109 protein-coding genes, 2 tRNA genes and 2 pseudogenes (1 of these 113 cut by a window edge) are annotated in these 113,644 nt (G+C 60.5%); 43 read left to right on the top strand and 70 right to left on the bottom strand.

Annotation, left to right across the window (positions count from 1 at the left end):
* Positions 1–125: 125 nt before the first annotated feature.
* Together F0184_RS10470 and F0184_RS10465 are read right to left on the bottom strand one after the other, a co-directional pair.
* Positions 126–257, bottom strand: a pseudogene (locus F0184_RS10470) (peroxidase-related enzyme); the annotation flags it as partial.
* A gap of 133 nt (positions 258–390) precedes the next feature.
* Positions 391–711: a YdhR family protein gene (locus F0184_RS10465; protein WP_150496113.1), complete on the bottom strand. Its 321-nt coding sequence runs from the start codon at positions 709–711 to the stop codon at positions 391–393.
* A 92-nt stretch (positions 712–803) separates the two neighbouring features.
* Between F0184_RS10465 and F0184_RS10460 the strand changes: the two genes are divergently transcribed.
* Positions 804–1,178: a winged helix-turn-helix transcriptional regulator gene (locus F0184_RS10460; RefSeq protein ID WP_150496112.1), complete on the top strand. Its 375-nt coding sequence runs from the start codon at positions 804–806 to the stop codon at positions 1,176–1,178.
* A 184-nt stretch (positions 1,179–1,362) separates the two neighbouring features.
* Here the strand turns inward: F0184_RS10460 and F0184_RS10455 are convergent, their stop codons facing one another.
* The 10 genes from F0184_RS10455 to F0184_RS21080 form a co-directional block, all read right to left on the bottom strand.
* The gene (locus F0184_RS10455; RefSeq protein ID WP_206668334.1) at positions 1,363–3,876 is read right to left on the bottom strand and encodes a glycoside hydrolase family 2 protein; all 2,514 of its coding nucleotides are present in this window, start codon (positions 3,874–3,876) and stop codon (positions 1,363–1,365) included.
* Positions 3,873–4,868 carry a DUF1839 family protein gene (locus F0184_RS10450; protein ID WP_150496144.1) on the bottom strand — a complete coding sequence of 332 codons (996 nt, stop codon included), beginning with the start codon at positions 4,866–4,868 and terminating at the stop codon, positions 3,873–3,875. The genes F0184_RS10455 and F0184_RS10450 overlap by 4 nt, the downstream gene beginning before the upstream one ends.
* Before the next feature lie 11 nt (positions 4,869–4,879).
* Positions 4,880–5,788, bottom strand: coding sequence for an amino acid--[acyl-carrier-protein] ligase (locus F0184_RS10445; RefSeq protein ID WP_150496111.1), 909 nt, complete (start codon positions 5,786–5,788; stop codon positions 4,880–4,882).
* 4 nt (positions 5,789–5,792) lie between these two features.
* Positions 5,793–6,974: an acyl-CoA dehydrogenase family protein gene (locus F0184_RS10440; protein WP_150496110.1), complete on the bottom strand. Its 1,182-nt coding sequence runs from the start codon at positions 6,972–6,974 to the stop codon at positions 5,793–5,795.
* A 2-nt stretch (positions 6,975–6,976) separates the two neighbouring features.
* Positions 6,977–7,228, bottom strand: a complete 252-nt coding sequence (locus tag F0184_RS10435) for an acyl carrier protein (RefSeq protein WP_150496143.1) — start codon at positions 7,226–7,228, stop codon at positions 6,977–6,979.
* 278 nt (positions 7,229–7,506) lie between these two features.
* Positions 7,507–8,271 carry a substrate-binding periplasmic protein gene (locus F0184_RS10430; protein WP_150496109.1) on the bottom strand — a complete coding sequence of 255 codons (765 nt, stop codon included), beginning with the start codon at positions 8,269–8,271 and terminating at the stop codon, positions 7,507–7,509.
* Positions 8,272–8,469: 198 nt separating this feature from the next.
* On the bottom strand, positions 8,470–9,279 hold the full coding sequence (locus tag F0184_RS10425; protein WP_150496108.1) for a class I SAM-dependent methyltransferase: 810 nt from the start codon (positions 9,277–9,279) through the stop codon (positions 8,470–8,472).
* A complete protein-coding gene (locus F0184_RS10420) occupies positions 9,276–10,364 on the bottom strand; it encodes a glycosyltransferase family 4 protein (protein WP_150496107.1) in 1,089 nt (362 codons plus the stop codon). The genes F0184_RS10425 and F0184_RS10420 overlap by 4 nt, the downstream gene beginning before the upstream one ends.
* A 5-nt stretch (positions 10,365–10,369) precedes the next feature.
* Entirely contained in the window at positions 10,370–10,771 is a 402-nt protein-coding gene (locus F0184_RS10415; protein ID WP_150496106.1) for a 6-pyruvoyl trahydropterin synthase family protein, read from the bottom strand.
* A gap of 1 nt (position 10,772) precedes the next feature.
* Complete coding sequence (locus tag F0184_RS21080; RefSeq protein WP_342212492.1) at positions 10,773–11,399, bottom strand: zinc-dependent alcohol dehydrogenase; 627 nt, start codon at positions 11,397–11,399, stop codon at positions 10,773–10,775.
* A gap of 513 nt (positions 11,400–11,912) precedes the next feature.
* Here F0184_RS21080 and mdoH point away from each other — a divergent pair.
* Entirely contained in the window at positions 11,913–13,745 is a 1,833-nt protein-coding gene (gene mdoH / locus F0184_RS10405; RefSeq protein WP_150496104.1) for a glucans biosynthesis glucosyltransferase MdoH, read from the top strand.
* A gap of 83 nt (positions 13,746–13,828) precedes the next feature.
* On the opposite strand, the gene ptsN is transcribed toward mdoH, so the two are convergent.
* From ptsN to doeA, 14 genes are all read right to left on the bottom strand, one after another.
* Positions 13,829–14,296, bottom strand: coding sequence for a PTS IIA-like nitrogen regulatory protein PtsN (gene ptsN / locus F0184_RS10400; protein ID WP_150496142.1), 468 nt, complete (start codon positions 14,294–14,296; stop codon positions 13,829–13,831).
* A 57-nt stretch (positions 14,297–14,353) separates the two neighbouring features.
* Positions 14,354–14,941 carry a ribosome hibernation-promoting factor, HPF/YfiA family gene (gene hpf / locus F0184_RS10395; protein WP_150496103.1) on the bottom strand — a complete coding sequence of 196 codons (588 nt, stop codon included), beginning with the start codon at positions 14,939–14,941 and terminating at the stop codon, positions 14,354–14,356.
* A 290-nt stretch (positions 14,942–15,231) separates the two neighbouring features.
* Positions 15,232–16,770, bottom strand: coding sequence for an RNA polymerase factor sigma-54 (gene rpoN, locus F0184_RS10390; RefSeq protein WP_150496102.1), 1,539 nt, complete (start codon positions 16,768–16,770; stop codon positions 15,232–15,234).
* A gap of 75 nt (positions 16,771–16,845) precedes the next feature.
* On the bottom strand, positions 16,846–17,601 hold the full coding sequence (gene lptB / locus F0184_RS10385; RefSeq protein ID WP_150496141.1) for an LPS export ABC transporter ATP-binding protein: 756 nt from the start codon (positions 17,599–17,601) through the stop codon (positions 16,846–16,848).
* A 115-nt stretch (positions 17,602–17,716) separates the two neighbouring features.
* A complete protein-coding gene (lptA, locus tag F0184_RS10380) occupies positions 17,717–18,259 on the bottom strand; it encodes a lipopolysaccharide transport periplasmic protein LptA (protein WP_150496101.1) in 543 nt (180 codons plus the stop codon).
* Positions 18,256–18,900: an LPS export ABC transporter periplasmic protein LptC gene (gene lptC, locus F0184_RS10375; RefSeq protein WP_150496100.1), complete on the bottom strand. Its 645-nt coding sequence runs from the start codon at positions 18,898–18,900 to the stop codon at positions 18,256–18,258. The genes lptA and lptC overlap by 4 nt, the downstream gene beginning before the upstream one ends.
* 117 nt (positions 18,901–19,017) lie before the next feature.
* A complete protein-coding gene (locus F0184_RS10370; RefSeq protein WP_150496099.1) occupies positions 19,018–19,638 on the bottom strand; it encodes a ribonuclease D in 621 nt (206 codons plus the stop codon).
* Between the two features lie 123 nt (positions 19,639–19,761).
* Positions 19,762–21,213, bottom strand: coding sequence for a multicopper oxidase family protein (locus F0184_RS10365; RefSeq protein ID WP_150496098.1), 1,452 nt, complete (start codon positions 21,211–21,213; stop codon positions 19,762–19,764).
* Positions 21,214–21,355: 142 nt separating this feature from the next.
* Complete coding sequence (locus F0184_RS10360; RefSeq protein WP_150496097.1) at positions 21,356–21,778, bottom strand: c-type cytochrome; 423 nt, start codon at positions 21,776–21,778, stop codon at positions 21,356–21,358.
* Positions 21,775–22,167 (bottom strand): Cu(I)-responsive transcriptional regulator, encoded by a 393-nt coding sequence (cueR, locus tag F0184_RS10355; protein WP_150496096.1) that lies wholly within the window; start codon positions 22,165–22,167, stop codon positions 21,775–21,777. Before cueR ends, F0184_RS10360 begins: the two co-directional genes overlap by 4 nt.
* A gap of 9 nt (positions 22,168–22,176) precedes the next feature.
* The gene (locus F0184_RS10350; protein WP_371871084.1) at positions 22,177–24,579 is read right to left on the bottom strand and encodes a heavy metal translocating P-type ATPase; all 2,403 of its coding nucleotides are present in this window, start codon (positions 24,577–24,579) and stop codon (positions 22,177–22,179) included.
* Between the two features lie 99 nt (positions 24,580–24,678).
* Positions 24,679–25,392: a GntR family transcriptional regulator gene (locus tag F0184_RS10345; protein ID WP_150496094.1), complete on the bottom strand. Its 714-nt coding sequence runs from the start codon at positions 25,390–25,392 to the stop codon at positions 24,679–24,681.
* Position 25,393: 1 nt separating this feature from the next.
* On the bottom strand, positions 25,394–26,566 hold the full coding sequence (gene argE, locus F0184_RS10340) for an acetylornithine deacetylase (RefSeq protein ID WP_150496093.1): 1,173 nt from the start codon (positions 26,564–26,566) through the stop codon (positions 25,394–25,396).
* A gap of 6 nt (positions 26,567–26,572) precedes the next feature.
* Positions 26,573–27,757 (bottom strand): ectoine hydrolase DoeA, encoded by a 1,185-nt coding sequence (gene doeA, locus F0184_RS10335; RefSeq protein WP_150496092.1) that lies wholly within the window; start codon positions 27,755–27,757, stop codon positions 26,573–26,575.
* A gap of 157 nt (positions 27,758–27,914) precedes the next feature.
* On the opposite strand from doeA, the gene eutB reads away from it, so the two are divergent.
* The 5 genes from eutB to F0184_RS10310 all read left to right on the top strand — a co-directional run bounded on the left by eutB (position 27,915) and on the right by F0184_RS10310 (position 33,458).
* Positions 27,915–28,922 (top strand): hydroxyectoine utilization dehydratase EutB, encoded by a 1,008-nt coding sequence (gene eutB / locus F0184_RS10330; protein ID WP_150496091.1) that lies wholly within the window; start codon positions 27,915–27,917, stop codon positions 28,920–28,922.
* Positions 28,912–29,913 carry a cyclodeaminase gene (locus F0184_RS10325; protein WP_150496090.1) on the top strand — a complete coding sequence of 334 codons (1,002 nt, stop codon included), beginning with the start codon at positions 28,912–28,914 and terminating at the stop codon, positions 29,911–29,913. The genes eutB and F0184_RS10325 overlap by 11 nt, the downstream gene beginning before the upstream one ends.
* A gap of 33 nt (positions 29,914–29,946) precedes the next feature.
* Entirely contained in the window at positions 29,947–30,462 is a 516-nt protein-coding gene (locus F0184_RS10320) for an Lrp/AsnC family transcriptional regulator (protein WP_172972068.1), read from the top strand.
* A gap of 91 nt (positions 30,463–30,553) precedes the next feature.
* Positions 30,554–32,053 carry an NAD-dependent succinate-semialdehyde dehydrogenase gene (locus F0184_RS10315; RefSeq protein WP_150496089.1) on the top strand — a complete coding sequence of 500 codons (1,500 nt, stop codon included), beginning with the start codon at positions 30,554–30,556 and terminating at the stop codon, positions 32,051–32,053.
* A 37-nt stretch (positions 32,054–32,090) separates the two neighbouring features.
* Positions 32,091–33,458: an aspartate aminotransferase family protein gene (locus F0184_RS10310; protein WP_150496088.1), complete on the top strand. Its 1,368-nt coding sequence runs from the start codon at positions 32,091–32,093 to the stop codon at positions 33,456–33,458.
* 59 nt (positions 33,459–33,517) lie between these two features.
* On the opposite strand, the gene F0184_RS10305 is transcribed toward F0184_RS10310, so the two are convergent.
* Entirely contained in the window at positions 33,518–33,727 is a 210-nt protein-coding gene (locus tag F0184_RS10305) for a hypothetical protein (RefSeq protein WP_150496087.1), read from the bottom strand.
* Positions 33,728–33,784: 57 nt separating this feature from the next.
* Between F0184_RS10305 and F0184_RS10300 the strand changes: the two genes are divergently transcribed.
* The 5 genes from F0184_RS10300 (at position 33,785) to F0184_RS10280 (ending at position 40,038) form a co-directional block, all read left to right on the top strand.
* Positions 33,785–34,879, top strand: coding sequence for an ABC transporter ATP-binding protein (locus F0184_RS10300; RefSeq protein WP_150496086.1), 1,095 nt, complete (start codon positions 33,785–33,787; stop codon positions 34,877–34,879).
* A gap of 83 nt (positions 34,880–34,962) precedes the next feature.
* Positions 34,963–36,063 (top strand): extracellular solute-binding protein, encoded by a 1,101-nt coding sequence (locus F0184_RS10295; RefSeq protein ID WP_150496085.1) that lies wholly within the window; start codon positions 34,963–34,965, stop codon positions 36,061–36,063.
* A gap of 72 nt (positions 36,064–36,135) precedes the next feature.
* Positions 36,136–37,773 (top strand): ABC transporter permease, encoded by a 1,638-nt coding sequence (locus tag F0184_RS20885; protein ID WP_150496084.1) that lies wholly within the window; start codon positions 36,136–36,138, stop codon positions 37,771–37,773.
* Between the two features lie 5 nt (positions 37,774–37,778).
* Positions 37,779–38,633 (top strand): ABC transporter permease, encoded by an 855-nt coding sequence (locus F0184_RS10285; protein ID WP_150496083.1) that lies wholly within the window; start codon positions 37,779–37,781, stop codon positions 38,631–38,633.
* A 175-nt stretch (positions 38,634–38,808) separates the two neighbouring features.
* Positions 38,809–40,038 carry a M24 family metallopeptidase gene (locus tag F0184_RS10280; RefSeq protein WP_150496082.1) on the top strand — a complete coding sequence of 410 codons (1,230 nt, stop codon included), beginning with the start codon at positions 38,809–38,811 and terminating at the stop codon, positions 40,036–40,038.
* A 43-nt stretch (positions 40,039–40,081) separates the two neighbouring features.
* Here F0184_RS10280 and F0184_RS10275 read toward each other — a convergent pair whose 3' ends face one another.
* Complete coding sequence (locus F0184_RS10275) at positions 40,082–40,849, bottom strand: FkbM family methyltransferase (RefSeq protein WP_150496081.1); 768 nt, start codon at positions 40,847–40,849, stop codon at positions 40,082–40,084.
* 390 nt (positions 40,850–41,239) lie between these two features.
* A tRNA-Leu gene (locus F0184_RS10270) sits at positions 41,240–41,326 on the bottom strand.
* A 167-nt stretch (positions 41,327–41,493) separates the two neighbouring features.
* On the opposite strand from F0184_RS10270, the gene F0184_RS10265 reads away from it, so the two are divergent.
* Positions 41,494–42,468, top strand: coding sequence for a complex I NDUFA9 subunit family protein (locus F0184_RS10265; RefSeq protein ID WP_150496080.1), 975 nt, complete (start codon positions 41,494–41,496; stop codon positions 42,466–42,468).
* Between the two features lie 119 nt (positions 42,469–42,587).
* Here F0184_RS10265 and F0184_RS10260 read toward each other — a convergent pair whose 3' ends face one another.
* On the bottom strand, positions 42,588–43,394 hold the full coding sequence (locus F0184_RS10260; RefSeq protein ID WP_150496079.1) for an undecaprenyl-diphosphate phosphatase: 807 nt from the start codon (positions 43,392–43,394) through the stop codon (positions 42,588–42,590).
* Between the two features lie 200 nt (positions 43,395–43,594).
* Here F0184_RS10260 and F0184_RS10255 point away from each other — a divergent pair, with 200 nt between their 5' ends.
* From F0184_RS10255 to F0184_RS10245, 3 genes are all read left to right on the top strand, one after another.
* Complete coding sequence (locus tag F0184_RS10255; RefSeq protein WP_150496078.1) at positions 43,595–44,287, top strand: glutathione S-transferase family protein; 693 nt, start codon at positions 43,595–43,597, stop codon at positions 44,285–44,287.
* Positions 44,288–44,304: 17 nt separating this feature from the next.
* Positions 44,305–45,462 carry a tRNA epoxyqueuosine(34) reductase QueG gene (queG, locus tag F0184_RS10250; protein ID WP_150496077.1) on the top strand — a complete coding sequence of 386 codons (1,158 nt, stop codon included), beginning with the start codon at positions 44,305–44,307 and terminating at the stop codon, positions 45,460–45,462.
* A 186-nt stretch (positions 45,463–45,648) separates the two neighbouring features.
* Positions 45,649–47,715 (top strand): hypothetical protein, encoded by a 2,067-nt coding sequence (locus F0184_RS10245; RefSeq protein WP_150496076.1) that lies wholly within the window; start codon positions 45,649–45,651, stop codon positions 47,713–47,715.
* A 58-nt stretch (positions 47,716–47,773) separates the two neighbouring features.
* Here the strand turns inward: F0184_RS10245 and fdhF are convergent, their stop codons facing one another.
* The 20 genes from fdhF to F0184_RS10145 form a co-directional block, all read right to left on the bottom strand.
* Entirely contained in the window at positions 47,774–50,548 is a 2,775-nt protein-coding gene (gene fdhF / locus F0184_RS10240; protein ID WP_150496075.1) for a formate dehydrogenase subunit alpha, read from the bottom strand.
* Complete coding sequence (locus tag F0184_RS10235; protein WP_150496074.1) at positions 50,545–52,221, bottom strand: NAD(P)H-dependent oxidoreductase subunit E; 1,677 nt, start codon at positions 52,219–52,221, stop codon at positions 50,545–50,547. Before F0184_RS10235 ends, fdhF begins: the two co-directional genes overlap by 4 nt.
* A gap of 83 nt (positions 52,222–52,304) precedes the next feature.
* Positions 52,305–53,237: a LysR family transcriptional regulator gene (locus tag F0184_RS10230; RefSeq protein ID WP_188656269.1), complete on the bottom strand. Its 933-nt coding sequence runs from the start codon at positions 53,235–53,237 to the stop codon at positions 52,305–52,307.
* Positions 53,238–53,250: 13 nt separating this feature from the next.
* Complete coding sequence (locus F0184_RS10225) at positions 53,251–54,456, bottom strand: acyl-CoA dehydrogenase family protein (RefSeq protein WP_150496072.1); 1,206 nt, start codon at positions 54,454–54,456, stop codon at positions 53,251–53,253.
* A gap of 10 nt (positions 54,457–54,466) precedes the next feature.
* The gene (locus F0184_RS10220) at positions 54,467–55,237 is read right to left on the bottom strand and encodes an SDR family NAD(P)-dependent oxidoreductase (RefSeq protein ID WP_150496071.1); all 771 of its coding nucleotides are present in this window, start codon (positions 55,235–55,237) and stop codon (positions 54,467–54,469) included.
* 49 nt (positions 55,238–55,286) lie between these two features.
* Positions 55,287–55,817, bottom strand: a complete 531-nt coding sequence (locus tag F0184_RS10215; RefSeq protein WP_280176939.1) for an RNA pyrophosphohydrolase — start codon at positions 55,815–55,817, stop codon at positions 55,287–55,289.
* Positions 55,814–56,962, bottom strand: a complete 1,149-nt coding sequence (locus F0184_RS10210; protein WP_208998417.1) for a divergent polysaccharide deacetylase family protein — start codon at positions 56,960–56,962, stop codon at positions 55,814–55,816. The genes F0184_RS10215 and F0184_RS10210 overlap by 4 nt, the downstream gene beginning before the upstream one ends.
* A gap of 110 nt (positions 56,963–57,072) precedes the next feature.
* Positions 57,073–58,416: a S41 family peptidase gene (locus F0184_RS10205; protein WP_150496070.1), complete on the bottom strand. Its 1,344-nt coding sequence runs from the start codon at positions 58,414–58,416 to the stop codon at positions 57,073–57,075.
* Positions 58,413–59,846, bottom strand: a complete 1,434-nt coding sequence (locus F0184_RS10200; protein ID WP_208998416.1) for a murein hydrolase activator EnvC family protein — start codon at positions 59,844–59,846, stop codon at positions 58,413–58,415. The genes F0184_RS10205 and F0184_RS10200 overlap by 4 nt, the downstream gene beginning before the upstream one ends.
* A gap of 168 nt (positions 59,847–60,014) precedes the next feature.
* Entirely contained in the window at positions 60,015–60,497 is a 483-nt protein-coding gene (gene rlmH, locus F0184_RS10195) for a 23S rRNA (pseudouridine(1915)-N(3))-methyltransferase RlmH (protein ID WP_150496069.1), read from the bottom strand.
* A 167-nt stretch (positions 60,498–60,664) separates the two neighbouring features.
* On the bottom strand, positions 60,665–61,048 hold the full coding sequence (gene rsfS, locus F0184_RS10190) for a ribosome silencing factor (RefSeq protein WP_150496068.1): 384 nt from the start codon (positions 61,046–61,048) through the stop codon (positions 60,665–60,667).
* A gap of 190 nt (positions 61,049–61,238) precedes the next feature.
* Positions 61,239–61,898, bottom strand: a complete 660-nt coding sequence (locus F0184_RS10185) for a nicotinate-nucleotide adenylyltransferase (RefSeq protein ID WP_150496067.1) — start codon at positions 61,896–61,898, stop codon at positions 61,239–61,241.
* Positions 61,895–63,175, bottom strand: coding sequence for a glutamate-5-semialdehyde dehydrogenase (locus F0184_RS10180; RefSeq protein ID WP_150496066.1), 1,281 nt, complete (start codon positions 63,173–63,175; stop codon positions 61,895–61,897). The genes F0184_RS10185 and F0184_RS10180 overlap by 4 nt, the downstream gene beginning before the upstream one ends.
* A gap of 48 nt (positions 63,176–63,223) precedes the next feature.
* Positions 63,224–64,366, bottom strand: a complete 1,143-nt coding sequence (gene proB / locus F0184_RS10175; protein ID WP_208998414.1) for a glutamate 5-kinase — start codon at positions 64,364–64,366, stop codon at positions 63,224–63,226.
* Entirely contained in the window at positions 64,363–65,409 is a 1,047-nt protein-coding gene (gene obgE, locus F0184_RS10170) for a GTPase ObgE (RefSeq protein WP_150496064.1), read from the bottom strand. Before obgE ends, proB begins: the two co-directional genes overlap by 4 nt.
* Before the next feature lie 22 nt (positions 65,410–65,431).
* Positions 65,432–65,983: a GNAT family N-acetyltransferase gene (locus F0184_RS10165; protein ID WP_150496063.1), complete on the bottom strand. Its 552-nt coding sequence runs from the start codon at positions 65,981–65,983 to the stop codon at positions 65,432–65,434.
* Entirely contained in the window at positions 65,980–66,555 is a 576-nt protein-coding gene (locus F0184_RS10160) for a GNAT family N-acetyltransferase (protein ID WP_150496062.1), read from the bottom strand. The genes F0184_RS10165 and F0184_RS10160 overlap by 4 nt, the downstream gene beginning before the upstream one ends.
* Positions 66,552–67,157 carry a GNAT family N-acetyltransferase gene (locus F0184_RS10155; protein ID WP_150496061.1) on the bottom strand — a complete coding sequence of 202 codons (606 nt, stop codon included), beginning with the start codon at positions 67,155–67,157 and terminating at the stop codon, positions 66,552–66,554. Before F0184_RS10155 ends, F0184_RS10160 begins: the two co-directional genes overlap by 4 nt.
* 131 nt (positions 67,158–67,288) lie before the next feature.
* On the bottom strand, positions 67,289–67,558 hold the full coding sequence (gene rpmA / locus F0184_RS10150; protein ID WP_150496060.1) for a 50S ribosomal protein L27: 270 nt from the start codon (positions 67,556–67,558) through the stop codon (positions 67,289–67,291).
* Positions 67,559–67,614: 56 nt separating this feature from the next.
* Positions 67,615–68,235 carry a 50S ribosomal protein L21 gene (locus F0184_RS10145; RefSeq protein WP_150496059.1) on the bottom strand — a complete coding sequence of 207 codons (621 nt, stop codon included), beginning with the start codon at positions 68,233–68,235 and terminating at the stop codon, positions 67,615–67,617.
* 417 nt (positions 68,236–68,652) lie between these two features.
* On the opposite strand from F0184_RS10145, the gene F0184_RS10140 reads away from it, so the two are divergent.
* Positions 68,653–68,742, top strand: a tRNA-Ser gene (locus tag F0184_RS10140).
* A 29-nt stretch (positions 68,743–68,771) separates the two neighbouring features.
* On the opposite strand, the gene F0184_RS10135 is transcribed toward F0184_RS10140, so the two are convergent.
* Both F0184_RS10135 and F0184_RS10130 read right to left on the bottom strand, forming a co-directional pair.
* The gene (locus F0184_RS10135) at positions 68,772–69,707 is read right to left on the bottom strand and encodes a sugar kinase (protein WP_206668332.1); all 936 of its coding nucleotides are present in this window, start codon (positions 69,705–69,707) and stop codon (positions 68,772–68,774) included.
* Positions 69,704–70,408 carry a GntR family transcriptional regulator gene (locus tag F0184_RS10130; protein WP_150496058.1) on the bottom strand — a complete coding sequence of 235 codons (705 nt, stop codon included), beginning with the start codon at positions 70,406–70,408 and terminating at the stop codon, positions 69,704–69,706. Before F0184_RS10130 ends, F0184_RS10135 begins: the two co-directional genes overlap by 4 nt.
* Before the next feature lie 87 nt (positions 70,409–70,495).
* Here F0184_RS10130 and uxaC point away from each other — a divergent pair, with 87 nt between their 5' ends.
* The 10 genes from uxaC to F0184_RS10080 are packed head-to-tail and all read left to right on the top strand — an operon-like array spanning position 70,496 to position 80,848.
* A complete protein-coding gene (gene uxaC, locus F0184_RS10125; protein ID WP_150496057.1) occupies positions 70,496–71,938 on the top strand; it encodes a glucuronate isomerase in 1,443 nt (480 codons plus the stop codon).
* A 23-nt stretch (positions 71,939–71,961) separates the two neighbouring features.
* Positions 71,962–72,942: a TRAP transporter substrate-binding protein gene (locus F0184_RS10120; RefSeq protein WP_150496056.1), complete on the top strand. Its 981-nt coding sequence runs from the start codon at positions 71,962–71,964 to the stop codon at positions 72,940–72,942.
* A 57-nt stretch (positions 72,943–72,999) separates the two neighbouring features.
* Positions 73,000–73,524, top strand: coding sequence for a TRAP transporter small permease (locus tag F0184_RS10115; protein WP_244299101.1), 525 nt, complete (start codon positions 73,000–73,002; stop codon positions 73,522–73,524).
* A gap of 1 nt (position 73,525) precedes the next feature.
* Positions 73,526–74,806, top strand: coding sequence for a TRAP transporter large permease (locus tag F0184_RS10110; protein ID WP_150496055.1), 1,281 nt, complete (start codon positions 73,526–73,528; stop codon positions 74,804–74,806).
* 8 nt (positions 74,807–74,814) lie between these two features.
* Positions 74,815–75,132: a cupin domain-containing protein gene (locus F0184_RS10105; protein ID WP_150496054.1), complete on the top strand. Its 318-nt coding sequence runs from the start codon at positions 74,815–74,817 to the stop codon at positions 75,130–75,132.
* A 27-nt stretch (positions 75,133–75,159) separates the two neighbouring features.
* Positions 75,160–75,984, top strand: coding sequence for a 5-dehydro-4-deoxy-D-glucuronate isomerase (gene kduI, locus F0184_RS10100; RefSeq protein ID WP_150496053.1), 825 nt, complete (start codon positions 75,160–75,162; stop codon positions 75,982–75,984).
* Positions 75,981–76,709, top strand: a complete 729-nt coding sequence (gene kduD, locus F0184_RS10095; protein ID WP_150496052.1) for a 2-dehydro-3-deoxy-D-gluconate 5-dehydrogenase KduD — start codon at positions 75,981–75,983, stop codon at positions 76,707–76,709. Before kduI ends, kduD begins: the two co-directional genes overlap by 4 nt.
* A complete protein-coding gene (locus F0184_RS10090; RefSeq protein ID WP_150496051.1) occupies positions 76,681–78,141 on the top strand; it encodes a mannitol dehydrogenase family protein in 1,461 nt (486 codons plus the stop codon). Before kduD ends, F0184_RS10090 begins: the two co-directional genes overlap by 29 nt.
* Positions 78,138–79,322 carry a mannonate dehydratase gene (gene uxuA, locus F0184_RS10085; RefSeq protein ID WP_150496050.1) on the top strand — a complete coding sequence of 395 codons (1,185 nt, stop codon included), beginning with the start codon at positions 78,138–78,140 and terminating at the stop codon, positions 79,320–79,322. The genes F0184_RS10090 and uxuA overlap by 4 nt, the downstream gene beginning before the upstream one ends.
* The gene (locus tag F0184_RS10080; protein WP_150496049.1) at positions 79,319–80,848 is read left to right on the top strand and encodes a UxaA family hydrolase; all 1,530 of its coding nucleotides are present in this window, start codon (positions 79,319–79,321) and stop codon (positions 80,846–80,848) included. The genes uxuA and F0184_RS10080 overlap by 4 nt, the downstream gene beginning before the upstream one ends.
* A gap of 6 nt (positions 80,849–80,854) precedes the next feature.
* On the opposite strand, the gene F0184_RS10075 is transcribed toward F0184_RS10080, so the two are convergent.
* Positions 80,855–81,721 carry a helix-turn-helix domain-containing protein gene (locus F0184_RS10075; protein WP_150496048.1) on the bottom strand — a complete coding sequence of 289 codons (867 nt, stop codon included), beginning with the start codon at positions 81,719–81,721 and terminating at the stop codon, positions 80,855–80,857.
* Between the two features lie 170 nt (positions 81,722–81,891).
* On the opposite strand from F0184_RS10075, the gene F0184_RS10070 reads away from it, so the two are divergent.
* The 7 genes from F0184_RS10070 to F0184_RS10040 all read left to right on the top strand — a co-directional run bounded on the left by F0184_RS10070 (position 81,892) and on the right by F0184_RS10040 (position 90,163).
* Positions 81,892–83,289, top strand: coding sequence for a family 4 glycosyl hydrolase (locus F0184_RS10070; protein WP_150496047.1), 1,398 nt, complete (start codon positions 81,892–81,894; stop codon positions 83,287–83,289).
* Entirely contained in the window at positions 83,289–84,173 is an 885-nt protein-coding gene (locus tag F0184_RS10065; RefSeq protein WP_150496046.1) for a carbohydrate ABC transporter permease, read from the top strand. Before F0184_RS10070 ends, F0184_RS10065 begins: the two co-directional genes overlap by 1 nt.
* A gap of 92 nt (positions 84,174–84,265) precedes the next feature.
* Positions 84,266–85,093, top strand: coding sequence for a carbohydrate ABC transporter permease (locus F0184_RS10060; protein WP_244299114.1), 828 nt, complete (start codon positions 84,266–84,268; stop codon positions 85,091–85,093).
* Positions 85,093–86,217: an ABC transporter ATP-binding protein gene (locus F0184_RS10055; protein WP_150496044.1), complete on the top strand. Its 1,125-nt coding sequence runs from the start codon at positions 85,093–85,095 to the stop codon at positions 86,215–86,217. Before F0184_RS10060 ends, F0184_RS10055 begins: the two co-directional genes overlap by 1 nt.
* A gap of 22 nt (positions 86,218–86,239) precedes the next feature.
* A complete protein-coding gene (locus tag F0184_RS10050) occupies positions 86,240–87,517 on the top strand; it encodes an ABC transporter substrate-binding protein (protein ID WP_150496043.1) in 1,278 nt (425 codons plus the stop codon).
* A gap of 53 nt (positions 87,518–87,570) precedes the next feature.
* Positions 87,571–89,079, top strand: coding sequence for a polygalacturonase PglA (gene pglA, locus F0184_RS10045; RefSeq protein ID WP_150496042.1), 1,509 nt, complete (start codon positions 87,571–87,573; stop codon positions 89,077–89,079).
* Entirely contained in the window at positions 89,069–90,163 is a 1,095-nt protein-coding gene (locus tag F0184_RS10040) for a glycoside hydrolase family 88/105 protein (protein ID WP_150496041.1), read from the top strand. The genes pglA and F0184_RS10040 overlap by 11 nt, the downstream gene beginning before the upstream one ends.
* Positions 90,164–90,321: 158 nt before the next feature.
* Here the strand turns inward: F0184_RS10040 and F0184_RS10035 are convergent, their stop codons facing one another.
* From F0184_RS10035 to F0184_RS10005, 7 genes are all read right to left on the bottom strand, one after another.
* Positions 90,322–90,720: a GFA family protein gene (locus F0184_RS10035; protein WP_150496040.1), complete on the bottom strand. Its 399-nt coding sequence runs from the start codon at positions 90,718–90,720 to the stop codon at positions 90,322–90,324.
* Positions 90,721–90,810: 90 nt separating this feature from the next.
* Positions 90,811–91,194, bottom strand: a complete 384-nt coding sequence (locus F0184_RS10030) for a VOC family protein (protein ID WP_150496039.1) — start codon at positions 91,192–91,194, stop codon at positions 90,811–90,813.
* Positions 91,195–91,248: 54 nt separating this feature from the next.
* A complete protein-coding gene (locus F0184_RS10025; RefSeq protein ID WP_150496038.1) occupies positions 91,249–91,812 on the bottom strand; it encodes a GFA family protein in 564 nt (187 codons plus the stop codon).
* Complete coding sequence (locus F0184_RS10020; protein WP_206668331.1) at positions 91,788–92,144, bottom strand: hypothetical protein; 357 nt, start codon at positions 92,142–92,144, stop codon at positions 91,788–91,790. The genes F0184_RS10025 and F0184_RS10020 overlap by 25 nt, the downstream gene beginning before the upstream one ends.
* A gap of 11 nt (positions 92,145–92,155) precedes the next feature.
* Positions 92,156–92,509, bottom strand: coding sequence for a DUF1428 domain-containing protein (locus F0184_RS10015; protein WP_150496036.1), 354 nt, complete (start codon positions 92,507–92,509; stop codon positions 92,156–92,158).
* Positions 92,510–92,524: 15 nt separating this feature from the next.
* The gene (locus tag F0184_RS10010) at positions 92,525–92,854 is read right to left on the bottom strand and encodes a DUF6958 family protein (RefSeq protein WP_150496035.1); all 330 of its coding nucleotides are present in this window, start codon (positions 92,852–92,854) and stop codon (positions 92,525–92,527) included.
* Positions 92,851–93,285 (bottom strand): VOC family protein, encoded by a 435-nt coding sequence (locus F0184_RS10005; RefSeq protein WP_206668330.1) that lies wholly within the window; start codon positions 93,283–93,285, stop codon positions 92,851–92,853. Before F0184_RS10005 ends, F0184_RS10010 begins: the two co-directional genes overlap by 4 nt.
* 117 nt (positions 93,286–93,402) lie before the next feature.
* Between F0184_RS10005 and F0184_RS10000 the strand changes: the two genes are divergently transcribed.
* Both F0184_RS10000 and F0184_RS09995 read left to right on the top strand, forming a co-directional pair.
* Entirely contained in the window at positions 93,403–93,903 is a 501-nt protein-coding gene (locus tag F0184_RS10000; protein WP_150496034.1) for a MarR family winged helix-turn-helix transcriptional regulator, read from the top strand.
* 177 nt (positions 93,904–94,080) lie between these two features.
* On the top strand, positions 94,081–94,617 hold the full coding sequence (locus tag F0184_RS09995) for a GNAT family N-acetyltransferase (RefSeq protein WP_206668329.1): 537 nt from the start codon (positions 94,081–94,083) through the stop codon (positions 94,615–94,617).
* 54 nt (positions 94,618–94,671) lie between these two features.
* Here the strand turns inward: F0184_RS09995 and F0184_RS09990 are convergent, their stop codons facing one another.
* The 5 genes from F0184_RS09990 to F0184_RS09970 form a co-directional block, all read right to left on the bottom strand.
* Positions 94,672–95,025, bottom strand: a complete 354-nt coding sequence (locus F0184_RS09990; RefSeq protein WP_150496033.1) for a VOC family protein — start codon at positions 95,023–95,025, stop codon at positions 94,672–94,674.
* Positions 95,026–95,065: 40 nt separating this feature from the next.
* Complete coding sequence (locus F0184_RS09985; RefSeq protein WP_342212493.1) at positions 95,066–95,236, bottom strand: VOC family protein; 171 nt, start codon at positions 95,234–95,236, stop codon at positions 95,066–95,068.
* 103 nt (positions 95,237–95,339) lie between these two features.
* On the bottom strand, positions 95,340–96,365 hold the full coding sequence (locus F0184_RS09980) for a universal stress protein (RefSeq protein WP_150496031.1): 1,026 nt from the start codon (positions 96,363–96,365) through the stop codon (positions 95,340–95,342).
* Positions 96,362–98,083 (bottom strand): cation:proton antiporter, encoded by a 1,722-nt coding sequence (locus F0184_RS09975; RefSeq protein WP_150496030.1) that lies wholly within the window; start codon positions 98,081–98,083, stop codon positions 96,362–96,364. The genes F0184_RS09980 and F0184_RS09975 overlap by 4 nt, the downstream gene beginning before the upstream one ends.
* Positions 98,084–98,149: 66 nt before the next feature.
* Positions 98,150–98,350, bottom strand: coding sequence for a helix-turn-helix domain-containing protein (locus tag F0184_RS09970; RefSeq protein WP_150496029.1), 201 nt, complete (start codon positions 98,348–98,350; stop codon positions 98,150–98,152).
* 568 nt (positions 98,351–98,918) lie between these two features.
* Here F0184_RS09970 and F0184_RS09965 point away from each other — a divergent pair.
* Positions 98,919–100,451 carry an ABC transporter permease gene (locus tag F0184_RS09965; RefSeq protein WP_244299098.1) on the top strand — a complete coding sequence of 511 codons (1,533 nt, stop codon included), beginning with the start codon at positions 98,919–98,921 and terminating at the stop codon, positions 100,449–100,451.
* A gap of 175 nt (positions 100,452–100,626) precedes the next feature.
* Here F0184_RS09965 and F0184_RS09960 read toward each other — a convergent pair whose 3' ends face one another.
* A complete protein-coding gene (locus F0184_RS09960; protein ID WP_172972066.1) occupies positions 100,627–101,658 on the bottom strand; it encodes an extracellular solute-binding protein in 1,032 nt (343 codons plus the stop codon).
* A gap of 139 nt (positions 101,659–101,797) precedes the next feature.
* Positions 101,798–102,661 carry a LysR family transcriptional regulator gene (locus tag F0184_RS09955; RefSeq protein ID WP_150496027.1) on the bottom strand — a complete coding sequence of 288 codons (864 nt, stop codon included), beginning with the start codon at positions 102,659–102,661 and terminating at the stop codon, positions 101,798–101,800.
* Positions 102,662–102,762: 101 nt separating this feature from the next.
* Here F0184_RS09955 and F0184_RS09950 point away from each other — a divergent pair, with 101 nt between their 5' ends.
* Positions 102,763–104,322, top strand: coding sequence for a proton-conducting transporter transmembrane domain-containing protein (locus F0184_RS09950; RefSeq protein ID WP_150496026.1), 1,560 nt, complete (start codon positions 102,763–102,765; stop codon positions 104,320–104,322).
* Positions 104,323–104,351: 29 nt separating this feature from the next.
* The gene (locus tag F0184_RS09945; RefSeq protein ID WP_150496025.1) at positions 104,352–106,772 is read left to right on the top strand and encodes a YbcC family protein; all 2,421 of its coding nucleotides are present in this window, start codon (positions 104,352–104,354) and stop codon (positions 106,770–106,772) included.
* 25 nt (positions 106,773–106,797) lie between these two features.
* Here the strand turns inward: F0184_RS09945 and F0184_RS09940 are convergent, their stop codons facing one another.
* The 3 genes and pseudogenes from F0184_RS09940 to panC all read right to left on the bottom strand — a co-directional run bounded on the left by F0184_RS09940 (position 106,798) and on the right by panC (position 108,869).
* Complete coding sequence (locus F0184_RS09940; protein ID WP_150496024.1) at positions 106,798–107,781, bottom strand: ChaN family lipoprotein; 984 nt, start codon at positions 107,779–107,781, stop codon at positions 106,798–106,800.
* Positions 107,782–107,863: 82 nt separating this feature from the next.
* Positions 107,864–107,974, bottom strand: a pseudogene (locus F0184_RS09935) (3-methyl-2-oxobutanoate hydroxymethyltransferase); the annotation flags it as partial.
* A 43-nt stretch (positions 107,975–108,017) separates the two neighbouring features.
* The gene (gene panC / locus F0184_RS09930) at positions 108,018–108,869 is read right to left on the bottom strand and encodes a pantoate--beta-alanine ligase (RefSeq protein WP_150496023.1); all 852 of its coding nucleotides are present in this window, start codon (positions 108,867–108,869) and stop codon (positions 108,018–108,020) included.
* 232 nt (positions 108,870–109,101) lie between these two features.
* On the opposite strand from panC, the gene F0184_RS09925 reads away from it, so the two are divergent.
* The 4 genes from F0184_RS09925 to F0184_RS09910 form a co-directional block, all read left to right on the top strand.
* On the top strand, positions 109,102–109,980 hold the full coding sequence (locus F0184_RS09925) for a LysR family transcriptional regulator (RefSeq protein WP_150496022.1): 879 nt from the start codon (positions 109,102–109,104) through the stop codon (positions 109,978–109,980).
* Between the two features lie 117 nt (positions 109,981–110,097).
* Positions 110,098–112,146, top strand: a complete 2,049-nt coding sequence (locus tag F0184_RS09920) for an ABC transporter substrate-binding protein (protein ID WP_150496021.1) — start codon at positions 110,098–110,100, stop codon at positions 112,144–112,146.
* A gap of 171 nt (positions 112,147–112,317) precedes the next feature.
* Positions 112,318–113,310 (top strand): ABC transporter permease, encoded by a 993-nt coding sequence (locus tag F0184_RS09915; protein ID WP_208998413.1) that lies wholly within the window; start codon positions 112,318–112,320, stop codon positions 113,308–113,310.
* 2 nt (positions 113,311–113,312) lie between these two features.
* A protein-coding gene (locus tag F0184_RS09910; protein ID WP_150496020.1) for an ABC transporter permease crosses the window boundary here: on the top strand, positions 113,313–113,644 show its 5' portion. Its footprint extends 820 nt past the window's final position; the window shows 332 of its 1,152 coding nt (coding positions 1–332); it begins with the start codon at positions 113,313–113,315; the stop codon falls past the right edge of the window.

Here is a 113,644-nt window from a genome sequence, read left to right as displayed (position 1 = left end):
CAACAACGCCATGTCTATCACTCCGTCGTCCCCCGCCGAAATCACGCAGGGGTGGGTTTAAACATGGGTCAGTTCTCAGTGAAAAAATCGGGCCTTACCGGGTCAGTTCTCAGTGAAAATCAACAGGCAAGAACAAGGAACACATTGGGCACGAAGCCGGACTTCTCCTGAACCGCGACAATACGGGCGCGGATGTCATCCGGCATCTCGGAAAGCGCGGGAATTGGAAATCGGCTGATATCGGGCTGGCTCTGCATAGCGTGCTCCTGCTTTCATAAGGGTTGGACCAAAGACTGGATCAGCGGGCGATTGGCAAAAAACAGCCTTTGCCAGCTGATCCATTCTAAGATGGCAGACCGCCTTCTGGGTGTTTTCTAAATGTCAGGCACTCTAGCTGGCATAGTAGGGGGAATTCATGCCACGGCTGGCTTCTTCCACCACATCACCGTCAAAAAGTTTGACGGTCAGGCTGGCATTGGCACCCTTGGCAAACTCGGCCAGCATGCCGGTGGCATAAGCCTGGGCATTCTCAATGCTGTCGAAAGCGTAGAAACCGCCGACCGAATGGGTGCCGACGCCGCTCAGCCAGGTTTTGCTGATCAAGCCAGGCACGGTGTGCATCATGGGGTTAGCCTCTTTCCAGACGGCCTCTGTGAACGGCGCGGAGTTTTGGAATTCGGCGTAGAGATAGACGCGGCTCGGATTTGACATGTTCAAAGTCTCCAAAAAAGTTGCTTGAGGATCGCGACACTATGCTTTAAATTTCCATCAGGAAAGTACGCACCTTTTGGTAATAATTGAAAATGTTCCTCCAGGCCGATCCATACAATATGAATTGCCCGTCCCGCGAGATCCTCGACCTGATCGGGGGCAAGTGGGCTATCCTCATCGTTTGCTGCCTGCAGCAAGGCCCCGTGCGCACCGGGGAACTGATGCGCCAGGTTGGCGGTATATCGCAGAAGATGCTGACTCAGACGCTGCGCAATCTGGAACGGGACGGCTTCGTCGAAAGGATCAGTTATCCCGAGGTGCCGCCGCGCGTCGAGTATCGGCTGACGGATCTGGGCCGATCCCTGAGCGAACTTGCGCGCACGATGGAGCAGTGGGTTGTGGCCAACTACGCCACGATCCTTGATCATCGCCAGCGCGCCTTGGAGACGCCGTCTGACCACGCCTGACGATAATGAAGGAGGCACCCTTGCCAGTCCTTTCCGCCGTCTTGAAGACGAGGGAAGATGGGCGCTCCGCGCGCGGGCTGGTTCCGTTCGTTTGAAAGATCCCTGACCAGACTGAACCGGCTTGAGGCTCAACCGCAATAGATGCGTTCATGCCGGTGCTGGAACCCAAACGGATGCATCCCGCTTAGCCGCCTCTGACCGTTTTCCAGCCAACGCCATCGATCGCCCAAAGCTTGCAGTCAGGAACCTTCCCCGCCGCTCCGGCCTCAGGCGTGAGGACAATTGTCTTGTCCGCGCCGGGGGCAAGGTGAAACCCGTTGTCGGACAGGGAATACCCATCGGCCTCGATCTGCAGGAAGCGGAAGGACCTTCGAGCCGCCAGTGTGAGTTGCCATTGTCCATTGGCCAGTTCGCTCAAGCCGCCTTCGATCCCGAGCGGGTGCCGGCTTTGGGAAAATCCCAACGGAAAGTGGAACGCTTCGGCACACACTTGTCCTGTCTGCCTGTCCGACAACCGGGCCACAGTGACATCATGCGAGGGGGGACCGAACCGATAGGCATAGGTCGTGTCGAAGAAGGCCCCAAACAGATCCGTGGCGGGGATCTCCATGGCGCTATGCGGTTGCAAATCCAGGTCGCGGTTGCCGGTAACAACCGGGGTGGTCCCATCCCGCAGGCAGACCAGGCTCAACGCAACCGTCCGGATGGACGGAGTGTCATTGAGGATGTGAACGGCAAGCCCGTTGGTGCCCTCGTCGGTCAGTGCAAGGGTGACGGGCCGGAACGCGCGCTTCAATGCGTAATAGGCCGGTTTTGGGCGCCCATTCGCGTCGATCACGCCCCATCCCGCCCCTGGCATCAGATCCTGATACGTCCACACCAGGGCGCCCTGGCATCCCGACCGGCCGCGGCGCCATTCGGCAAAGGTCTGCTCCAGAATATCGCACGTCACCGCGCGGGATAGGTCGAGATACCGGTCCGGATCGCCATAGCGGACTTCCGCCGGTTCGACCTTGTAGAGCGTTCGCAGATAATGATCCCGGACATCCTCGAAATCCCAGCCCGCGCCGCGATCACGCGGAATGCGCGCCTTCCAGCGCGGGTCATGTCCGGGATTGCCAAGACCGGCCCGCGCAATGACCGCCGGATCCGGCACATGCGAGAACGCAAGGCATTCTGCCGCGAAGCGGATTTCAGCGCGTCTGGCATCTTCAAGCGGACGGAGATAGGCCCCGACGCCATAATAGTGGGCAATCCCCTCGTTCGGTGAAAACGGCTGCGCTCCGCCCGAGGGAGCGTTCTCGATATAAGGCACGTCGGGCCTGTAGTCCCTTGCAATTTCAGCCAGAATGTCCTTGGTCAAAGGCCCTTTCCAGCGGCTTTCGGGAAGGCCCATCATCGCGCCCTGCTGATAGATCTCGCTGCCTCCGCACAGAACGCCGAGGGACGGGCAGCCCTGGAGGAGGTTCAGTTGACAAGCGGCCTCTTTCCGAACGCCCTCCGCAAAACCTGGGTCAGAGACCGGATAGTCGTAATTGGCGAATTGAAAGTCCTGCCAGACCAGAATACCGAACTCGGCGCAAAGATCGAAAAAGGCCCGCGTTTCATATGTCATCGTTCCGCCGACACGAAGCATGTTCATGCCTGCGGCGCGGGCAAGCTCCAACCATGGCCGGTAAGCCGCTTCCCCTCCCGGCAAATTCAGGAGATCTGCCTGGGTCCAGACCGCGCCCCTGCAAAAGACCCGAATGCCATTGACCACGAGCCCGAAGCCTTTGCCATCGGGTCCGCGATCGACATCGATCCGCCGAAAGCCCGTCCGGCCAAGCTTAATCGTCCGGTCACCGTTGACCAGTTCGATGTCATGAAGATGCGGAACCCCGTGCGTGTGGGGCATCCATGCCGCGACATCCGGGATAGACAGCTCCCCAAGAACGCTCCCATCAGGTTGAAGCCGCATGATCGCCTGTTGGCCGGCGCACCGGAGTGTCAGTGTCCCATCGAGATTTTCCGGCCGGCCTGAGAACCGGAGGGTCCCGGTGCCGTCTTGTTTCAGGCTTGACTGAAGCCGGAGGTCATGGACGCGCGGCGCATCGGCCCGATGAAGCGTGATCGGACGCCACGGCCCAACCGCATGAACTTCCGGACACCAGCCTGGCATGTGACCCAACAGTGTTGTGCGAACCAGCCGAAGGCCCTGCGAGGTGGCAAGCTGCGGCTTCCAGCGTGCCCGGGGCCCTTTCTTGTCCAACTCGGGGAAAAGCGCCCGGAAGCCGATCGCCAGATGATTGTCCGGTTCAAGCGTCACCTCCACCTCCCGGGGAGTGAACATCCCCCGGCTGGTCAAAATGAGCTGCTTGTTCAGATACACATCTGCGATCGTGGCCAGCCCTTCGAAAACGAGCCGGTATCGCCCAGGATCGGCAGCCGGAAAGCGGGTCTCGTACCAGATATCCTTGTCGTGAAGCGGGGCCGGATTCTCAAGGTCGAACCGGCCGGCGCGATGCAGCGCCCCCGCCGATGTCCCCGGCACCTGCGCATCTATTCTGTCCGGTCCAGGCTCAGGAGGCAGGTCGAAACCTGGCGGACCGGGCTCGGTGACCCAAAGGGTCCAGTGGTCGCACAATACGCGCGCCGGTGCCTCCAGTTCCAGACCGGAGGGCGTCATGACTGGCGGGATCGAAACCGAAGACGTCACGCGGCAGCTGATTGCTTGGATCGAAGGCGGGTTTCGAGGTCCTGAACCAAGGCGTCCCATGCCGAAACGGCCGGGACGAGCGCGGAGGCGAGCTTGTCAAACCTCTTGCGCATGACGGCCCGCGCCAACTGGAATTGAACGGTTTTGCACGTGGTCGAAATCTGCCGCGCGGCATCCGCACCTTTTTTCAGATCCAGGTCGGATCGTGCCGCTACCCAATCCAGGTGAGCTGAAAACAGTTCAAAATTCGCGCCAAGCTGGCGGAGCGTGTTGAACGCATAGAGGTGAAAGAATTCAAAGGGCCGCTCACTGATCCGCGCAACCTGTTCGGGAAAGACCTCGGCAAAGGCGGCGATTGGGTTTTTGGCCGGACGCCGCTCAAGGTGGCCGTTCAGCAGACGCAGAGCCGTTCGCGCAATGTCCGCTTGCGATGGCAGGGCGGCCGCCATTTTTACGAATTCGGTATAGGGCAGGAAGGGCAGGTCCCTGGCATGGTCTCCGCGCTGGAAAACGCCGTCAAAATCGTCCCCCTCCAGACGGTGAAGCGCGAGGCCGTGGAAATAATCCATGGTGCGGGCCTCGAGATCCATCCGGTTGATGGCAATGGTTGTCTTGCCATGGGCTTGCCGATAGCCGACACCGTGGGTGTCCGGCAGGAAGAAGCTGTCGACTTCGACCAGCGACAACCGCCCCCGCCTGATCTGCTCCAGGACATGGGTCTCGACACGATCATAGATGGCAAGCTCTGTCACCCGCAGGCCGAACAGCGTCTCCAGATCCTCCAAGGGGATCTTGAAAAACGTGAACTGGTCGCCCTCGAAGTCCTGCGTGATCAAGGATCCGAGCGCGGCTTCGGGCGGCAGGCCAAGGGCCGGAAGGACTTCGATCCAGACGTCCAGATAACAGTTTGTTTCGGGCCAATCCCGCTCGGCGGCGTGAAGATCATGGCGCCGGTAACCGGCCGCGTCGAGATGTGGAAAGACGGAGGGCACCTCGCTCATCGTCACCCCCACAGCACCTTGCGAACACCCTCCGGCCAGGCGTCCGGATCGAATCCATGGTGGCGGAACAACGCAAGGGCGATCCGCTCCAAGCCGAAGCCGACACAGGCGGTATGGGCAGGGCTGCCATCTGCTTGCAGTATGTTCCAGGCCTGACCGAAATTATCCATGTGATAGTTGAAACTCATGCAGGCCGTTGGTTTGGACGTGGAATTGACCGGCACCAGCAGTTCGAACTTCAGTTCCTGCTCGCGTTGTCCGGACGCCATGATCTTGCCCGCCCGGCCAAAAAACGGATCGTTGGCCACCTCAACCTCATGAGGCAGTTGCAGGAGTTCCATCATTTCGGATCCACGCTGCTTCCACGTCTCGCGAAACGCCATGGTCTGCTTGGCCGACCCGACGCGCACATATTCACGCTGCCGGAACATCTGCATCCGGGCAGGATCCTTCGACGGCTCGTGCCGGAAGCAATAGGACTGGAGTGCGACATAGGCTCCGCCCTCGGGCAGCATGCCCCGGCGGGCCAGGATCGGGTACAGGGGATAACATGCGGCCGGTGTGAGCGCGACATCGGTCGCCTTTTGGCCCTTGGTCCAGTCTTCCCCGGCGGCCATGCATTGCAGCAGGCCCATGTGATCGCGGTCGTGACCGCAAAAGGCATGTACCGTGCCGGCGAGCTGCGGGAAGTTCTTCATGTAGCCGCTGGTCTCGAAGTCCGGCATCGGCATGCCGGGCGGAAAAACCATCGACTCGGAGATCTCGTCTTTTCCGAAGGACAAGGCAAACGCTTCGAAACGGGAGATCACGTCCTCGAAAAGCGCGCTGCGGGCATAGAGGCCATCGACGCCGGTATCATGCAAAACACGCTCATTGAAGAGCTGGTCGAGAAACGAGACCGGAACGTCCATCGGTTTATCCTAACAGGCTGGTGTCTTGTTTGTTCACGAGCAGCATGGTCGACGTATTGCCGAGAATACGATCGTTGGAGATCATCAACTGCGCCGAATGCGCATCCCGCAAATGCCGCCCGAGACTGAAGGGGGTGCCGTTCTTGTATCCGGCGATACCGCAAATCAGCATGCAGTGGTTGATGATCGTCAAGATGGTCTGTGACGTCCCAATCTTCACATTGTTCATGGCAACAGCAAAACTCATCGCATTGAGCGCGTCCGGCTCGCCTTTTGCATTCTCGAACTGCTTGAGGCCGGCCACGACATTGGCCTTCACCAGTTGCAACAGGCTTGAGGCTTCCGCCAAGCGCAGCGCTCCGGGCGGCGTTTGACCCGGCGTTTTGCGGGCGGCGGATCTGACGAAGCTCTGCGCCCGCGCAACCGCATCGGCAGCAATGCCAAACCACAGCGCCCCCCACAAAAGGTGCGAAACCGCCAGCATGGATTGCGCCGCGATTTCCGCAAAGGGTTTGGGCAGGATCTGCTCAGCCGGGCCTTCGGCCTTGAAAAGGTAACCGTCGGAGCATGTTCCGCGCATTCCGAGCGTGTCCCAGACCGCGGTTCGTTCCAGCGAATACTGCTCCTTCAGGAAAATCGTCGCGACCTGATCGGAATGCGCCGCTTCACTGTGGCGGCGAGAGGTCACCATCACGGCATCCGCATTCGCGCCGTAGGAAATGACAGTCGCGTCTTTCTCAAGGCGCACCCTGTCACCGTCAACCTCGATCGCGCAAATCGAGTTGCGCAGGTTTCCGCCAATACCGGCCTCACTCGTGGCCGAGGCGATCAGAAGCTGATCCTCGCAAATCCGGCGCAGGAACTTTTCGTGCCACGCACTGCCAGCCGCATGATCCACAAGGCTTGCCATCTGGATCTGATGCATGGCGTAGGTCATGGCCGTCGACGCGCAAGCCTGGCCCAGAATACCGCAGACATCCGCGATCTGCGTCAGTGTCGCCCCCTCTCCGCCGAAATCAGGGCTGACCATCAGCCCCATCAGGCGTTCGGCCTTCAAAGCGTCCATACCCTCTTGCGGAAAACGGCCGTTCTTGTCCACAGTGTCGGCGAATTGCCCGGCCACCTTGGCGGCTCGTTTCGCACGTTCAGCCAAGGTCAACGCCATGATCGGTCCGGCAACATTCATGATCAAGCCACCTCTTGATCTTCTACGATTTCGGACAAAGCCGCTGCAATGGCCGAAATGGACGCGAAGGACTTGCGATTGAGGAGATGCTCTGGAAACTCCACATCGAACTCCTCTTCGAGCGCCAGCATCAGCTGAACGGACGCAAAGGAAGACAGACCGGCATCGTATAAGTCGTCGGTATCGGCCAACTGGTCGACCGCAACCGGGATCCCGCCATGTTTGGACAACAAGTTACGCACAGTATCGATGATCATTACACCCTGCCTCCTGCCGGCTTAAACAACCCGGCTGGTATTTTTCACAATTCACACTGGGAATAATATAGGGAAAAAGGCGTTAATCTTCTTGGTTAATTCAACATTAAAACGAACTTTAACCGATCTTGGTAAACGGCCGATGGGTCGAAGAGCAACCATGCGAGGCGACAATTCGGGCTCTCCCGCCCGTGAGCCAGCCGGACGAGGAATAGTTGCATATTGTATCTGCCAGAGGTGCACGGATCAATCGATAGTGCTTTGTGAAACGCAGGCTAGAAGCCATGGCCATACGCCCGATGCAATCTTTCGATCGTGCCGTCCAAGGTGAGCTTGACGATGGCGGAGTTGAGCTTTTCGATCATCCCGTCAGCCCGGGGGCTGTCACGTGAAACGGCCATGTGAAGAAGGTCAAATTCCAAGGGTTTCTCAAAGATTTTGAACTCTTCGCGAGACAGACCCAACGACTGGGACGCAAACAAAAGATAGGCCGGACCGGTGCCTGAAAACACCCCTAAATCGATGCGGCCGGCGACGATCTTACGTAGACGCTGCTCCTTGCTGTCGTCTTCCTCAATGATCATGTGCGGGCGGGCCGCCTCGAAGACGGGTCCATAGGAAGCGCCGCGCTGGATCCCAACAACCAGTCCGTGAAGATCTCCCGCAGTTTCAAAGCCCATCGTTGTGCCAGCCTTGGCAATCAGTACGGTCGGGTCTGAGAAAACAATGTCGGTGAAAAGAAAACCGGCGTCGATCCGGTCTTGTGTTTTGCTGACACCCGTGATCACCGCCCCGTGCTTGAGCATTTCGATTTGGGCGCGGGCCCAAGGCAGAACCTCAACGTGGACGTCGTAGCCAGCCTCTTCCAGAACCGCGCGGGCGATATCGATCGCATATCCGCGCGGCTGGCCACGCTCAAGAAACATTTGAGGGTAGAAGCCCTCACCTGCAACGAGCCTGACGATTTCGGCGGACCGAACCGCGCCCGCTGATCCGATGATCAGGACGAGCATTGCAGCCAACATGCAAACATGCCGCATGATCGGTCCTCCTCTTGCGGAAGCTCGCTGGAACCCATCGCCCGGCCGTCCTTGACGGCCTCATTGCCCAGAAACACCGCAAGGCAAGCGAACCTTATCCGGCAAGACCACGCAAGTTCTTTCTCGGCACAAAGTGAAGAATCACCAGAACGAAAAAGTGTGTCACCGTTGGCCCGGACCGCTGGGGGCCGGGTGCGGCTATGACGGCATGACCGCGAAATCGATATGGCCGACGCGGATCGAAAGCCGGGCCTCCCCGACCAGACGCATCCGGTCTTCGAACCACGCCGACAGAAGATCGGCAGCAAGGTCCATCTCACCGGCCGCCGCCCGCCAGCCACTGATCAGTTCCATTTGTATCGCGGCGGCGCCTGGCGGAATTAGCCAATCCGAATGGCCGCGAATGACCGTAAGCCCAGCGCTCTGGAACAGGCCTATCGCAAAGTCCGCTGCATCAGGTCCCAATGCCGCGCCAAAGCCCTTGTCCGTTTTCTGGTGGCGGTTCACCGCTTCGACAACGATGGTGTCATACGCATGGCCCGGCGTGATCTGCGTGCGTCCGTCATAGCTCAAGCTGGCCAGAAACGGCTGGCGATGCGCGATCACGCAGCCGGCAAGACGCTCCACAAAGCGGTGATCGACGAGATCCAGAAACGCGGAGGTCGTGACCGCGTCCACGTCTGAAAACGGAAGACGCTCCAATTCCAGAGCCAGATCGGCCTGCCGAACCGATACGCGTGTGGTTCCAACATTCGCATACCGGTCTTTGGCATGCCCGAGCAGTCCCGCGTCGTTATCGGTCAGGATCCAGGACAATGAGGAACGCCCGCCCGCCCGCAGCCGTTGGTCCAAGGCAGCGACCGTCGAACCGGCGCCGCTGGCAAGGTCCAGAACCGTGACCTCACCCGCGGGGAGCGCGTTCTCAAACGCCGTTTCCACCTCTGCATTGCGCGCCTTCAAATCGAAAGGCTCCCGCAACGCCAGCCAGTCAGCGGAAAACCCGCTCATATCTTGTCTCCAGATTTCAAATGCGGACCAGCGTGACCGAAAACGGCATCGGCGAAGCGGGAAGCGGACGCGCCCCAATCCGGTAAGGCCTGCGCCCTCTGCCGTGCCGCATTTGCCATTGTGTGCCGCAACTCCGGATCGCTTATCACGCGGCGCAGAGCGGACTTGATCGCATCAACATTTTCTTGGCCGCAATAGATCGCGGCATCCGGCGGGAGGGTTTCGCGCACGGCGCCGCCACCGCTTCCGATCACCGGAAGTCCGTGGGCGATTGCCTCGATATAAGCCATGCCGTAGCCCTCATAGCGGCTGGCCAGAACGAACGCGTCCGCCTTGGTATAGTGTTCCCACAAATCCGACGGGGAAACGGCCCCGTGGAATGTCACCCGGTCCGTCAACTGCGTTTCAGAAATCTGCCGGATGAGTTGCGCAGCGTAAGCGCTGTCCCGGGTGTCGTCTCCGACAATGTCCAGATGCCAGTCGAGATCTGTCAGATCCTTCAGAGCCGAAAAGAGCAAATCAAACCCCTTGCGCCGTGTCAGCGTGCCAACGGACAACAATTGGAAGGGTGTGTTGGCTCGCAACCCGGCCGGGACCGGCAGCGCCGGCTTGTCAACTCCGGGCACCACGACGGACACGCGATCGGGATGAACACCGAAATCGCGGCACACCTGGTTCGCCGTTGCCGGGCTGGTGACGATGACACGGGCCGCAGCCTGGACGGACACACGTTCCTGATCCTTGAAAGCCCTCGCCTGGGCGGCCGACAACCCGGTCTCCAGATACAAGGGGTGATGGATCAGAGCCGTCAGATCCAGACAACGGGCGATCCGCGCCGCATGGGCATGCATGGCACCAAAGGCCAGACCGTCAATGACGGCCCGTTGACCTTCGATCAGCCCCATCAGCAGTTGCGCCGCCGTCTCGCAGGTGATTGCACCCGGAAACGGAAACCCCTCGCCAAGCGGCAATGGATCCACCGTCACTCCCAATTGCCGCAGGCCCTCTATGATCCTGCGATCATATATATACCCACCCGTGGGTGTCTCCAGGTCGCCCGGATAGGCAAAAACCAGATCGGCCATGGGGCTCAGGCAATCCGCGCTTCATACCATGCCCGGGCGACATGGCTCTCTGAGATCGTCACCCGAATGGCGTCAAGCTCCGGTCCAGGCCGGCCCAGACGGTTTTCCCGCGCAGCCCGGGCCAAGTGATCATGGACGTATTTGGTCAAGAATTCCGTCGTTGTGTTGATGCCCTCGAACTCCGGCAGGTCGTCGAGATTTTTGTAGTTCAGCGGTTCCAGGACTTCCTTCAACGCCTCATGCGCCCGCCCGATATCGATCACGACACCGTTTTCATCAAGTTTTTCAGACATGAACGCCGCATCGATGACAAATGTCGCCCCGTGCAACGCCTGGGCTGGACCGAACAGGTCCCCTTTGAAGGAATGTGCAATCATCACGTGATCGCGGACTTCAACTGCAAACATTTCAAACATCCAATTCTAACGGGTGTGGTAGTCGCGCAGATGGCTCCGGGTATTCCACGACCGCCGCAAGGCCGCCTTGCGGTTCGGTCAGGAATGCCGGAAGCTGGTCCGGCAGGTCTTCAAAAGACATACGGTCGGAAATCAAAAGATCCAGAACAGGATCGTTCAAAAGGGAGAGGGCCGCCGACAGGCGCCGGTCAAAAGACCAGCGGTTCCTGCGGTCGGGTGGAATGGTGCCAACCTGGCTCGACACGATTTTCAGCCGCTGGCTATGAAATGGACCGCCCAGGGCGACAGGAACAGTGCTTGCCCCATACCAGCTCACCTCCACAACGGCAGCTTCCTTTCCGGCCGCGGAAAGAGCGGTGTCCAGTCCTTGCGCCGAAGCGCTGGCATGAAACACGAGATCCTGGGACGGCGGACAAGACTCGGGCAAGGCAAAACAGCATCCGAATGCTTGCGCCAACTTGGCGCGGCCCGGATCGGTATCGGCAACAGTCACCCGCGTTCCCGGTATTTTCGCGCAAAGATAAGCGATCAGCAATCCAACCACCCCGCCACCGACCACACAGATGTGATCTGCAGGTGAGGGCTTTCCATCCCATAACGCGTTAAGTGCCGTTTCCATATTGGCAGCCAGCACCGCCCTGTCCGACGGCACGTCGTCGGGAACCGGATGGCACGCGTGTTCTGGAACCACAAAGGAGGTTTGATGGGGATGCAAACAAAAAACCCGCCGGCCTGCAAGGATGCCCTGAGCCGTTGCCACAGTCCCGACACAAGCATAACCGTATTTGACGGGAAACGGGAAATCACCCGCCTGGAAAGGAGCTTTCATACGGTCCATTTCACTGGTGGGGATCTGTCCCAACAACACGAGGCGCTCGGTACCCCTGCTGATGCCGCTGGCATGGGTCCGAACGGCCACTTTTCCATGCTCCGGGGGGGCAATGAGTTCTGTTTGGATCTCGCATCGCCCTTCACCCACATACCAAAGTGCGCGGGCGGCCCTATCTGCGATCCCGGAAGCTCCATCCTCGCTCTTGTTGACAGCCGGCATTAAACCACCTCTTCGCATCTGCCGTAAAAGCTTTTAGCAAAACAAAAATTGCGCCATGGCGCTGTTTTGGAACACCCGATCATGACCGATGAATTGATGAAATCGCCCGCCACCGCAAGGCCCATCCGCACAAAACTGCGGCGCGCCTTTTTTGCTGGAGCCGTCCTGTCCCTGTTTTTCGGACTCTCGGCCCTGATGGCGTTCACATTATCGCCCGGCGGTCTTGGCCCGCTGGATCTGTTTATCCTCGCCTGCTTCATGGTGACACTGCCATGGACGATTATCGGCTTCCTGAACGCCGTCATCGGCTTGCTCATCATGCGTTTCGCAAAAGATCCGGTCAGCGCGGTTTGCCCCATCGATCCGGGTTCAACATCACAGCCAATCCCATCGTCAACCGCGATCCTATCCTGCATTCGCGACGAAGACGTGGACCGGCTTGAGACAAATCTATCGGCGCTCTTGGCCGAATTGCAGCAGGGCGGTGCCGTCCGGAAATTCGCGCTTTATGTTCTCAGCGACAGTTCCTCGGATGAGATCGCGCTTGCGGAAGAGGAAATGGTCGCTCGTCTTCAGGCCATTTGGGGCAACCGCCTTCGGATTGCCTACCGGCGCCGGCAAGTGAATACGGGTTTCAAGGCCGGCAACATCGCAGATTTTTGCGATCGCTGGGGGGCACAGCACGACTATGCGCTGGTTCTGGACGCTGACAGTGTCATGTCGGCCCAAACCGTGCTCGACATGGTCCGGAAGATGGACGCCAATCCGCGCCTCGGCATCCTGCAAAGCCTGGCCGTCGGCCTCCCGACCGCGAGCGCATTCGCCCGGATCTTCCAGTTCGGCATGCGCCTTGGCATGCGGTCCTACACCATCGGCAGCGCCTGGTGGCAGGGCGATTGCGGCCCTTATTGGGGGCACAATGCCATCCTGCGGCTCGCGCCTTTCACAACCCATTGCCGCCTGCCGGAGCTTCCCGGAACCGGTCCATTGAGCGGGCCGATCCTATCCCATGACCAGGTCGAAGCGGTGCTGATGCGCCGGGCCGGGTTCGAATGCCGCGTTCTCCCGGTGGAGGATGGTTCCTACGAGGAAAACCCTCCGCATCTTCTGGAGTTCATCCGCCGCGATCTGCGCTGGTGTCAAGGGAACTTGCAGTACCGCCGGCTGCTGACATTGCCGGGCCTGCTGCCGATCAGCCGGGTCCAGCTCGCGCTGGCCATGCTCATGTTTTTGAGTTCACCGGCGTGGCTGGGCTTTATGATCGGGGCCGCAACGCTTGGCTATGTCACCACGGGATACGCGCCATTTCGGGCCGACAGCGGGGTGATCCTGTTCTTCACCGTTATGACCATGGTGTTCGCGCCAAAAATCGCCACGGTGGCCGACATTGTATCGCGCCGCCGGTCCCGCCAAAGTTATGGCGGCGCATTCCGGGTCGTGGCCGGTTCGGCGACCGAAATTCTTTATTCCGCCATGTTGGCGCCGATCATGTCCGTGGCTCACAGCCTATTCATGGGAGGTCTGATCTTTGGCAGGAAGATCGGGTGGGGAGCCCAGGCGCGAGGTGTCGCGCGGCTTCCGCTTCGATTGGCCGCCAGCAAGCTTTGGCCGCAAACCCTGTTCGGTGCGACGGCGGCAGCCTGGATGAGCACGCAGCCCCTTGGGTTGATCTGGCCAATTATCCCGCTTGCCGTGGGCCCGCTTTTCGCGATTCCCTTTGCGGTCGCAACGTCGACATCAATCATCGGATGGGCGGCGTACCGGACGACACTTTGGCGGCTGCCCGAAGAAATCTGCCCGCCATCGACGCTTCTGGCGCTGAGGCTTCCAATTCTCACCGCGATCGGCTTCTCTACTCCCAATCCTCCATCTGAAGGGGACCCGGAGTTGACGCCGGTTCCGGTCGAGGTCTGACCGCCGGCGAACCCGTCAAACGATCGACCGGATCGCGCTTACACGGCATCGGACCGTCACTGTCCTGACGGGGACTATGACGGTCAGGCCGCGTTCGAGGACGCCAGCGGTTGGGTCAACAGGGCGAAGATCGCCCCGGCATCGGCTGCCTGCCGAATGTTGTGTGCAACGGAACCGTCCCGCAACTGGCGTGCGATCCGCGCAAGAGCTTTCAAATGATCGGCACCCGCGCCTTCGGGTGCCAGAAGGAGAAACACCAGATCCACTGGCTCGTCGTCCAGAGCATCGAAATCAATTGGCCGATCCAGCCGGGCGAAGTAGCCGACTAGTCGGTCCAGGCGGGTGAGTTTGCCATGCGGGATGGCAATGCCGTGGCCCACGCCGGTGGAGCCAAGGCGCTCCCGCTGGAGCAACGTGTCGAAGATCTCTCGTTCCGACAATCCGGTGTCCGCAGATGCCTGGGCCGCCAGATCCTGGATGACCTGCTTTTTACTTTTGGCCTTCAGCCCGCAAGTCACCGCTTCCTTTTTCAGTAGATCGCCTAGATCCATCATTCCGCCTACGCGTGGGTTTCGGCCGGACCCAACGGATCCGGCCGTGTGTTCGTGTTATTCGGCTGCAGCCCGTTCCGTCAATGCCGGATCGATCCAGCCAATATTTCCGTCAACACGGCGGTAAACCACATTTATGCCACCGTTCGCGGCGTTTTTGAACAGGACGACCGGCGCTTCGGTCAGATCCAGCTCCATGACGGCCATCCCGACGGTCATGGTTTTCACCTTTGCCGCGGTCTCTGCAATCACGAGCGGATTGTAGTCCGCCGGCAGTTCCTCTTCCTCTTCCGTCGAAGCCAGAACGTAGGACGCTGCCTCAAACATCTCCTTGCCATGACCATTATGGGCATGGTGGTCCTTTAGCTTGCGCTTGTACCGGCGCAAGCGCTTATCGATCTTCTCCGCGGCGCGCTCGAAGCTCGCCCGCGGATCATGGTCCTGAGCGGAAACCTGAAGAACGATTCCGGTATCCAAATGAAGAGCGCATTCCGACTTGAAACCGTTGCCTTCCCGACTCAGTGTGACATGGCCTGTGTAGCCGCCATCGAAATATTTCTCGAGCGCCTCTTCAATTCGGTCGTTGATATGACCGCGAAGCGCGTCGCCGATATCAACGTGTTTTCCCGAAATCCGCAATGCCATGGGGACCTCTTTTTCTTGTGTGGACCTGAGGGTCGCTGGCTTGCCGCCAGCGCTTGAGGTGACCAGCACCCCAAGCCTACAGAATGGACCAGTCAGCGCCGGAGCGCCATCCCCTACCGTGCTTATACAGAGGCGCCCGTATAGGCAGTGGCCGCCCCTCTGTCAATCGAGATGATCCGGCCATTTACGGCCATGGCGCTGGCCGCCGGCATCTTTGATGCCTTTCGCACCCCGGCAGTCCGCCACCTGGGAAGACAAGCCTGGCAACCATCGTCGCCACCGGCAGATGGTCACAAGCGTGATTTTTTCTCGCGGCGACGCTGAACCGAACTGCCCAGTTTCATTGCCTCCCGGTATTTCGCCACAGTACGCCGGGCGATATCGATGCCATCGCCATTCAGAATTTTCACAATCGCGTCGTCCGAGAGAATGGCGTTGGGCGACTCGCCATCAATCAAAACCTTGATCCGATGACGCACCGCTTCAGCAGAATGCGCGTCGTCTCCGCCCGTCGCGGCAATGGCTGAGGTGAAAAAGTACTTCAACTCAAAGATCCCGCGGGGGGTTGCCATATACTTGTTCGATGTAACCCGGCTGACGGTCGATTCATGCATTTCAATAGCGTCGGCGATCGTCTTGAGGTTGAGCGGTCTCAAATGCTCCACGCCATACGCCATGAACCTGTCCTGCTGACGCACGATTTCGGTCGAGACCTTCAGGATCGTCTTTGCCCGCTGGTCCAGGCTCTTGACCAGCCAGTTCGCGGTTTGCAGGCAATCGGTCAGGTATTGCTTGTCCGTCTCACCCCGCGCTGTTTTCGTGACGCTGGCGAAATATGTTTGGTTCACCAAAACCTTGGGCAGGGTTTCGGTGTTGAGCTCTACCGCCCACCCGCCGCCTGGTGCCTGGCGGACAAGAACATCGGGCACCACAGGCTGGAGCGGCGCAAGACCGAATATGCTGCCAGGTTTCGGATCGAGAGCCCGGATCTCGCGGATCATTTCGGCAAGGTCTTCATCATCGACCCCGCAAATACGGCGCAAGGCCGGCAGGTCCCGGCGCGCCAGAAGCTCGATGTTCTCGATGAGCGCCGCCATGGCAGGATCGTATCTGTTCTTGTCGATCAGCTGCAACTTGAGGCACTCGGCCAGATCCCGTGCAAACACCCCTGCCGGCTCAAAGGTTTGCAATATCCCAAGGATCTCTTCAACACGCCGTTCCGGGACCGAAAGGCGCTCGGCGGCGTCGCGCAGATCGAGATCCAGATAACCGTTTTCGTCGACAGAATTCACCAGAAGCCGGCCGATCATCTTGTCCACTGGATCGGATAGAACAAGGTTCATCTGGTCTTCAAGCAAATGAGCAAGCGTCTCGTTTTCCGCCACGAAGGCTTCGAGATTGTAGTCCTCGCCCGGCCCGCCGCCGGACGGAGCCTTCAGCCCCTCTCCCATACTCACGATCGGCTGATCGCGCGTCGCCGTTGTCCCAGGCTCATCCTGAAACACATTTCCAAGATCGGTGTCCATCCGGGATGCGATCGCTTCGGCGCCGGTCTCCAAGTCGCTCTGCATCCAGTCGCCCGCTTCGCCCTCGGAGGACGAAGCATCTCCGGCCGGGCCAATATCGGCAGGATCGCCGTCAGGGCCGCTTTCCTGCGAGGAGCCGTCCGCCTCGGCAACATCCAGAAACGGATTCCGCTCCAGCTCGGTTTCGACATAGGCGGCCAGATCCAGGTTTGAAAGTTGCAAAAGCTTGATCGCCTGCATCAGCTGCGGCGTCATGACCAGTGATTGGCTCTGGCGGATCTCAAGCTTTGCGGAAATGGCCATTCAGGCGAATTGACTCCCTTTGATCGTTTTGGTCCGTTTCTTGCTTATGTGTATACACTATAGCCGGACGTCTCATCAAAGAGTAAATTGCTCTCCCAGATACTGCCGCCGAACATCGGGATTGCGCACGATATCCTCGGGCAATCCCTCGGTCAGGACCTCCCCACCGGTCATGATGTAGGCCCGGTTGATGAGGCCAAGTGTTTCCCGAACATTATGATCGGTAATCAAGACCCCGATCCCGCGTTGGGTCAGGTGATGAACGAGCTGACGGATGTCCCCGACCAGAATGGGGTCAATCCCGGCAAAGGGCTCATCCAAAAGCATGAATGACGGCCTGCTGGCCAAGGCACGGGCAATTTCAACGCGCCTACGCTCACCGCCCGACAGCGCGATGGAGGGGGTTTTGCGGAGGCGCGTAAGCCCGAATTCGGCCAGCAGGGATTCGAGTTCCTGCGCCCGGATGGTCTTGTCGGGTTCGATCACTTCCAAAACGGCCCGGATATTCTCCTCCACATTCAATCCCCGGAAAATCGAGGCTTCCTGCGGCAGATATCCAATGCCCAGCCTCGACCGCCGGTACATCGGCTTGCGGGTGATGTCGAAACCGTCAAGCAGTATCCGGCCCTGGTCCGGCCGGATAAGTCCGGTAATCATGTAGAATGTGGTTGTCTTGCCCGCGCCATTGGGCCCCAAAAGACCAACGGCCTCGCCCGGGCGCACGGCGAGGCTGACATGTTTGACGACTTGCCGGCGCCCGTAGGTCTTGCCGATGCCTTCGGCCACCAGCGCCCCGTCAAGGCCCGCCCCTTGGTCGGACGGGCGCGTCATGGGCTCTTGCGCAAAACCATTCGTGTTCAGGGGCGTGATTTTCAAGTCTGTCCGTCCAGTCAGGGCACTATCGGCACGTTCTTACCTTTGCACCAGGCAATCTGTCGAGCCGGACTCACTGTCCATTCCCAACGCTATTTGGCTGGATCAAAACCCTGACACGTCCGGACGACGGGGCTTCCAGATCGGCTTTCCCGGTTTTCAGATCCACCGTGAGCTTGTTGCCGACCACCACATTGGGCCCCTGACTGAGCACAACCTCCCGCCCGGTCATCACCATCACTTGACGGTTCATGTCGAAGCTCGCCTGATCACCCGTGGCGGTTTGGTCCTTCGCGGAAATGAACACGCGGCCTTGCGCCTCCAGCCGGGATATCTGCTGCTGAACATTGCCGCCGGGTTGTCCATCGTAAAAAACGCGCAAGCGCTGGGTCTTTAACTGCGTGTCACCTTGGGACACGACAACATCTCCGACAAAAGTGGCGCTGTTGGTTTTGTCCTCGACCTGGAGTTCAGTTGCTTCGATTTCGATCGGCTCGGCTGAATTGGAGCCAAAACCGGCAAACGCATCGGAAAACGTCTGGGCAGCAGAGGAACCGGCCCAAAGCAGAGCTGCCGTGCAGGCCACGGCGGCCAAGTTTACCAAACGGGCTGTCATTGGGTGTCCTCTTGATTGGTCGCCGGGTTGAGCGTCATCCGGATACCGTCTTTGAATCGCACAACGCCACGGTCCTGATCATAGTCCAGTTTCCCGGCGCGCACACTCCCCTGTTCGGAGCGAATGGAGATCGGGTTGTCCGTTCGCAGTGCGCCAGACTTCAGATCCACTTCCACATCCGACAAATCCACCGTAAAGCCCTGGCTCCACTCCAATTGGATACCGTCGTAAAGCCTGAGTGTTTCTGCCGCGTTATTATATGTGCCTTTCAATGCCGTGATCGCAGCGCTTTCGTCCGGACTGAGCACAATGTTGGCGCGGATGATCTCCAGATCGATGATCCTGGGGTCTGTCAAGCGCTGGATCGCACGCTGTGCCGAGACGTGATAGGACCGGTCTCCGTCATGGCCGGACAGCTCGGGCTTGTCCATCACAAGGCCATCGGCGGTAAGGCTGATATTCGTTGCTCCAAAGCTGCCGAGAACATTGAACAGGACCACAAGCCCAATCATCCCAGCCAGCACGAGAAGGCCCAGGCCCGGCAGGAGAATGCGCAAAACCCTGACCAGCCGGGAATGCCGCCTGGCTGCCCGTTGAGCGCGGGTTTCAGCGTTCCCGAGTAACTTTGGCCGTCCGCTCATGTGCCCCTGGATCAAATGCGAGTCCGCCAAGCCCTTTGCCTCGTGGTTTATGGCCGTCCGTGTGTTCCACCCGATACCAACAGTCGGCCACCAGGACCCGTTCGGCACGGATCGGCATCAAGAATGCGCGAACATATCTGTGTCTTCCCAGCCCATGAGGTCCAGTTCGGCACGGACTGGTAGGAACCGGAAGCACGCCTCAGCCAAATGAGTCCGCTCTTCACGCTGCAGCATGAACTCCAGCTTCGCTTTCAGGTCATGCAGATGAAGCACATCGGACGCAGCATAGGCGAGCTGGGCATCGGTCAACTCGTCGGCCGCCCAATCGGAACTTTGCTGCTGCTTGGACAAATCAACGCCAAGAAGTTCTCGGGTGATATCTTTCAAGCCATGCCGATCCGTATAGGTCCGGGTGAGCTTCGAAGCGATCTTGGTGCACCATACGGGAGACACCTCAATGCCGAGGTTCCTGCGCAGCATCGCGACATCGAACCGGGCGTAGTGGAAGATCTTGGTCTTGGACGGATCGGTCAGAAGCGTTTTCAGATTGGGCGCATCAATCTGCCCGCGGTCGATCTGGACCACATCGGCCGTTCCATCGCCAGGCGAAAGCTGAACCACACACAAACGGTCGCGCAGCAAATTCAACCCAAGTGTTTCGGAATCGACGGCAACCGCATCTGCCGATTGATACCTGGAAAGATCCGGCAGATCGTTCTTGTGGTGGCGAATGGTCATGCCCTGTCGGCTCCTTCAAAACTCGCACAGACCGGGCGTCACAAGGCCTTCGTGGACCCCGCGCGCGCCGTTCGATGGAGGTAATTCATGGGATGCTCTTTGGCAAGCTTGGCACCAGTTTCTTTATGCTCGCAAAACCTCGAACCAACTGGTCATCCCACCGGCCGCATGCTCCAGCATGTGGCAATGAAACAACCACTTTCCGGGGTTTTCCGCCTGAAACGCGATTTCAACCTGTTCTTCAGGGGCGATCAGGAAAGTGTCGCGCCACTCTCCCAGCGCGCCGTCTTGAAGGATCCGGAAATGATGCCCGTGGGCATGCATGGCATGCGGCCATCGCGTCAGGTTCCGGGTGCGGATCACAACGGTTTCGCCAAGGTGCGCCTGAAACAAGGGGGCTTCAAGGTTGCCGGCATGGCCGTTAAAGGCCCATACTTGTCCCGTCCGGCGCATTCCATCGCGGTCAAGAACTTCCCCCTTGTGCAGGATTTGCCCCATTCGGCCCATGGCACCCCCGGTCATGTCCAGTTCGAACACCCGAGCAGCGCCTAGATCCGGCGCCGCAAAAGGGTTGGGTTTTGGCAAGCGCACATCGGGCGCTTTGATTGCGCCACCTTGTTCGACCGGAAAACGGGCGAAGGTCAATGGCTGGTTGCCGGAAAGCTCGACCAATGCAAGATCCGATTCAGCCTCCGGCCGCAAGATCAGATCGAACCGTTGACCGGGCCCCATGAGTTCGACCTCCCAGTCGAAGGGGCGCGGGACGGCCAGCGGCTGCCCGTCATAGGCGATCAGATCGCCTCCGATCCGTTTAGGGTCGATGGCGAGGATGCGCGCATTCGCAGCATTGATGATCCTCAGCCGGTAGATCTCTCCGGCCTGCAACCGGAAATCGGGGTTCGTTCGACCATTCACGGTGAGCCAGTTGCCAAGACGGCCACCATGGCTCCAGTCGTGGAGCGAGCCGAAGCTTTCTGTGTCAAGACGGCCATCCCGGGTCAGACGCCAGTCATCGACCACCAGAACCAGATCCTGTTCGCGGCCGGTGGGCGGCGTGTTCTCCTCGACGATCAAAGCCCCATAAAGGCCCCGGCCGACCTGGTTCCAGCTTTTCGTATGGGCGTGATACCAGAAGGTTCCCGCATCCGGGACTTCGAAATCGTATTCGAAGACTTCTCCGGGCGGAACCGGGTCCTGCGTCAAGCCGGCGACCCCATCCATGGCATTGTCAATCCGGATCCCGTGCCAGTGAATGGACGTGGCCTCGGGAAGTTCGTTGATCAACCGGACCCGCACTCGTTCCCGATGCTTGACCCGTATTTCCGGCCCCGGCGCCGTGCCGTTGTAGGTCCAAAGGTCCGAGGGCAGCCCGGTGTTCTCGTAAAGGCGTTTCGGGGCGGGGCGGGCGGTGAGTTCCAGGAAGCCGTCATCCACTTGCGCAAGCGCCCAGCTTGGACCAGGAACGGCACCTGTCGCGGCAAGGGCACCGGCGGCTTGAAGAAACCGGCGCCGGCTCTGGCCTTGGCCGCGCGAATTCACGGGAGTGAGACGTCCAGATTCACTATTGCTGACCATGACCGTTCAATCCTTCTTTTTACGATCCGTTTCATAACATGCCATGCAGGTCCGGGCGACCGGGACCAAGGCTGCAGCACCCCGCGCGGTCGGAACCATACTCGCAAGCCCAACAGTCTTCGCCTTTGAACACCCCTTCCTCCTATTGGATGCCGTTCGCACGCTGAAGCGCGCGCACATAAGTGATGATCTGAACAATCTCCGCATCCGCCAGCCCAGGCACGGGGGCCATATCACCATAGGTCCAGTGATGCGCCCGAACGCCATTTCGAACGGCCAGCCAGAAGGCACCATCGGCGTGATGCGAAGGCTTGTAAATCTGGTGAACAAGGGGCGGCCCCTGCCCGGTCCCGCCAGCGCCATCCTGACCGTGACAAAGGGCGCAGTGGTCGTTGAACACCAGCGCGCCGGCTCTTTCAGCATGATCCAATTCGGGGATCTTGACCTGCACCGCAGCCTGCGGCCCGGGCCCATGGCCAGACCCGTCCAATACCGGGAAACTCATAACCCACAAGACAAGGGCAACGCTCGCAGCAAAAAGGACAAACACAGCCAGCCTCTTCATGGGGCCTCACCGGCCAGATCATCCATGATGGGACAGTCTGGCCGGTCGTCACCGGAACAGTGCGCGGCCAGATCGGACAGGGTCGCGCGAAGAGAGCGAAGTTCGGCGATTTTCCGGTCAACTTCCTCGATCTTGGCAAGTGCCAGCGCCTTGACGTCGGCACTAGCGCGGTTCTCGTCCTGATAGAGGGACAGCAGCAGACGGCACTCTTGGATCGAGAAGCCCAGACTCCGGGACCGCTGCAAGAACCGAAGGCGGTGAACGTCTGCCTCACAATAATCCCGGTAGCCGTTGGCTGCCCGGTCTGGCATCACAAGACCGATTTCCTCGTAGTATCGAATGGTTTTGGCGGGCAGGCCTGTTTCCTTCGAAGCGTCTCCAATATTCATGGCTGCTCCTCAAAGCTTCAGGCGCCGCAGCCGCAGAGCGTTGGAGATCACCGACACGGAGGAAAGGCTCATGGCCGCAGCCGCCAGCATGGGGGACAAAAGCGCCCCGAAGAGCGGGTATAGAATTCCCGCGGCAACCGGCACGCCGGCGGAATTGTAGACAAAGGCGAAGAACAGGTTCTGGCGAATGTTCGCCAGCGTGGCTTCCGCCAGCGTCCTTGCCTTGGCAATCCCGGCCAAATCCCCCTTGAGAAGGGTAATGCCCGCGCTTTCGACCGCAACATCAGCACCCGTGCCCATGGCGATCCCAACATCGGCCGCGGCCAGAGCCGGCGCGTCGTTTATCCCGTCGCCTGCCATGGCAACCTTGCGGCCCTCGCCCTGCAGCTTCTGCACCAGATCCCGCTTGTCTTCCGGCAGGGCGCCGGCAAGGACATCATCGATCGCAAGCTCGGCCGCGACCGCCTTTGCTGTCCGCTCCGTGTCTCCTGTTGCCATGATCACCCGAAGACCGGACTGGTGCAACATTTCGACGGCAGCTTTGGCCTCGGATTTGATAGGGTCGGCGACCGCGATCAACCCGGCCGCCGTGCCGTCGACGCTCACGATCATGACGGTTTTTCCCTCTTCCTGGAGGCTTTCCGACCGGTCCGCAAGGGATGCTGCGTCCACACCAAGATCACGCATGAAAGCACCGTTGCCGAGGGCGACGGTCCGGCTTTCGACGGTTCCGGACACGCCTTTTCCAGTTACCGCCTGAAAGTTTCGGCATTCCGCCGTCTCGACACCACGCGCGGACGCCCCGCTTACGATCGCATCAGCCAAGGGGTGTTCAGATCCCTTTTCCAGGGAGGCTGCTAGCCGCAGGATTTCATTTTCCTCGAACCCAGCCGAACCGGCCACCTCGCTCAAGCGCGGCTTGCCTTCTGTGAGGGTCCCGGTCTTGTCGACGATGACCGTATCCACCTTTGCGAGCCGCTCCAGCGCCTCGGCGTCCTTGATCAGAACCCCGGCCTGCGCACCCCGGCCCGTTGCCGTCATGATCGACATGGGGGTCGCAAGACCGAGTGCGCAGGGGCAAGCAATGATGAGAACGGAGACCGCAGCCACGACGGCGTAGACAAAAGATGGCGATGGCCCAACAATCAACCAGACACAAAATGCGATTGCCGCGACACCGACCACCGCAGGGACAAAGTAATTGGCGACGCGGTCCGCCAGAGCCTGGATCGGCGCGCGCGAGCGCTGAGCGCTTGCGACCATGTCCACGATCTTCGCCAGCATGGTTTCCGATCCGACATGTTCGGCTTCCATGATGAAGGTGCCGGTCTTGTTGAGCGTTCCTCCAGTCACTTTGTCTCCGGATGTCTTTTCGACAGGTACCGGCTCGCCGCTGATCAGGCTCTCGTCAACGGCGGAGCCACCTTCAACAACCCGTCCGTCGACGGGAACACTCTCGCCCGGACGCACACGCAGCCTGTCACCAGCCAGAATGTTGTCCAGCGGCGCATCATACTCGTCCCCATCCGGGGTGATCCGCCGGGCAGTCTTGGGCGCCAGATCCATGAGCGCGCGGATAGCGTCACCGGTCTTTTCGCGAGCACGCAGTTCCAGAACCTGACCCACGAAAACCAGTGCGATAATGACAACCGCCGCTTCGAAGTAGACGGGCATATGCCCGGACATGCCCCGCATATCCTCCGGAAAAAGCCCGGGCAAAAACGTGGCCACCATGGAATAGACGTAGGCGGCTCCGACGCCGAGCATGATCAGCGTCCACATGTTGTAATTGCCCGTTTTCACCGACGTCCAGCCACGCTGAAAGAAGGGCAGACCCGCCCAAAGCACAACGGGCGTGGCGAGAAGCACCTCCAGATAAAGCGCCATCTGCTCGCCAAGGAGACTGCGAACGGGAAGCCCGACCATAGGCCCCATGGTCAGGATCATGAGCGGGATGGCTGCCCCCGCACTGACCCACAAACGCCGGGTGAAGTCGATGAGCTCGTGGTTCGGTTCATCCGACACGCCGCTCATTGGCTCCAGAGCCATGCCGCACACGGGGCAAGTTCCCGGCCCTTCCTGAACGACTTCCGGGTCCATGGGGCAGGTGAAGAGATTGCCCGCCGCGTTTTCGGCTTCCGCGCGCTTTTTCTTCTCGTTGTTGCCCGACAGATAGAAGTAGGGATCCGCATCGAACCGGTCATGGCACTTGGGATTACAGAAGTGATAGTCCGTGCCCTTGTAGGTCAGCGATGGCTTACCTTTCCCCAACTGGACGGTCATCCCGCACACAGGGTCCACGGCAGAGCCCTTCCCCACAGCCCCATCTTCCTTTAGCGCCTGTCCGCCATGGCCTCCACAGCATCCGGTGTGCGACTGCGACTCTCTTGAGATGGACGTATTGTTCGACACGGGATTTCCTTTCTCGACGTGTCACCGAGATAAGGCTTCCAGTCACTAGAAGGTCAACCCATCCGCGTGTTTGTGCGTAGTGGGCATTTGTCCGCCACATTATGCCAGTGCGGCTTGCAGGTCAGCATGCCGTTTGAGACGCGTGTACCCCATCGAGAGATGTGCCTTGCGGATCAGAGCCGCTGCCTGAACATCACCCAAATCCACCGCATCGCAAATGTCGACGATCTCCCCACTGAAGATATCCACCTCGTCGCGCAAATCCATGTCCGGGATATGCTTCAGCCAGATGCGGCAGGTCTGATAGAAAAGCCGCTCGGAGACATCGCGCAGTGGCTGATTGTCCGTCAGCGACTGGAATGTGTGAAAGAAGTCGATATTGAGCCGAGCGAAGGTGTCCGGATCCGGCGCTTTCTGGAGTCTTTCGGCCCGCCGTTTCATAGCCGCGAACCGCGCGCGCAGATCGGCATTGGGCCGCACCGGGCACAGCCGGCCAGTCAATTCGTTCAGCTCCATCCGCAATTGGTAGACCTGGGAGAGCTCGACCAGATCGATATCGGTGACCAGCGTGCCGACGCCCTGTTGCGAGCGGATCAATCCATCGGCTTCGAGGATTTTCAGCGCCCTGCGAAGCGGCGACCGGCTGATGCCAAACTCCGCCGCCAGCGCCTCCTCGCTCAGTTGCGTTCCCGGCGGATAGACCAGCATGCTGATCCGGTCCCGCAATGTGCCATACATGATCTCGAAGCGTTCCTGAGCATTGCCCGCCTTCTCCAAACGGTTCGCGACATTGCCTTGAACGGGTTGGTTCATATTATCCGGCCGGTGTTTCGAGTGTGCGGGACAGACCGGACAGCATATCGAGACAGGCCTGCATCTGGGCTTCCGAGACAAATTCATCGGGTTGGTGAGCCTGGGCAATCGACCCCGGCCCGCATACGACCACCGACATGCCGAGCGCCTGGAACAGGCCGGCCTCCGTGCCAAAAGCCACCACATCGCACAGGTTGGCACCGGTCAACGCCGTGACAATATCCCGCGCCTCATTGTCGTTCACTACGGTCAGTCCTTGGACTTCCCCTATGATTTCGGTGACGATATCCGCCTCCGGCGAAACGGCCCGCATCTGCGGAATCAGGATCTCGCGGCAATAGGCGTCAAGCGCCTCTTTGACGATCCTCCCGTCCTCGACCCGGACCGGCCGGATCTCCCATTCGACGTTACAATGGCGCGCGATGATGTTTCGGGCCAGTCCGCCCTCGATCCGGCCCGCCTGCACCGTTGTCCAGGGAGGCGAAAACCGTGCGCTGTCCTCGCCGGCCCGGCTCTTCATCTCCTCGCCAAGTTCCAGCAGGCGGCTCAAGAACCTGGCCGCGTAGTGAATCGCATTGACTCCCTTGTCCGGTTCGGAACCGTGACCGTCCGTGCCATGAAAGCAGGTCGTATACTCATAGCTGCCTTTGTGGCCCTCGATCACCCGCATTTCCGTCGGCTCGCCGATGATGGCGACCGACGGCCGCCGACCCGACTGCTTCAGGTCTTCCACCAGCTGGCGTGCGCCGAAACATCCGACCTCTTCGTCATAGGTCAGCGCGACATGCAACGGACGCTTGAGATCGAGTGCCGCGTAGTGCCGGGCCTTGGCCAGAACGGCCGCGATGAAGCCCTTCATGTCGCAAGCGCCACGGCCATAGCAGCGCCCGTCGACCCGGTGCATCCGGTAAGGGTCTGCGGACCAATCCTCCGCCTGTGCCGGCACGACATCGGTGTGTCCCGACAAGACAATGCCGCCATCGACATCCGGGCCCAGGGTTGCGAACAGATTGGCCTTCTGCCCCGACGGATCGTGGCTGACAGTGACCCGCGCCCCGCAGTCCTCCAAATGTCCGGCGGCATAGGCAATCAGTTCCAGATTGCTGTCAGCCGAGACCGTCGGGTAGGCGATCAACCTGTCAAGGATCGTCAAAGTGGTTTCGAGATCGCTCATGCGTCTTCAGTCTTTCACGAACAGTTCGCGCGGACGGTTGCACAAGCATTCCGCCGGTCCAGTGTCCCGGATCAGGATACTCTCTGTGATCTCCAGGCCCCAGCCATCCATCCAGAGCCCGGGCATGAAGTGGAATGTCATACCCGGTTCCAGGACCGTATCGTCCTCGTCGCGGATCGAAATCGTGCGTTCCCCCCAGTCGGGCGGATAGGACAGGCCGATCGGATACCCTGCGCGGGCGCTGCGCTCGATCCCGGCCGCCTTCAACTCCTTCGCCAGGGCCCGGGCGATGTCGCCGGCCACATTGCCAGCCCGGGCGGCATCCAGCCCCGCCGCGAGCCCATCGGCGAGCGCTTTTTCGGCATCGAGAAAATGCTGCGGCGGTGTGCCAAGGAACACTGTGCGGCACAGCGGAGCGTGGTATCGGCGGTAGCAGCCGGACAGTTCAAAGAATGTTGCCTCGCCGCTTTCCATGTAGCGGCCATCCCAGGTCAGGTGAGGCGCGGAGGCATCCGCACCTGACGGAAGCAGAGGCACAATGGCGGGATAGTCGCCCCAGGCATCATCGAGGCCGCGAATGGCGTCGGCGTAAATATCCGCCACCAAATCGGCCTTGCGCATTCCGGGTTTCACGCGGGCAAACACGCCGTCGATGATCTTTTCGGAAATTCGGGCGGCTCGCCGCATGAACACAAGTTCTTCGTCCGACTTGACCGCACGCTGCCAGTTCACAAGCCCTGTCGCATCCTCGAATGTGGCATTCGGCAGCTCCGCCTGAAGCGTCAGGAACGCCTTGGCGGAAAAATAGTAGTTTTCCAGCTCGACGCCGATCCGTTTGGTGTCATAGCCACGGTTGCGCAACATCCCGGCAAGATCCTGCATCGGATGGCGATGTTTCGACTGAATATAGTGATCGGCATAGCTGAGGACGTGCGCGTCGTCCATCCAGACCGTCCGCCGTGCACCATTGGCGTCCTGATGGCGCCCCCACCAGATCGGTGCGGCATCATGAAAGACCACCACGCCCTGGTGAACGTAAAAGGACCAACCATCATAGCCGCTGAGCCAGGCCATGTTGGAAGGATCCTCAATGAACAAGACATCCAGGTCGCGCGCGGCCATCTCCTTGCGCACCAAGTCCAATCGCCGCGCATATTCTGCGGCGCTGAACGGCAAATCGTGTCCCGGCATATGAACTCCCTCGGCCAAAATCTGAATTGTGTACAAATCTGCTTGAAGCCCTGGAAATTCGCAACAAAAAAGTTGTTTTCCAGCATTTAAGCTAGATTTATTACCTGTATTGTGTACCTATCGCCCGATGCACACCGGATGGTGAGATGAAGCGACGATGACACTCAAGCTCTCGGATATCCTTGCCGCAAAGCGCGCACTGCTTGGACGCGTGGCCCGCACACCCCTCGTTCCCGCACCAAACCTGTCGCGCAAGCTCGGGACCGATCTTCACCTGAAAATGGAAACCATGCAGCCCACGGGGGCTTTCAAGCTGCGCGGGGCGACGAACGCGGCCGCCCATGTGCCTGCTGGCACCCATACGCTCACGTGCTGCTCGACCGGCAACCACGGGCGGGGCGTGGCCTACGCCGCCCGCGCGCTTGGCCGGAAGGCGGTCGTTTGCATGTCGCGGCTCGTGCCGCAGACGAAAATCGACGGCATCAAAGCGCTCGGCGCGGACATACGGATTGTCGGCGCCAGCCAGGACGATGCGCTTGCCGAGTGCCAGAGGGTGGCAAAAGAGCCCGGTGTGGAAGAAATCTCGCCATTCGACGACCCGCATGTGATTGCAGGCCAGGGAACAGCCGGACTGGAAATACTGGAAGATCTTCCCGAGGTCCGGACCTTGCTGGTGCCTCTTTCGGGCGGCGGCCTTGCCGCAGGCGTTGCCGTCGCCGCCAAGGCGATCAACCCCCGGGTCAAGGTCATTGGCATCACCATGGACCGGGGTGCGGCCATGAAGGCATCCATCGACGCCGGACACCCGGTAGAAGTCGAGGAAGTGCCGAGCCTGGCAGATTCGCTGGGCGGCGGGATCGGCTTGCACAACAAGCTCTCCTTCCCCATCTGCCGCGACCTGCTCGATGACATCGTGCTGGTAACCGAGGACGAAATCTACCGGGCCATGCAGGCACTGTTTTTCGAAGAACGCCATGTGGCGGAAGGGGCATGCGTTGTTGGCATCGCGGCGCTCATGTCCGGGCGCATCAAAAAGCCGGACGGACCGGTCGCAACCATCATCACGGGCCGCAGCGTGGACATGGACCAATTCATGCAAGTCATGACCGGCCAGGACATCCCGCTTGGTGACATCACCTTAAAAGGTTCCTCCTATGCCGCATGATATCCGCATCGTCACCGAGCCTGACCTGCGCAATGCGATCGGTCTGGATCTCGACGTGATCGACTGCATCGAACACGGCTTCCGCCAACTGGATGGGGGCTCCGTCATCATGCCGCCGGTCCTGTCCATGGCCATGCCGGACGCCCATGCCGAGGTCGACATCAAAACCGCTTATGTGCCTGGGCTTGAGGGATTTGCCATCAAGGTCAGCCCCGGCTTCTTCAACAATCCCTCGCTGGGCCTGCCAAGCCTGAATGGCTTGATGGTGCTGCTTTCGGCCAAGACCGGCCAAGTGCTGGCCATCTTTCTCGACAATGGCTACCTCACAGATATGCGCACTGCGGCTGCCGGCGCTGTCGCGGCCCGGCATATGGCACCAGAAAAGGTCGAGACGGTTGGGGTGATTGGGACCGGCCTTCAGGCCCGGCTGCAAGTCATCGCAGCTTCCAAGGTGAGATCGTTCAAGAAGATCTGCATTTGGGGCCGCGATATCGAAAAGGCCGAGCGGTTGGCGCGCGATCTTGAAACGGAGCTGAGTATTGAACCTTTCGTTATGCCGGCGCCGGATGACGTCGTTGCGCAAAGCCAATTGGTCGTCACAACCACCCCGGCAACGGCACCGGTTCTTGGCAGCGCCGCGCTGCATTCGGGTCTCCACATCACCGCCATGGGCTCGGATCAGGACGGCAAGAACGAGATTGACCCGGCGGTCCTTGCAAAGGCGGACCGGATCGTCTGCGACCGGATCAGCCAATGCGAAAAGATGGGGGAACTGCGCTCAGCCCTTGCCGCCGGTGGGGTGGCTGGCCTTGAGGACCCGCGTCTAACCGAACTGGGCGCAGTCATCTCCGGCCGCGCGGCAGGGCGCAGCAGCGCCGATCAGATCACGGTCTGTGACCTTACTGGAACCGGCATCCAGGACACCGCAATCGCAACGCTCGCCCATGCCCGCGTCCGCGCCGGCGGCGCAGGAACGCGCATCCAAAGCTGACGCGCGCCAAGACAAGGGCTTTCCGGACACACGATGCTGAAACTCGACGACAGGGATCTGGCCATTTTGAAAGTGCTATCCAAGGAGGCACGCATTTCCAAGGCCGATCTGGCGAAACGGATCAACCTCAGCCCCAGCCCCTGCTGGAAACGCCTGGAACGTTTGGAAAAGGCCGGGATCGTGCAGGGCTACCACACGGCGGTCTCGCTGAAGAATGTCGCGCCGCATGTCACGGTTTTTGTGACGGTTGAGCTGGAGCATCACCGGGCCGAGTATTTCCAGAAGTTCGAGCGGACCATCGAGACCTGCGAAGAGGTTGTCGCCTGCTGGGCGATTGGCGGCGGCCTCGACTATCTTTTGCAAATCGTCGCCAAGGATATCGACGCCTATCAGCGGCTCATCGACCGCCTGTTAGACCAGGGCCTCGGGATCGTTCGCTACTTCACCTATGTCGTGACCAAGCCGGTGAAGCAGAACGGGCCTTTGCCGTTCGACGAAATCCTGCTCGACCGTTTGGGAACGAATCCTGACGGCGGGGCCGGCGAATAAGAACGAACCGGCTTGTTTCAACCCGGAAAACGGTCAATTCGTTCCCGCCGCCGCCCTCATACTCCGGCGCAGTCCAATCAAGGGTGCCGTGATGCAAAGTCTATCTGCGATCGAGAACACGCCGCTTGCCGGCTCGGTCTTTTCCCAGTTGGAGAACCGCCATCTGTTGCGCAGCTTTGGCTATGCCGATGGACGCTGGCTCGATGCAGAGGACGGAACGACGTTCCCCGTCACCGACCCCGCCGACGGCAGTTGGCTCGGCGATGTCTCCAAACTGTCGGGAGCGCAGGCCCGGGCAGCGGTCGACAGCGCAAACCGGGCATTCGGCCCATGGTCCGCTTTGTTGCCGCAGGACAGGGCACGGCACCTGAAGGCGTGGCACGATCTGATCCTCGCCAATCGAGAGGACCTGGCGCGGCTGATGACCCGCGAACAAGGCAAACCCCTTTCTGAGGCCCGCGGCGAAATCGACTATGCCGCCTCGTTCATCGAGTTTTATGCCGAAGAGGCCAAACGTCCGAATATCGAAAGCATCACATCGCACCTGGCCGATGCCGAGATGGAAGTCTGGCGCGAGCCGGTTGGCGTCTCTGCCCTGATCACGCCGTGGAATTTTCCCTGCGCCATGATCACCCGCAAGGCCGCCGCCGCGCTCGCCGCCGGGTGCACCGTCGTGGTTCATCCCTCGCAAGAAGCGCCGTTTTCCGCGCTCGCACTGGCGGAACTTGCCGACAAGGCCGGCCTGCCCGCTGGGATTTTCAACGTTGTGCCCGGGCACGCTCCCGAAATCGTCGGGCCATGGATGGAGGACCCGCGCGTGCGGGCTGTTTCCTTCACCGGATCGACCGAGATCGGCCGGCTGCTGGTCCGTCAGGGGGCGCACACCATAAAACGCATGATCCTCGAACTCGGCGGGCACGCCCCGCTGATTGTGTTTGCAGACAGCGATCTTGATCATGCCGTCGAGCAGGCCATCGCCGCCAAATTCGCGACCTCCGGCCAGGACTGCCTCGGCGCAAACCGGATCTATGTCCAGCGGGAGATCCATGACGCGTTCTGCAAAGCCTTTGCCGAAAAGACGGCGGCATTGTCGGTCGGCGCGGGGATGGACGATCCCGATATCGGCCCGTTGATGCATGAGCGCGCGGTTCAAAAGCAGGAACAGCATGTGAAGGATGCGCTGGACAAAGGCGCGGTGCTGCTCACTGGTGGCGCGCGGCATGAGGCTGGCCCGCTGTTTTTCCAGCCGACGGTTTTGTCAAATGTGCCGGACGATGCGCTGATCTTTTCGGAAGAAACCTTCGGGCCGGTCGCCGCCATTGCCGCTTTCGACACGGAAGAAGAGGTTTTGGCGCGCGCGAACAACACTGAATACGGCCTGATCGCTTACGTGCACACCACGGACCCGCGCCGCATCTACCGAATGAGCCGGGCTCTTCAATATGGCATGGTGGCGGTGAACCGAACCAAGGTAACGGGCTGTCCGATCCCGTTCGGCGGCATGAAACAATCCGGCCTTGGCCGTGAGGGCGCCCGCTACGGCCTCGAGGCCTTCACGGAGATCAAATACGTCTGCCGCGACTGGAGCTGACCGGCGGCCAAAACTCTAGAAAAAGAAAGGAGCCACCATGCTCAAGAACGACCGGCTGGATGCCTGGGACCGCGAAAACTTCTTTCACCCGTCCACGCACCTGGCGCAACATGCCCGCGGCGAAAGCCCGAACAGGATCGTCACCGGCGGCAATGGCGTTTACATCGAGGATCGCAACGGAACCAGGCTTCTCGACGCGTTTGCCGGTCTTTATTGCGTCAATGTCGGCTACGGGCGCACCGAAATCGCAGACGCCATCGCAGAGCAGGCCAAAGAGCTGGCCTACTACCATGCCTATGTCGGCCATGGCACCGAAGCCTCGATCACGCTCGCCAAGATGGTGATGGACCGCGCACCGGATCACATGTCCAAGGTCTATTTCGGCCTTGGCGGGTCGGACGCCAATGAGACCAACGTGAAACTGGTCTGGTATTACAACAACATCCTGGGCCGCCCAGAAAAGAAGAAAATCATTTCCCGCTGGCGCGGCTACCACGGTTCCGGTCTCATGACCGGTTCGCTGACCGGTCTCGAACTGTTTCACAAGAAGTTCGACCTGCCACTCGACACGGTGCTGCACACCGTTGCGCCCGATTATTTCCGCCGCGATGATCTGTCCATGTCGGAGGCCGATTTCGTCGCCCATTGCGCGTCGGAACTGGAAGCGCTCATTCACAGAGAAGGCGCGGACACGATTGCCGCCTTTATCGCCGAGCCCGCGCTGGGAACGGGCGGCCTCGTTCCCCCGCCCGCAGGGTACTGGGAGACCATCCAGCCAATCCTGAAAAGACACGATATCCTGCTGATCGCGGATGAGGTCGTGTCCGGTTTCGGCCGGCTCGGGTCGATGTTCGGGTCCGCTCACTACGGTCTGGAGCCAGACTTCATCACCATCGCGAAAGGCCTGACCTCAGCTTACGCGCCGCTCTCCGGCTCGATCGTGTCCGATAAGGTCTGGAAGGTCCTGGAAGAGGGAACGGACGAGTTCGGACCGATCGGCCACGGCTGGACCTATTCCGCGCACCCAATCGGCGCTGCGGCCGGTGTCGCCAATTTGGAGCTGATCGACAAGCTCGGTCTGGTTGGTAACGCCCGCAAAACGGGTGCGTATTTCAAAGCGGCTCTGGAAGACGCGTTCACCGGTCACCCGAATGTGGGCGATATCCGCGGCGAAGGATTGCTATGCGCGGTGGAATTTGTGGCGGACAAAGACAGTCGGACCTTCTTCGATCCGTCCAAGAAGGTCGGCGCACAGGTGGCAGCCGCCCTTTTGAGCGAAGGTGTGATTGGCCGGGCAATGCCGCAGGGGGACATCTTGGGCTTTGCTCCACCATTGTGCCTGACCGAACAAGAAGCTGACACGATAGTAAATGCCGCAAAGAAGGCAGTCGATGCCGTTCTCTGACGCTCGGGCATCTGGTTAACGCAGCATATTGGCTGAAAACAGGGCAACGCGCTCTGTTTTCATATTAGAAACTGCGGAGAAGAAGCAGTATTTTTTGCTTCTCCCTGCGGGATTTTGAGTATTTCTTCTTTGCGAAATTCATTGACGAAATATTGGCATGTCGCCGCGTAAAAATTGCGCATTTTTTTTCCAAATACCCCCTTCCAATGCACACCAGTTTTTGCTTTGCTGATGCCAACCTGAGCAGTGAGTAATTCGCGGGCACCCAATGAGGTGGCCGCGGGATGCTGTGGCTCGACAAAATAAAAGTGGGATTTGAGGGGAACATGGCGAACACACGTGGCGCGGCCGTGCGCTATGAAAGCGTGCAGAAAAGCTACGATGGCGAAAGCCTGGTTGTTAAAAATTTGAACCTGGACATTCCGCCGGGCGAATTTCTGACCATGCTTGGCCCGTCCGGTTCGGGCAAGACGACTTGCTTGATGATGCTGGCTGGATTTGAACCGGCAACGCATGGTGAAATCTATCTGAACGACCGACCGATCAACAATGTCCCGCCCCATAAACGCGGCATTGGCATGGTGTTTCAGAACTATGCGCTTTTTCCCCACATGACCGTCGCGGAAAACTTGGCGTTTCCGCTTCAGGTCCGCAAGGTTCCGAAGGCGGAACAGGCACAGAAGGTGCGGCGCGCTCTCGAAATGGTCGAACTGGGGGCCTTCGGCAACCGCAGGCCCGCCCAGTTGTCGGGTGGGCAGCAACAGCGTGTCGCGGTTGCGCGTGCGCTGGTTTTCGATCCCGAACTGGTGCTGATGGACGAGCCGCTTGGCGCGCTGGACAAGCAGCTGCGCGAGCAGATGCAGTACGAGATCAAACATATTCATGAAAACCTCGGCGTGACCGTGGTCTACGTCACCCATGATCAGACTGAGGCGCTGACGATGTCCGACCGGGTCGCCGTTTTCAATGACGGCGTCATCCAACAGCTTTCAACGCCTGACGATCTCTATGAAGACCCCAAGAACTCGTTCGTTGCCCAGTTCATCGGCGAGAACAACAAGCTTGACGGCAAGGTCGTCGAAGTGAACGGCAAATCCTGCCTGGTCGAGCTTGAGGATGGAACCCGCCTCAAAGCCGACAAGGTCAATGTGGAAAGCGTTGGGGACCGCACGACGATATCCTTGCGTCCCGAGCGGGTGGAATTCGATACCCATGACGCCATGGACAATATTGTGAATGGCCGTGTCGAGGAACTGATCTACCTCGGCGATCACATCCGGGTCCGGATGAATGTGGCTGGCAATGACGAGTTCATCGCAAAGGTTCGCAACCGGGGCGAAAAGCGCAAGATCCACGTCGGGGACACCGTCCCGGTGGGCTGGTCTTTGAACGACTGCAAGGCGCTCGATCCGGTTTCTTAAAGAAATCACAGGCAGGCATAAGCCTGCCTGTGGCGAAAGACGGGACAAACCCGTGGCAAACCTAAAAGAGGGAGCTAATCACTATGAAGCTCAAGACTATTGTAATGGCCGGGACCGCATTGGCATTCGCCGGCGGCAACGCGGCTGCACAGGAACTGACTTTCGTGTCCTGGGGGGGCGCCTATCAGAACTCCCAGATCAAAGCCTATGCGGAGCCTTACATGGCTGCAAATCCTGGTGTCACCATCATCTGGGATGAGTCCTCCAATGAGGCAGTGGCCAAACTTCGCGCCATGAACGAAGCTGGCAACATCACTTGGGACCTGGTCGACGTTGTCGCCTCCGATGCCATCCGTCTGTGCGACGAAGGCCTCGCCATGGAAATCGACCATGATGAGATGCTGGCTCCAGCGCCCGACGGCACCTCGGCCTCCGAGGACTTCGGCGACCTGATCGTGTCCGACTGCTATATTCCGCAGATCGTTTATTCCACCACCTTCGGGTACCGCACGGATGTTGATGAATGGGGCGGCAACACCCCGGACGACATCTGCGACGTCTTCGATCTGGAAGCCTTCCCGGGCAAGCGCTCGCTTGAAAAGCGTCCGATCAACAACATGGAGTGGGCACTCCTGTGCGACGGCGTCGCCAAGGAAGACGTCTATGACGTTCTGGAAACGGAAGAAGGCCAGGACCGCGCCTTCGCGAAGCTGGACACCATCAAGGACAGCGTTGTCTGGTGGTCGGCCGGCGCGGAAACACCGCAACTTCTCGCCGACAAGGAGGTCGTGATCGGCTCGACCTATAACGGACGTCTTTTCTCGCTGATCGAAGAGCAGGACCAGCCGGTCGCCATGCTTTGGGACGCGCAGGTGTTCGATTTGGATGGCTGGATCATCCCGACCGGCCTGTCCGAGGAGCGTTTGGCGCTGGTAAAAGACTTCCTGTACTTTGCAACCGACACCCAGCGTTTGGCTGACCAGGCCAAGTTCATCTCCTATGGCCCGGCCCGTGCGTCCTCGGCTCCGCTCGTGAGCACACATGCCGAGCTTGGCATTGAAATGGCGCCGCACATGCCGACCGACCCGGCAAACGCCCAAAACACCTTCCTCTATAACTATGAGTGGTGGGCAGATTACCGGGATGACCTGGACGCAAAGTTCCAGGCCTGGTTGGCGCGATAAGCCAGTAGAATGCTGCGGCGGGCGGGGATCTCCCCGCCTGCTTTTCCTGTCATTTCACGAAAGTCCATATTCATGAGCGATGTCACCTCTGACCAGGTGCTGACGACGCAGGACGGCAAACCACTCAAAGCCGCTCTTGCCAAAGCGCTCCGCCGCGAACGCCTCCGGTCGCTGATGCTGATTGCGCCTCTCCTGATCTTCATCATGCTGACCTTCGTGGCGCCGATCTTCGACATGCTGTTCCGGTCGGTCGAAAACCAAATCGTTTCAGAAACGCTTCCGCGAACCGTCGTCCTGCTGGAAGAGTGGGATGCGGGATCCGGCGAGACGCCGGGCGAGGACGTTTACCAGGCGCTGCACTACGATCTCATGATCGCAAGCGAATACAAGCGCCATACCCAATTGGGCACCCGCCTGAATTACGAAAAGACCGGCATTTCGTCCATGTTCCGGCGCACCGGGCGCCGGATTGCCGATTTCGGCGAGGTCTATGCAGACCAGTTCGCAGCGCTGAACCCCGCCTGGGAAGACCCCATGACCTGGGTGAACCTCATGGCCAGCGACGCCTGGATCGCCGACCAACAGCGTTGGGCCGCGTCCCAGGATGGTCCCGAACCGACATTCATCCTAAGTGAAACCGCGGTCGCGGCCTTGCCGGCCACGGCGGATATCTATGGCGCCTTCGCGGAATTCCTCCAGATGGAGGAGGGCGATAGTCCGACCGATGAACAACCGTGGAATGCCGTTTACGCGGCGCTTTATGAGGACTTGGCCGACAATCCGCAGGCGTTTTCGACCTTTTCCGGCACAAATGCGGATTTGTTGCGCGAAGCGGTAGAGGCGGTTCCGACCTTTGCCACCGCAAGCATGAAAGAGCTCTTCATCGACGCGGAGGATGGTTGGGGCGATGCGGGAAACTGGGCCGTCATCAAGACATTCAGCCCTGCTTACACGCCGGGTTACTTCCTGTCCGCCGCTGACGCGCAACTGACACCCGATGGGCTGGAGATGAAGCCGGAGAACCAGCAGATCTATTTGTTCCTGTTCTACCGGACCTTGTTGCTGTCGATCGTCATTACGCTGTCCTGTTTGCTGCTCGGTTATCCGATCGCCTACCTGCTCGCAGCGCTGCCCTTGCGCTATTCCAACCTGCTTTTGATCCTTGTGCTTTTGCCCTTCTGGACAAGTCTCCTCGTTCGCACGTCCGCCTGGAAAGTGCTTCTCCAGCAGCAAGGCGTGATCAACGATGTTCTTGTCTGGATCGGGTTGATCACCGATGCGGGGCGCTTGGTCATGATCAACAATGCCACCGGCACGATCATCGCCATGACACATATTCTGCTGCCGTTCATGATCCTGCCGCTCTATTCCGTGATGAAAACCATTTCCCCGACCTACGTTCGGGCGGCGAAAAGCTTGGGAGCGACCGACTGGACCGCCTTCTGGCGGGTCTATTTCCCGCAAAGCGTTCCCGGGATTGGAGCGGGCGCGATTCTCGTCTTCATCCTGGCCATCGGTTACTACATCACTCCTGAACTGGTCGGCGGAACGTCGGGTATCTTTATCTCCAACCGGATTGCCTTCCACATCTCCAGTTCACTGAACTGGGGCCTGGCAGCCGCCCTTGGAACCCTGCTTCTCGTCGCGGTTCTCTTGCTGTTCATGGCCTACGACCGGATCGTCGGCATCGACAATGTGAAACTGGGGTGACGACCATGAGTGCACTTCCTCCATACGCCTCCCCGCTTCAAAAGACGTGGTACTACTCGTTCCGGGTGATCTGCGGATTGATCTTCTTCTTTCTGATCTTTCCGATCATGATCATTGTGCCACTCAGCTTCAACGCGCAGAACTTCTTCACCTTCACGCCGGAAATGCTGGCCTTGGATCCGGCAGGCTATTCCTTGAAGCACTATGAGGACTTCTTCACCAATCCGAGTTGGCAGCAGGCGCTTTGGAACTCGGTGACCATTGCGCCGGCCGCCACCATCCTTGCAACAGTGCTTGGAACGCTGGCGGCCATTGGGCTGTCCCAAAGCCATGTGCCGTACAAGTCGGCGATCATGGCAGTTCTCATCTCCCCAATGATCGTGCCTTTGATCATCTCGGCGGCCGGAATGTATTTCTTCTATTCCCGGATCGGCCTACAGGGAACCTATTGGGGGGTGGTTCTGGCACATGCGGCCCTGGGCACGCCCTTCGTCATCATCACGGTGACAGCTACGCTTGTCGGCTTCGACCGGTCTCTGGTCCGCGCGGCGGCGAACCTCGGGGCAGATCCGGTGACAACCTTCTTCAAGGTCCAGATGCCGCTCATCATTCCAGGTGTGGTGTCCGGCGCCTTGTTCGCCTTCATCACATCCTTCGATGAGGTGGTCGTGGTTCTGTTCCTTGGTTCGGCAAGCCAGCAAACGCTGCCTTGGCGAATGTTCACCGGGCTTCGGGAACAGATCTCGCCGACCATCCTGGCGGTGGCCTCCCTGATGGTGGCGATCTCCATCGCCCTGCTCACAGTCCTTGAGCTCTTGCGGCGCCGGTCCGAACGCTTGCGGGGGCTATCGCCGGGATAAAACGCGGACCGCTGTTCTCCTTGGGGAGCCGGTGGCGGAACGCCAGTCACCAGAGGCCGCGCCTGGGGCGCGCACCTGACAGCAAGACAATTGAATTGGGCCTGGCGGGCCGGCTTCTCTCCAGAAGCCGGCCCGTTTTCCGTTTCAGGCCCCGACCATGAAAAGGAGACGACCCATGACTGCAGACATGATCCGCACCTATGAAATGAACAACGGAGAAAAAGCTTATTCCCCCTTCTCACAGAACGAGATGGATGGCCGCCAGGCCAGGCTGCGGGAGATAATGGCAGCCGAAGGCATCGATGCCTGCCTGTTCACGTCTTACCACAATATCTGCTATTTCTCCGGCTTCCTCTATTGCTCATTCGGCCGGAAGTACGGCTTTCTGGTAACCCACGACGCGGCAACGACGATTGCCGCCGGTATCGATGGCGGGCAACCCTGGCGCCGCACCCACGGCGATTGCCTGATCTATACCGATTGGCGCAAGGACAATTACTTCTACGCGATCCAGCAGCTTTTGGGCGGACCCTCACCGTCCGTGAAACGGATCGGGATCGAGTTCGACCACGTTTCCCTCGATCTGAAAAGCCAGCTGGAAACGGCCCTGCCCGGTGTCGAACTGGTCGACGTGTCGAGCCACGTCATGCGTCAGCGGACGATCAAAAGCGCGGAAGAACATGTCCTGATCCGCGAGGGCGCGCGGATCTGCGATGTCGGCGGGGCCGCGCTGGTTGCCGCCGTTCAGGCGGGTGTCCCCGAGCACGAAGTGGCCCTTGCCGCGACCAACGCCATGATCCGGGAAATCGCAAAGTCCTTCCCCTCGGTCGAGCTGATGGACACCTGGACCTGGTTCCAATCGGGCATCAACACCGATGGCGCCCACAACCCGGTCACCAACAAGATCATCCAGCCGGGCGATATCCTGAGCCTGAACTGTTTCCCAATGATCTTTGGCTATTACACGGCCCTGGAACGAACCCTTTTCTGCGAGCATGCCTCGGACGCCCACCTGAAACTTTGGCAGGTGAATTGCGACGTTCACCGTGCAGGCCTCGATCTGATCAAACCGGGGGCACGCTGCTGCGATATTGCCTCAGAGCTGAACGAGATCTACCGCTCCCACGATCTGTTGAAGTATCGCAGCTTCGGATATGGACACTCCTTCGGGGTCCTCAGCCACTATTATGGGCGAGAAGCTGCCGTCGAACTGCGCGAGGATGTGGAGACAGTTCTTGAGCCTGGAATGGTGGTGTCGATGGAGCCGATGATCATGATCCCCGAAGGCCAGCCCGGTGCCGGCGGTTACCGGGAACATGATATCCTGATCGTGACCGAGACAGGCGCCGACAACATCACCGGTTTTCCATTCGGACCGGAGCACAACATCATTCCCGCGCGATAAACAGAGAGGTGCCCGGCGGCCATGCGCGCCGCCGCGCCCGCTTTCACGCGGAATGAAACACGAAACTTTGAAAGCCGGTCAACGCCTCGGGTTCAGTCAGAAGGTGAAAACCGGTCCGGCCGGTCCGGCTGTCCGTGACCCTCGGATAGAACGCCAGCAGCCGGGCCACCTCTCCCATCTTTTCCCGCCGGACGTCTTCGGCCAGGTAGGGCGCGTGGGTCGACAGATAGAAGGCGGGGCGATGCGCCTGCAGCCATTCCAAGAGCGTGGGCAGGAGGAAAAACTCTGCTCCCTCGATGTCCATTTTGACCAAAGACACGGCCGACAGGTTCGTCTGGCCAGCGAAATCGTTCCATCCAAGGGTCGCGACGTCGACAGCGTCGGCCGCATTCGCCTTCAGCAGACTCGTCATGCTGTCGCCGCGCCCGCCCCTGAAACTCGCCATGCGTGCAACTCCCGCCGTGTTCGATAGGGCCACCGGCAACGCGCTGACATTTCCTATTCCGTTTAACGACAGGTTCCGGGTCAAAGCACGGAAAGCATCCGGGTCCGGCTCGAAACACCAGACATGGCGGGCCCGGTTCGCGGCGAAAAGCACGGTCGGGCCGATCCAGGCGCCGATGTCGATGTAGTCGCGCTCTTTCGACAAATGCGCTTCAAGAACTTCAAACGTCTCTGGTTCCCAAGCCCCCCGTTCCGCCTTTTTCCAGAACTTGCTGTGATAGGGATCGAGCCGGAACGGATCGCCGCCCACATGCCCCCGCACATAGCCGCGCGCGCGATAGAAAGCCTTTTTGGCAGCGGTCAGCATGCCGCTTTTTCCGAGGTAGCACCGCGCCTGTCCCGGTCAACACCGCAACGGGGCAGCCATCGGCTCTCAAAGATCTGCGTTGACGCCATCACCTCTTTTCGACCGGACGATGAACCCATTCGGCCGTTCCTGAATCGAACACGGGCAAAGCTCCGGCATCGTGTTTTTTCACAAGCCTGAACCTGACTTCCAACCTACGAAACAGGGCTTAATGCGTAAAGCGGGGAAACCGGAAACGCTGCCTGAACAGTCTGAAGTCCCAAGCATCCCGGCGGCCGGCGGCTCTGGTCACCCCTGCCCAATTTCCCCGGCGCAAATGAAAAAAGCCCCGGAAAACCGGGGCTTTTTGCGTTCACTTCAGATCAAACTGCATGATCCAAAACTGTAATTTGGTGCCCAGGAGAGGACTCGAACCTCCACGCCGTTTCCAGCGCTAGCACCTGAAGCTAGTGCGTCTACCAATTCCGCCACCTGGGCTGTGAGGGCGGCTTGTAAGGGGCTGTCACAGACTTGTCAATCACTGAATCAGACACATTTTCACTTCTAGCGGCGAAGGCCTTCACAGGTCCCGTGCGACAGAGTAAGAGACGGTCGTCGACTGCGACTGCGCAGCGGCTGACTGGACGCGAAAGAGGGCAATGGGCATGGCCACGGCACTGAACGGCAAACTCGTCACGGTTTTTGGCGGCTCCGGCTTTATCGGCAGGCATGTCGTCCAAGCATTGGCCAAACGCGGCTACCGGGTGCGCGCCGCCGTCCGCCGTCCCGATCTTGCCGCTCATCTTCAGCCACTTGGCGTGCCGGGCCAGATCATGCCGATCCAAGCCAATCTGCGCGTGCGCTGGTCGGTGGATCGCGCGGTCGAGGGCGCGGACGCGGTCGTGAACTGCGTCGGGATCCTCGCGCCGAGCGGAAAACAGACCTTTGACGCGGTCCAGGCTTTCGGTCCGCGCGCGATCGCGGAGGCCGCACAGGCGGCAGGCGTGATGCGGATCACCCACGTGTCGGCGATTGGCGCCGATGCGAATTCCAAATCGGCCTATGCAAGATCGAAAGCGGCCGGGGAAGCCGGGATCCTGGAAACCCTGCCCGACAGCATCATCCTGCGGCCTTCCATCGTCTTTGGTCCAGAAGACGAGTTCTTCAACAAGTTCGCGTCCATGGCGAAATTGGCGCCCGCCCTGCCGCTGATCGGCGGCGGACACACGAAATTTCAGCCCGTCTATGTGTCCGACGTGGCCGAGGCCGTCGCGCTGGCGGTGGATGGCAAATTGACCCCGGGAACCGTGTACGAGCTGGGCGGCCCGGAAATCCAAAGTTTCAAGCAGTGCCTGGAACTGATGATGGACATTACAGGGCGGCGGCGGCTGCTTGCGCCCTTGCCGTTCCCGGTCGCGTCAGCCATGGGACGGATCATGCAGCTTTTGCCGTTTGCGCCGATCACCGTCGATCAGGTGGAGCTGCTGAAGACCGACAACATCGTGTCAGAACAGGCCGTCAACGAAGGCCGCACGCTGACGGGCATCGGCATTTCGCCGAGCACGCTGCGAACCATTCTGCCGACCTACCTGGGACGTTTTTCAGAACACGGCCAGTACGACACCTACCGGACCACCTAGGTGTCCAGCCCGCACCGGCATCGGGTTTACGGCCCGGCCCTTTAAGGCGGCAGTGTCGCGACAAGCCATGACTTTGACCGCATCGGTTCGCCTTGGTCCGCCGTGCGGGGCCGTGCGCCTCATCCCACCAGGTACAGTCCCGCGAAACCCGCCAGCCCGACCCCGATCCGCCACCATGCGAAAGGGGCGAACCCGTGGCGGGTCACGAAATTCAACAAACCTCTCACCACGAAGACGCCGGCCACAAACGAGGCAACGAAGCCAATCGCAATAATCGTCGCATCGTCGATGGAGAGCACATTCCGGTTCTTGTAAAGATCGTAGGCGAAGGCGCCGGCCATGGTCGGCATGGCCAGGAAGAAGGTGAATTCTGCCGCCGAGCGCTTGTCAGTGCCCATCAGGAGCGAACCGACGATGGTCGCGCCGGATCGGGACACACCGGGCACCATCGCCAGGCACTGGCAGAACCCGATCTTCAAACACAGGCTGATCGGATAATCGGTGACATCCGTGTAGCGCGGCTTGAGCGGCAACCGGTCAATCCAAAGAAGGATAAATCCGCCAAGGATGAGCATGGTGCAAATCAGCGCCGGTGTTTCGAACAGGACCGTCTTGATGAAATCATGCGCCAACACCCCAATCACCGCGGCCGGCAGAAAGGCGAGCAAAATGCCCGCAACGAATCGCCGGCTCGCGGCATCGCTCGGCATCGAAACCGCCAAGGTCCAAAGGCGCGCGGAATATACGGTCAAGATCGCCAGGATCGCGCCGAGCTGAATGAGAACCTCAAAGGTCTTGCCGGTGCTTTCAAAGCCCATGAAATGGCCAAGAAGCAAGAGATGTCCGGTGGAAGAGACGGGAATGAACTCCGTCAGCCCTTCCACGATTCCGAGGATCAATGCGCTGACAATGGTCTGATTATCCATGAGCTTCCAGCTTTGTTCGCGACGATGGACGCCGTATCACGGGCGGCCCGGCGTTTTAACGCGGTAAGGTCAAAAAAACCTTTCCAACAGGACTGCCCGGCAAGGTCCTGATAACCACCCTATGGTCATATTCTGGAGATAGATGCGCGGCCGACCCCATCGCGACAGCGCGTACCAGACCCTCAGGGACATCCGGCCCCATGCTGACCCTATATCATCATCCCTTTTCACCGTCCTCGCGCTTCATCCGCATGGTTCTGTTCGAGTATGGCGCGGAATTCCAGAGCGTCGCCGTAAACCCCTGGGAACGTCCACAGGAGCTGCTGCGGTTGAATGCCGCCGGCACGGTTCCGGTGATTGTCGAAAACGAGGGGCCCGCGATCTGTGGTCCTGGACCGATCGTCGAATATCTTGATGAAACCCGCGGATATGCCATGGCCGACCGGCGCTTGATGCCGGACCACCCGGAAGCCCGCGCGGAAACCCGCCGCCTTGTCGATTGGGCATTGGGCAAGTTCGATCAGGAAGTGGTCGGACATCTGGTGCGGGAGCGCATCTACAAACAGACCATGCCGCGCACCGCCGGCGGCGGCGAGCCCGATTCCAACGCTCTCAGGGTCGCGCGGGCAAACATTCAGCACCACCTGAAATATTTCGGCTATCTCATCGCGTCCCGGCGATGGCTGGGCGGGGACCGGTTGTCCTTTGCCGATTTCGCCCTGGCCGCAGAGATGTCTTGCGCGGACTATCTTGGCGAAGTTCCCTGGAGTGCTGACGAAAACATCAAGAACTGGTACGCTCGCATGAAATCGAGGCCGTGCATGCGCCCCCTTCTGCAGGAAAAGATCCTCGGAATGCCGCCGGCCCAAACCTATGCAGATCTCGACTTCTGACCAAAGACGGCACGGACTTGGACAAGAAGACAGCGACCCTGATCTCGGCGCTCCGCGCGAAGGCGGCTGACCTGGGGTTCGACGGGTTACAGATCGCCGCGCCCGACAGCATCCCGCATGCACGTAAGCGGCTGGAGCAGTTTCTGGATGCCGGGTATCACGGCTCCATGACCTGGATGGCCGATACGGCCGACCGCAGGGGCGAGCCCACCGCGCTGTGGCCGGAAGTCCGGTCCGTGATCATGCTGGCAATGAATTATGGTCCGGCCAACACCGCAGACCAGCATCCGATGGCCAACCTCCAAAAACCGGACCACGGCAACATCTCGGTTTATGCGCGGCATCGGGATTATCACGATGTCATCAAGGGCAAGCTGAAGGAACTGGCCAGTTTTCTCGTTTCACGGGCCAAAACACATGACACCACCGACGTGAAGGTTTTTGTCGATACCGCGCCGGTCATGGAAAAGCCGCTGGCGGAAGCCGCCGGCTTGGGATGGCAAGGCAAACACACCAATCTGGTGTCCCGCCAGCTCGGTTCCTGGTTTTTCCTCGGTGCGATCTTCACCACATTGGAATTGCCCGCCTCGGAGGCCGAACCCGACCATTGCGGGTCTTGCCGGGCCTGCCTCGACTGCTGCCCGACCGGCGCCTTTCCAGCGCCCTACCAGCTCGATGCACGCCGTTGTATCTCCTATCTGACGATCGAACATCACGGCCCAATCCCCCTGGAGTTCCGGCCGCATATGGGCAACCGGATCTATGGGTGCGACGATTGTCTGGCGGCCTGCCCCTGGAACAAGTTCGCTGCGCAAGCGAGGGAAGCAAAACTGAGGGCGCGGGAAGATCTGGTGTCGCCACGCCTGGCGGACCTGTTGGAACTCGATGATGCCGCTTTCCGGAGGCTTTTTTCCGGATCCCCAATCAAACGGATCGGACGCTCACGATTCCTGCGGAATGTGCTTGTCGCCGCCGGCAACTCCGGCCAAACAGAACTCGTACCCGCGGTCCAGCGCTTCTTGAGCGAGCCGGATCCGGTTCTGCGCGGAACCGCCGTATGGGCCCTGCGCGCCTTGCTCTCATCGAGTGCATTCGAGCGATTGCGCTCTCAGGAGTCTTGGTGTGAAATTGACCCGTCCGTACAGGTAGAATGGACCCACGCGTCGGATGTGTGACAACAGTCACGGTTAGGCCATATCCCGAGGCGTATAACACATACCTGTTTCTCATTGGCGTCTCATTGTTCTTTGGGAATGGTGTTTGACGGAAAGCCGTGGAGTGTGACCTTGCTCAGTATTCATGATTTTTTCCATTCAGCTTTCCAACGTCAGCGGCTTTCCGTGTTGTTGGGTGCGACGCTCATGTCCGGTGCCATTCTGTCCCCAGCCGGGGCTCAGAACTCAGCCGAGGCCGACTATGCCGCGTATATCGACCGCATCGAAGCGCTTGGCTTCGAGACATCGAACGGCGGCGTGCGATATGAGGCATCGGCGGACCGTCTTGTGATCGCCGATGACCGTCTTGTGCTTTCCGGCACATTCCCGCTTCCCGAGGGGGAGGAAAGCAATCAGGCAACGCCTGAGGACGAACTTACCTACGAATTGGTTTTCACGGCCGGCACCACCATCATCGAAGGCTTCGATGAGGAGAATGGCACTTTTAGCGCTCGCAATTGGTCCTATTCGGATGATGCCCGCCTCGTGATACGTGCCGAGTCCGCCGGTCAGGGACGCGGCCAATTCGAATTCCGTTTCATTGATACCGAGATTACAGATTACAGCTTCGAGGTGCCCGCCCTACCGGCCGCAGATCCGGAACGTCCGGCAAGCCGCTGGCTTGCTTTTGCCCGCGCGGTGCTTGGGTCTTCGTATGAAACAACAACAATCGGTGCCATGGCTCTGACCATGGAGGCCTATGAAACATCCCCGGACGGCGAGCAACTTGTTTTCTCCGCAACCGGGCAGATGAACGGCTATCGCGCGTTAAACGCTGCTGCCGGACGGGTTGCCGAATATGGCATCGATAGCATCGTTCAAAACACGCTGACCCGGAACGAGGCGACGGGGGAAATGCTCTCCCAGACCACCCGCTATGGAGAAACGGTCTACAAAGACATCGATGCCATGGCCATCGTCGATCTGTTCGACCCGGCCATCCCCGAAACCGGCGAACGGGTGACGATTACCGGCTCACAGATCGCGCGCGGTTACGAAAGCCGCCAGGATCTTGGAGGCGGCGTGGCGCTTGAAATCCGCGGCGGTGAGTCGCGGGTCGAAAACATTTACGTCATCAAGCGGGACTTCGACTTTCTCGGTTTGCTCGATCAGCTGTTGCGCGGCGAAGAGCCCAGGGTGGAAGACGCCATACGCGGCGCGCTTCAACTCTACCGGTCCTTCGGCGTGGATGTTGCCCTGATCAACGACATTGCCGTATCGGTTCCAGATATCGGTGGGCCCGATAGCGGTTTCTCATTCGAAATCAGCGAAATGGGTATGACCGACATTGGTCCTGACGGAATTGGCAGCCTTGACATCGCGGGCGTGAATGCCCCTGCCCTGCCCGAAGGCGGCTCTTTCAGCCTGAACCTTGCGAGCATTGGAGATATCGAGTTCGCCGATTATGGGCCAATGAGTGACATGATCGATCAGCTTGTGAACGATCCTTCCTTCGCCGACAAAAACCCGTTGGCCGTTGCCCGGGCTTTTGCACCGCGGTCGTTCGGAATCACGGTCGAAGGGCTCGACATCAATTTGCCCGGCACGGATCCAATCGCGCTGGATCTTTATGTCCTGGATCTTTGGACCACGGTTCCGCCGATTCCAACGGCAATCGAACTGCGGACCGACAACTTTACCCTTCCGGTCTCCGTGATCGAAGATGCGGACGCCCGTCAGGTGCTCGAAGGGTTGGGACTGGACACACTGACCTGGTCGGACGAAACCCGGATCTACTGGGATGAAGCAAGCCAGGATCTCACCCTGGAGCGCATATATGTGTCGGTGGCGGGTATCGGGACGCTGGAAGGATCGCTTCGCTTCGCGAATGTTCCCCGCGCGGCCTTGGAGGACCCGCAAGGGCAAGGCCAAATTGCGCTCGCCATGGCCAGTTTCGTGGATGGGGAGTTTCGTTTTGTAGACGACGGCCTGATCGAGAGCGGGCTGGCGTTTGCTGCAAAGGACGCAGGCGTTCCTGAAAGCGTAATGACCGCGGCCTTCATCGAGCAGGCCGTTGAGGCAACCGCGTTTTTTCAAAACGAAGCCTTCACGGAAATGACCCGGGACGCCGCGACCCGCTTCCTGAAAGAGACCGGGACGCTGAACATCAGTGTCAAGCCGGCCAATTCTATCCCGCTGACACAAATCCTGGGAAATCTGGCAGCGCCGCAAACCCTGCCAGATCTTCTGAATTTGCAAATCAGTGCCGAGTAAGCGGTCTGCGCAATACCAACAGAGAAGCGGCCTCTCGGCCGCTTCTTTCATTTTACGGCTACTCTGCAGCCAGCATGCGGTCCTCCGCAGAGCGGATGCGAGCCGCGCAGAACTTGAATTCCGGGATCTTGCCGAACGGATCCAGTTGCGGATTGGTCAGGAAGTTCGCCGGTGCCTCGAAGAAGCAGAACGGTACGAACAGCATGCCTTCCGAGACGTCCCGGTCCGCCCGAAGCGTTAGCGTGATGGTTCCTCGCCGCGTTTCGACCGTGACCTGCTGACCGATGTCGAAACCTTGCCGCTTGATGTCGTGTGGATTCATCGACACGACCGGTTCGGGCTCGATCGCATCCAGGACAGTGGCCCGCCGCGTCATCGCGCCTGTATGCCAATGCTCCAGCATCCGGCCGGTGGTCAGCACCATCGGGAAGTCCGCGTCCGGAACCTCATCCGGCGGAACCAGGTCGGTCGGTACGATCCGGGCCCGGCCGTCAGCCGTCGGGAAGGATTGACCGAACAGGATTTCGCTTCCCGGCTTGTCGAAAGCTTCGGCCGGGTAGGTCACAGATCCCTCGTTTTCCAGGCGCTCCCAGGAAATGTTGTCCAGGGAGGTCATATGCCCGCGCATTTCCTCATAAACGTCTGGGACACCGTCATAGGCCCACGCAAGCCCGAGGCGGGCTGCGAGGTCGACAATGATCCGCCAGTCTTCCCGCGCCTCACCGGGAAGCGACACCGCCGGACGGCCGATCTGGACCTGCCGGTTCGTGTTCGTATAAGTGCCGAGCTTTTCGGCATGGGCCGAAGCCGGCAGGATGACATCCGCATGCCAGGCCGTTTCGGTCAAAAAGATATCCTGCACCACCAGATGCTTAAGCGTCGCAAGAGCCTTGCGGGCATGGGTTTGATCCGGGTCGGACATGGCCGGGTTTTCACCCATGATGTACATGGCCTCGATGCCGTCCGCGAGAATATCGTTCATGATCTCGACCACGGTCAGCCCGCGCACGGGATCGAGCGTCCGGCCCCAGGCGTCCTCGAACTCTGCCCGAATGTCCGGATTTTCGACCGAACGATAATCCGGGAAGACCATCGGGATCAGCCCGGCGTCCGATGCGCCCTGCACGTTGTTCTGGCCGCGCAGCGGATGCAGCCCGGTGCCCGGCCGGCCGATCTGGCCTGTGGTCAGAGCCATGGCGATCAGGCAGCGGACATTGTCGGTCCCATGGACATGCTGAGAAACCCCCATGCCCCAGAAAATGATCGATTTGGCCGACGTCGCATAAAGGCGGGCAACCTGGCGCAAGGTCTCCGCGTCGATACCGCAGACCGGCTCCATGGCTTCTGGCGTGAACGCCGCGATCTTCACCTTCAGCGCCTCAAAGCCGTCGACATGGGCCGCGATATACTGCTCGTCATAAAGCCGCTCCGTCACGATCACGTTGAGGATCGCGTTCAGCATCGCGACATCAGTACCCGGTTTGAACTTCAGCCCGTAATCCGCATGGCGCATGAGGCCCTGCCCGCGCGGATCCATCACGATCAGTTTGGTGCCCTTCTTGGCCGCCTGCTTGATGTAAGTGGCTGCCACCGGATGGTTTTGTTCGGGTCTTGCCCCGATCACGATCATGCAATCGGCGTCTTCCGCCGCCGTGAACGGCGCCGTCACGGCCCCGGACCCGATGCCTTCCATCAGCGCGGCCACCGAAGACGCGTGGCATAGGCGGGTGCAGTGATCGACATTGTTCGTGCCGAACCCCTGCCGGATCAGCTTCTGGAAGAGATAGGCTTCCTCGTTGGAGCCCTTGGCCGAGCCGAACCCGGCAATCCCGGCTCCGCCTTTTCTGTCATGAGCCGCTTTGAGGCCGCCGGCGGCGCGTTCCAGCGCTTCGTCCCAACTGGCTTCGCGGAACACCTCGAACCGGTTTTCAAAGGTCAGGGCAAAGTTCGGGTCTTTGGGTGCATCCGCCCGGCGGATCAGTGGCACGGTCAAGCGCTCAGGATTGGAAACGTAATCGAAGCCGAACCGGCCTTTGACGCAGAGCCGGTTTTCATTGGCAGGACCGTTGCGCCCGTCCACCTTGACGATCTTCCCATCCTTGACGGAGACCGATGTCAGGCAGCCAACCCCGCAGAACGGGCACACGCTGTCGATGGTTTCCTGCGCATAGACGGTGCGCACCTTCGCGGTTTCGTCCAGAAGGCTCTTTTCCATCAACGCGCCGGTCGGACACGCCTCGACGCACTCGCCACAGGCCACACAAGTGCTGTCGCCCATCGGATCGGACAGGTCGAAAACCGGGGCGGTGTGAGCACCGCGCGCGCCCATGCCGATCACATCGTTGACCTGAACCTCCCGGCAGGCCCGCTCACACAGATTGCAGGCGATGCAGGCTTCGAGATTGACGGCGATCGCCGGATGGGAAATGTCCTGTGCGGGTTTTGCGCAAGGCGCGTAGCGGCTCTGCGAGACGCCGACGGCATCCGACCAATTCCAGAAATCGCTTCGCGGATCGGGATGGGCATCGCGGGGCGGCTGATCGGCCATCAAAAGCTCGAACACCATTTCCCGCGCCTTCTTCGCCCGTTCGGTCGCGGTATTGACAACCATCCCCTCGGACGGAACCCGGATACACGACGCGGACAGGGTCCGTTCGCCCTCAATGTCGACCATACAGGCCCGGCAATTGCCGTCCGAGCGGTAACCCGGCGCATCCTTGTGGCACAGATGCGGGATGGCAACGCCCTCGCGTTTCGCAACCTGCCAGATGGTTTCGCCGTCCCGGGCGCTGACATCGCGGCCATTCAATGTAAATTGCGTTTCGGAGCTCATTTGCCAAACTCCTTTGGGAAAAACTTCAGAACCGAGGCCACCGGATTGGCGGCTGCCTGGCCAAGACCGCAGATCGAAGCGGAGCGCATGACCGCATCGAGGTCGGCGATCCGCTCGCGATCCCAGTCGCCGTCTTGAAGAAGCCCAACCATCTTTTCCGTGCCGGACCGGCAGGGGGTGCACTGGCCGCAGCTTTCATGCGCGAAGAAGCGCATGAGGTTCAGCGCCACGCCGCGCATGTCGTCCTGGTCGGAGAACACGACGATGGCATGCGATCCGATGAAGCAGCCGTGCTTGTCGAGCGTGCCGAAATCGAGGGGCTCGTCGGCCAGGCGCGCAGGAAGAATGCCGCCGGACGCGCCGCCCGGCAGATAAGCCTTGAAAGTGTGGCCATCTTCCATGCCGCCACAGAACTCTTCGAGCAGTTCGGTCATCGTGATGCCGGCTGGCGCCAGCTTCACACCAGGCTTCTTGACACGCCCGGAGACGGAAAAGGACCGGAACCCCTTGTGGCCCCGCCGTCCTTGCGACGCGAACCACTCCGGCTTTTTCTCTAGAATGTCGCGGATCCAGAACAGGGTTTCGACGTTGTGGTTGAGGGTTGGACGTCCGAACAGACCGACCTGCGCAATGAAGGGCGGGCGGTGGCGCGGCAGGCCGCGTTTGCCTTCAATAGACTCGATCATCGCGCTTTCTTCGCCGCAGATATAGGCACCGGCTCCCCGGCGGAGCTCGATATCAATGGTGGTGACGATACCTGCCTGCCGAAGCGCCGCGATCTCACGCTTGAGGATTTCCAGAACCGCAGGGTATTCGTCGCGCATGTAAAGGTAGATTCGGTCGGCGCCGATGGCGTGGGCCGCAATCAAGGCACCGTCAAGAAGGCGATGCGGATCCCGCTCCAGATGGAACCGGTCCTTGAACGTGCCCGGCTCCCCCTCGTCTCCATTGATGGTGAGATATTTCGGGCCTGGAAGATCATGAACAATTTTCCATTTGGTGCCCGTGGGAAAGCCCGCGCCGCCCAGACCGCGCAGACCGGCCTCCAGCGCATGATCCGCGATATCGACAGCATTCAGGTCTCCCGCCCGTACGCGGGCCAGGGTCTTGTAGCCACCGCCCGCGAGGTAGGGGTCAAGCCCAATGTAGTCCGGGATCTCAGCGGCGGTTGCGTTTTCAAAGAGCGCGGACTTGACCGAAATCTCACTTGCGGCGTCGATGGCGCGCTTGCCCACCTGGACGGCGGGTGCTCCGGCGCACCGGCCAATGCACGGGACCTTCTGAACCCGGACCTTGGCCGGATCAAGCGTGCCGGCGAGAAGCTTCGCCAGAGCGTCGGCGCCTTTCATGGCGCAGGTCACACTGTCACACACGCGAACGGTCAGCGGCGCCGGCGCGACTTCGCCCTCCCGCACGATATCGAAGTGGTGATAGAAACTCGCAACCTCATAAACCTCGGCTTGCGGCAGCCGCATTTCCTCGGCCAGGGCGCTCAGATGCGCGGCGGACAAATGCCCGTACGCATCCTGGATCTTGTGGAGGTGCTCGATCAGCAGGTCACGGCGGCGCGGTTCCTGCCCGAGAAGAGCCCGCACGTCCTCCAATGCGGTGTCCTCGACCTGACGGCCCTTTGGCTGGGACGGCTTGCGTGTAAGCCCCTTGCCGAATGTCATGAGCGTTTCTCTCTCGCGTTGTTTTAACGCTCAGAAAACGCCGAGCTTTCGCCGGTGACAAATCATCATTGGCGATGATGTGATCAGCCCAGCGGATCACCGGTGCCAAGCGATGAAAGAACCTCCAAAAGAGCGCCCGTCACGCGCCGCTCGGGGACCCGCTTCGGGATCCAAAGTCCTATCGGCCGCGTTGTGACCTGCTCGCCCATATCCCGGACTTTCAAGCCGCCCGTCAACCCGGCCTCCACCTGAAGACGTGGCAGGATCGTGGCGAATGGATAGGCCCGGACCATGGCGAGGATCGCATTGAAGCTGTTGGATTCCAGCCGGATGTCCGGCAGCGCCCCGGCATCCCGGAAGGCTTCATCGATAATCCGCCGGTTCTGCATGTCTGGCGTGAGCAGGCACATCGGCAACTTGGCCGCATCCGCCCAGGAGATGGCACCATTGCCCGGGATGGTCAGATCGGGCCGCGCCACAAGACAGTAAGTCTCCTCCAGAAGCGGTTGCCAATGACCGTTGCCGGCCAGATCCGGACCCTCGGAGGCGGGGCCAGCGCCATAGGTGATCCCCGCATCGAGTTCGAACTCGTCGAGGGCTGTCCCGATGGCCTTCGAGGACAAGGACAGGATCTGTGTCTGCACGCCCGGGAATCGCGCCGCGACCGCGCCGCACAGCTTGCCGGCATAAGGGGTTGCGGACGGGACAACGCCGAGCCGCAACAAGCCATGCGGGCGACCTTCCGCAGAGCGGACATCCTCGACCAGGCCGGAACAGTCCGACAAGATCCTCCGGGCCCACACAAGCGCCCGGTCGCCATCCGGTGTAAAGCCCTCGAACCGTTTGCCGCGGTAAATGAGCGGAACGGCCAGCGCGGTTTCCAGCCGCCGGATCCGCGCCGACAGAGCCGGTTGCGACAGGCCGCAGGAATCAGCGGCCCGCGCAAAATGCCGGTGCTCGGCGAGCGCGACCAGAAGCCTCAGATCAACCAGGTCGTAGGGCGGCAGGCGTTCCATCTGTCCCCTTCGCTCAGCCCCACTGCCAGTAGTCGGAGCCCTCTTTGCCATAAAAGCGAGCCAGCACCATCTTATGCACTTCGGAGGCGCCATCGACGAGTTTGGCGGCCCGCGCATAGCGGTAAATCCACTCCAGGATCGTGTCGGTGGAATAGCCGCGTGCGCCATTGAGCTGTATCGCGGTATCGACCGCCTTGAAGAGCGTATCCGCAACGTGGATTTTGGCCGATGAAACCTCCTTTCGCGCCCGGTCGCCCTGGTCAAGCTTCCAGGCCGCGTGCATGGTTAAGAGGCGTCCTATCTGAATGTCATGGGCGACTTCACCTAGGGTGAGCTGAACGGACTCCCGGTCCGCCAGCCGGAGTCCGAAGCCTTCCCGTTTCGAAACGTATTCCTGGGTGATCTCCATGCAGCGTTTGGCAAGGCCGAGCCAGCGCATGCAATGGGTCAGGCGCGCGGGTCCAAGGCGGATCTGTGTCAGGCGCAACCCGTCGCCAATCTCCATCAAACGGTCTTCATCGGGGATTTCCAGACCGTCGAATTCCAACTCGCACACACCGCCATGTTCGTCCGGCCCCATGTTTCCGATTCTGCGGAGGATGCGCCAACCAGGACTGTCAGCATGAAACAGAAACGCGGTCAGATGACGGCGCTTTTCCTCCGGGTTCGGATCGGTGCGGGCCATCAGGATGAAGTGTTTCGAGACGGCGGCTCCGGAAATGTACCATTTGCGGCCATAGACTTTCCAGGTATCCCCGTGACGTTCGGCCCGGGTCTGGATCATTCCCGGATCCGACCCGCCGCCGGGATGGGGCTCGGTCATCGCGAAGGAGGAGTTGACGGCGCCATCGATCATCGGGCGCAACCACCGCCGTTTCTGATCTTCGGTTCCAACCATTTCAAGGCAGCGCATGTTACCGTCGTCCGGCGCAGCGCAATTGAAGCAGACCGGCCCGAAAATCGACCTGTTCGCCTCTTCATAAAACACGGCCTGTTCAACCATGGAGAGCCCAAGGCCGCCATAGATCTCCGGCATCTGCGGCGCCCAGAGCCCGGCCACCTTGGCCTTGATCCGGATCTTGTCCCGCAGGTCCATCCGGATGTTTTCAAACTCGTTGTAGGAAGCCGGATCGTTTTCGAGCGGAAGGATCTCCGTTTCGACGAATGCGCGCACCCGCGCTTTGAGGTCTTCGGCCTTCGGCGTCAGTGTGAAATCCATTTGTTTCCCTTCACATGGATGAAACGAGATGGCCGCCATCGACCGGCATGATAGCCCCTGTCATGTAGCGGGATGCGTCGCTGGCCAGAAGCAGAAATGGGCCGTTCAGGTCCTCGAAGTTTCCGATCCTCCGCATGGGGATGCGTTTGATCATCTGCTTCCCCGCATCGGTTTCAAAAAAGCCGGCATTGATTTCTGTTTCGAAATAGCCCGGCGCCAACGCATTGACGCGAATGTCGTGGCGGGCCAGGTCGAGCGCGAAGGCTTTCGTCATTTGTACGACTCCCGCCTTGGACACGCAGTAGGCGGCGACGCCGGACGCCACGCGTTCGCCCAGAACAGAGGCGATATTGATGATGTTGCCTGGTACCGCCTTTTCCCGCCAGTACCGGCCGCATTCCGCCGCCATCAGCCAGACACCGCGCAGGTTCACGTCCATCACGGCGTCGAAGTCATTTATCGTCTGATTGAGCGGGGAGCCGGACCGGGCCGTGCCAGCGTTGTTGACGAGAATATCCAGTCCGCCCAGCGTTTCGGCCGTCTGCCGCACCGCCTTCCGGACCGCATCGGCATCACACACATCCAGTTCCACTGCCGCATGCGCGCGCCCGCTATCGGCGGGCAGTTCCTCCAACAGCGCCCTCAGTCGATCGCTGCGCCGCGCGGCAACCGCGACCTGTGCCCCATGCGCCGCACACAGTTTCGCAAAATGCTGCCCCAGCCCGCTGGACGCGCCCGTGATCAACACCTTCCGACCGGTCAGTTCGCCAGCCCGTGCCATGTTGCCTCCCTGTTTTTGGCAAGGATGGCAGGACAGCCCGGCCGCAATGTCAAGCAGTTAGATGGGAAAAGGTGCTTACCACCTGTTCATAGACCGGGCGTTTGAACGGCACGATGAGGCCGGGAAGCCGATCAGCGTGCTCCCATTTCCAATCGTTGAATTCAGCCTTGTGACCGTCCGGTGGCGACAGAATGTTAATTTCCTCGTCCGATCCCTCGAAACGCAGCGCAAACCACCGCTGGGCTTGCCCCCGATACTTGCCCTTGCGCGTCTTGCGCACGACTTCCGGCGGATAGTCGTAGGTGAACCACTGGTCCGCTTCTTCGATGATCGAGACCGAGCGAATGGAGGTTTCCTCATAAAGCTCCCGGAAGGCCGCCTCTTGGGCACTTTCTCCGTCGTCAATTCCACCTTGGGGCATTTGCCAGGCAAAGGTATAGTTGGACAGTCCACTGCCGTCATCGCGCCGCCCGATCCAGACGCGCCCGTCCGCGTTCAACAGCATGATCCCGACACAGGGGCGGTATGGCAGTCCATCGGAGACGGATGGGAAGCCGGGCAAGCGGGTGTCTGTCTTCACTGTTCAGATGGCCTGTCTATCGTTGCGCTGACCGGCACCAACTGGAGGCCGCGCTCCTCAAGATCGCGCGACCATCGCTGCAATTGCCGGATGGTGACCGGAAGGGCGGAGGCGGATGCCACGGCAACACCGCGGGCCCGGGCAATCCCCTCCAGCTGGAGCAGTTTCGCCTCGATATCATCTTCGCGCGGCACCACGTCGAGGATGACATCGACAGGACTGAAGGGCAATTGGTTGGCAGCAGCCACCCTGCCCGCGATGCTGCGCGCGGACTCATCCTTGTCGACAAACATCAAGCCGCGCTCTTTGAGCTTTTCGAACAAGAATGCCACGGATGTCTCGGTCGTCGTGAACCGGGCGCCCATATCATTGATGACACCGACATAGTTCGTCGTCCGGGTCAGGATCCAGGCCAATCGATCCAACAGCTCATTCGGTTGCAGGCTGACCAAAAGGGTATGAGGACCCGGGTCATTGTCCGGAAAATCATATGGCTCCATAGGCAGTTGGAGCAGGAGTTCGTGCCCCTTCGCGCGCGCATCCTGCATCCACTGGTCAAGATTGGACCCATAGGGACCCAAGGCGAAGGTTACATCAACAGGCAAGCGGTCCAAGGCGTCCTGGGTTCCCGCCCGGCTCAAGCCGAGCCCGGTGACAATGACCGCGATTTTCGGGATCGACGTGAATTCCGTTTCAAAGGGACGGGCATAGGCATCCAGCGGGCGGATCCCGTCGGAACTGACCTTTGGCAGAAAGCCATATTCGGACCGTTCGCTTACCCTTGGGTCGGGAACAAGAGACAGTCCACCTTCCGATGAGGGATCTGCCGGTTCGGCCAGAAACTCGTAGCGCGGCCCCAACCGGGACTCGCCGCCCTCTGGCCGAAGGTTTGGTCCAAGGTCGTCCCCCAGGGACGGACGGATTTCGACAACCTCGATGTCACGGGAAGTGACGCCCTGGATGGTCGCATCAAGCGGAATGACCGCCGTCGGTTCACCGCCAAACGGGTCGTCGACAACACCCATCCAGATCAGGCCGGTGGTCACCATCAGACACACAATACCTATGCCGATCAGGCCAAATGGCATGCGGATGAGCCGGCGGCGGCCCATCCCCAATGGTGCTGTCAGATCATCATGTGCCATGGCATCCAAAATTTATGTGCTGGCGAACAGCTTTGTCATCTGTGTTGGTTTGGATACGCAAACAATACAAGGCCGCGCCGGTTCACGCCGGCGCGGGTACTCAAAGAACCTTAATTCGGAACCGTTTGGGCCCCCTCCGAAATCGGCGGGAAGGCACTGTTGACCTGAACGCCACGCAGGAGGTCCAATGCCAGTTTCAACTGTGTGTCCTCCTCTGGGTTCGAGGGCACGTATGCTTGGCTGCCGGACTCCTCAACGCCGCCCTCGTTGTCTTCCCCTTCGAGGTGACCGCGCAAGCCGGCCTCGCCCCGGGTCTCGGCACGGCCCTTAAGTTCATCGGGAAGATCCTGCAGCACCTCAATGTCAGGGGTTATGCCCTTTGCCTGGATCGATGTTCCGGACGGCGTGTAGTAGCGCGCCGTCGTCAGGCGAATGGCGCCATTCGCGCCGAGCGGGATGATGGTCTGCACGGACCCTTTGCCAAAGGAGCGCGTGCCGAGGATGGTTGCACGCCGATGATCCTGGAGCGCGCCGGCAACGATCTCGGATGCGGATGCCGAGCCGCCGTTGACCAGGACAATCACCGGCTTTCCATCGGCCAGATCGCCGCCACGGGCATTGTAACGTTGTGTTTCGTCGGCATTGCGGCCACGGGTCGAGACGATCTCGCCGCGTTGAAGAAACGCATCGGATACGGCGATCGCCTGATCGAGAAGACCGCCGGGATTGTTGCGCAGGTCGATAACATAACCACGAATGTTGTCTTCGCCGATATTGGCCGTGGTTTCTTCAATCCCCTGCTTCAGGCCGTCGAAAGTCTGCTCGTTGAACTGAGTGACACGGATGTAACCCACATCCTGTTCTTCGCGCCAACGGACAGACCGGATGCGGATAACGTCGCGGGTGATTGTGATATCGAACGGGCGATCCACGCCTTCCCGGCGGATGGTCACGACGATCTCGGTATCGACTGGCCCGCGCATGCGTTCGACCGCCTCGTTGAGGGTCAAACCCTGCACCTGCTCCCCGTCGATGTAGGTGATCAGGTCGCCAGACAGCACTCCGGCCCGGGCGGCCGGCGTGTCATCGATCGGGGAAACGACCTTCACGAGGCCCTCCTCCATGGTCACCTCGATGCCAAGCCCGCCGAATTCACCCCGCGTTTGAACCTGCATGTCCCGGAAACTCTTGGGCGACATGTAGCTCGAATGCGGATCCAGCGATGTCAGCATTCCGTTGATGGCGCTTTCAATCAATTCCGCGTCATCGGGCACCTCGACGTAGTCCGAACGCACGCGCTCGAAAACGTCGCCAAAGAGGTTCAACTGCCGATAAGTGTCCGAGGGTGCCGCGATCGCTTCATGGGAAACGCGCAAGGGAACCTGTGACAGGGTGGTTACCGCGACAGCGCCCAACAAGGCGCCGGCAAGCAACAGCGAAGCTTTCCGTATCATCCGCGTGCCTTTTCTTCTTCGGTGCTTTCCCACCACGGGGCAGGGTCGATCGCACGTCCGTCTTTTCGAAACTCGACATATAGGACAGGTTGACTGGAGCCCAAGTCAATGGCCGACGCACTTGCCCATTTCGTCGCGCCCATCATGCCCACGGGTTCACCTGCCAGTACAAATTGCCCGAGTTCCGCATCAATTCGATCCATGCCGGCCAGAAGGACATGGTATCCGTCTCCCATGTTCAGGATCAATAGCTGACCATAAGAGCGGAAGGGACCCGCGTAGACAACCCATCCATCGGCCGGCGACGTTACCGGCGATCCTACACGGCTTGAAATCGATTGTCCCTCGGTCAAACTACCAAATTCATCTTCCTGTCCAAAGCTCCTTAGCTGGTTCCCCGATACAGGAAGGCTCAGGCGGCCCGCCAATTGTCCGAACGGAATTGCGGGTGCGATGCGGCCCGGATCCTCGAACGGATCCTCGCCCGGTTGCAGACCCTCCTGCGAATCGCGGGTTGCCTGCCGTGACTCCTCGGCCGCCCGGCGCGCGCTCTCGATCTCGGTTTCCAGGCTCGCGATCAATTCTTTGAGAGAACCGGCACGCTCCGCCAAAGCGGCGGACCTTTCCTTTTCGGCCTGCAAGTTTTGCGCTGTTCGCTCCCGTTCACGGCGCTTCACGCTAAGCAATAGTTCGAGCCGGGATTGTTCTTCTGCCAACCGCATCGCATCGCCACGCAAACTGTTTTTTTCCTGGGAGATGACGTCCTTGAGCCGGGAGAGCTCCGAAAGGTCCGCCGCAAGCGCTTCTGTTTCAAGCTGCAACCCGGGCATCACGGCGTTGAGGAGGATGGCCGTGCGAACGGCGGACAGCGCGTCATCAGGCCGAACGGCCATGGCCGGAGGCGGCCGGCGCCCCAGGCGCTGCAGTCCGGCAAGGACCTCCGCAAGCACGTCACGCCGACCATTGAGAGAGGCGCGAACGGCATCCTCGTTTTCACCCAGCGTCATCAACCGCCTTTCGGTGTCGGCAATCTGCCGTTCGGTTCGCTTGATCGTGTCCGCGGCCTCGATGACTTTTCCGTTCAAGGTCTCCCGATCACGGTCGAGCGATGCGATTTCCCGCTCGATTTCAAGCTGGCGCTCCCGAGAGACTTCAATATCCTGTGACAGGGCGGCGAGTTCGGCTTCCTGCTGCCGCTTGCGGCCCTCAGGGCCCATCTCTTCAACGGGATCGCCAGCAATGACACCCCCCGCTATAGGGCTGGCTTCAGCCGCGGGTTGAGTGCCGCCCGAAGGCTCCGATGCCGCGGCACCGGCCGGGGCCAGAAAAAGAAACAGCACCATGCCGGCGAAGGTTGCCGCATAGTGGGACGGCCACCGGATACGTCCGGCGGCTACCCTCGTCCCGATCTGGCGGCATGCATGTTTCATGGCGAAGCAGATACTCGGCATTCGGGTTTGGTACACGGCGCAGGATTAATTATTCGTTTACCATAACGGCCCTGAGCGTCCCGCCATGTACAGCACCCTGACTTCTTCTCATCCTCACGGGAGAAATGCGGCAAATCGCGGGCGAACCTCGCTCGAGGAGCGGTTTTGTCACACCCGATGATAAGGATGCCCCGTCCTGATGGTGATGGCCCGATAGATCTGTTCCGCAAGCAGGACACGGGCCAATTGGTGGGGCCAGGTCATGGCACCCAGTGCGAGCCTCAAATGCGCGCCCGCCAGGATATCGTCTCCGTGCCCGTCCGCCCCGCCAATGGCGAAATAGACCTCTGGAACACCCCGATCCACCACCTCGAAGACACGGGAGGCGAAGCTCTCACTGGAAAGGGCTTTGCCACGCTCGTCCAGCACCACGAGATAAGCACCTTGATCCATGTTTTGAAGCAGAAGCGTAGCTTCTTCCCGCTTCCGTTCCACCGCCGTCTGCGCCCTGCTTTCGGGATGTTCGCGGGTCACGAAATCCGTAATTCCGGCCGAACGGCCCGTCTTGCGAATTCTGTCGCCGTAGCGATCGACGAGTTCTTTCTCCGCCCCGGCCTTGAGCCGCCCGATGCAGCCGATTTTTAACCGCATACCCTCTCACCCGGCCCAAACAACCCGGTTCCCGGAGGTCTGGCTCTCACTTGGGAATTCACAGTAAGGACCACTGGGCGTTCAGGACACGCCCGGACTGTGCTCCACCACCATTGAGCCGATCCGTTTTCGGGGCGAAAGCCGGTTCAGACGTTTCGCCCTCTGATCTAGCCGATATACTGCGGAGCCTGCTCGTCTTCCGGCGCCCACATCTTTTCAAGATTGTAGAAGCTGCGCACTTCTGGCCTGAAGATGTGCACGATTACGTCGCCTGCATCGATGAGGACCCAATCGCAAGTCGACTGCCCTTCCACGGATGCCGCACCTGTGCCCGTCTTCTTGATATCCCGCAACAGGTGATCCGCGATGGCACCCACATGGCGATGAGAGCGCCCGGACACGATCACCATGTGATCGGCCAGCGAACTCTTCCCAGCGATGTCCAAGGTAACAATGTCCTCGGCTTTGGAGTCTTCAAGACTCGTGAGGACCGTATCGAGCAGGTCAGCCGCAAGATCCGCACTTACGGGCGCCTGGATGGGAGAAGACATCGGCGTCTTCCCACTTTCTAAGGTCATGCTCAGGTGTATTGCCTTTCGCTCTATCTGCCGTCCCGCCGCTCGCCCGCTACCGAACGAACCTATCGTAGGTCACCGAGTGAGTGGCCGCGGAACCGGTTGACCGTACAACGCCGGACAAGAAATCCGACCTGATCATAATACCGCTTTTCCCTTGGCGTTTTCAAGACAAGCACCCGCTCGACCTGGGCGAATGCCCGCCCGACCGCAATTCCGTCGAGGATGTCGGATCCAGAGGGGCATGCAAAAACGTCCAGACCGGCGGCATCATGTCGGGAAGCTGCGCGGCATACTCCTCGGGAAGGCGATGCTTTTCAAAGGCTTTCGCCATCGGGGCCGACAAGGCGGACAGTGACGCACCCGGACGGTCGACGACAGCGACAGGCACACTTCGAAGGATTGCGCGCCAATTCTGCCAATGGTGAAAACCTGCAAGGTTGTCTGCGCCCATCACCCAAACGAATCGCAGACCGGGCCGCAGACGCCGGAGCATCTGAACCGTTTTGGCCGTGTAGGGTGACCCAAGCACGCTTTCATAGGCCGTGACCTTCATCCGGGGGTGATCGGCCAACGCACTTGTCCGATGCAGGCGCATTTCCAAGGGCGCGAGATCCGTATGGGTCTTGAGCGGGTTGCCGGGCGTCACCAGCCACCAAATCTGATCGAGGCGAAGTCGTTTCAACACAGTCTCCGCGACCAGACGATGCCCGGAATGCGGCGGATTGAAAGACCCGCCGAAGATCCCGATCCGGTTTCCCGGCTCCGCATGCGGCAACTTCAACCAGTCGCCGGAAAGGTCACCGCCGATGAATGCCGGTGTCATGGACGGGTCTGTCCCCTGCCGTACACCCGATATTTGAAACTCGTCAGTTGCTCCACGCCGACGGGACCACGGGCATGCATTCGGCCAGTGGCTATGCCGATTTCCGCCCCCATTCCGAATTCACCGCCGTCTGCGAATTGGGTGGAGGCGTTGTGAAGCACAATGGCGGAATCGACCTTCTGAAAAAACGCCTCGGCTGCCGCCTCGTCCTCGGTGACAATGCAATCGGTGTGGTTTGACCCATATTGGGCAATATGGTCGATGGCCTGTTGGAGGCCGGACACGACGCGGACCGCGAGCACCTTGTCCAGGTATTCGGTTGTCCAATCCGCTTCGGTTGCCGGAACGACACCGGCGGCGACCTGCTCAACACGACTGTCGCCATGGATTTCGCAGCCGGCATTCTGGAGATCCTGCAGGATCAAGGGCAGATGGCTTTCCAGAACCCCTTCATCGATCAACAGCGTTTCCAGGGCGCCGCAAATGCCAGTTCGGCGCATCTTCGAGTTGAGCACAACCTGGCGCGCCATCTCAAGATCGGCCGCCCTGTCGACAAAAATATGCACGAGCCCCTCCAGATGCGCAAAGACGGGAACGCGCGCATCCGCCTGGACACGAGCGACAAGGCTTTTGCCACCCCTGGGCACGATGACATCCAGATTGCCGCCGAGCCCGGCCAGCATTTCGCCAACGGCAGCCCGATCGGCAACCGGCACGACTTGAATGGAATCAGCTGGCAATCCGGCTGCGATCAAGCCTTTCTGCAAGGCCGCGTGAATTGCCCGGTTGGATTGAATTGTGTCCGAACCACCGCGCAGGATCACGGCGTTTCCCGCTTTCAGGCACAAGGCCCCGGCATCCGCCGTCACATTGGGACGGCTTTCGTAGATGACGCCGATCACTCCGAGGGGCGTGCGAACCCGCTCGATCTTCAGGCCGTTCGGCCGTTCCCAGGCCGCGATCACAGTACCAACCGGATCGGCGAGCTGCGCGATCTCTTCCAGCGCCTTGGCAATCGCCTCGATCCGATCTTCGGTCAGCGTCCCTCGATCGAGAAAAGCGCTCGACTGGCCGCCCGCTTTCATGGCCTGAACGTCCATGGCATTGGCCGCAAGAATGTCTTGGGTGGCAGCACGCATCGCCGTGGCCATTTCCCGAAGCGCAAGATCCTTGATTGAGGTTGGGGCAATGGACAGTTCCCGCGCGGCCTTGCGCGCGCGCGCGCCCATGTCCGCCATCAGCGCCGCAACATCCGTGGTCTCAACCTTGTCCAGCATCTCCCCGCCCCTTCTTTGCACAGGCCAACCCGCTTGGCAGGTTCGTATTTATCGTGTTCCGTTCAAAAACGCATCTTCGAGTGCCAAATCGTCCCGATGGATCATCTCGGCCCGTCCGGGGTAGCCGACAATCGCCTCGATTTCCCGGCTGTTCCGCCCGGCGATCAGAACGGCTTCCGCCCGGTCATAGGCGACGAGCCCGCGGCCGATGACCACGCCGTCCGGCCCAAGCACCTTGACCGCATCCCCTCTGGAAAACTCGCCCCCTACCTTGATGACCCCGGCTGGCAAGAGGCTCTTTCCAGACCGCAAGGCTTTGAGCGCGCCGGCATCCAGCGTCACCTCGCCGCGTGTTTCCAGATGCCCGCCGATCCAGGCCTTGCGGGCCCGGGCCGGGCTGTCCAGCGCCGGAAACCATGTTGCCCGCGCGCCCTGCTCCAGCCGCTTCAATGGATTCATTTCCTTGCCGGAGGTGATCACCATGGTGGTTCCGGCGGCGGTCGCGATCTTGGCCGCGTCGATCTTGGTCTTCATCCCTCCGCGGGACAATTCCGATCCGGCGCTTCCGGCCATCGCCTCGACCTCGGGCGTGATGCGCGGAACCTGCGGCAGAAACACGGCGTTCGGGTCCTGTGCCGGCGGGGCCGTGTACAGGCCGTCAATATCCGACAGGAGCACAAGGCAATCGGCGCTGGCCATGGTGGCGACCCGCGCCGCTAGGCGGTCGTTGTCACCGTAGCGGATTTCCGAGGTCGCAACGGTGTCGTTCTCGTTGACGATGGGCACCGCCCCCATCTTGAGCAACGTTCCAATGGTGGCCCGCGCGTTCAAGTACCGCCGCCGCTCCTCCGTATCGCCGAGCGTCAGCAGAATTTGACCCGCCGTGCGGCCATGGGCCTCGAGAGCGGAGGCATAGGCTTGCGCGAGCGCGATCTGCCCCACCGAAGCCGCCGCCTGGCTGTCTTCAAGTCTCAAGGCGCCCCGCGGCAGCCCCAGCATGCCCCGGCCCAACGCGATTGACCCGGATGACACGATCATCATCTCTGCGCCGCCATCCGCCAGCGCGACCAGGTCGGAAACCAGGGCATCCAGCCATGCGCGTTTCAAGGCACCGTTCTCGACCAGCAGCGCCGACCCGATCTTGACCACGATCCGGCTGTAGCCCGTTAACTGACGAGAAAGCTCGCTCACGGGTGCCAACCCTCATCCTCCGCGGAAGGCACGGTGTTGGCGGCTTCCTCCTTGTCCCGGTCAATCGCGCGCACGATCATGCGCAAGGCCGTGTCCACGTTCTTGCCGCTGGCCGCTGACAGGATCAGGGGCTTTTGCCCGCACGCCGTCTCCAGAGCGGCCGCCTTGTCCGCGATCATCTCATCGGTAAGGGCGTCGCATTTGGACAAGGCAACGATTTCAGGCTTGTCCGTGAGGCCATGACCATAGGCCTCCAGTTCTCCGCGCACCACCCGGTAAGCCTCGTCTGGCGCCATTTCCCCGGAACCATCCACCAGATGCAGCAGCACCCGCGTTCGCTCGACATGGCCCAGGAACCGGTCGCCCAGTCCCGTTCCCTCGTGAGCCCCTTCGATCAGGCCCGGAATGTCGGCCATTGCGAAACTGCGGGTGTCAATCTGGACGATCCCGAGATTCGGATGCAGCGTCGTGAAGGGATAATCGGCGATTTTCGGTTTGGCGGCGGATACCGTTGCCAGGAACGTCGATTTCCCGGCATTGGGAAGGCCGACCAGACCAGCGTCGGCGATCAGCTTCAAGCGCAGCCAGATCCACTTTTCCTGACCTTCCAGCCCCGGATTCGCCCGCCGAGGCGCCTGATTGACCGAGGACTTGAAATGGGCGTTGCCGAACCCGCCGTTTCCGCCTTTCAGCAACACGATGCGCTGTCCGACTTCGGTCAGGTCCGCCAGAATCGTTTCGTTGTCCTCTTCCAGGACCTGCGTCCCGACGGGCACTTTCAGGACGACATCCGCACCGTCCGCACCGGTCCGGTTCTTACCCATCCCATGAATGCCGGTCTCAGCCTTGAAATGCTGCTTGTAACGGTAGTCGATCAACGTGTTCAAACCATCGACACATTCAATGACAACATCACCGCCCCGCCCGCCATCGCCGCCGTCCGGACCGCCAAATTCGATATATTTTTCCCGCCGGAAGGAAACGGAGCCCGCACCGCCATTACCGGAACGGACATAGACCTTGGCCTGATCGAGGAACTTCATCTTCTGTCTTTCTGGGGCACCCTCACGCCGCGTTCCGAGCGGTGAAGGCCTCCCGCGTGAGTTTCATGACGACGTCCGGAACATAGTCTCCGCGCGCCAGGCTCATGCTGGCGCTGCGCCCGACCTGTTCGAAGCCGCATTTGATCATGGCATTGATGGACCGCTCGTTTTCTTCCATCGCCATGCCGAGGAGTATTTCATGGTCGGTCGCGGCAAAGAACCATTCGATCGCCGCGCCAATCGCTTCGCCGATGTATCCCTGCCCCCAATAGGCGCGTCCAAGCCAATAGCCGATCTCCGGCGTTTCATGCAACGCCTTGAACGAGATCCCGCCAATCATTTCGCCACCGCAATCGATCAGGAAATTGGCCTCCGCGGATCTCGGCCAAGACTTCCAGTTCTCGGCGGCGCAGGACAAAAACGCCTTGCCGGCTTCCATATCGTAAGGATATGGCACGCGCGACAGCATCTTCGCCACTTCATAATCACCCAGAAGCAAGGCGCAACGCTCCAGATCCGCCGATCCGGGCGCCCGCAGCCGCAGCCGCGCCGTGTTGATCCTTGGTGCGGTCATGCCGCTTTTCTCCCCGTCTCGAAATCACCGCGCTCCAATCGCATGACGATATTGTCAATTTTACGATCCAGCGGCTTTGCGTACCGGACCGTCTTGCCAACGGCTCGGAATCCCAGCTTTCGCAGAACCGCGCGTGAGCGTTTGTTTTCCTCGAAAACCCGGGCCGCGATTGCCGGGCATCCGCCGTGCGCCTCAAACCCCCACTCGAGCGCAGCCATGGCCGCCTCGCGCGCATAGCCGAACCCATGGAAGGGCCGGCCGAACCAATACCCCAGCGTCGGGCAATCCGGCTGCTCTTCCAGGTCGCCCGGGGCTTCGATCGCCACAACCCCGATCAGAACTCCGCCAAGGGTGACCCCGAACGCCGCCTCATCGGCGACCGGATCGGCCGCCGCATTGGCCTCAAGAAACGCCTCCGCGGCGCCGGCTTGGTAGGGCCAGGAAAAAGACGTCATCCACCGGGCGATTTCAAAATCCCGGCCCGCCAGATTTTCCACGGCCGCGGCGTCGCCCAACTCGAGCGAACGCAGGACCAGACGCCGGGTCGTCAAGGTGGGAAGACGCGCGCTCATGCCGATTTCCCCCAGGCCTTCAACGAGGCCCATACCGTCCGGTCCAAAGCGTAGCGTTCGATCGGGACGCTGCCACCCGCGCCCACGGAGCGCATCATGCTCTGGTCGCGATACTGGAACCCTGACTTGACCAAAACGCGGCGCGAGGCGGGGTTGGTGACCCGGCAGGCGCCGGTCAACTCGTCAACATTGGTGTAGTTGAATGCATGATCAACCAGCGCGTGGAGCGCTTCGGTGGCATAGCCATTGCCCCAAAACGGCTCACCGACCCAATACCCGACATGAACCGCTCCGCCTGCTTCAAGGCTGGCATGCCTTGCCATGCCAATCAGCCGTCCGGTCGCTTTCAGCCGGATCGCGAAAGTGGCCGCATTCCTGGCCGGATTTTCCGCACCGGCGACAACCGCCCTGGCATTGTCGAGCGTGAAGGGATGGGGTAGCCGGGTCAGGTGCTCCGCAACGGACTTGCGATTGGCGAGAAACACCAGGTCGGCGACATCGTCCATGCGCGGCAGATCGAGCCGGACACGCGGTGCATCCTGCGGCAGGGGCGCTGTCCCCAGACAGCTTGCGTCTAACAGTTCATCCTTTTCAACGACCATGGTCTCCTCCAGTCAACGTTCCAAAGAAAAAGGGAAGATGACGCCCCATCTCCCCTTTGAACTGCGACTGGTGGTGCCTGGTTCGCCGGGGTCCTTATGGGACGCCGGCGCTTGTTCGTGACACGTCGGCGTTACTCCGCAGCTTCCGCTACCGGTGCTACGTTAATGTAGGTTCGGCCGCCGGTTTTCGGCTGGAATTCGACCTTGCCTTCGACGGTTGCGAAGATGGTGTGGTCCTTGCCCATGCCAACGCCGGTGCCCGGATGCCACTTCGTGCCGCGCTGACGCGCGATGATGTTGCCAGGGACCACGGCTTCGCCGCCATACTTCTTGATGCCGAGACGGCGGCCTGCGGAATCGCGGCCGTTACGGGATGAACCGCCTGCCTTTTTATGTGCCATTTTAAGAACTCCTCGTTCTTCGAAATCTCAAGAATTCAGATCTACAGGACGGCGGCTTAATTGCCAGCCAGTTCCTTGGCCTGATCAACCCAATTGTCGCGCTCGATCCGGCCTTTGAAGTTCAAAACCTCATCGACACGGGCGATATCGTCCGCGGTGAAGTTGACGATTTGCTCATAGGTCGTGATGCCCAAAGCATTCAACTTCTTCTCGAGCACGGGTCCGACACCGGAGATCTTTTTCAGATCATCCTTGCCTTCCGGCGCCGTGAACAACGGCTCGATGTCTGCGGCCGCTGCATCGTCCACCTGCTCGGCTTCCGGCGCAGCCGTCTTTGGCGCTGCCTTCTTGGCCGGCTTGGCCCCGCCGGTCAAAATGTCGGTGACCTTGACCATGGTGTAGGCTTGGCGGTGTCCGTTGCGGCGGCGGGAATTCTGACGCCGGCGCTTCTTGAAGACGATGATCTTGCGGTTTCGGCCCTGATCGACCACCTCGGCGACAACGCTTGCGCCCTCGACGGTCGGCGCGCCAATCGCCGTGTCGGCACCGGTTCCGACCATCAGAACCTCGTCGAAAGTCACGGTGCTGCCCGCTTCGGCGTCCAGTTTCTCGACCTTCAGAATATCGTTTTCGGCGACTTTGTACTGCTTGCCACCGGTTTTGATCACTGCGAACATGTCTTGCACGTCCTTCTTTTCGTTCTTGGTTCGCATCCCGCCGGCCAACGGCCGGAAGAAATGCGCGCGAAACCGGGCGCGCCACATCGAAACCCGGTTTCGATGTCTGTAATTGAAGAGCAGGTTGTCCGGATAATACGAAACCCAGCCTGCAGGCTTTGCCCAGCGGCAATCCCCCGAGCCCCGGAGAGCCGAGCGGATTACCACAGCGCCATACTTGATTTCGGGCCAGCTTGTCAATGTCTCCGGCGATCCGGCCCGTCTTTTTCTGGCCCGCGGGCCCTGGAACCGAGCGGGCAGAACAGTGTGACAGCGGAGAAAAAAGTTCTGCCCGACCGCGTCAAACACCCTTGCGCCGCCAGGGCGGCTTGTCTATGTTCCGCGCCACTTGAGCCCCGACAACTGTTCAAGTCCCGCGGAGAGGTGCCGGAGTGGTCGAACGGGGCGGTCTCGAAAACCGTTGAGCGCGCAAGCGTTCCGAGGGTTCGAATCCCTCTCTCTCCGCCATTCATTTTCTGTCCGATCCGAAGAACGTCTCACCCCTCGATGAGTACTTTTGCACCGTCTGGGTCCCGTTGACCGGTTGGAATCAGGGCCCCTTTGCGGCCAATCACATGACGGGCGAGTTCGCACCCGGCGCGGGCTGCGGCCGCCAATCCTTTGCCTTGGCCAAATTCCACGATGAAAGCCGCGTTGAATGAATCTCCAGCGGCTGTCGTGTCGACCACGACGCCGGCCGGCGCCGGCTGCACTTCGACGTGTTCCCCGTCACGGGTTTCAACAAGAACCGGCTCATCGCCGTTCTTGACAACGACAATGCCGGCTCCGTTATCGAGGTAACGGCATGCCGTGGCTGCCGGATCCACGTCCTGAAAATGCTGAGCCTCGTCGGCGAAAGACGGCAGCACGAGATCGGCCTCGGCGGCGGCTTTCATGGTCCAGCGCGTCATCTCCGCCTCGCTGGACCACAAGCGCGGACGCAGGTTCGGGTCGAAAACCACCAACGCGCCGTGCCCGGCACACGACCGCAATGTATCGAGCACGCGCGCGCGCCCCTCGTCCGGCAGGATCGCCATGGTGATGCCGGAAAAATAGGCAACGTCCCCGGAACCCAGATGAGGAAACCGGTCGAGATAAAGGTGGAGACGCCGGGCCGCCGAGGTGTCGCGCCAGTATTGGAAACTGCGCTCACCGTCCGTCAAGGAGATGAGATACAAGCCGACACTGGTCCTGGGGACCCGTTCGACCATCGGTTCGATGCCAGCTTCCCTCATGAAATCCGTCATGCGCCGGGAAATGTCGTCGTCACCCACGGCACTGAAATAGGCCACCGAAAGCTTGTCCGGGGACGCAAGTTGCCGCGCATACCAGGCTGTGTTGAAGGTGTCGCCGGCGAAACCGAGCGCATATTCATTTACCGATGCCGGAGACAGTTCCACCATGCATTCGCCGAGGGCGACAAAACGTTTCACGCTGACTTCTCCTGAAAATACTGGGGCTTTTCGGCCCGTATCTGAGCCAGAACCTGCCCAATCCGTCCCAGGTGCCCACTCAAGCCGGCTTCGAGCTGCACCTTGTCCCGCTCGCGCAGGGCATCGATCAGCACAACATGTTCGTTATAGGCTCGTTCGGCCGCGCCAGTGGTCAAAGAGATGAACCGGACCCGATCCATGTGTGATTTTTGTTCACGGATCAGGTTCCAAACATATTCATGGCCCGCAATGCAGCAGATCTGCCGGTGCAGATCGTCGTCCAGGGCATGAAACAGCTTTTGATCGCTGGCCAGTGCCGCCGCCTTCTGTTCGTCCAGAAGGGCCTCCAATTCTTCAAGCTGGGAGCCAGTGATGACCTCCATGGCCGCCGACCAGCACGCGGTCTCCAACGCGATGCGAACAAACTTCGCCTGCAGGACCGCCTTTTCGGAGATCTTCGTGATCACAGTGGCCCGCTGCGGACGGATCAGCAAAAAGCCGAGCTGGGACAGCCGGAAGAAGGCATCGCGGACAGGCTGCCGCGACACGCCCAACGCTTTCGCGACCTCGATTTCCGAAACCTTGGTCCCCGGAGGCAGTTCTAGGGACAGGATCTGCTGATGCAATTCCTCGAAGACTGTATCCGCGATGGTTTTGATCTTGATCGGACCAAGCGCCTTCAAAGCGCTGTGTGCTGACATCCGCCCCCTCCATTGACTAAGCTAACCAACTAGCATATCAGTTGACTTGCATCAACAAAGACAAGACATGCATTCAGGGAGGCTAGGGTGGCTGCGGGCACAACAAAAGAGGCGGCACGTGCGGAGTACCGGCTTTCCCCCGACCGTTTGCTGCCCACGGACCCTCGATCCTTCGCCGTCGCGCGGCAGCTCTACGAGTCCGTGGCGCAGCTTCCGATCATCAGCCCACACGGCCATACCGACCCTCGCTGGTTCGCGGAGAACGCACCGTTTCCCGATCCCTCGAGGCTGTTCATCGTCCCGGATCACTACGTGTTCCGCATGCTGCATTCCCAGGGCATCCGGCTGGAGGATCTTGGCGTGCCGCGGCAGGATGGCGGCTGGTCCGAGGCGGACAGCCGGAAGATCTGGCGCGTCTTCGCCGAAAATTTTCATCTGTTCCGCGCGACGCCCTCCCGGATGTGGCTTGAGCATTCGTTCCAGGAGGTTTTCGGCTGGACAGGGCGTCTATCGGCCGAGACCGCCGATTCGTCCTACGACCATATCGCGGCCTGCCTGGCTCAGCCTCATTTCCGTCCGCGGGCTCTTTTCGAGCGGTTCAACATTGAGGTGATCGCCACAACCGAATCACCCCTGGACGACCTGAAATGGCATCGCATGATCGGTGACAGCGGCTGGACCGGCCGTGTGGTGACAGCCTACCGCCCAGACGCCGTGGTCGATCCAGAGTTCGAAGGGTTCGCCGAGAACGTCGAGCGCTTCGGCGAGCTGGCCGGCGAGGACGCGGCCACCTGGCGGGGATATCTTGCGGCCCACCGGATCCGAAGGGAGTATTTCAAATCCTTCGGCGCCACGTCCTCGGATCACGGCCATCCGACGGCACGAACCGAAAACCTCTCGGATGCGGCGGCGCAACAACTGTTCGAAAAAGCCCTCCAGGGCTCTTGCAGCGCCGCGGAAGCGGAAACCTTCCGCGGACACATGCTGACCGAAATGGCGCGCATGAGTCTGGAAGACGGACTGGTCCTGCAGATCCACCCCGGCAGCTTCCGCAATCACTCGGACAGAATCCTGACAGCCTTTGGCCGCGACAAGGGTTTCGACATCCCGACCCGGACCGACTATGTCAGCGCGTTGAAGCCCCTGCTGGACGCGGTCGGGCTCGAGAAAGACCTCAGCATCATCCTGTTCACGCTCGACGAAACCGCCTATGCGCGCGAACTGGCGCCCCTCGCCGGCGTTTACCCGAGCCTGAAACTGGGACCCGCCTGGTGGTTCCATGACAGCCCCGAAGGCATGCGCCGCTTCCGGGAAATGACCACGGAAACCGCCGGCTTCTACAACACGGTCGGCTTCAACGATGACACTCGCGCCTTTTGCTCGATCCCGGCCCGCCATGACGTGGCCCGCCGTATCGACTGTTCTTACCTCGCCACTCTCGTAACGTCCGGAAGACTAGACGAGGGCGAGGCATTCGAGGTCGCTCACGACCTTGCTTACAGGCTTGCCAAGCAAGCCTACCGGCTCTGAAAAGCCACTTCTGGGAGGAAAACATGAAGGTATTGAAAACACTTGCGACAGCGCTTCTGGCGACAGCCGCGTTGACCACGGCTTCGCTGGCCTGCGAACTGACTTTGAAATCGTCCGACACTCATCCGGACGGCTATCCGACCGTGGAAGCTGTCAAGCACATGGGCAAGCTGCTCAACGAGCGCACGAACGGGAGGATCTGCGTGGAGGTGTTCCATTCCGCGCAGCTCGGCCAGGAAAAGGACACCATCGAGCAGACCAAGTTCGGCGTCATCGATCTGAACCGCGTCTCCATGGGCCCGTTCAACAATCTGGTTGAGGAAACGAAGGTCGTATCCCTGCCCTTCGTGTTCAAAGGTGTCGACCACATGAACCGGGTGATGGACGGTCCGATCGGCGAGGAAATCCTCGCAGCTTTCGAACCGCACGGATTTGTTGGCCTTGCCTTTTTCGATGGCGGCGCCCGCAGCTTCTACAATCGGGTCAAACCAATCACGAAAGTTGAAGACCTTGCCGGGATGAAGGTCCGGGTGATGCAGTCCGATATCTTCGTGGACATGATGTCGGCTCTCGGGGCCAATGCCACGCCGATGCCCTATGGTGAGGTTTACTCGGCTATCCAGACCGGGGTCATCGACGGCGCGGAGAACAACTGGCCGTCCTTTGAATCCTCCGGGCATTTCGAGGTGGCAGGCTACTACACCTTGAACGAACACCTGATCGTGCCGGAAGTCCTCGTCATGTCGAAGGCGTCCTGGGACAAGCTTTCCGCGGAAGACCAGGCCGCTGTCCGGCAAGCCGCGAAGGATTCCGTTCCCGTGATGCGCGAACTGTGGCAGGCGCGTGAGAAGGTTTCGGAAGAAAAGGTCCGCGCCGCGGGTGTCGAAATCATCACCGACATCGACAAGGAGCCGTTCATGGCGGCCATGGATACCGTCTACGAGAAGCACGTCACCTCCGACAAGCTGAAGGATCTTGTCGCCCGCATTCGCGCGACAGACTGACGACTTCACAGCAGCCTGCGGCCCGAGCGGCCGCAGGCCCGCAACCGGGACGCGGACGTGCATACTCAATTCATTCTCGCCGCTCGGATCATGCGCGGCATCTCCACAGCAGCCCTTTGGCTTGCCGGAGCCGGCCTTATCCTCATGACCGTTTTCATCTCCGGCCAAGTGTTCATGCGCTACGTCATGAATGACAGCATCGTATGGAGCGAACCCGCTTCGGTGATCCTGATGGGCTGGTTCATTTTTCTGGGCGCCGCGGTGGGCATCCGCGAGGGCTATCACCTGAGTTTCGATGTGGTGCTCTACTTCCTGCCCAACAAAGCCAAGCTGATTTTGTACAGCATTTCGGATGGCCTCGTCGCGCTGTTCGGCGCCTGCATGGCCTGGTTCGGCGCACAGCTGGCCCTGTCCGCCTGGAACGTGAAACTCCCGTCTCTGGGGGTCTCCGGCGCTGTCGACTTTCTTCCCCTGGTCGCCGGCGGTTGCCTGATCTTCATTTTCTCCGTGGAACGGCTGGTCCTTCGCGCGGCCGGTCGCCCAACCGCCCGCTTCGGCGAAGCTCAGCCGGATGAGGCTTGATATGGAACCATTCGTCCTTTTCGGAACCTTCATTGTATTGCTTCTGATCGGCACGCCGGTTGCCTTTTGCCTGGGCATCGCATCCCTAGCGACCGTGCTGTATATCGGCCTTCCCCCGGTGATCGTTTTCCAGCGTCTGAATTCAGGCGTCTCGGTCTTCGCATTGATGGCCATCCCGTTCTTCATCTTTGCCGGAGAGTTGATGGTGCGGGGCGACATCGCCCGCCGTCTCGTCGCCTTGGCGGGCGCCGTCGTCGGGCACATGCGTGGCGGGCTGGGCCAGGTGAACATCACATCCTCGGTTCTGTTCGGCGGCATTTCCGGTTCGGCGGCCGCGGACGCGACCGCCATTGGCGGGCTGATGATCCCGCAGATGAAGAAGAAAGGATATTCCGTCGAGTACGGGGTCAATGTGACGGTGATGTCCTCAATCATCGCTCTGCTGCTGCCGCCCTCCCACAACATGATCATCTATTCGATTTCGGCCGGCGGACGCCTGTCGATCGCGGATCTGTTCACCGCCGGCATCATTCCCGGCCTCCTTCTGGCCATGTCCTTGATGATCACCGCCTGGTTCGTGGCGAAGAAGCAGGGATTTCCCACGGAACGCTTCCCCGGCTGGGGCGTCCTCGGAGCCCTCTTCATCAATGCCATCCCGGGCCTTCTCCTGATCGCCATCATCTTTGGCGGCGTGCGTTCGGGCGTGTTCACCGCGTCGGAAAGCTCCTGCATCGCCGCCGTCTACGCGCTGCTGGTCACGACCCTTGCCTATCGAACCATGGGGTGGCCCGAATTCGTGGCCGCGACCCAGGCCGCGGTCAGGACAACGGCGATGGTGCTGCTCGTCATTGGGGCGGCCGCGGCCTTCGGCTGGCTGCTCGCCTTCCTGCGCATCCCGGCGGAGCTTGTCGCGTTCATGAAATCGGTCTCGGAGAACCCGTTGGTCATTCTGCTGATGATCAACATCCTTCTCCTGTTTCTGGGCACGTTCATGGACATGTCGCCGCTGATCGTCATCACCACACCGATCTTCCTTCCGGTTGCGACGGCCTTTGGGGTCGATCCGGTTCATTTCGGCGTTATCCTCGTCCTCAACCTCGGGATCGGGCTGTGTACACCGCCGGTCGGGACCGTGCTGTTCGTTGGGTGCGCGGTTGGCCGGATCTCCGTCTGGGACGCGGTCAAGACAATCTGGCCGTTCTATGGCGCCGCCATCTTCACGCTTCTGCTCGTGACCTACATTCCCGGACTTTCACTCTGGCTTCCCTCCCTGTTTCACTGAGGTTGACGATGTTTGTAAAAACCTTTCCGGAAGTCGCAGCCGATCCCGGTATTTGCCGGCAGGTCTTGTCCGACAGCCCCAACCTGATGGTCGTCGCCTTCCGCTTTCAGGAAGCGGGAGCCGAAGGCAAGCTTCACCACCATCCGCATGTGCAATCGACCTATGTCGAAAGCGGACAATTCCGCTTCACGATCGATGGCTCCGAGTTTGAAGTCGGGCCCGGCGACAGTTTCATCATCCCTTCGGGCGCGCGGCACGGCTGCGTCTGCCTGACGCCTGGAACATTGATCGACACTTTCACACCCAGACGAGACGACTTTCTCTAAGGTCCACCATTTCAAGGGATTTTCATCATGCTCAATGTTCAGACCCGCTACGCGATCGACCCGGAAACAGCCAAGACTTTGGATACCCAAGGACTTCGCAACCATTTCCACGCAGATGGACTGTTCCAGGACGGACAGATCAATCTTGTCTACACCCACTATGACCGCCTGATCATGGGGGGCGTCGTTCCCGGATCCGGTATACTGGTCCTGGACCACGTGAAGGAAGCAGGCACCCCGACGCTTCTGGAACGCCGCGAACTTGGCATCCTCAATATCGGCGATGCCGGCACTGTGTCCGTGGCGGGGACCATCTACGAGGTCGGCCGCGGCGATGTGCTTTATATCGGCATGGGCTCAGGGCCGGTCTCGTTTTCCGGGCCGGCGCGGTTCTATGTCCTGTCCGCTCCCGCCCATCGCACCTGCCCGACAAGGCTGATCAAGGTGGAAGACGCACGCCGGGTGGAGCTGGGTTCGGCGGAAACCAGCAACAAACGCGTGATCCTGCAATTCCTGCATCCTGAGGTCGCCGAAAGCTGTCAGCTTCTGATGGGCTACACCCAATTCGCACCCGGTTCAGTTTGGAACACCATGCCCGCCCACCTGCATGACCGGCGCATGGAGGCGTATCTCTATTTCGAACTCGGCCCCGATCAACGTGTGTTCCATTTCATGGGCCAGCCCGAGGAGACCCGCCATCTGGTGATGGCCAATGAAGATGTGGTCATTTCCCCGCCCTGGTCGATCCATTGCGGCGCCGGCACGGGCGCATACACGTTCTGCTGGGCGATGGCCGGGGACAATGTAGATTTCACGGATATGGACATGGTCGCCATGGGAGATCTGAGGTGAAGTCTTTCTCTCTTGAAGGAAAACGGGCCCTGGTCACAGGCGCCAATACCGGAATCGGGCAGGCTATCGCCGTCGCCATGGCCGGTGCAGGTGCCGAAGTCCTGTGCGCGGCACGCGGCGATTGCGGCGGGACTCTTGGCCAGATCCGCAACGGCCGCGCCGTCCGCCTCGACCTGTCCGACCCCATGGCCGCTGTGCCGCTGTTCGAGGAAGAGGCGATCGATATCCTGGTCAACAACGCAGGGATCATCCGCCGGGCGGATTCGGTCGACTTTTCCGAAGCCGACTGGGACGAGGTGATGGACATCAATCTGAAGGCGGTCTTCTTCAGCTGCCAGGCCTTTGGCAAGGCGGCCCTTGCCGCTGGCCGGGCAGGGAAGATCGTCAATATCGCGTCGCTTCTCTCATTCCAGGGCGGCATTCGGGTGCCTTCCTACACGGCTGCCAAACACGGTGTTGCCGGCATTACCAAGCTGTTGGCGAATGAATGGGCGGCAAAAGGCATCAACGTGAATGCCATCGCGCCGGGCTATATCGCAACGAACAACACCGAAGCCTTGCGCGCGGACCCTGTTCGCAACCGGCAGATCCTCGAGCGGATCCCCGCCGGCCGGTGGGGGGAAGCCAGCGATATCGGCGATGCCGCCGTGTTCCTTGCTTCCCCGGCGGCCCAGTACATTCACGGAGCGGTGTTGAATGTCGACGGAGGCTGGCTTGCACGCTGATCTTCCGCGCCTGGCGCGCCAAAACACAAGGCCGAAGGCCGGGATCGTTCATCTTGGCCTGGGCGCATTCTTCCGGGCTTTCGGCGCCGTCTACATCGAAGAGGCGATGGCGCAATCCGGCGGGGATTGGGGAATCGTCGGGGTAAGTTTGAAAAGCCCCCGGATGCGCGATCAGCTTGCCCCGCAGGACTGCGTTTACACCGCCGTTGAACTGGGCCAGGACGGCGAGAAGCTTCACCAGGTGGAGTCGGTTGTCGCGATCATGGTCGCGCAGGAAGATCCCGAGGCGGTCATCGCCGCCATGGCTGCCGCCGACACACGCATCGTCAGCCTGACCATCACGGAGAAAGGCTACTGCCACGATCCGGCGACCGGACGCCTGAACCGGGAGCATCCCGAAATCAAAGCGGATCTGGTTTCAGAACTCCCGCTATCGGCCCCCGGTTTTCTGGTCCGAGCACTGCAACGGCGCAAGGCCGCCGGTCTGCCGCCCTTTACCGTCCTGACCTGCGACAATCTTCCCGAGAATGGCCGGCTGGTGAAAAGCATCGTGCTGGACTTCGCGCGTTTGCTGGATCCCGAACTTGCCGACTGGATCGAGACGCGCGGGCGGTTTCCGGCAACCATGGTCGACCGGATCGTTCCGGCGACGAAACCCGAGGATATCGATGACCTGGCCGCACGAACCGGCCAGTTCGATGCGGCGCCGGTGCTGCATGAGCCGTTCCGGCAATGGGTCATCGAAGATGACTTCGTGCCCGATTACGGAGCAGGCGCACGGCCCGATCTGGCCGTTGCCGGCGTCGAACTCGTCGAGGACGTGACAGCCTATGAGCACATGAAGCTTCGGATGCTGAACGGCACCCATTCCTCGCTTGCCTATCTGGGGTATCTGGCCGGACACGATACCATCGCAGACACGGTTACCGACCCGGTCTTCGCCCGGTTTGTGAAGGGCATCTGGCGAAACGAGATCATCCCGTCCTTCACAGCCCCGAACGGTGTCGATTTGCAGGTCTATGCCGATGCCCTGCTGGCGCGCTTTGCCAACAGCGCCATACGGCACAGAACCTGGCAAATCGCGATGGACGGAAGCCAGAAGCTTCCGCAACGCATTCTGGGCACCATGCGCGACAACCTCGCCGCGCAGCGGCCATGCCCGGGTCTGATCACCGCTCTTGCGGCCTGGATGATCTATGTCAGCGGCACGGATTTGCGCGGCCAGCCAATCGACGTCCGCGATCCCATGGCTGAGCGCTTGAAAGACGTGATTGCAAACGCGCCCAGCCTTTCCGAACGGGTTCCCGCCCTCCTGGGCATTCGGGAGATATTCGAGCCGGAACTTGCCGGCCGGATCGTCGAACCGGTCACGTCGGCCCACTCGCGGCTGATGGAAAACGGAGTGATTGCAACGCTTGAGGACATGGCATGATTGAAGGCTGGCGCTGGTATGGGGAGTTCGACCGAATCTCCCTTCCGGAAATCGCTCAAACCGGTGCGCATTCCATTGTCACCGCCCTGCATGCCATTCCGTATGGAGCGATCTGGCCACGCGATGCCATTGCCGCGCGCAAGATGCAGATCCGCCAGGCCGGGTTTGATTGGACCGTGGTGGAAAGCCTCCCGGTCCACGAGGACATCAAACGCGGCACCGGCGATTTGCCGGCACTGTTTGCCGCGTACCGGCAGTCGATGGCAAACCTTGCGGCCGAAGGTATCGAGGTGATTTGCTACAATTTCATGCCGTTGCTCGACTGGACGCGGACCGATCTGGCGGCACCCGTGCACAACGGCGGCACCTGCCTGCGATTTTCGATCGAGAAGATGGCCGCGCTGGAACTGTTCATGCTGGAACGCCCCGGAGCGGAGAACGACTACAGCGAGACAGTCGCGGCCGCGGCCAAAGCCTGGTTCGACGCCGCCGATGACACCGACCGGGAAACCCTGATCGCCGCCGTCATGGCCGGACTGCCGGGATCCTATACCCGCTACGACGTCAAAGGGCTCAAGTCCGCGCTGATCCCATACCGGGACCTGAGCCGTCCTGCCTTGCGCGAAAACTTCAAACGGTTCCTGCAGGAAATCGTCCCCGCGGCCGAGGAATTGGGCGTGAAACTCGCCGTGCATCCGGACGACCCGCCGCGCGACCTTCTCGGATTGCCGCGGATCGTGTCAAACCGCGATGACATCGCGTGGATCCTTTCCGCGGTTGACAGCTCTTCCAACGGTCTCACCCTTTGCACCGGCTCGCTTGGCGCCAATCCGGCCAATGACGTTCCCCAGATTGCCAGAGAGTTCGCCGAAAAGGTCCATTTCGCCCATTTGCGCAACGTCAGGAAACTGCCGGACGGATCGTTCGAGGAAGCCGCCCATCTGGAGGGTGACACGGATCTCGCGCTGGTCGCGGCCTTCCTGCTCGAGGCGGAACGCAAGCGCTCCCGTCAAGGCCGTGTGGACGCCCAAATCGTGTTCCGGCCCGACCACGGCCACGAGTTGCTCAATGACAGCGAGCGCGACACACATCCGGGTTATCCTTTGATCGGCCGCCTGAGAGGCCTTGCCGAACTGCGCGGCCTGATGGCCGGGATCCGTCATGCCGGAGTTGCGGCATGACAGCCCGGCCGCCCCTCGTTCTTGATCCAAGAGACACCGTTGCAATCTTGCCGGAACGGACGGCGGGCGGACTGGATCCGCTCGGGCTCGGAAAACCATTGATCCAGCCTCTGCCGGCAGGCCACAAGATCGCGCGGATCGATCATGCGACGGGCGACCGGGTTTTCAAATTCGGCCAGATAATCGGGACGGCCAGCCAAGCGATCCGCGCGGGAGAGCACGTTCACTCGCACAACCTCGCCTTCTCCAGCCATGACGAGACCTATGTCATCGGCGCCGACCTCGAAATTGCCAGGGCGGCCATCCCGCAAATCGAACCACGCGCCTTCATGGGCTACCGGCGCGGCAACGGGCAAATCGGAACGCGAAACTACATCGCGCTTTGTGCGACCGTAAACTGCTCGGCCACGGTGGTTCGCAAGGCAGCCCAGGAACTGGAAAGCAGCGGGCTGCTCGACGCCTATCCGAATGTGGACGGGATCGTAGCCTTCGGGCACGGGACAGGGTGCGGCATGGACAGCGATGGCCTGGGCGCGCAGGTCCTGCAGCGTGTCTTGTGGGGACACGCCACCCACCCGAATGTCGGTGCGGCGGTGTTTGTCGGTCTGGGATGCGAGGTCATGCAGGTTGGCCGGATGAAAGCGCAATTTGGGACCGATCACGCCGACCGGTTCCACGGGCTGACAATCCAGGAGACCGGCGGCACCCGGGCCACCATCGACCGGATCAAGAAGATGGTCACGGACTTGCTGCCCGAAGTGAACGCGATCCAACGCTCGTCCTGTCCGGCATCCGCATTGAAGGTCGCCTTGCAATGCGGCGGTTCCGATGGATTTTCCGGGATCACGGCAAACCCCGCTCTCGGGATCGCGTCCGACCTGCTTGTCGGCCTTGGGGCGTCGGCCATCTTGTCGGAAACGCCGGAAATATATGGCGCGGAACAACTTCTGTTGCGCCGGGCGGCAAACACGGACACCGCGGAAAAGCTGATCGCGCAGATCCGCTGGTGGGAACACTATACCCGGATCAACCATGGCAGCCTGGACAACAACCCAAGCCCCGGAAACAAGGCCGGCGGCCTCACCACGATCCTGGAGAAATCGCTGGGCGCCGTCGCCAAGGCCGGATCCACACCCCTGGCCGCGGTCTATGACTATGGCGAGCAAGTGACCGAACCCGGCTTTGTGTTCATGGATACGCCGGGCTATGACCCGGTATCGGCGACCGGACAAATCGCCGGCGGCGCACAGATCGTCGTTTTCACCACCGGACGCGGCTCGGCCTTCGGCTCCAAACCGGCGCCGACACTCAAACTCGCCACGACCACTTCGCTTTATCGCGCCATGCCCGAGGACATGGACCTTGATTGCGGCGACGTTCTGTCCGGCGATGCCACACTCGAAGAAAAAGGCGCTGAGATCCTCGAGTGCATTCTGGCCGCGGCATCCGGCCGGAAGACCAAGTCCGAAGCCCTTGGCCTTGGCGACAACGAATTTGTACCGTGGCAAATCGGCGCCACCATGTAAGCCAGATCAGGGCTGCATCTGAGACCGGCCCCTGGCGGTCCGCTTCAAGCGGTAGCTCGAGGGGCTTGCGCCGATATAGTGCTTGAACATGCGGCTGAAGAAGTAAGGGTCCCGATAACCGAGCTCCGCCGCGGTCTCCTTCACCGTTTGTCCGAGCCCCAAACGGTGCACGGCATATTCCATGCGTTTGAGTTCCAGATATTTCTGCGGCGTCATGCCCATCCGGTCACGAAAAGCGCGGCGGAAGTAGTCCCGATTATAGGGAACTGCCGAAAGGGCGTCTTCCAGACCACCTTCCAGCAAGGGGTCGGAGGCCAGTTTGGACGCGAGCAGCATGATCTGAAGAGACAGCTGCCCCTGTTGGGCCAGAAGCTCGACATCGGACCGCCAGCCGACAAAGGCACTGTCCAGATACGCCAAGAGCATGACCATGAACTGATGGTGCTGGATCAGCGTCGGGCTTGTGGTCGCCGCTCTGGCCCGGTAGTGCTCCACGATCGGTTCAATGACGGACCAGTCCGCCAATACCGCCTTGCGGCGCAGCTTCATCTGGTCAATCAGATCTGCCCTGCCGAACAAATCCAGACTGAAGTGCTGGGCCACCCCCGTATAGTCTCCAGTGCCAATATTGATCCCGCGGAACCGCTCCCGGGCACGGATCAACATGGCTTCGCCTTTTTCCAGGCAGACCACTTCATCGCCGATGCGATAGCGCGCCGCTCCCGTCAGGCAAAAGATCAGATCGTGGACCGGATTGATTTTGTCGATCCTCCAGCTTTGGGAATGCTGCATTCTGATCGGGGTGCGGGCGAGGCGCAGGGACAGGGCGTTGACCGGAATCCGCCAGAAAGGACTTTGTTCGTTTTTCTCCATGTTTTTGTTTATTTGCCTTCATTTGGGTTTGGTCCGCGCCGGACTACACTTCGGTTTAATCAGGGTGGCAGCAGGCGAATTGTCAACCCGATTTGGGAGGAAACAGCGCCGGAACCGCATGGGGATCGCACGATCTATCCATCCGGAACCGTGTGCATTCTACAAAAGACATGACATATTCCGAATACCGTATTCCGGTTAAGATCACCTATATCGGCGGCGGTTCGCTCAATTGGGCCCTGACCTTGATGAGCGACCTTGCCGCGGATTCACAGCTGGCGGCTGAGGTCCGCCTTTACGACTGTGACATGAGCGCTGCCCTGCGCAACGAACGCATTGGCAGCAGGTTCGCCGAGGTCTCGGTGGGGACGCCCGCGCGCTACCGAGCCGTCAGCAACCTTCCCGAAGCCCTTGAGGGCGCGGACATTGTCGTGATCTCCATTTTGCCCGGCCGCTTTGAGGACATGGCCAAGGATCTGGACATCCCGCTCCGCTACGGCGTTCCCCAGTCGGTCGGCGACACGGTCGGGCCAGGCGGTTTTATGCGCGCCTTGCGGGCGGTGCCGACGTTTCTCGAGATCGGGAAGGCGATCAAGGCACACGCGCCCGAAGCCTTCGTGTGCAATTTGACGAACCCCATGAGCGTCCTGACCGGCGCGCTTTACGCGGCATTCCCCGGGATCCGGTGCTGGGGCGAATGCCACGAAGTCACAAAGATCCGCAAGATCGCCGCTTTCATTGCCAACAGGGACCGGCCGGAGCGGCTTTTCAGCTTCCGCGATGTCGACGTCAACGTTCTTGGTATCAATCATCTGACCTTCGTTGACAGGATCAGCGTGGCGGGCCGCGACCTCATGCCGGCTTACGCACAGTTCGCCGCGCATCATCGTGACACCGGCTGGTGCGAGGTGGATCCCGCCCCAGAAGACGAACATGCGCGTTATTTCGAAGACCGGAACCGGGTGAAATTCGATCTGATGCGCCGGTTTGGGCTTCCCGCGGCGGCCGGAGATCGCCACTTGGCCGAATTCTTTCCGGTGAATGAGTATTTGGGCGCGCATGCTGTTTGGCAATTCGGCCTCACGCCCGTCGATTATCGCATCCGGCATCAAGCGCACCGGCGCGAGATCGCTGAGGCAATCGCATCCGGAGATCGGGAACCCGAAATCATTCGGTCGGACGAGGCCCTGGTCGACCAGATTGCCGCGCTTCTGGGCGGCAAACCTTTCACCGCCAATGCCAATCTGCCCAATGCCGGTCAACTATCCGGGTTCGACCATGGCGCAATCGTGGAAACAAACGTTTTGTTCTCAGCTGGAAAACTCACACCTGTCAAGGCCGGCCGCCTTCCCACGGATCTAGAAGAAATCATCGTGGAGCATTCGAGACGGCAGACCGCCCTCGTCCGCGCGCTGGTCGAGGAGGACTACAGGGGGCTCTTCGCCATTTTCCGTGGCGACCCGCTTCTGCGCCAGGTGCCGGACCGGGATGCGGCGGCCATGTACCGGGACATGCTGGCATCGACCGCCCACCTGTTGCCCGCCGGTCTCCTGCAGGAGGCGGCGTAATGGGCGGCGACAACAAGTATCTCGGATATATCTATATCGCGCCCTATGTGGCGGGACTTCTCATCTTCACCGCTTTTCCCTTTATTGCGTCGTTTTACCTGAGTTTTACCGATTACGATTTGTTGTCGACACCGAAATGGGTCGGGCTGGAGAACTACCAGAAGCTCTTCACGCGGGACCGGACCTTTGAACGGTCGTTGAGCGTGACGCTGATTTACGTCTTCATGACCGTACCGATCAAGCTCGCCTTCGCACTGCTGATCGCCGTGATCCTGAACTACCGGCTCAAGGCCATCAATCTGTTCCGGACCGCCTATTACGTGCCCTCCATTCTGGGAGGCTCGATCGCGATTGCCGTCCTGTGGCGCTACATCTTCGCGGAATCCGGGCTGGTCAACATGCTGCTGGGTGTATTCGGGATCGAGCCGATCAACTGGTTCGGCGATCCGCAGAACGCGCTGTTCACCATCACACTGCTCAGATGCTGGCAATTCGGATCCGCGATGGTGATCTTCCTGGCTGCCCTGCAATCCGTCGACAAGTCCCTCTACGAGGCCGCCGCGATCGATGGGGCCAGCCAATGGCAGATCTTCCGCCATATCACCTTGCCGCTGATCACGCCGGTGATCTTTTTCAACCTGATCATGCAGACCGTGCAGGCGTTCCAGGAATTCAACGGCCCCTACATCATCACCGAGGGGGGACCTTTGAAATCGACCTACCTTCTGCCTCTCTACATCTATGACAAGGCATTCAAGAGCTTCGACATGGGCTACGCCTCAGCGATCGCATGGGTGCTGTTTGTCATCATCATGGTTTTGACCCTTGTCGCCTTCTGGTCCTCCAAGAAGTGGGTCTACTACGCCGGCGACAAGAGGAGCTGAGAATGACGACATCCATCGACTTTCCCGCCGCAAAACACGCCGAGCGCACGGCCAAGGCCAGCCCCTTGGAGATCAAGCTCCGCCGCAAGCGCATGATCTCGAGCATGATCCGCTACACCGTGCTGACGGTGGTCGGTCTGATCATGCTCTATCCACTGATCTGGTTGATCGGCGCCTCTTTCAAGACGAACTCCGAAATCTTCGCCAGCCCCTCCTTCTGGCCCGAAAACCCGACCCTTTCCGGCTATATCAATGGCTGGGAAACATCGACGCCCTATACGTTCGCCAGGTTCTTCTGGAACACGTTCTTGATCATCACTCCGAAGGTGATCGGCACCGCCATTTCCTGCACGCTGGTCGCCTATGGCTTTGCCCGGTTCGACTTTCCAGGCAAACGCATCCTGTTCGCGACCGTCATCGCCACCCTCCTGCTCCCCAATGTCGTCACGCGGATACCGCAATACTTGCTGTTCCGGGACATTGGCTGGCTCGACAGCTTCCTGCCGCTGTGGGTCCCCTCGGCGATGGCCGGAGACGCCTTCTTCGTCTTCATGCTGATCCAGTTTCTGCGGGCCATCCCGCGCGACATGGAAGAGGCCGCCCGTGTCGACGGGGCCAACACCTTCCAGACGCTTATCTATATCGTCGTTCCCATGCTGATGCCGGCCATCATCTCCGTATGCCTGTTCCAGTTCATGTGGACGATGAACGACTTCCTCGGCCCGTTGATCTACATCTCATCGGTCGAGAACTATCCGGTCAGCCTCGCCTTGAAGCTGTCCATCGACACGACCGAGGCGTTCGACTGGAACCAGATCCTGGCGATGTCGGTGCTGACACTGGCTCCGTCGCTCATCGTATTCTTTCTCGCGCAAAAATACTTCATCGAGGGGATCTCCACCGGGGGGGTCAAAGGGTAATGGCTGAACTTCAACTCAAGTCCCTGGAAAAAACCTATGGCGGTGGTTTCAAGGCCGTTCACGGTATCGACCTGACCGTCCAGGAGGGAGAATTCATGGTGCTGGTCGGCCCGTCCGGCTGCGCGAAATCCACCACTTTGCGCATGATTGCTGGTCTGGAGACCATCACCGGAGGCGAGATCCGCATCGGCAACCGGGTCGTCAACGACATCGTACCTGGAAAACGCGGCATCGCGATGGTGTTCCAGAACTATGCGCTCTATCCGCATATGAAGGTGCGCAACAATCTGTCATTCGGTCTGCGCCTGAAAGGCCGGCCAAAACCGGAAATCGAAGGGGCGACCCAGGATGTCTCGAGAGTCCTGGAAATCGAGGCCCTTCTGGACCGGCTTCCAAAACAGCTGTCGGGCGGCCAGGCTCAACGTGTGGCAGTTGGACGTGCGCTGATCAAGCAACCGGAAGTCTTCCTGTTCGACGAACCGCTTTCCAACCTCGACGCCAAACTCCGCGCTTCCATGCGGGTGCGGATTACGGATCTGCACAAGCGGCTGAAATCCGAGGGACGGCCTGCGACCGTGGTCTACGTCACGCATGATCAGGTCGAAGCGATGACCATGGGCGACCGGATCTGCGTCATGCGGGAGGGGCACATCATGCAGGTGGCCGACCCGACCACTCTCTACGAGCAGCCCGCGAACAGTTTCGTGGCCGGATTCATCGGCATGCCGGAGATGAACCTGATCGATGCGATCCTCACGACGGCGGGTGGCATCCCGTCCATCACGATCGGCGACCAGACCATCGCGATCTCCGAGGGTCTTGGCGACCGGCTCAGCATCGGTGAAGGTCCGGTCAAATTCGGCATCCGGCCACAGCATGTGGACGTCTGCCCCGGAGGGACGGAGAACTGCTTTTCGGGGACGATCACCACGGCCGAATTCCTCGGCCACGAAGTCAATCTCCATATCCGGATAAACGGCGAGACTTTCGTCGCAGTAGTACCCAGCGACCACTTTTCCACGATTCCCAGACGTGGCGAAGTGGTCGCAATCCGGCCCATAGGACAGAGGATTCATCTGTTCGACCGCCTGACCGAGGAAAACATTTCACTTGGGTCGCTCTGAACTTTTTTCACGGGAGGAAACGATGAAAAGACTACAGAAGAACATAACGATACTGCTGGCGGCAACCGCGCTTGCCAGCACCGCCGCCGTCTCGCACGCCGCTGAATTGCGGATGAGCTGGTGGGGCGGCGACAGCCGGCACAAGGCAACACAGGAGGCCTTGAAGGTCTGCGGCGAGAAACATGGCCATACGATCAAGCCGGAGTTCACGGGCTGGTCGGGTCATCTGGAAAAGGTGACCACCCAGATCGCCGGCGGTACCGAGGCCGATATCATGCAGATCAATTGGCCTTGGCTCCCCTTGTTTTCGTTCACCGGCGACGGTTTCGCCAACCTGTACGATTATAAGGACATCATAGAACTGGACAACTGGACCCCGGAGCAGCTTTCAGCCGGCGAAATGAACGGGAAGCTCAACGGTCTGCCGGTGTCGACCACCGGCCGGGTCTACATGTTCAACAAGACCACCTTTGAAAAGGCCGGACTTGATGTTCCAACCACGTGGGCCGAAGTGATCGCGGCCGCCCCCGTCTTCAAGGAGAAGCTCGGCGAAGATTACTATCCGTTCGACGCCTCGACCCTCAATGCGGTTATGCTGGTCTCCAACATCGCCACCCAGAAGACAGGCAAGGACCTGATCGATCCGGAGACGATGACCGTGGCCTGGTCGGCCGACGAACTGGCGGACGCGATCGGCTTTTATCAAACATTGGTCGATCAAGGCGTCATTCAGTCATGGAAGGCGGGCGCAGCCGAAGGCAACATGGCCCTGCACGAGAATCCGAAATGGTCCAGAGGCCAGTTGGCCGGATCCTACGAATGGGACTCCACCTATTTCAAGTATTCGGACCCGCTCGAAGAGGGCAATGAATTGGTCCCGGTCGGGATCCTGAAGGTGGATGGCGCACAGACCGAAGGCGTTTACCGCAAGGCCTCGATGACATTCGCCATTTCCCGCAATTCCGACAATCCGCAGGCGGCGGCTCAGATCCTGAATTGCCTGCTCAATGAGCCGGAGGGTATTGCGGCCATGGCGACCGCCCGGGGCCTGCCGGCCTCGCGCGCCGCATCGGAGCAACTGATCGAGGCCGGCGCGATCAAGCCGATCCTGAAACAGGCCAATGACATCATCATGGCAAGCACGGGCCCAGCGGTTTCGCCGTTCAACGAGCATCCGGATGTGCGTACCGTGTTCCTGGATGCGCTCGAAATGTTCGCCTACGGACAGATTGACGCCGAAACCGCCGCTCAGGAAATCGTCGACGGTGTCAATGACGCTCTGGAAGACTACAAATCCTGACCGCTTTGTTCATGGGGGTGGAGCTTCCACCCCCACAATAGCCCAAGATTCCCATGTCAGATCTCTCCCTTCTTGCGCTCTCGCCACGCACCGCATGTTTTTTGTTCGCAGGCATAGAAGCGAAATACCGGCTGCCACAGGGCGAGACCTGGCAATTGCACAGTGAAGACGGCTCGCTCCTGTCCACGGGATCAAGCCAAACGGCGGCGCTTTACTTCACCGGTCTGGAACCGGACGAGGCCTACCGCCTGACAGTTTCCAACACCTGCGCGACGTTCAAGACCGCCCGTTGCGCGGGGGCGCTGCGGATCACAGACCTTGGCGCGGACGACAACGCCCCGGACAATACGGCCGCCATTCAATCCGCGATCGACCGCGTACCGACCGGCGGCTCGCTGATCGTTCCCCGCGGGCGCTTCGTGACCGGCCCATTGTTTCTCAAGTCGCACATGACCTTGCACCTTGAGACCGGCGCGGAACTGGCCCTCAAAGCCGATTGGACCGACTGGCCCATTCTACCGGCCCGAAATGCGCAAGGGCTGGTCGTGGGAACATGGGAAGGCGAGCCTGCGGAGAGCTTCGCCGCATTGATCAATGCGGTTGGGGCTTCGCATCTGGCGATCACGGGCCAAGGTATCCTCGATGGCGGTGGCGACAGAGGCGACTGGTGGACGTGGCCGAAGGAGACCCGGCGCGGCGCCCGCAGACCGCGGACCGTTTTTCTGGCCTATTGCGATCATGTCGAGATCAGCGGCTGCACCATCCGCAACTCCCCGTCCTGGACCGTCCATCCCATGCGCTGCCGCGATTTGAAGGCTGTTTCCCTCAAGATCGAGAATCCGCCAGACAGCCCCAATACCGACGGCTTCAATCCGGAGAGCTGCGAGGACGTTAGCCTCATTGGCCTGCATTTTTCGGTGGGTGACGATTGCATTGCCATCAAGTCGGGAAAGCGGACAGGGCATGACGATACCCACCTGGCTCCGACCCGCAATGTCCTGATTTCCAATTGCCTGATGGAACGGGGCCACGGCGCCGTGGTTCTGGGGTCCGAAATGAGCGGCGACATCACCGATATCAAAATCCAGAAATGCCAGTTCGTGGGCACAGACCGCGGTTTGCGGATCAAGACCCGGCGGGGCCGCGGCGGCAAGATTGCGCGCATCAGCATGAGCGATGTTGTCATGGATGGGGTCGACACGGCGTTTTCCGCCAATGGATTTTACTTTTGCGATGCGGACGGCCAGAGCGAAGCCGTGCAGTCGCGCAGTCCGGCGCCGCGCGGCACCGGCACGCCGAGCGTCGAGGGTGTGACCTTGCGCAACATTTTGGCCGAGAACGTGCGGCTCGCCGCCGTCGCCTTGCTGGGCCTGCCGGAAGCGCCGTTCCGCGACATTCACCTCGACGGTTTCGATGTCACTTTCGATCCCTTGGCCGAAGCCGGCATCCCGCTCATGGCCTGCGGGGTTCCGGCCTGCCGGCATGAAGGGATCTGGGCCGACTTTGCGCAGGTCAATGGCGGAATATCAATGCATTCGAAGGATGGGATCCATGCTCTGTGACGACTTTTTCGCCGACTATGTCGCCGGCTACAAACCCTATAAGGGCGGCGGCTGGTGCTACGAGGACGGATTGATCTACCGCGGCCTGGAATTGATGCATCTTGCGAGCGGGCAGGAGCGCTGGCTGACCCATCTCAAGCGGCTGGTCGATGCAAGGATCCAGCCTGGTTCGAAACTCGCCGGCTATACGCTGTCCGAATACAATATCGACAACATCCGGCCAGGTGGCGCGTTGCTCTATCTGCAAGCCCTGACCGGCGACAGCAGATATCTCGCTTGCGCGGATCTCCTGGCCAAGCAGTTGGAATCCCATCCGCGGACCCGCTCCGGCGTCTATTGGCACAAGCTCCGCTATCCCTGGCAGATCTGGCTCGACGGCCTCTACATGGCCGCCCCTTTTCAGATCGGCTACGCCCATGTGCGGGGACGGCCGGATCTGGTGACAGATTCGATCAACCAGCTCGAGACGGCGCTGGACCATACCTATGTTCCCGAAACCGGCCTCTATGCCCACGGCTTCGATGAAGCCCGCGAGCAGAGTTGGGCCGATCCGGTCACAGGCCTTTCAAAGGCCCATTGGGGGCGGGCACTCGGCTGGCTCGCCATGTGCCTTGTCGACGTTGCCGATCTCATCGGACCCGACGCCTTTGCTCCGCTTCGCGGGCGGACGGTAGATCTGTTGACGCGCCTTCGCGAGCTTCAGGCCGGCCCCGGCCAATGGCTCCAGGTGATCGATCAGCCCGGCTTGCCCGGAAATTATGTGGAGACCTCGGCCTCGGCGATGTTCGTTTATGCGCTGGAACGGGCGGCGACGCTCGGGCTGGTGTCCGATACCCCGCCGGACCTGCTCAGCGGCCTTTGCGGCGCGGCGATCCGCGAGGACGCCACGGGGCGTCAATCCATGGCCGGGATATGTGAAGTCGCGGGTCTCGGCGGTTTCGAAGGCACATACCGGGACGGTTCGCCAGGCTACTACCTGAGCGAAAAGGTGGTCGACAACGATCCCAAGGGGATAGGCCCCTTGATGATGTGCATGGCCATGGTGAAGATGTCTCGGATGGAAGATCTGGTTCCCGCCGGTTGATCATCGGCACGCCATGACCCCATGGGCACCCGCGTATGGGTGAACGCGCGTGGGTTCGCATCCCACCGCTTCTGCCAACGATTAGACTTGTCCATGTCCATACAACGCGCCGTCATAGCCGTCGCGGGCAATGCCCCCCAATGGCGCGAGCCCTGACCTCAGAACCACATATCCTTCACACAGCGCCCATCAGACGGCAGGTCGTCGAAGGTGTCGAGCCCATCGAAATGATCGATCGGCAGGTGGGCCACCGCGTCGGGCGGCGCCAGACGGATATTGACCGCCATGCGCCGGCGGCCCTCAGCGTCCGGTCGCAGTGCCCGCCAGGCGAGCACGGCGGCGCAGCTGGGACAGAAAAGGATTTCAAGAAACGGGTCCTGCCGCTCCTTGCGGGTATAGGCCGCCGTGCCGGGCGAAAGGCGGATGCGCTCGCCCGCAAAGTCATAGGCCCAGAGCGCGCCGTAGCGACGACAGAGCGTGCAGTTGCAGGAGGTGATCGAGCCCGGATCGCCGTCGAGCTGCCATTCATGGGTGCCGCAATGACAAGTTCCTCTCATCCAATGCCTCCTACTGTGACGTGCGGTGAATGAAGGCTCTAACGGCGCCGCTTTGTCTTGCCGATTATCGCTCGCGAAACCTTCACGGGATCAACCCGGTTGCTCGTCCTGGGTCGAGATCCACCAGACAATGCCATTGCCGTCCGCGATACCGCCGCGGTGATCGCCATCGCCCGAACGGCGAAGGTCCTGCACGACACTCCCTCCGGCGGACAGTGCTCGCTGGAAGGCGGCCACCGCGTCCGGGACGTAAACATGAACATGCGCCTCGCAGGCGTCGGCCACCTCGCCCATCATGATGACACTGTCGTCGATCCGGGCCTCTGCATGGGCAATGCCTTGGCCATTCTCCCTGTGGTGCACCCGCAGGCGGGCCGCCCCGAATACGGTTTCGACAAATCGAAGCGTCGCTTCAGCGTCGCGCACCAGGAGATAGGGGCTGACAGACGTGTAGCTATCGGGTTTCCATGTCATAATCGCACCCTCTCCCACTCATGGTCATGTGTACCCGTCATGCGCCAAGACCTATCATGTGAGCGGCGCCTTCACCCAGTCATTTTCCGGGGTGCGAAAACCCATGCGGGCCCAGGCCCAGAACAGCCGTCCCATAAAATTTGCCGACCATTGTCTTGAATTGCGCGCATCCGATGGCGGCCTGAAGCCCTGCGGCATATCCGCCAGCATGGTGCGCTCCTCGACCACCGGCCGTTGATCTGCGGGGAAGCGTTCGGCATAGGCACTGAACCTATGGCCATGGGAAAAATCGAGAAACATCGGCGAATTGCAGCATATAGCCACGACCCGGCGGGTTGAGGACGCAGGTGTCAGTCGGAGTTCGCGAAGATGCTCGGTGCCTGACACCGGGACTATCCGATCCTTGCGATGCAAGACAAACAGTGTTCCGGAAGATGCCTCCAGCACCGGTTCGGCGCAAGGCAGCGCCGCAAGGATGCCCCCTGCCTTGCGGCAACTGTCGCAATAGCACTCGGTGACCATGATCGGCTTGCCCGTGCAGACAAAGCGCGTCGCGCCGCAGGCACAGGATATCTCCTGCCTGCCTGGCGGCGTCACGCCGCCGGAATGGGAAGACATGGCATGATCTCCACGGCCTCGCCCGGAAAGAGGGTGAAATGGGGGTGGTTCTCGAACAGGCGCGCCGCCGCTTCGTGCGTTTCCGCCCGGACAATCGTGTAGGCCGTGATCGTGTTGGCGCCGTCAGACAGGCCCGCCGGGTCCACGCGTTTCGTCTTGCCGATCGGGGAGCCCGGATCAAGGATTGCAGCCTCGTTTCGTTCTGCCCAATCGTTCCAGGCCTGAACGCCTTCCGCCCGCCGCGCCTGCACCGCGTTGGCGTCCAGCTGCCCCCAGTCCGATCTCGCCCGGGACTCCGGGGTTGCGGTGAAAATGGCCATGAAATTCTGCATTGCTGCCTCCATTATGCGTTCACGATCATCTCGAACCCGCCGAAGATCAGACGGCTGCCGTCGAATGGCATCGGATTCACGTCCGGCTGCATGCGGGGATCGGCCATGAGCTTTTCCCAACCGGCGTCACGCGTGGCCTTGTCGGGCCATGTGACCCAGGAGAAGACCACCGTCTCATCCTCCTTGCGCATCACCGCGGTGTGTAGCGAATTGAGCTTGCCCTCCGGGATGTCATCGCCCCAGCATTCGACGATGCTAAGCGCGCCAAACTCTTTGAACAGCGCAGCAGACGTTTCTGCATGCTTGATGTAGGCTTGTTTGTTGGCAGTCGGTACGGCTGCCACGAAACCATCGACGTAGGTCATGGACTTCTCCTTCTTTCAGATTGCGTCGGCACTGACATTCATATGGCCGGACCTTTTACGGTAAAGCTGCACAGGCTTTGACGGCGCGCGTTTGATGATCCCCTTGGCCTCGAGGTCCAGCTGCACTGCCTTCAGCCACCAGCCTGCCTTGTCGCCACCCGGAAACAGCGTATCGGGAAGCAGGGGCAGGAGCGCGGCCTTGGCGTCGGGCACCTTCAGCCCCGGTGCCTTATCTGGCAGGATCGCCAGCAGAGCTTCCCGCATCGCCTCGTACTTCGCACGATTGACCCGTTCGGTCCGGCCCGGCGAAGTGACGTTTTCGATTTCGATCTTGTCGTCGCTCACTGACCTGCCCCTGCGCCTTTCGACCCCGTGAAGTTCAGCATCCAGGGTGTCCCAAACCGGTCGGTGAACATGGCGAAGCGTTCGGCCCAGAAGGTTTCGCCCGGCGGCATGGGGATATCGCGCGCGCCGTCGGACAGCGCCGCGAACACCCGGTCGAAATCGGTTGCGGACGGCAGCTCGATCTGGATGCGGAAGCCCTGAGGGCGTTCGTACATTTCCTCGGAATTGTCCGAGGCCATCATCAGCGTGTCGCCGAGGCGCATGGCAAGATTCATGACCAGGTCGTCCCCGCCCGGCATCCGCTCTTCCGGCGAGCCCGCATCCTTGTTCAGGAAGACCCCTTCGATTGTCCCGCCAAGCGTTTCGGCATAGTGGGTCATGGCCTCAAGGCAGTCACCCTGGAAGAACAGATAGAGCTGAGGTGTCATCATGCGTTGGTCTCTTTCTATGGCCGTCCGCCGCTGCAACCTCACTGACCTTGAACAGTCACAGGCCCTGCGATTACGCGCCGCATTGATCATTCCAATTTAAGTTGATACCAACCTATCATGACCGAGTCCATAGCCGAGCCGCTCGACCGCGAAATCGTCGTTCATGTCGCCGAGACCTGTCTGTGCCTGCACACGCAGCGCGCGGCGCGGGCGCTGGCGCGGCTGTTCGACAAGGCGCTGCGGCCCTTCGGGCTCAACAATGGGCAATTCTCGCTGCTGATGGCGCTCAACCGCTCCGAGCCGCCCTCGATCGGCGCTCTGGCGCCCTTCCTCGCCATGGATCGGACGTCCCTGACGGCGGCCCTCAAACCGCTGGAGCGCCGGGGGCTGGTTCGGATCAAGTCGGACAAGGCAGACCGACGCAGCCGCCTGGTCCAGATCACGGGGGAAGGTGTGGCGCTTCTTGAGGCGGCTCTGCCTACCTGGCGAGAGACCCATGCGCGGCTCGACGCGGCCCTTTCCGATGGCGCGCCGGACCGCCTGAGGGCCGATTTGCGGCAGGTTCCGCCTGTCGCGGCGGCGGTTGCCGTGTCTGGTGAAGAACAGATATCCGAATGAAATGCTCGTCGGACGGTGCAAGACCTCCCTCAGCGACATCGCAAACGGCGGCTCCGAGCCCAAAGTAACAAATGCTGCACCGATGATGAACGGCTGCCTTGGGGATTGGACAGGCCACTTTTCGATTGGGTCCGCCCTTGCTACTCTCCCTTCGAATGGTTTCATGGATTTCACGTTGTGATTGCTGCTCACGAAAACTACGCGACGTTGCAGACCGATCGGCTCGTCATGCGCGCACCAGATGAGCGCGATATTCCAGCATGGTTCATGCGAGCAACAGATCGCGAGTCCGCTTACCTTGCCGGCGATCCTATCCCTGCAAGCATTTCTGAAGGGAAACTATGGCTGACCAAGACTCTCGACAAAGCGGCGACCGGTGTGCGCCTTTTGTGGAGCATTGACGTTCGGCACGGGCCAAGCAGTATTGGAACAGTTGGCCTTTCTCTTAACGATCCGGGCATCAGTTTTGTGATCGGACGTGCTTTTTGGGGACACGGATACGCGACTGAAGCCGCCCGCGAAGTTCTGAGGTTCGCGTTCAGTGTGCGAGGCTTTTCAGAGGTCGGCTCCGAATTCGTTGTGGGGAACGGTGGTTCGCGTCGGGTTCACGCGAAGCTCGGCTTCCAGCATGTAGAAAGCTTCATAGATGAAAGCGACGGCGCAGATTGTGAGCGGCAAGTTCTATACAGACGCGTATTCGACAAACAGCCTTAAGCGGACAATCGGCTCCGTGAGACCAATGTCTGTATCGTCCCGCATAGCGGCGCTTCATCGCCGATGCGTCAGAACATTCAGCAGCTTGTCGGCCGGGTCGCGCAGAAAGAACCGGCGGACGCCCCAGGGCTCGTCGGTCATATCATAGACGATAGGAACCCCCTGGGCCTTTGCGCGGTCGTGGACCTCGTCGACGTCATCGACCTCGATCGACAGATCCGGAACCGGGGCGCCGGACCCGCCCTCCGACGCAAGGCTCATCTGCACGGGCATGGAGACGCCCGACGACAAAGTGACGATCCAGCCGAGGTCCATATTGACATCAAGATCGAACAGCGCCTGATAGAACTGGCGCAGCCCTGCGACGTCCGGGGTCTCGATGTCGACGACGATGCGAAGAACGGCCATGGCTATTTCCCCCCCGGTTGGCGGACCGCTTGCGAGGCACTCACGCCTGCTCCGCCTTCGGCCAATAGGTGGCGAAGCACCAAAGGTTGCCCTCCGGATCGCGGCAGGTGAACTCGCGGCTGCCGTAGTCCCGGTCAACCAGTCCTTCCTCGATCACGACGCCAGAGGCGGCCACCCGGGTGTACAGCGTGTCGGCATCCTCTACCGCAATGTACAGAGCCTTGCCGCCATCCTGCCCCGGATCCCTGCCGCCGAGATCGGTTCACCACCGCTCGGGTGCCGATGCGCAGCCTCCAAATCTCCAAGACCGGCTGTCATTCCTGTTCAGATCCAGGATGGATGACCGAAGCCGTTGCAAGCGGACTTATGAAGCCGGAAGGTTTCACGGCGACCACGGAACAGGCGTTGTGATTGAGGATGTCTTCGGCCGTGTTTCCGATGATCACGCCTCCAAGGCCCGTACGCGCAACCGTCCCCATGACAATCAAGTCTGCGCCAAGCCGCTGCGCCTCTTCGGCGATCACGGTCCGCGCATCGCCCTCGACCAGGCGCGGCGTGATGGTCAGATCGCGGCAGGCTTGATCCTTTTCAGCCTCCCGGATCAAGGCCTCCAAAGCGTTGTAGCGGATGGATTCAACCTCGCGAACATAACGCTGTGAGGCTGCGGCGGCGTCTGCCTGTGACGAATACGCCCGGACCAGCCCCTCCCCCACAGCCTGCCATGCATGCAGCGCGAACAGCATCCCGTCGGGGTGGTCCGTGAGGATGCCGGCGGTGCGCAGCACCGCGCGATTGAGACCGGCCAAGGTGTCCGGTTCAGCGGCATCCCAGTCGTCCACGTCCACGGCAGCAATCACCCTGCGGGGCGCAGGAGACGCCTGTTCCATCTGGAGCCAGACCGGACAGGGGCACTTGCGCAGCAAATGCTGGTCCGTGCTGGCCAGAAGGAAGCGCGGAAAACCCGCAAGCGGTTCGGCGGTCTTGACCACCAGATCGATATCGTCCCGCAGAACCGTGCGGATGATCTTGACAAAGGGCTTGCCGACCGCCACCTCAGGATCAGAGACCGGACGCTCACCCGCGCAAGCCAAGGCCGTCAGGAGATCTGCCTTGCGGTCGGACTGCAAACGCTCAAGCATGCGTTCAGGGCTCAAACCGGTTACCCGCGCCATGATCCCCAGATCGTTGGGCGGCGAGATGCACGACATGACCCGCAACTCAGCCCCATGTTGTTGTGCAAGCCGCGAAGCGGCGCGCAGACCTGGGAGATCGTCCGCTCTGCCGACAACCGCCAGAACGCGGCGCGGAACCGTCGGCATGGGCATGGCATCGCCGGTCAAGCGCTCAGTTCCTTCTGCCCATGGGGATCCTTCACGGCCGGGCCGGGGGGCGGGCCGCCACTCAATATCAGCCGCGCCGCGGCATCAGAGGCATCACGAAACGGCATGAGCACCAGATCGGCCTTGGCCTGAATGAGGCTCTCCGCAGTGGACTCCCGATGAGCCGCAACGGCGACTTTGCCTTCGTAACCGAGGTCACGGACAGTGCGCAGCAAGGCATGCCGGGCATCGTCATGAGTGAGACCGGTCTCATGCTCGGGAACAGCCATGACGAGCCATGACGCCGATTGGAGGGGCAAATGCGCAAGAAACTCCGGGTCGGTCGCGTCTCCAAAGACCACGTCGAACCCGTGCTCTCGCGCGTTGCGAACCGCGTCCGGACTGAAATCCACACCCAGAACCTTCAGACCGCCGTCCCGCAAGGCAGCTCCGATACCGAGGCCATACCGGCCAAATCCGAACAGCACCACGTCGCAGGTTTTGGCGACCGGCATCCCTCCGGCGGCTTCCGCCGAACCGGCGTTCTTGCGCTCGAAGATGCGCAAGGCAGGCTCCATCCAATCGTACAGGCTGTGGGAGTAGGTGATCATGTAGGTCGACGCCGCGATGGTCACCAATCCAACCAGGGTGACCAGCCCGAGAGAAGTCTCCGGGACGTGCCCGATCGCGACGCCCATCGCCATGAAAATGAGAGAAAACTCGCTGATCTGGGCCACTGTCAGACCCGCGAGGAAGCCGGTGCGCTTGCGGTACCCCATGGCACTCATGATCAAAAGGACGATCAGCGGATTGCCGATCAGAACGAAGAGGGAAAGGACGAGCGCCGGACCCACACTCTCGCCGAGAACCGACATGTCCAGAGACGCACCCAAGGCGATAAAGAAGAAGAGAAGCAAGAAATCGCGCAGCGAGGACAAGCGCGCGGAGATCGCTTCGCGGAAGGGCGTCGAGGCAAGGGAGACACCCGCCAACAGGCCACCCAATTCCTTGCCGAAGCCAAGGTAATGTCCCAGCGCAGCCAGAAGCGCGGCCCAGCCGATGGCAAAGGATACCAGGAGTTCCGGGGCACGGGACAACCGGGTGACAAGCGGGGTCGCGACATACCGGGTAAATACCGCAACGGCCACCAACATGGCCAGGCCATAGCCCAAAACCTTCAAAACATCCGTCAGGGCCGTATCGCCTGAGCCGCCGACCCCGATCGCGGACAGAACGATCATGGCGACCACAACCACCACGTCCTGAACGATCAGAAAGCCGAGCGCAATGCGGCCGTGGAGAGAATCTATTTCCCGCTTGTCCGACAACAGCTTCACGATGATGATCGTCGAGGAAAAAGTAAGCGCGACGGCCACATAGAAGGCTGGGAGTGGCGCAAGGCCGAGCGCAATGGCGATCAAAAAGCCGAACACCGTGGTGAAGATCACTTGTCCAAGCCCGGTTACCAAAGCCACCGGGCCGAGCGAGCGCACCAGCTTGAAGTCAAGCTTGAGACCGACCAGAAACAGAAGAACCGCAATCCCGAGTTCGGCGAGCAGGTCGATTTGCTTGTCGGAATGAACGATATCGAGCACGGAGGGACCGGCCACGATCCCCACCGCGATGAAGCTCACGATCAGCGGTTGACGCAGGAGAAGTCCCACAAAACCCAGACCGGCGGACAAGACCAGCAGAGCCGCGATCTCGTAGAAAATGTAACCTTCGATTGCCGCACCCATGGCATACCTCTGTTGCGCAACTCAACCAGACAGTTGCCGGAAATTGTTTGAAGATCAGGATTTTGGTCAGGCTGGGGACCGCCAACTTGGTGCGCGCGTCGCGCGCTCCTCGACGAAGGCCTCCAGATCCTTGACCGAGACCCGAAACTCCCTGCCAAGCTTCACCGCCCGAAGATCCTCGTTGTGGATCCAGGTGCGCACAGTCGGCTCGCCCACCTTCAAGAGTTCGGCAATCTCATGTGTCGTGAGAAACGGTTTGCTCAACATCACGGTATCAACCCAACGTCCCTGGCCTGACAGGCGGATGGCGCCTTGCTTGCGCCTCGTCAACGTATGTCAACCTATCTCAAAGGCCGTGATCAGCTGTGACTTAAATCAAACTAGGCTGAACCACGTATGATGCCGTCTGGGGGTATTCACCGAAGGTAATCTTGTTTTCTTACCGTCCGCGATGGGCCGGAAACCGCCTTGTCGGCTTGCCTTTCCATCCATGGGGCAGCGCCGCGCTTGACGCACGGGCTGCAGTTTGCCAAGAACATCCGAAACCTGAACCTTAGACGCCTGTTTTCGATCAAAGTGCATACGGACGGCCAGGACGGCCCAAACCATAGCCGGCGGCCTTGCAGATGAGGTTGGGAACAAACCAGATTTTTCGGGGGACCTCCTTCTGACCGCTGTCGAATCCCATCCGGCATCTCAACCGAAACCGTACAGCCGGACCCTCTCCTTTTCCGAACGTCTGCTGAGAACAGGAGCCATCGGCGCAGCCGGCCTTTGCCTTCTTCCGATGATTGCCGTGCTCGTTGCGGCGCTGCTTGGGTCAACGGACACGGTGGTGCAGTTGGCCGACACCGTGTTGTTGCGCTACACTCTGACGACGTTCGCCCTGATGATCCTGGTGGCGATCGGCACGGCTATCATCGGAACGGGCGCGGCATGGCTGGTCACGACCGCCCGCTTTCCGGGCGTTCGCGTCTTCGAGATCACGCTCGCCTTGCCATTTGCTTTTCCCGCTTATGTGATGGGCTATGCCTACACCGACTTCCTGGATCATCCGGGAGCCGTTCAAACCTTTTTAAGGGACTTCACCGGTTGGGGACCCCGGGACTACTGGTTTCCGGAAATCCGCAGCATCGAGGGGGCGGCGCTGATGCTGACCCTGGTGCTCTACCCATATGTCTATCTGCTGGCGCGCGCCGCATTCCTGCAAGAATCGGCGACGGCTCATTTGGCCGCCCGGTCCATGGGGCAAAGCCGGTGGGGAGCGTTCTGGAGGGTATCGCTTCCCATGGCCCGGCCCGCGATTGCCGGCGGCGTGCTGCTCGCCGTCATGGAAACCATCGCGGACTTCGGAACCGTGAGTTACTTCGGAATACAGACCTTCGCCACGGGGATTTACACCAGCTGGTTTGGCCTGGCGGACCGGGGCGCCGCCGCACAACTGGCCTTGTGCCTGCTGATGTTCGCCTTGTTCCTGGCCATTCTGGAGCGCATGCAGCGGGGCGCTGCCCGCAGCCACGGAGCCGGGAAAAAGTTCGAGCGTATCGAGCCGGTGACCCTGCGTGGATGGGCAAAATGGGGTGCGTTTGCCTTTTGCGGTTTTCCGGTCCTTTTCGGCTTCCTGCTGCCGCTCATCGTGCTGTTCGAAATGGCCCTCGGGTCCGAACAAAACCTGCTGTCGCGCCGGTACATCGGCTTCATTCAGAACTCGATCATGCTGGCCGGTGTCGCATCCCTGGTCACGGTCGCCGCCGCGATTGTCATCGCATTCCACCGCAGACTGTCTCCGGGCCCGACGTCTTCCGCAACGACATATATCGCCCGCATCGGTTATGCTGTGCCGGGCGGCGTCATTGCGGTCGGCCTGCTCGTGCCGTTCGCCGCGCTCGACAACTGGATCGACGCCTTGTCCGAATCCTGGTTCGGCATCGATACCGGCCTGATTTTTACCGGAACCATAACCGTCCTCACCATGGCGTATGTGGTGCGCTTCATGGCCGCGGCGTTGAATACGTATGATGGCGGCCTTGCAACCGTCAATCCGAACATGGACGCCGTTTCCAGGACACTGGGCGCTTCTCCCGCCAGCATGTTGCGCCGCGTTCATGTGCCGATGCTCATGCCCTCGGTGCTGACCGCGCTGTTGATCGTCTTTGTGGATGTCATGAAGGAACTTCCCGCAACGCTGATCATGCGCCCGTTCAACTTCGACACGCTGGCTGTTCAAGCGCATCGACTGGCGTCGGATGAGCGGCTAGGGGGGGCGGCCGTCCCGTCGCTGGTGATCGTTGCGGTTGGGTTGATCCCGGTGATCCTGCTTTGCAGGACCCTGGCGAAAAAGCCCGCCCCGCCCCGTTCAGCTCCATAAATCCATCGGACCCGTTACTTTGAGAGCTTCCGGGATACCGATTGAAGCGGCTTTGGGTGTTCAATCGGAACCTCGTCAACACTGGCCGATCTGTTCGTCCCGGCAAACAAAAAACCCTCCCGCCGGCGAGGCGGGAGGGTCTTTCAGCTCGGTGCGGATGGGATCCGCCAGGAATTTACTTCCAGCCAGCCTCGTTCAGAACGGTCTGCGCAGCACCGATGTTGTCGGCGATGTCCGCCAGATCGATGACATCAGGGCGGAAAATGCCAAGCTGGGCGACGGACGGGGCAAGACCAACGCCCGGCACGGCGGGATATTCGTCGTTGCCGGCAGAGAAGTACTGCTGGGCTTGCTCGGATGCCAGATACTCGAGGAACTTGATCGCGTTCTCCTTGTTCGGCGCATTCGCTGCGACACCGCCACCGGAGATGTTCATGTGCGCGCCGATGTCGTTCTGGTTCGGGAAGACCCAGCCGATCATGTCGAGGCTGTCGGACAGCCCATCCACCGGCTTGCGGATCGCGCGGGCGAAATAGTAGGTGTTCGACATGGCGATATCGCACTCACCCGACACGATGCCGCGGAGCTGATCGGTATCCCCGCCTTGCGGGTCACGCGCAAAGTTGCCAACCACGGCTGTTGCCCAGTCCTGGACCGCGTCCTGTCCCAAATGGGCGATCAGAGCAGCCACGATGTTCTGGGTGTAAACGTTGGTGGACGAGCGGATGCAGACCTTGCCGGCATATTCCGGCTTCGCCAGATCCTGATAGGTCAGCGGCGGGTTCTCAACGTCGTTCTTGTCATAGAACAGGATGCGGGACCGCTGGGAAAAGCCGAACCACTGATTGTTATCATCTTGAAGATACGCCGGGATCGCGGCTTCCAGAACGTCGCTCTCCACCGGCTGAAGCAGGCCGAGGTCCTTGGCACGGGTGAGACGGACGGTATCGACGGTCAGGAAGATGTCGGCCGGGCTGTTCGCACCTTCGGCTTCCATGCGAGCGATCAATTCGTCGGCATTGCCTTCGATCCGGTTGATCGTGATCCCCGTCGCATCCTCGAACTCGGAATAAAGCCGGTCGTCCGTGTCGTAGTGGCGCGAGGAGTAGAGGTTAAGTTCACCGGCAGCCAGCGCCAGTGGAGACGCTGCGAGCAGCATAGCACCGGCCAGGCCGGCGCGCGCGATGGTAGAGCAAAAGGTCGGCATGGGTGTCTCCCTTGATGAATTTATGGCGGATCATTTATGACCCGCACACTCAAGTATCCGATCCACCCCATGGGTCAAGAAAAATCGGACTATTTGCCTCAACTTTAGAACCATTCTTAAGTATATGATTTCGCAAGGTTCAAAGGAGTTCCGCAAGAAGGGGATTGGGATACTGGCGGGTAATGCTGACGCCGTAAAACCGTTCGACGAGGCCAGGAAGTATGCCTGCCTCGACAAGCGCCCCCGTTTCGAGTTCATCCTGCACCACAATCGGAGGCAGAACGCCCAGGCCACTGCCCTCGCGCACCAAAAGACGCATCATCGCCATGTCATCCACTTCGGCCGCAATGGAGGGCGTGAGATCCATGCGGGCGATTAGCGAGTCAAAACCAACACGAACCCCGCTTGCCCGGGTCGGCAGAATGAGCGGACCAACGGCCAGATAATCCTCGATGCCCTTCTGTTCCTGCAATAACGCCGGAACACCAATTAGACTGACGGGCTGCTGGTCGAGGGCGTGGACAACGAAGGGGGTTAACGCGTCCGCTTCCGGCGGCGTGTTCGTCAGCACAAGATCCAGTTGCAAGGCTTCGAGCGCCGAATAGAGCTCCGCCGCGCTTCCGGACCGCAACACAACTTCGACATCCACCCGGCCCAGAACCGGCCTCAAAAAGCCCAGCTGGAAGTTTCGCGACAGGGTCGAGAGCGCTCCGATGCGCAAAGCCTGACGCGCCCGCCCCGTCTGCTTGAGTGTCGCGAGCAATTCATCGCCAGCCGAGAAGATCCGGTCTGCATGGGCCAGGGCGATACGCCCGGCTTCCGTCAGATGAAGGGCCCGGCCACGCCGCTCAAACAGGGTCTGCCCGAGGCGGTCCTCCAGCAGACGGATCTGTGAGGACAACGCGGATTGGGAAACATTCAGCCGCTCCGCAGCCCGTGTCAGATGGCCTTCATGGGCGACAATTTGAAAATAACGCAGGTGCTTGAAATTGAGATCCGCCATATCGTTCTTATTAATAGAACGATATGTGATAAACAATCTATTTTTTAAAACATTCTCATCAGGGTAATTGCGTCCTCACGACACATTCCGAGGACCAACGCATGTTACTCAACCTGTTCCCGCTGCTTGCCCCCCTGAGTTTTCTAACCGCGGCTCTTCTGTATTCCCGCCAACCGGGACGGCTCACCACCCAGTCCATGCGGATCGGCGAGATTGCGGCCCTGGCCGCTTTGGGCATCTCCATTTTGTGCGCCATCCTGCTGTTCACCTCCGGTCCGGGCCAAAGTGTTTTGCTCGGCGTATTCGGAACCGGTTTTCAGGTCAAACTCGACGCCCTCAGCGTGACCATGCTGGTTCTGGTCTCGTTCGTGGGTTGGGTGGTCTTGCGCTACTCAGCCACGTATCTGGACGGCGAGGAACGGCAAGGTGCCTTCATGGGCCTGATGTCCGGGGCCCTTGCCTCCGTTCTCTTTCTGGTCACCGCCGGAACTCTGTTTCAGCTGATCGCCGGCTGGATGCTCGCGGGCGCGTTTCTGCACAGGCTTTTGCTGTTCTATCCCGAGCGGCCGGGCGCCCAACGGGCGGCGCGGAAAAAGACCCTCGTGTCCCGCGCGGCGGATGCATCGCTGATTGTCGCCGCGATCCTGCTTGCGATCGGCTACGGCACCCAGAACATCGCGACGATCCTGGATGCCGCCCGTTCGGGTTCGGTTCCCGCGGAAGCTTTGTTCGCCACAGGTTTCCTGGCATTGGCGGCAATCCTGAAATCCGCGCAACTCCCGCTGCACGGTTGGCTGACGGAGGTCATGGAGGCTCCGACGCCGGTCTCGGCTCTGCTTCATGCGGGATTGATCAATGCCGGTGGTTTCCTGATTATCCGGTTTGCCGATGTCATGATCCAGGCGCCTGGGATCCTGGCCGCATTGGCTCTGGTCGGCGGTCTGAGCGCCCTGTTCGGCGGGCTCATCATGCTCACACAAAGCGCGGTCAAAACCTCGCTCGCCTGGTCCACCATTGCCCAGATGGGCTTCATGATCCTGCAATGCGGTCTGGCGCTGTTTCCCTTTGCCCTGCTGCACATCGTGGCACACTCGCTCTACAAGGCTCATGCCTTCCTCTCGTCGGGAACGGCGGTGAATGCGGTGACAGAGGCGAAAAAGCCCGGACCTGTCGCCATTCCCAATGCCGCCGCGGTCGGCAAGGCCTTCGCCCTGGCGATCGGTATCTTTTTGGCGATCGGTTTTGCCTTCGGTTTTGCAGGCAAGTCTCCTCAGGCCATCGCCCTGGGCGCGATCCTGATCTTCGGTGTCGCCTACCTGATTGCCCAGGGTCTGGCCGATGCCGCGCCGAAAGACCTGACGCTGAGAACGCTGATCTATTCCCTGGCCGCGTCCGTGAGCTACTTCGCGCTCCAAACCGGCGCAACCTTCGTCATGCAAGGCACGGTTCCACCGCCTCCGGCACCGGACAATCTCGAATGGGCTGTCATCATCCTGGCCGTCGTCAGCTTCGGAGGGGTCGCCCTGGCCCAAGCCCTGCTTCCGCTCTGGTCGTCTCATCCCACTGCCGCCGCTTTGCGTGTGCATATCGCCAACGGCCTCTACCTGAACACCGCTTTCGACCGCCTGATTGGCGGTTGGTCAAAGAAACAAAACGCCTGATCCGGCCCGCCTGAACCTGGAGATCCGATATGACCCAACAATTCGATATCCTCGACTTCGACCGGGCCACGCTGCGTGCGGCAGCCGATCACGCCGGCCGGATGATCCCGCCCGTTTGGCCGCTTGCTTCGTCTGTCGCCGTCAATCCTTTCCTCGGCCAAACCGGCGAAACGCTGGCTGAAGCCGGCACACGGCTTGCCCGGATCGCGGACATTCCGGTAACCATGCCGCGCAGCTGGTACAAAAAACAGATCGAAGCCGGCGCGATCACGGACTTTGACCTGGAAGCGGCGCTCGGGTCCACGATCCATGCCGGCAAGCCCGACAGCATCGAAGCCCTGAAAGCCGCACTCGATGCAACGCCGGCATGCCGGGCACCGCTTCCAACCATGGCCGACCTTGCCTCAGAAATCAGTGGCACGGACTGGACTGGATTGATCGCGGACCGCATCGGCGTATGGGCCGGCAGCTACTTCGACGAGGGGCAGGCCCTCTGGGGGCTCTCGAAGCGGAAGACCGCCTGGTCAAGCTGGCGTGCCTATGCCACTCACGATCTGACGCCGGAGATCCAGGGATTGAAACAGTTCGGATCCCAGGTCTCCGATGCCCCGAACCTGACGGCAGATGCGCTGGCCGTCGCGGCGCGGGAACTCGATCTGTCGCCGGACGCATTGGAAAACTATTTCCACCAGTTACTTCTGACCACTGGCGGATGGGCGCAATACGCACGGCACCTGTTGTGGAAAGCGGAACTCGCCGGTCGGACGGATGGAACCTTGACCGATCTGCTCAGCATCCGGCTGTTCTTCGAGCTGGCGCTCTTCCGGCAATATAAGAATGAAGTGGCTGATGCCTGGTGCGACATCCAGCAAGCGCATGCGGAATCCTTCGCCGCGGATCCGGACCTGATTATCAACGAGATCTTCCAGTGCGCCGCGGAACGGGCCCAGCAGCGGGATCTGTCTGCGCGGCTGGGGCAGCCAATGACGGCCGAAACGGCGAATGCGCGTCCGTCGCTCCAGGCGGCGTTCTGCATCGATGTCCGCTCGGAGGTTTTCCGGCGGGCGCTCGAAGCGGTCAACCCGTCGATCCGCACGCTCGGCTTTGCGGGGTTCTTTGGTGTGTTCGCCAATCACAAGGAGTTCGCCTCCGATATTGAGGAACTCAGGCTGCCGGTTCTCCTCAACCCTACGGTCACGTCTTCGGCCTGCTCGCATGACGCGGAAAGCCAGAAAAAGGATCACCAGAACAGGATCGCCTCCAGAGCCGTCCGGGCCTGGGGCCGGTTCAAGCAAGCCGCTGTTTCGTCCTTTGCCTTTGTCGAGGCGGCCGGGCCGATCTACGCCGGCAAATTGGCGCTCAGCGCTCTGGGGAGGGGCGACAAGGACAAGGCGGCAGCTCCGAAACCACAATTCGATCCGTCACTGGACGAGGCGACGAAGATTGCTTCCGCCGAAACAGTGTTGCGGGCCATGTCGCTGACGGATGGCTTTGCTCCGCTGATCGTCCTGGCAGGTCACGGCGCCAATGTCGTCAACAACCCGCATGAAAGCGGTCTGCATTGCGGCGCGTGCGGGGGCTATTCCGGCGAAGTCAACGCCCGCCTTCTTGCGAGCCTGCTCAACGACAAAGCCGTTCGCACCGGTCTTGCCGGCAGGGGAATTGTCATCCCGAGCGATACGGTGTTCATCGGCGCTCTTCACGACACCACGACCGACACCATGACCCTGTACGATCAGGATCTGGGACCGCGGATGCCGAAACAGGCGCTCGATCAGGCCCGCACCTGGTTTGCCGAAGCCGGCCGGGTCGCGCGTGGCGAACGCTCCAAAACCCTGCCCCGCTCGACCTCCGCGGAGGATATCGCCAAGCGCGCCAAGGACTGGGCGGAAACCCGGCCGGAATGGGCCCTCGCGCGGTGCAAGGGGTTCATCGCCGCCCCACGCTCGCGGACCAGCGGCAAGTCACTCGAGGGCAGGGCTTTCCTGCATGACTACGATTGGCACCTGGACGAACCGAACGGCTATCCGGTTCTGGAACTGATCATGACCGCTCCGGTGGTCGTGGCAAGCTGGATCAGCCTGCAGTATTACGGCTCCACAGTGGCCCCGCAGGTTTTCGGGTCCGGTAACAAGCTGCTGCACAATGTGGTCGGCGGGCTTGGCGTGCTTGAGGGCAATGGCGGCCCGTTGCGCGCAGGTCTTGCCTGGCAGTCGGTTCATGACGGAACGGAGTTCATCCACGAACCGCTGCGCCTGTCGGTCTGCATCGAGGCGCCCGTATCGGCGATGACCGACATTTTGAACAGGCATCCGGATGTCCGCGCCCTGTTCGACAACGGCTGGCTGCACCTGTTCGCCCTCGACGATCACGGGCGGATGGCGCAGCGCTATACCGGTAACCTGACCTGGGCATCCGTCGCAGCCGACGAGCTTGCCGCCGCAGCGTAGCAGAGCGCATCGGGGACCACGCCAGTCAATCAGTGTCCACAGGTGCGGGAGCGGTTTTACCAAACCGCTCCCGCAAAGCCGCACACGGGTCGGGACGTTCGATGGCTGGCGTCAGCCAGACATAGTCGGCGGGGCTGTCCGATAGCGCGGCAACGGCTTCATCCCGCGTCATTTCCGGGTCCACCTCCCGCATCAACACCGCCAGGACCCGTCCGTCCGCCGCCTGCAGATAAAGGGGAACGCCCAGGTCCCTGCGCACATGACCATTGCCTGCAATCAGCACAGCCGGGCCGGTGTCCGGTGTCTGCCGGAGCGCATCGGCAAGATAGGCGTCGCGGTAGCGTTGGACGGCGGCCATATTCGGCAAGGCAGCGACCGGTAAAAGGTCACAATGGGCCGATTGAATCTCCGCCTTCAACGCCTCGTCCGCTTTCGTGGACAAAGGCACCGACAAACGCAGACTTTCCAGAAGTCCCTGATCCAGCGCATCAAAGCCGGCGCGGCTCACCGCCCGGGTTGCGGCCCGCCCTGGCAAGCCATGAGCAAGCACGGCTCCGCCCGCCAACGCAGCCTCGAAGACCGGAGCGTAGATGTCAAAATCGGGCCAGCCGCTGTTTTGCCAGTCGACCGTTTCGGCAAGGGAGTCCGGCGTCCGGTCCGGCAAGCGGGCGAAACTCTCCAGCGCGGGCGCCTGGTCCGCCGACAGCATCTCGACCACCAAATGAAGGCCGGTTCCCGATGCCAGTTTATCGACAATCCAGCCTTGAAGCTGGTGATGCACCGGATTGTCGTGAACCTCTCCGGCCAAAACGAACCGTGCGGTCCTCAAATCGGCGAGCATGGCGCTGGCAGAGACAAAGGACTGCGACCCAACGGACCATATCCGGCCAACAGCGAGATCTCCGGGAACCGCCTCATCCACGACCCATGTCTTCCATGGGCTTCCTGCAAGCGCCGGACCCGTGAAAAGGGCCAGTGCAAGCACCGGCCCCAGAAAGCCTTTGAACATTGGCAGCGCCCCCTGATTGTTTTCAAATCTTCGCCATACACGGCGCAGAACCCAATCAGATAGCGCTTCTGTCCGGCAAAGCGATGGCCGCCGTGTGCGCGTGATAGGACGTCAGGGACACAATCGGTTCCCCGCCTTTGCGGACGCGGATTTGCGGGACGGTGACCCGGCGAATTGGTTTTTGGGCGCTCATCGCTCGATCTCGTGTTTCAGCTTCATGTCAGGTATGGGCAGGATCAACCGGCGGCCTGGATCACCGCCTGATCGATCAGCAGAACAGTCCCGAACCGGACCGCCAACAGTATGACGGCCGGCCGTTCCAGGAGTTCGTCGGCTTCGCCCAGGGTTTCGGCATCCCGGATGTCGATGGTTTCGACTTTGCCAAGGCTCGCCGTGCGCAAAACGGATTCGATCACCGCCTTGATCTGCGAAACGGTCTTCCCGTCGGCGGCCGCCTGTCGTGCCGCATCCAGAGACCGGCTCAGGACCGGCGCCCCGCTCCGTTCCCCTGTTGTCAGCCGGACATTTCGCGAGGACATCGCAAGACCATCCGGCTCGCGCACTGTCCGATGCGCCACGATCTCAACCGGCATGTCCAAATCCCGGACCATTTGCCGTATGAGCGTGAGCTGCTGATAGTCCTTTTCCCCGAACACGGCAACATCGGGCTGCACCACATTGAACAGTTTGGTGACCACCGTTGCCACCCCACGGAAGTGACCGGGCCGCAAAGCGCCTTGCAAGATCCCCGAGAGCTCGGGAACATCCACATAAGTGCCGCCATTTTCCCCGTACATTTCTTGCGCATCCGGCAGGAAGACACCGTCGACATCAAGCTCGCGCAACAGCGCGAGATCCCGGTCGGTATCCCGAGGGTATGTCGAGAAATCCTCGTTCGGGCCGAATTGGGTCGGGTTCACGAAGATCGACACGATGACCTTTTCGGCGCGCCGCTTCGCCTCTTCGACCAAAGCTAGATGGCCGTCATGCAGATAGCCCATTGTGGGGACCAGCGCGATGGACCGGCGCGCGCGCCTGTATCCAGCCGCGAGCGCCCGGATTTCCTCCTTGGTCGGACAGACCAGCATGTGCGTTTCTCCCGGCACCGGTTTTTCCGGTGTTGTGTTCGTTGACGTTTTTTCGCGGGCGCAACATAAGCGGACAACCGGCCCGGGTCCACAAGACAATCGGCAAGCGCCGCACCCCTTCCAACGTAGACCGGATCGGGCGCCTGGGGCGGAAATTCTTTCAAACCACTTGCGGCCATGAGATAGGAGAACGGACGGTTTCCGCTTACTGGTTCCGGTAGAGTTTTGCCCCATGACCCAAAAGAAATTGAGCTTGAGCCAATTGCGCGCCCTTGAGGCCGTTGCCCGCACGGGCAGCTTCTCCGCGGCCGCGAAGGAACTCGGCGTTTCGCAGCCCTCGATATCCAACCAGGTTCAAGCAATCGAAAGCCGTTTCAAAACCCGGCTGGTTTCCAAGTCCGGGTACACAACATCCCCGACGGCGGCACTCAGCGGACTTTTGCCCCGGGTCAGGGCCGTCCTGTCGCTATGTGACGATCTGGAAAGGGATCTGGAAAGCCATCTCACGCTGACCGCGGGGGAACTGCGGATCGGTTATTCAACCTATCAGTTGGCTATTCCCCGGATTTCCCATTTCATGTCGCTCCACCCGGATGTGGCCATTGAAGCGCGCGCCATGGCGACAGAAGACCTGCTGGATCTGCTGGATGAAGGTTTGATCGATATCGGTTTCATAACGGGCAAGGAGATCCCGAACCAGTTGGCCGGTCAGAAACTGGTGACAACCCGGATCGTCCTGGCCGCTCCGCCCGATCATCCCCTGGCCCAGAAAAGTCCGATCGATTGGGCAGATGTCGAAGGCGTTCCCCTGATCCAGCGGGAGGGAGCTTCGGGAACCCGCAAGATCTTCGACGGCGCAGCGAAAGTCGCTGGGGCAGTCCCGAAAACGATCCTGGCCTTGGGGTCATGGGGATCCATCGCCAGCCTCATCCGGTCGGGTATTGGCCTCGGCGTTGCCATGGAAGCGGAAATTTCGGACAGGGACGGCTGTGTGCCCGTCCCCATCAATGATCCGGCATTAACGGCCACCCATTTCGTGGTGTGCCAGAAGGACATGGCGCGCGTCGCAGCCGTGCAGGCCTTCATGAGAACGCTTCCGCAGGGTATTTGACACTTCTGTGTCAACCGTTAATCTATAATTAAATATTATAAATATGCGTTTTTCATAAAATCGTTATACAAGATCGGCTTATAGACGGCGCTGTCATTCCTTTCAGGGAGCTTCGCTATGCCGTTCAAATCTGTTCTTCTGTCGGGCGCTGCCCTGGCCGTATTGGCCAGCCCTGCACTCGCAAACTGCCCGCCAGTCACTGTTTCAGACATGCAGGGACTGTCCACCGACTATCCGCAGCAGTTTGAACTGGCGGAATTCGAAGAGAAAGCCGCCTGTGCGCTCACCTTCTCGCAAAACCCGGCGATTGCCGACCTGAACAGCCGGATCACAGGCAATGGTGACCTTGGCGATGTCGCCGAGCGCCTTCCGGCCGAACCATTGGTCGTGGTGCCCTACGACACTATCGGCAGCTACGGCGGAACGATCACGGGTCTGTCACGCGGGACCGAATCCGGGACTTCCGACCTCCTTTCGATCCGTCACGTCAATCTGGTGCGGTATTCCGACGACCTGCAGACCATCGTGCCGAACGTCGCCAAGTCGTGGTCCTGGAATGATGATTTCACCGAGTTGACGTTTGAACTGCGCGAGGGTCACAAATGGTCCGATGGCGCGCCGTTCACGGCCGAAGACATCACCTTTTGGTACCATGACGTGCTGATGAACCCGAACGTCATCGAGAAGGCTCCGGGCCGCTGGCTGTTCGACGGCAAGCCGGCGACGGTCGAAGCGCTTGACGCGACCACCGTGAAGTTCACTTTCCCGGTCGCCCAGCCAAATATCCTCAACCGTTGGGCCATCGACTACGGCCAGACATTCCTGCCGAAGCACTTCCTCGGCAAGTATCTGGACAAGTACAATGCTGATGCGGCGGCCCTTCGCGCAGAACACGGCTTTGCCAACGAGGCGGACGCTGTGAACTTCTTCTATGGAAATTCCGATTGGAAGGACGTCCCCTCGCCGCTGATGAAGGACGGCGAAAAGGTCAATGCCATTGGCGTGGCCGTCAAGCCGACACTGGAATCCCACATCGTTGTCGAGGAAAACACGGAAGGGCGGAGACTTGTCGCCAACCCGTATTTCCACATGGTCGACACGGTCGGGAACCAGTTGCCCTACATTTCCGAAATCAATGAGGAATATGTTCCCGAGCGGGAAGTCGTGAACCTGCGGATCATGAACGGCGACGTCACCTGGAAACAACAGGCGATGCAGCTGAATGACTTCCCCCTGCTGAAAGAGAACGAGGCGAAAGGCAACTATACGGCCGCTCTTGCCCCGACACTTGGCCAGACCCCTTTCTACAGCTTCAACCGCACCCACAAGGACCCGGTCTTGCGCGAAATCTTCGCCGATCCGCGCTTCAGCCAGGCATTGTCCATGGGTCTCAACCGCGACGAGATCAACGAGATCGTCTATCTCGGCCAGGGCAAACCATTGCAGACGGCCGCTGCCGAGCACGTCACCGTGCCGTTCCTGTCCGAGGACGACCTGTCCGTCTTCATCGACCACGACCCGGCCAAGGCAAATGCGCTGCTGGACGAAATGGGCCTTGCCCGCGGCAGCAATGGTATCCGCCAACGCCCGGACGGAAAGCCGCTCGCAGTCCGCATCGTCTTTGCAAGCCAGGGCACCGCGTCGCAATTGCACGAACTGACCGCCGGCTATTGGTCGGATCTCGGACTTCAGGTGGATGTCCGCGAGGTCACCTCCGACGAATACCGCGCCGCCGCAAACTCCAACGACGTTGATCTGATGACGTGGAAGAATGACGGCGTATCGGGCCCGAATATCAGCCAGGACGCAACCGACGCCTTGTTCCCGGGCGATCCATTCAATCCGAAAGGCCATGCCGAATGGGCAAGATGGATCGAAACCAACGGCGCACAGGGCATTGAGCCGCCGGCGGACATCAAGCGCCTTTTCGAAGCCGCATCCGAGTTTACCCAGCATCCGCTCGGCTCGGAAAAAAGCAACGAGCTCGGCGCGGAGATCATGAAGATCCATCTGGACAACATGATCAAGATCGGCGTCGTCTCGGAGATCCCGGAGCCTTACGTTTACACGAACGCGCTCAAGAATGTTCCGCCTCTGACAGCGAAAGCCTACGACTATTACTGGACCTATCCATACCGGCCCCAGCAATGGTTCCTGGACCAGTAAACAGAAACTGACAGACCGGGTCCGGGGCGGCTTTTGCCCCGGATCCGGATGGCCCCGCGCTGAAAGGCAGGCTCGCAGGCGATCCGGGCCGCTGATTTCAGTCGGTTGAAAGCGGAACCAGCAAGTTCCGCGTCGAGTGGCGGTAGAAACCCGCGTGCGGGGAGAGGTCCGATGCTGCGTTTCGTGCTTGAACGCCTGGTCGGCATGGCCATCACGATGCTGCTTGTATCGATGATGGTCTTTGTCATCATGGAATTGCCCCCCGGAGACTATGCCGACCGGTATGCGTTCCGGAAGTATTCAGGGACCGGCGTCTCCGTCACGGAAGCCGATGTCCAGGCCATTCGTGTCGAGCTCGGTCTCGATCAGCCCATGGTGGTGCGATACTTCGACTGGATCGGCGGCATTGTCCTGCACGGCGATTTCGGGCAGGCCTTCGCGTTCGAAACATCGGTTGTCAACGTGATCGGCGACAAGGTTTGGCTGACGCTGGCGATCCTGTTCACCACCCTCATCATCACCTACGTTATCTCCATCCCAATCGGGATCTACGCGGCGGTCAAGCGCGGATCGGCAGCGGATTACGGACTGACGATCTTCTCCTATCTGGGGCTGGCCCTGCCCAACTTCCTGCTGGCGCTCATTCTTCTATATTTTGCGAACCGATGGTTCGAGGCCGATATTGGCGGCTTGTTTTCGTCCCAGTACAAGGATGCGCCCTGGTCCCTCGCCAAGCTTTGGGATTTGGTCGCGCATTTGTGGCTACCGGCCGTTGTCCTTGCCTGGTCGGCCGTCGCCTATCAGATCCAGACCATGCGCGCGACGATGTCGGACGAGTTGAACCGGCTGTCCGTGACCGCCGCTCGGGCGCGCGGCGTACCTGAGGGCAAACTCCTTTGGAAGTATCCGGCCCGCCTGGCGATCAATCCGGTCGTCTCCACCATCGGCTTTGATGTCAACCGGATCTTTTCGGAGTTGCCGATCGTGGCCGCCGTGCTCGGATTGACGGAGCTCGGTGAATTGCTCCTGCGCGCCTATCTCGATCTCGACATGTATGTCGCCGGGGCAATCCTGCTGCTTTTGACCTTCATAATCGTCTTCATGAATTTCATCTCGGACATCCTGCTCGCATGGCTGGATCCGCGGATCAAATTGGGAGCCTGAGCATGAGCGATGTGACGCCCGACAAGCTCAACACGGCCGACGAGCGCGAGCGGCAGAAGCGCCTGAAATACTACTCCGCTTCTCAATGGACACTGATCTGGTGGCGCTTCCGCAGGCACCGCACCGCGATGATTGCAAGTGCGATCCTGGGACTAATGGCATTGATGGGGGTCTTCGCCGAGTTCGTCGCCCCCTACGGCCCGACAACCCGCGACGCCCGGTATCTTGACGGCCCGCCGCAGATCCCGATGTTCTGCGACCAGAATGGTTGCTCCTGGCAGCCGTTTGTCCATGGGGTGACGACGCAGCGGGACCCAGTGACCCTCCGCTCGGT

Origin of the sequence: Roseibium aquae, from assembly GCF_008711285.1 — a bacterium.
GTDB classification, from domain to species: Bacteria; Pseudomonadota; Alphaproteobacteria; order Rhizobiales; family Stappiaceae; genus Roseibium; species Roseibium aquae.
Note: the sequence above shows the minus strand (reverse complement) of the source record. Positions and strands in the feature narration are given on the sequence as shown.

What these genes read in the sequence shown, in the direction of transcription:
- F0184_RS10465 (WP_150496113.1), bottom strand. Translation starts at nt 711, where the DNA reads ATGTCAAATCCGAGCCGCGTCTATCTCTACGCCGAATTCCAAAACTCC.
- F0184_RS10460 (WP_150496112.1), top strand. Translation starts at nt 804, where the DNA reads ATGTTCCTCCAGGCCGATCCATACAATATGAATTGCCCGTCCCGCGAG.
- F0184_RS10445 (WP_150496111.1), bottom strand. Translation starts at nt 5,788, where the DNA reads ATGGACGTTCCGGTCTCGTTTCTCGACCAGCTCTTCAATGAGCGTGTT.
- F0184_RS10440 (WP_150496110.1), bottom strand. Translation starts at nt 6,974, where the DNA reads ATGAATGTTGCCGGACCGATCATGGCGTTGACCTTGGCTGAACGTGCG.
- F0184_RS10430 (WP_150496109.1), bottom strand. Translation starts at nt 8,271, where the DNA reads ATGCGGCATGTTTGCATGTTGGCTGCAATGCTCGTCCTGATCATCGGA.
- F0184_RS10425 (WP_150496108.1), bottom strand. Translation starts at nt 9,279, where the DNA reads ATGAGCGGGTTTTCCGCTGACTGGCTGGCGTTGCGGGAGCCTTTCGAT.
- F0184_RS10420 (WP_150496107.1), bottom strand. Translation starts at nt 10,364, where the DNA reads ATGGCCGATCTGGTTTTTGCCTATCCGGGCGACCTGGAGACACCCACG.
- F0184_RS10415 (WP_150496106.1), bottom strand. Translation starts at nt 10,771, where the DNA reads ATGTTTGCAGTTGAAGTCCGCGATCACGTGATGATTGCACATTCCTTC.
- F0184_RS21080 (WP_342212492.1), bottom strand. Translation starts at nt 11,399, where the DNA reads ATGGAAACGGCACTTAACGCGTTATGGGATGGAAAGCCCTCACCTGCA.
- mdoH (WP_150496104.1), top strand. Translation starts at nt 11,913, where the DNA reads ATGACCGATGAATTGATGAAATCGCCCGCCACCGCAAGGCCCATCCGC.
- ptsN (WP_150496142.1), bottom strand. Translation starts at nt 14,296, where the DNA reads ATGGATCTAGGCGATCTACTGAAAAAGGAAGCGGTGACTTGCGGGCTG.
- hpf (WP_150496103.1), bottom strand. Translation starts at nt 14,941, where the DNA reads ATGGCATTGCGGATTTCGGGAAAACACGTTGATATCGGCGACGCGCTT.
- rpoN (WP_150496102.1), bottom strand. Translation starts at nt 16,770, where the DNA reads ATGGCCATTTCCGCAAAGCTTGAGATCCGCCAGAGCCAATCACTGGTC.
- lptB (WP_150496141.1), bottom strand. Translation starts at nt 17,601, where the DNA reads ATGACGCGCCCGTCCGACCAAGGGGCGGGCCTTGACGGGGCGCTGGTG.
- lptA (WP_150496101.1), bottom strand. Translation starts at nt 18,259, where the DNA reads ATGACAGCCCGTTTGGTAAACTTGGCCGCCGTGGCCTGCACGGCAGCT.
- lptC (WP_150496100.1), bottom strand. Translation starts at nt 18,900, where the DNA reads ATGAGCGGACGGCCAAAGTTACTCGGGAACGCTGAAACCCGCGCTCAA.
- F0184_RS10370 (WP_150496099.1), bottom strand. Translation starts at nt 19,638, where the DNA reads ATGACCATTCGCCACCACAAGAACGATCTGCCGGATCTTTCCAGGTAT.
- F0184_RS10365 (WP_150496098.1), bottom strand. Translation starts at nt 21,213, where the DNA reads ATGGTCAGCAATAGTGAATCTGGACGTCTCACTCCCGTGAATTCGCGC.
- F0184_RS10360 (WP_150496097.1), bottom strand. Translation starts at nt 21,778, where the DNA reads ATGAAGAGGCTGGCTGTGTTTGTCCTTTTTGCTGCGAGCGTTGCCCTT.
- cueR (WP_150496096.1), bottom strand. Translation starts at nt 22,167, where the DNA reads ATGAATATTGGAGACGCTTCGAAGGAAACAGGCCTGCCCGCCAAAACC.
- F0184_RS10345 (WP_150496094.1), bottom strand. Translation starts at nt 25,392, where the DNA reads ATGAACCAACCCGTTCAAGGCAATGTCGCGAACCGTTTGGAGAAGGCG.
- argE (WP_150496093.1), bottom strand. Translation starts at nt 26,566, where the DNA reads ATGAGCGATCTCGAAACCACTTTGACGATCCTTGACAGGTTGATCGCC.
- doeA (WP_150496092.1), bottom strand. Translation starts at nt 27,757, where the DNA reads ATGCCGGGACACGATTTGCCGTTCAGCGCCGCAGAATATGCGCGGCGA.
- eutB (WP_150496091.1), top strand. Translation starts at nt 27,915, where the DNA reads ATGACACTCAAGCTCTCGGATATCCTTGCCGCAAAGCGCGCACTGCTT.
- F0184_RS10325 (WP_150496090.1), top strand. Translation starts at nt 28,912, where the DNA reads ATGCCGCATGATATCCGCATCGTCACCGAGCCTGACCTGCGCAATGCG.
- F0184_RS10320 (WP_172972068.1), top strand. Translation starts at nt 29,947, where the DNA reads ATGCTGAAACTCGACGACAGGGATCTGGCCATTTTGAAAGTGCTATCC.
- F0184_RS10315 (WP_150496089.1), top strand. Translation starts at nt 30,554, where the DNA reads ATGCAAAGTCTATCTGCGATCGAGAACACGCCGCTTGCCGGCTCGGTC.
- F0184_RS10310 (WP_150496088.1), top strand. Translation starts at nt 32,091, where the DNA reads ATGCTCAAGAACGACCGGCTGGATGCCTGGGACCGCGAAAACTTCTTT.
- F0184_RS10300 (WP_150496086.1), top strand. Translation starts at nt 33,785, where the DNA reads ATGGCGAACACACGTGGCGCGGCCGTGCGCTATGAAAGCGTGCAGAAA.
- F0184_RS10295 (WP_150496085.1), top strand. Translation starts at nt 34,963, where the DNA reads ATGAAGCTCAAGACTATTGTAATGGCCGGGACCGCATTGGCATTCGCC.
- F0184_RS20885 (WP_150496084.1), top strand. Translation starts at nt 36,136, where the DNA reads ATGAGCGATGTCACCTCTGACCAGGTGCTGACGACGCAGGACGGCAAA.
- F0184_RS10285 (WP_150496083.1), top strand. Translation starts at nt 37,779, where the DNA reads ATGAGTGCACTTCCTCCATACGCCTCCCCGCTTCAAAAGACGTGGTAC.
- F0184_RS10280 (WP_150496082.1), top strand. Translation starts at nt 38,809, where the DNA reads ATGACTGCAGACATGATCCGCACCTATGAAATGAACAACGGAGAAAAA.
- F0184_RS10275 (WP_150496081.1), bottom strand. Translation starts at nt 40,849, where the DNA reads ATGCTGACCGCTGCCAAAAAGGCTTTCTATCGCGCGCGCGGCTATGTG.
- F0184_RS10265 (WP_150496080.1), top strand. Translation starts at nt 41,494, where the DNA reads ATGGCCACGGCACTGAACGGCAAACTCGTCACGGTTTTTGGCGGCTCC.
- F0184_RS10260 (WP_150496079.1), bottom strand. Translation starts at nt 43,394, where the DNA reads ATGGATAATCAGACCATTGTCAGCGCATTGATCCTCGGAATCGTGGAA.
- F0184_RS10255 (WP_150496078.1), top strand. Translation starts at nt 43,595, where the DNA reads ATGCTGACCCTATATCATCATCCCTTTTCACCGTCCTCGCGCTTCATC.
- F0184_RS10245 (WP_150496076.1), top strand. Translation starts at nt 45,649, where the DNA reads ATGTCCGGTGCCATTCTGTCCCCAGCCGGGGCTCAGAACTCAGCCGAG.
- fdhF (WP_150496075.1), bottom strand. Translation starts at nt 50,548, where the DNA reads ATGAGCTCCGAAACGCAATTTACATTGAATGGCCGCGATGTCAGCGCC.
- F0184_RS10235 (WP_150496074.1), bottom strand. Translation starts at nt 52,221, where the DNA reads ATGACATTCGGCAAGGGGCTTACACGCAAGCCGTCCCAGCCAAAGGGC.
- F0184_RS10230 (WP_188656269.1), bottom strand. Translation starts at nt 53,237, where the DNA reads ATGGAACGCCTGCCGCCCTACGACCTGGTTGATCTGAGGCTTCTGGTC.
- F0184_RS10225 (WP_150496072.1), bottom strand. Translation starts at nt 54,456, where the DNA reads ATGGATTTCACACTGACGCCGAAGGCCGAAGACCTCAAAGCGCGGGTG.
- F0184_RS10220 (WP_150496071.1), bottom strand. Translation starts at nt 55,237, where the DNA reads ATGGCACGGGCTGGCGAACTGACCGGTCGGAAGGTGTTGATCACGGGC.
- F0184_RS10210 (WP_208998417.1), bottom strand. Translation starts at nt 56,962, where the DNA reads ATGGCACATGATGATCTGACAGCACCATTGGGGATGGGCCGCCGCCGG.
- F0184_RS10205 (WP_150496070.1), bottom strand. Translation starts at nt 58,416, where the DNA reads ATGATACGGAAAGCTTCGCTGTTGCTTGCCGGCGCCTTGTTGGGCGCT.
- F0184_RS10200 (WP_208998416.1), bottom strand. Translation starts at nt 59,846, where the DNA reads ATGAAACATGCATGCCGCCAGATCGGGACGAGGGTAGCCGCCGGACGT.
- rlmH (WP_150496069.1), bottom strand. Translation starts at nt 60,497, where the DNA reads ATGCGGTTAAAAATCGGCTGCATCGGGCGGCTCAAGGCCGGGGCGGAG.
- rsfS (WP_150496068.1), bottom strand. Translation starts at nt 61,048, where the DNA reads ATGTCTTCTCCCATCCAGGCGCCCGTAAGTGCGGATCTTGCGGCTGAC.
- F0184_RS10185 (WP_150496067.1), bottom strand. Translation starts at nt 61,898, where the DNA reads ATGACACCGGCATTCATCGGCGGTGACCTTTCCGGCGACTGGTTGAAG.
- F0184_RS10180 (WP_150496066.1), bottom strand. Translation starts at nt 63,175, where the DNA reads ATGCTGGACAAGGTTGAGACCACGGATGTTGCGGCGCTGATGGCGGAC.
- obgE (WP_150496064.1), bottom strand. Translation starts at nt 65,409, where the DNA reads ATGAAGTTCCTCGATCAGGCCAAGGTCTATGTCCGTTCCGGTAATGGC.
- F0184_RS10165 (WP_150496063.1), bottom strand. Translation starts at nt 65,983, where the DNA reads ATGACCGCACCAAGGATCAACACGGCGCGGCTGCGGCTGCGGGCGCCC.
- F0184_RS10160 (WP_150496062.1), bottom strand. Translation starts at nt 66,555, where the DNA reads ATGAGCGCGCGTCTTCCCACCTTGACGACCCGGCGTCTGGTCCTGCGT.
- F0184_RS10155 (WP_150496061.1), bottom strand. Translation starts at nt 67,157, where the DNA reads ATGGTCGTTGAAAAGGATGAACTGTTAGACGCAAGCTGTCTGGGGACA.
- rpmA (WP_150496060.1), bottom strand. Translation starts at nt 67,558, where the DNA reads ATGGCACATAAAAAGGCAGGCGGTTCATCCCGTAACGGCCGCGATTCC.
- F0184_RS10145 (WP_150496059.1), bottom strand. Translation starts at nt 68,235, where the DNA reads ATGTTCGCAGTGATCAAAACCGGTGGCAAGCAGTACAAAGTCGCCGAA.
- F0184_RS10130 (WP_150496058.1), bottom strand. Translation starts at nt 70,408, where the DNA reads ATGTCAGCACACAGCGCTTTGAAGGCGCTTGGTCCGATCAAGATCAAA.
- F0184_RS10120 (WP_150496056.1), top strand. Translation starts at nt 71,962, where the DNA reads ATGAAGGTATTGAAAACACTTGCGACAGCGCTTCTGGCGACAGCCGCG.
- F0184_RS10110 (WP_150496055.1), top strand. Translation starts at nt 73,526, where the DNA reads ATGGAACCATTCGTCCTTTTCGGAACCTTCATTGTATTGCTTCTGATC.
- F0184_RS10105 (WP_150496054.1), top strand. Translation starts at nt 74,815, where the DNA reads ATGTTTGTAAAAACCTTTCCGGAAGTCGCAGCCGATCCCGGTATTTGC.
- kduI (WP_150496053.1), top strand. Translation starts at nt 75,160, where the DNA reads ATGCTCAATGTTCAGACCCGCTACGCGATCGACCCGGAAACAGCCAAG.
- F0184_RS10090 (WP_150496051.1), top strand. Translation starts at nt 76,681, where the DNA reads ATGTCGACGGAGGCTGGCTTGCACGCTGATCTTCCGCGCCTGGCGCGC.
- uxuA (WP_150496050.1), top strand. Translation starts at nt 78,138, where the DNA reads ATGATTGAAGGCTGGCGCTGGTATGGGGAGTTCGACCGAATCTCCCTT.
- F0184_RS10080 (WP_150496049.1), top strand. Translation starts at nt 79,319, where the DNA reads ATGACAGCCCGGCCGCCCCTCGTTCTTGATCCAAGAGACACCGTTGCA.
- F0184_RS10075 (WP_150496048.1), bottom strand. Translation starts at nt 81,721, where the DNA reads ATGGAGAAAAACGAACAAAGTCCTTTCTGGCGGATTCCGGTCAACGCC.
- F0184_RS10070 (WP_150496047.1), top strand. Translation starts at nt 81,892, where the DNA reads ATGACATATTCCGAATACCGTATTCCGGTTAAGATCACCTATATCGGC.
- F0184_RS10065 (WP_150496046.1), top strand. Translation starts at nt 83,289, where the DNA reads ATGGGCGGCGACAACAAGTATCTCGGATATATCTATATCGCGCCCTAT.
- F0184_RS10060 (WP_244299114.1), top strand. Translation starts at nt 84,266, where the DNA reads ATGATCTCGAGCATGATCCGCTACACCGTGCTGACGGTGGTCGGTCTG.
- F0184_RS10055 (WP_150496044.1), top strand. Translation starts at nt 85,093, where the DNA reads ATGGCTGAACTTCAACTCAAGTCCCTGGAAAAAACCTATGGCGGTGGT.
- F0184_RS10050 (WP_150496043.1), top strand. Translation starts at nt 86,240, where the DNA reads ATGAAAAGACTACAGAAGAACATAACGATACTGCTGGCGGCAACCGCG.
- pglA (WP_150496042.1), top strand. Translation starts at nt 87,571, where the DNA reads ATGTCAGATCTCTCCCTTCTTGCGCTCTCGCCACGCACCGCATGTTTT.
- F0184_RS10040 (WP_150496041.1), top strand. Translation starts at nt 89,069, where the DNA reads ATGCTCTGTGACGACTTTTTCGCCGACTATGTCGCCGGCTACAAACCC.
- F0184_RS10035 (WP_150496040.1), bottom strand. Translation starts at nt 90,720, where the DNA reads ATGAGAGGAACTTGTCATTGCGGCACCCATGAATGGCAGCTCGACGGC.
- F0184_RS10030 (WP_150496039.1), bottom strand. Translation starts at nt 91,194, where the DNA reads ATGACATGGAAACCCGATAGCTACACGTCTGTCAGCCCCTATCTCCTG.
- F0184_RS10025 (WP_150496038.1), bottom strand. Translation starts at nt 91,812, where the DNA reads ATGTCTTCCCATTCCGGCGGCGTGACGCCGCCAGGCAGGCAGGAGATA.
- F0184_RS10020 (WP_206668331.1), bottom strand. Translation starts at nt 92,144, where the DNA reads ATGCAGAATTTCATGGCCATTTTCACCGCAACCCCGGAGTCCCGGGCG.
- F0184_RS10015 (WP_150496036.1), bottom strand. Translation starts at nt 92,509, where the DNA reads ATGACCTACGTCGATGGTTTCGTGGCAGCCGTACCGACTGCCAACAAA.
- F0184_RS10005 (WP_206668330.1), bottom strand. Translation starts at nt 93,285, where the DNA reads ATGATGACACCTCAGCTCTATCTGTTCTTCCAGGGTGACTGCCTTGAG.
- F0184_RS10000 (WP_150496034.1), top strand. Translation starts at nt 93,403, where the DNA reads ATGACCGAGTCCATAGCCGAGCCGCTCGACCGCGAAATCGTCGTTCAT.
- F0184_RS09990 (WP_150496033.1), bottom strand. Translation starts at nt 95,025, where the DNA reads ATGGCCGTTCTTCGCATCGTCGTCGACATCGAGACCCCGGACGTCGCA.
- F0184_RS09975 (WP_150496030.1), bottom strand. Translation starts at nt 98,083, where the DNA reads ATGGGTGCGGCAATCGAAGGTTACATTTTCTACGAGATCGCGGCTCTG.
- F0184_RS09970 (WP_150496029.1), bottom strand. Translation starts at nt 98,350, where the DNA reads ATGTTGAGCAAACCGTTTCTCACGACACATGAGATTGCCGAACTCTTG.
- F0184_RS09960 (WP_172972066.1), bottom strand. Translation starts at nt 101,658, where the DNA reads ATGCCGACCTTTTGCTCTACCATCGCGCGCGCCGGCCTGGCCGGTGCT.
- F0184_RS09955 (WP_150496027.1), bottom strand. Translation starts at nt 102,661, where the DNA reads ATGGCGGATCTCAATTTCAAGCACCTGCGTTATTTTCAAATTGTCGCC.
- F0184_RS09950 (WP_150496026.1), top strand. Translation starts at nt 102,763, where the DNA reads ATGTTACTCAACCTGTTCCCGCTGCTTGCCCCCCTGAGTTTTCTAACC.
- F0184_RS09945 (WP_150496025.1), top strand. Translation starts at nt 104,352, where the DNA reads ATGACCCAACAATTCGATATCCTCGACTTCGACCGGGCCACGCTGCGT.
- F0184_RS09940 (WP_150496024.1), bottom strand. Translation starts at nt 107,781, where the DNA reads ATGTTCAAAGGCTTTCTGGGGCCGGTGCTTGCACTGGCCCTTTTCACG.
- panC (WP_150496023.1), bottom strand. Translation starts at nt 108,869, where the DNA reads ATGCTGGTCTGTCCGACCAAGGAGGAAATCCGGGCGCTCGCGGCTGGA.
- F0184_RS09925 (WP_150496022.1), top strand. Translation starts at nt 109,102, where the DNA reads ATGACCCAAAAGAAATTGAGCTTGAGCCAATTGCGCGCCCTTGAGGCC.
- F0184_RS09920 (WP_150496021.1), top strand. Translation starts at nt 110,098, where the DNA reads ATGCCGTTCAAATCTGTTCTTCTGTCGGGCGCTGCCCTGGCCGTATTG.
- F0184_RS09915 (WP_208998413.1), top strand. Translation starts at nt 112,318, where the DNA reads ATGCTGCGTTTCGTGCTTGAACGCCTGGTCGGCATGGCCATCACGATG.